General features: G+C 61.6%; 118 protein-coding genes, 1 tRNA gene, 3 pseudogenes and 1 riboswitch. Of the genes and pseudogenes, 44 read left to right on the plus strand and 78 right to left on the minus strand.

Features of this window, described 5'->3' with window-relative positions:
• Together CK222_RS08010 and CK222_RS08015 are read left to right on the plus strand one after the other, a co-directional pair.
• Window positions 1–403 (plus strand): transketolase C-terminal domain-containing protein (locus CK222_RS08010; protein WP_280951754.1); only part of this gene is annotated, 403 nt, incomplete at its 5' end.
• Between the two features lie 24 nt (window positions 404–427).
• A pseudogene (locus CK222_RS08015) lies at window positions 428–628 on the plus strand (dehydrogenase); the annotation flags it as partial.
• Between the two features lie 134 nt (window positions 629–762).
• Here the strand turns inward: CK222_RS08015 and CK222_RS08020 are convergent.
• From CK222_RS08020 to CK222_RS08055, 8 genes are all read right to left on the minus strand, one after another.
• On the minus strand, window positions 763–2,178 hold the full coding sequence (locus CK222_RS08020) for an aspartate ammonia-lyase (RefSeq protein WP_095799989.1): 1,416 nt from the start codon (window positions 2,176–2,178) through the stop codon (window positions 763–765).
• Window positions 2,179–2,262: 84 nt separating this feature from the next.
• Window positions 2,263–3,759 carry a GMC family oxidoreductase gene (locus tag CK222_RS08025; RefSeq protein WP_095799990.1) on the minus strand — a complete coding sequence of 499 codons (1,497 nt, stop codon included), beginning with the start codon at window positions 3,757–3,759 and terminating at the stop codon, window positions 2,263–2,265.
• A gap of 9 nt (window positions 3,760–3,768) precedes the next feature.
• Window positions 3,769–4,869: a sn-glycerol-3-phosphate ABC transporter ATP-binding protein UgpC gene (ugpC, locus tag CK222_RS08030; protein ID WP_095799991.1), complete on the minus strand. Its 1,101-nt coding sequence runs from the start codon at window positions 4,867–4,869 to the stop codon at window positions 3,769–3,771.
• 4 nt (window positions 4,870–4,873) lie between these two features.
• A complete protein-coding gene (locus tag CK222_RS08035) occupies window positions 4,874–5,752 on the minus strand; it encodes a carbohydrate ABC transporter permease (protein WP_067330598.1) in 879 nt (292 codons plus the stop codon).
• Window positions 5,742–6,626 carry a sugar ABC transporter permease gene (locus CK222_RS08040; protein WP_095799992.1) on the minus strand — a complete coding sequence of 295 codons (885 nt, stop codon included), beginning with the start codon at window positions 6,624–6,626 and terminating at the stop codon, window positions 5,742–5,744. Before CK222_RS08040 ends, CK222_RS08035 begins: the two co-directional genes overlap by 11 nt.
• A gap of 86 nt (window positions 6,627–6,712) precedes the next feature.
• Window positions 6,713–7,963, minus strand: coding sequence for an ABC transporter substrate-binding protein (locus CK222_RS08045; protein ID WP_095799993.1), 1,251 nt, complete (start codon window positions 7,961–7,963; stop codon window positions 6,713–6,715).
• An 81-nt stretch (window positions 7,964–8,044) separates the two neighbouring features.
• Entirely contained in the window at window positions 8,045–9,355 is a 1,311-nt protein-coding gene (gene hisD, locus CK222_RS08050; RefSeq protein ID WP_095800310.1) for a histidinol dehydrogenase, read from the minus strand.
• Window positions 9,356–9,456: 101 nt separating this feature from the next.
• On the minus strand, window positions 9,457–11,259 hold the full coding sequence (locus CK222_RS08055; RefSeq protein WP_095799994.1) for a thiamine pyrophosphate-binding protein: 1,803 nt from the start codon (window positions 11,257–11,259) through the stop codon (window positions 9,457–9,459).
• Window positions 11,260–11,746: 487 nt separating this feature from the next.
• Here CK222_RS08055 and CK222_RS08060 point away from each other — a divergent pair, with 487 nt between their 5' ends.
• Window positions 11,747–12,631, plus strand: a complete 885-nt coding sequence (locus tag CK222_RS08060; protein ID WP_095799995.1) for a sugar phosphate isomerase/epimerase family protein — start codon at window positions 11,747–11,749, stop codon at window positions 12,629–12,631.
• A 64-nt stretch (window positions 12,632–12,695) separates the two neighbouring features.
• On the opposite strand, the gene CK222_RS08065 is transcribed toward CK222_RS08060, so the two are convergent.
• The gene (locus CK222_RS08065) at window positions 12,696–13,544 is read right to left on the minus strand and encodes a DeoR/GlpR family DNA-binding transcription regulator (RefSeq protein ID WP_095799996.1); all 849 of its coding nucleotides are present in this window, start codon (window positions 13,542–13,544) and stop codon (window positions 12,696–12,698) included.
• Window positions 13,545–13,995: 451 nt separating this feature from the next.
• Between CK222_RS08065 and CK222_RS08070 the strand changes: the two genes are divergently transcribed.
• On the plus strand, window positions 13,996–15,180 hold the full coding sequence (locus tag CK222_RS08070; protein ID WP_095799997.1) for a Gfo/Idh/MocA family oxidoreductase: 1,185 nt from the start codon (window positions 13,996–13,998) through the stop codon (window positions 15,178–15,180).
• 29 nt (window positions 15,181–15,209) lie between these two features.
• A complete protein-coding gene (gene hisN, locus CK222_RS08075) occupies window positions 15,210–16,001 on the plus strand; it encodes a histidinol-phosphatase (RefSeq protein ID WP_095799998.1) in 792 nt (263 codons plus the stop codon).
• Window positions 16,002–16,100: 99 nt separating this feature from the next.
• Here hisN and CK222_RS08080 read toward each other — a convergent pair whose 3' ends face one another.
• A complete protein-coding gene (locus tag CK222_RS08080; RefSeq protein ID WP_067330581.1) occupies window positions 16,101–16,922 on the minus strand; it encodes a helix-turn-helix transcriptional regulator in 822 nt (273 codons plus the stop codon).
• 131 nt (window positions 16,923–17,053) lie between these two features.
• Here CK222_RS08080 and CK222_RS08085 point away from each other — a divergent pair, with 131 nt between their 5' ends.
• Window positions 17,054–18,109, plus strand: coding sequence for a Gfo/Idh/MocA family oxidoreductase (locus CK222_RS08085; RefSeq protein WP_082954135.1), 1,056 nt, complete (start codon window positions 17,054–17,056; stop codon window positions 18,107–18,109).
• Between the two features lie 31 nt (window positions 18,110–18,140).
• Here CK222_RS08085 and CK222_RS08090 read toward each other — a convergent pair whose 3' ends face one another.
• From CK222_RS08090 to CK222_RS08130, 8 genes are all read right to left on the minus strand, one after another.
• Complete coding sequence (locus CK222_RS08090; protein WP_245432971.1) at window positions 18,141–18,956, minus strand: IclR family transcriptional regulator; 816 nt, start codon at window positions 18,954–18,956, stop codon at window positions 18,141–18,143.
• A gap of 58 nt (window positions 18,957–19,014) precedes the next feature.
• Window positions 19,015–20,589: an ABC transporter ATP-binding protein gene (locus tag CK222_RS08095; protein ID WP_245432972.1), complete on the minus strand. Its 1,575-nt coding sequence runs from the start codon at window positions 20,587–20,589 to the stop codon at window positions 19,015–19,017.
• A gap of 1 nt (window position 20,590) precedes the next feature.
• Window positions 20,591–21,421: an ABC transporter permease gene (locus CK222_RS08100; protein WP_095800000.1), complete on the minus strand. Its 831-nt coding sequence runs from the start codon at window positions 21,419–21,421 to the stop codon at window positions 20,591–20,593.
• 17 nt (window positions 21,422–21,438) lie between these two features.
• Window positions 21,439–22,395: an ABC transporter permease gene (locus tag CK222_RS08105; protein ID WP_245432973.1), complete on the minus strand. Its 957-nt coding sequence runs from the start codon at window positions 22,393–22,395 to the stop codon at window positions 21,439–21,441.
• A 72-nt stretch (window positions 22,396–22,467) separates the two neighbouring features.
• A complete protein-coding gene (locus CK222_RS08110; RefSeq protein ID WP_095800002.1) occupies window positions 22,468–24,048 on the minus strand; it encodes an ABC transporter substrate-binding protein in 1,581 nt (526 codons plus the stop codon).
• Between the two features lie 80 nt (window positions 24,049–24,128).
• Window positions 24,129–25,007 (minus strand): dihydrodipicolinate synthase family protein, encoded by an 879-nt coding sequence (locus CK222_RS08115; RefSeq protein ID WP_095800003.1) that lies wholly within the window; start codon window positions 25,005–25,007, stop codon window positions 24,129–24,131.
• 604 nt (window positions 25,008–25,611) lie between these two features.
• Window positions 25,612–26,202, minus strand: coding sequence for a DUF1349 domain-containing protein (locus CK222_RS08125; protein WP_245322552.1), 591 nt, complete (start codon window positions 26,200–26,202; stop codon window positions 25,612–25,614).
• Between the two features lie 128 nt (window positions 26,203–26,330).
• Window positions 26,331–27,038, minus strand: coding sequence for a hypothetical protein (locus CK222_RS08130; RefSeq protein ID WP_245432974.1), 708 nt, complete (start codon window positions 27,036–27,038; stop codon window positions 26,331–26,333).
• A 412-nt stretch (window positions 27,039–27,450) separates the two neighbouring features.
• Here CK222_RS08130 and CK222_RS08135 point away from each other — a divergent pair, with 412 nt between their 5' ends.
• The 3 genes from CK222_RS08135 to CK222_RS08145 all read left to right on the plus strand — a co-directional run bounded on the left by CK222_RS08135 (window position 27,451) and on the right by CK222_RS08145 (window position 31,133).
• On the plus strand, window positions 27,451–29,097 hold the full coding sequence (locus tag CK222_RS08135; protein WP_095800314.1) for a GMC family oxidoreductase N-terminal domain-containing protein: 1,647 nt from the start codon (window positions 27,451–27,453) through the stop codon (window positions 29,095–29,097).
• Window positions 29,098–29,232: 135 nt separating this feature from the next.
• The gene (locus CK222_RS08140) at window positions 29,233–30,396 is read left to right on the plus strand and encodes an MFS transporter (RefSeq protein ID WP_176477592.1); all 1,164 of its coding nucleotides are present in this window, start codon (window positions 29,233–29,235) and stop codon (window positions 30,394–30,396) included.
• A gap of 434 nt (window positions 30,397–30,830) precedes the next feature.
• The gene (locus tag CK222_RS08145; RefSeq protein WP_067330561.1) at window positions 30,831–31,133 is read left to right on the plus strand and encodes a hypothetical protein; all 303 of its coding nucleotides are present in this window, start codon (window positions 30,831–30,833) and stop codon (window positions 31,131–31,133) included.
• 242 nt (window positions 31,134–31,375) lie between these two features.
• Here the strand turns inward: CK222_RS08145 and CK222_RS08150 are convergent, their stop codons facing one another.
• Entirely contained in the window at window positions 31,376–32,233 is an 858-nt protein-coding gene (locus tag CK222_RS08150) for a universal stress protein (RefSeq protein ID WP_095800005.1), read from the minus strand.
• 439 nt (window positions 32,234–32,672) lie between these two features.
• Here CK222_RS08150 and rnk point away from each other — a divergent pair, with 439 nt between their 5' ends.
• On the plus strand, window positions 32,673–33,134 hold the full coding sequence (gene rnk / locus CK222_RS08160) for a nucleoside diphosphate kinase regulator (RefSeq protein ID WP_095800007.1): 462 nt from the start codon (window positions 32,673–32,675) through the stop codon (window positions 33,132–33,134).
• Between the two features lie 159 nt (window positions 33,135–33,293).
• The gene (locus tag CK222_RS08165) at window positions 33,294–33,857 is read left to right on the plus strand and encodes a nucleoside-diphosphate kinase (protein ID WP_095800008.1); all 564 of its coding nucleotides are present in this window, start codon (window positions 33,294–33,296) and stop codon (window positions 33,855–33,857) included.
• 8 nt (window positions 33,858–33,865) lie between these two features.
• On the opposite strand, the gene CK222_RS08170 is transcribed toward CK222_RS08165, so the two are convergent.
• On the minus strand, window positions 33,866–34,411 hold the full coding sequence (locus CK222_RS08170; RefSeq protein WP_095800315.1) for a DUF488 domain-containing protein: 546 nt from the start codon (window positions 34,409–34,411) through the stop codon (window positions 33,866–33,868).
• Between the two features lie 602 nt (window positions 34,412–35,013).
• On the opposite strand from CK222_RS08170, the gene ctaD reads away from it, so the two are divergent.
• Together ctaD and CK222_RS08180 are read left to right on the plus strand one after the other, a co-directional pair.
• Complete coding sequence (gene ctaD / locus CK222_RS08175) at window positions 35,014–36,609, plus strand: cytochrome c oxidase subunit I (RefSeq protein WP_095800009.1); 1,596 nt, start codon at window positions 35,014–35,016, stop codon at window positions 36,607–36,609.
• Between the two features lie 35 nt (window positions 36,610–36,644).
• Window positions 36,645–37,274, plus strand: a complete 630-nt coding sequence (locus CK222_RS08180; protein ID WP_176477593.1) for a Tim44/TimA family putative adaptor protein — start codon at window positions 36,645–36,647, stop codon at window positions 37,272–37,274.
• A gap of 121 nt (window positions 37,275–37,395) precedes the next feature.
• Here the strand turns inward: CK222_RS08180 and CK222_RS08185 are convergent, their stop codons facing one another.
• The 9 genes from CK222_RS08185 to CK222_RS08220 form a co-directional block, all read right to left on the minus strand.
• Window positions 37,396–38,217, minus strand: a complete 822-nt coding sequence (locus CK222_RS08185; protein ID WP_095800011.1) for a universal stress protein — start codon at window positions 38,215–38,217, stop codon at window positions 37,396–37,398.
• 156 nt (window positions 38,218–38,373) lie between these two features.
• Window positions 38,374–38,664, minus strand: a complete 291-nt coding sequence (locus CK222_RS08190; protein ID WP_095800012.1) for a hypothetical protein — start codon at window positions 38,662–38,664, stop codon at window positions 38,374–38,376.
• An 81-nt stretch (window positions 38,665–38,745) separates the two neighbouring features.
• A complete protein-coding gene (locus CK222_RS08195; protein ID WP_095800013.1) occupies window positions 38,746–40,275 on the minus strand; it encodes an FAD-dependent oxidoreductase in 1,530 nt (509 codons plus the stop codon).
• A gap of 370 nt (window positions 40,276–40,645) precedes the next feature.
• Entirely contained in the window at window positions 40,646–41,302 is a 657-nt protein-coding gene (gene fsa / locus CK222_RS08200; RefSeq protein WP_067330524.1) for a fructose-6-phosphate aldolase, read from the minus strand.
• A gap of 125 nt (window positions 41,303–41,427) precedes the next feature.
• Window positions 41,428–41,799 (minus strand): DUF488 domain-containing protein, encoded by a 372-nt coding sequence (locus tag CK222_RS08205; RefSeq protein ID WP_095800014.1) that lies wholly within the window; start codon window positions 41,797–41,799, stop codon window positions 41,428–41,430.
• The gene (locus CK222_RS32200; protein ID WP_176477594.1) at window positions 41,750–42,004 is read right to left on the minus strand and encodes a hypothetical protein; all 255 of its coding nucleotides are present in this window, start codon (window positions 42,002–42,004) and stop codon (window positions 41,750–41,752) included. Before CK222_RS32200 ends, CK222_RS08205 begins: the two co-directional genes overlap by 50 nt.
• Window positions 42,005–42,042: 38 nt before the next feature.
• Window positions 42,043–42,450, minus strand: coding sequence for a cytochrome c family protein (locus CK222_RS08210; protein WP_095800015.1), 408 nt, complete (start codon window positions 42,448–42,450; stop codon window positions 42,043–42,045).
• Between the two features lie 118 nt (window positions 42,451–42,568).
• On the minus strand, window positions 42,569–44,335 hold the full coding sequence (locus tag CK222_RS08215) for a GMC family oxidoreductase (protein ID WP_095800016.1): 1,767 nt from the start codon (window positions 44,333–44,335) through the stop codon (window positions 42,569–42,571).
• Window positions 44,336–44,362: 27 nt separating this feature from the next.
• On the minus strand, window positions 44,363–45,214 hold the full coding sequence (locus tag CK222_RS08220; protein WP_141247040.1) for a gluconate 2-dehydrogenase subunit 3 family protein: 852 nt from the start codon (window positions 45,212–45,214) through the stop codon (window positions 44,363–44,365).
• A 95-nt stretch (window positions 45,215–45,309) separates the two neighbouring features.
• Between CK222_RS08220 and CK222_RS08225 the strand changes: the two genes are divergently transcribed.
• On the plus strand, window positions 45,310–46,161 hold the full coding sequence (locus CK222_RS08225; protein ID WP_095800316.1) for a LysR family transcriptional regulator: 852 nt from the start codon (window positions 45,310–45,312) through the stop codon (window positions 46,159–46,161).
• On the opposite strand, the gene CK222_RS08230 is transcribed toward CK222_RS08225, so the two are convergent.
• The 3 genes from CK222_RS08230 to CK222_RS08240 all read right to left on the minus strand — a co-directional run bounded on the left by CK222_RS08230 (window position 46,151) and on the right by CK222_RS08240 (window position 48,040).
• On the minus strand, window positions 46,151–47,008 hold the full coding sequence (locus tag CK222_RS08230) for an ATP-binding protein (protein WP_095800018.1): 858 nt from the start codon (window positions 47,006–47,008) through the stop codon (window positions 46,151–46,153). The two genes, CK222_RS08225 and CK222_RS08230, sit on opposite strands and share 11 nt — an antisense overlap.
• A gap of 73 nt (window positions 47,009–47,081) precedes the next feature.
• Window positions 47,082–47,585, minus strand: coding sequence for a plastocyanin/azurin family copper-binding protein (locus tag CK222_RS08235; protein WP_245432975.1), 504 nt, complete (start codon window positions 47,583–47,585; stop codon window positions 47,082–47,084).
• Between the two features lie 41 nt (window positions 47,586–47,626).
• Window positions 47,627–48,040: a DUF5602 domain-containing protein gene (locus CK222_RS08240; protein WP_095800020.1), complete on the minus strand. Its 414-nt coding sequence runs from the start codon at window positions 48,038–48,040 to the stop codon at window positions 47,627–47,629.
• A 428-nt stretch (window positions 48,041–48,468) separates the two neighbouring features.
• Between CK222_RS08240 and CK222_RS08245 the strand changes: the two genes are divergently transcribed.
• Window positions 48,469–49,113, plus strand: a complete 645-nt coding sequence (locus CK222_RS08245) for a PTS sugar transporter subunit IIA (RefSeq protein ID WP_067330499.1) — start codon at window positions 48,469–48,471, stop codon at window positions 49,111–49,113.
• Here CK222_RS08245 and CK222_RS08250 read toward each other — a convergent pair.
• Window positions 49,070–49,540 carry an Lrp/AsnC family transcriptional regulator gene (locus CK222_RS08250; protein ID WP_095800021.1) on the minus strand — a complete coding sequence of 157 codons (471 nt, stop codon included), beginning with the start codon at window positions 49,538–49,540 and terminating at the stop codon, window positions 49,070–49,072. The two genes, CK222_RS08245 and CK222_RS08250, sit on opposite strands and share 44 nt — an antisense overlap.
• Window positions 49,541–49,766: 226 nt before the next feature.
• On the opposite strand from CK222_RS08250, the gene CK222_RS08255 reads away from it, so the two are divergent.
• The 10 genes from CK222_RS08255 (at window position 49,767) to CK222_RS08300 (ending at window position 59,594) form a co-directional block, all read left to right on the plus strand.
• Complete coding sequence (locus CK222_RS08255) at window positions 49,767–50,828, plus strand: homoserine dehydrogenase (RefSeq protein WP_095800317.1); 1,062 nt, start codon at window positions 49,767–49,769, stop codon at window positions 50,826–50,828.
• Window positions 50,828–52,237 (plus strand): aldehyde dehydrogenase family protein, encoded by a 1,410-nt coding sequence (locus CK222_RS08260; protein ID WP_095800022.1) that lies wholly within the window; start codon window positions 50,828–50,830, stop codon window positions 52,235–52,237. The genes CK222_RS08255 and CK222_RS08260 overlap by 1 nt, the downstream gene beginning before the upstream one ends.
• A 136-nt stretch (window positions 52,238–52,373) precedes the next feature.
• Window positions 52,374–53,153 (plus strand): ABC transporter ATP-binding protein, encoded by a 780-nt coding sequence (locus tag CK222_RS08265; protein WP_095800023.1) that lies wholly within the window; start codon window positions 52,374–52,376, stop codon window positions 53,151–53,153.
• Window positions 53,154–53,199: 46 nt separating this feature from the next.
• Window positions 53,200–53,970, plus strand: a complete 771-nt coding sequence (locus CK222_RS08270) for a transporter substrate-binding domain-containing protein (protein WP_095800024.1) — start codon at window positions 53,200–53,202, stop codon at window positions 53,968–53,970.
• Window positions 53,971–54,131: 161 nt separating this feature from the next.
• Window positions 54,132–54,854 carry an ABC transporter permease subunit gene (locus CK222_RS08275; RefSeq protein WP_067330484.1) on the plus strand — a complete coding sequence of 241 codons (723 nt, stop codon included), beginning with the start codon at window positions 54,132–54,134 and terminating at the stop codon, window positions 54,852–54,854.
• Between the two features lie 10 nt (window positions 54,855–54,864).
• The gene (locus CK222_RS08280; RefSeq protein ID WP_095800025.1) at window positions 54,865–55,554 is read left to right on the plus strand and encodes an ABC transporter permease; all 690 of its coding nucleotides are present in this window, start codon (window positions 54,865–54,867) and stop codon (window positions 55,552–55,554) included.
• A gap of 114 nt (window positions 55,555–55,668) precedes the next feature.
• The gene (locus CK222_RS08285; RefSeq protein ID WP_095800026.1) at window positions 55,669–56,898 is read left to right on the plus strand and encodes an aminotransferase class I/II-fold pyridoxal phosphate-dependent enzyme; all 1,230 of its coding nucleotides are present in this window, start codon (window positions 55,669–55,671) and stop codon (window positions 56,896–56,898) included.
• Between the two features lie 22 nt (window positions 56,899–56,920).
• Window positions 56,921–58,330, plus strand: a complete 1,410-nt coding sequence (locus tag CK222_RS08290; protein WP_095800318.1) for an aspartate ammonia-lyase — start codon at window positions 56,921–56,923, stop codon at window positions 58,328–58,330.
• Between the two features lie 14 nt (window positions 58,331–58,344).
• Entirely contained in the window at window positions 58,345–59,154 is an 810-nt protein-coding gene (locus tag CK222_RS08295; RefSeq protein ID WP_095800027.1) for a phosphotransferase, read from the plus strand.
• On the plus strand, window positions 59,151–59,594 hold the full coding sequence (locus CK222_RS08300; protein ID WP_095800028.1) for an Lrp/AsnC family transcriptional regulator: 444 nt from the start codon (window positions 59,151–59,153) through the stop codon (window positions 59,592–59,594). The genes CK222_RS08295 and CK222_RS08300 overlap by 4 nt, the downstream gene beginning before the upstream one ends.
• A 120-nt stretch (window positions 59,595–59,714) precedes the next feature.
• On the opposite strand, the pseudogene CK222_RS08305 reads toward CK222_RS08300, so the two are convergent.
• Window positions 59,715–60,459 (minus strand): annotated as a pseudogene (locus CK222_RS08305) (amino acid ABC transporter ATP-binding protein).
• Window positions 60,456–60,886: pseudogene (locus tag CK222_RS08310) on the minus strand (amino acid ABC transporter permease); the annotation flags it as partial. The pseudogenes CK222_RS08310 and CK222_RS08305, both read right to left, overlap by 4 nt.
• Window positions 60,887–61,804: 918 nt before the next feature.
• Here CK222_RS08310 and CK222_RS08315 point away from each other — a divergent pair.
• Window positions 61,805–61,881 (plus strand) — tRNA-Pro (locus tag CK222_RS08315).
• A 64-nt stretch (window positions 61,882–61,945) separates the two neighbouring features.
• Window positions 61,946–62,281 (plus strand): hypothetical protein, encoded by a 336-nt coding sequence (locus tag CK222_RS08320; RefSeq protein ID WP_095800029.1) that lies wholly within the window; start codon window positions 61,946–61,948, stop codon window positions 62,279–62,281.
• Window positions 62,282–62,878: 597 nt separating this feature from the next.
• On the opposite strand, the gene hdaA is transcribed toward CK222_RS08320, so the two are convergent.
• From hdaA to CK222_RS08340, 3 genes are read right to left on the minus strand one after another with little or no spacing between them, the layout of a single operon-like run.
• Window positions 62,879–63,583, minus strand: coding sequence for a DnaA regulatory inactivator HdaA (gene hdaA / locus CK222_RS08330; RefSeq protein ID WP_095800030.1), 705 nt, complete (start codon window positions 63,581–63,583; stop codon window positions 62,879–62,881).
• 1 nt (window position 63,584) lies between these two features.
• Window positions 63,585–64,796: an AI-2E family transporter gene (locus CK222_RS08335; protein WP_067330460.1), complete on the minus strand. Its 1,212-nt coding sequence runs from the start codon at window positions 64,794–64,796 to the stop codon at window positions 63,585–63,587.
• Window positions 64,738–65,325, minus strand: coding sequence for a CDP-alcohol phosphatidyltransferase family protein (locus tag CK222_RS08340; RefSeq protein ID WP_067330741.1), 588 nt, complete (start codon window positions 65,323–65,325; stop codon window positions 64,738–64,740). Before CK222_RS08340 ends, CK222_RS08335 begins: the two co-directional genes overlap by 59 nt.
• Window positions 65,326–65,583: 258 nt before the next feature.
• On the opposite strand from CK222_RS08340, the gene purM reads away from it, so the two are divergent.
• Genes purM through CK222_RS08355 form a run of 3 tightly spaced genes read left to right on the plus strand, consistent with a single transcriptional unit; the run spans window position 65,584 to window position 67,893 of the window.
• Window positions 65,584–66,663 (plus strand): phosphoribosylformylglycinamidine cyclo-ligase, encoded by a 1,080-nt coding sequence (gene purM, locus CK222_RS08345; protein WP_067330457.1) that lies wholly within the window; start codon window positions 65,584–65,586, stop codon window positions 66,661–66,663.
• Window positions 66,660–67,367 carry a phosphoribosylglycinamide formyltransferase gene (purN, locus tag CK222_RS08350; protein ID WP_066995863.1) on the plus strand — a complete coding sequence of 236 codons (708 nt, stop codon included), beginning with the start codon at window positions 66,660–66,662 and terminating at the stop codon, window positions 67,365–67,367. Before purM ends, purN begins: the two co-directional genes overlap by 4 nt.
• 7 nt (window positions 67,368–67,374) lie before the next feature.
• On the plus strand, window positions 67,375–67,893 hold the full coding sequence (locus CK222_RS08355; protein WP_095800031.1) for a histidine phosphatase family protein: 519 nt from the start codon (window positions 67,375–67,377) through the stop codon (window positions 67,891–67,893).
• 121 nt (window positions 67,894–68,014) lie between these two features.
• Here the strand turns inward: CK222_RS08355 and CK222_RS08360 are convergent, their stop codons facing one another.
• Genes CK222_RS08360 through CK222_RS08370 form a run of 3 tightly spaced genes read right to left on the minus strand, consistent with a single transcriptional unit; the run spans window position 68,015 to window position 68,781 of the window.
• Entirely contained in the window at window positions 68,015–68,221 is a 207-nt protein-coding gene (locus CK222_RS08360; RefSeq protein WP_067330449.1) for a DUF680 domain-containing protein, read from the minus strand.
• Window positions 68,222–68,275: 54 nt separating this feature from the next.
• A complete protein-coding gene (locus tag CK222_RS08365; RefSeq protein WP_066995857.1) occupies window positions 68,276–68,482 on the minus strand; it encodes a DUF680 domain-containing protein in 207 nt (68 codons plus the stop codon).
• 53 nt (window positions 68,483–68,535) lie between these two features.
• On the minus strand, window positions 68,536–68,781 hold the full coding sequence (locus tag CK222_RS08370; RefSeq protein WP_095800032.1) for a DUF680 domain-containing protein: 246 nt from the start codon (window positions 68,779–68,781) through the stop codon (window positions 68,536–68,538).
• A gap of 484 nt (window positions 68,782–69,265) precedes the next feature.
• Between CK222_RS08370 and CK222_RS08375 the strand changes: the two genes are divergently transcribed.
• Complete coding sequence (locus CK222_RS08375) at window positions 69,266–69,934, plus strand: response regulator (protein WP_066995918.1); 669 nt, start codon at window positions 69,266–69,268, stop codon at window positions 69,932–69,934.
• Between the two features lie 5 nt (window positions 69,935–69,939).
• Window positions 69,940–71,337, plus strand: a complete 1,398-nt coding sequence (locus CK222_RS08380) for a sensor histidine kinase (protein WP_095800033.1) — start codon at window positions 69,940–69,942, stop codon at window positions 71,335–71,337.
• On the opposite strand, the gene CK222_RS08385 is transcribed toward CK222_RS08380, so the two are convergent.
• The 6 genes from CK222_RS08385 to CK222_RS08410 form a co-directional block, all read right to left on the minus strand.
• The gene (locus CK222_RS08385) at window positions 71,318–72,193 is read right to left on the minus strand and encodes an ABC transporter permease (RefSeq protein ID WP_095800034.1); all 876 of its coding nucleotides are present in this window, start codon (window positions 72,191–72,193) and stop codon (window positions 71,318–71,320) included. The genes CK222_RS08380 and CK222_RS08385 overlap by 20 nt on opposite strands.
• A 13-nt stretch (window positions 72,194–72,206) precedes the next feature.
• Window positions 72,207–73,061 (minus strand): ABC transporter ATP-binding protein, encoded by an 855-nt coding sequence (locus tag CK222_RS08390; RefSeq protein WP_067330438.1) that lies wholly within the window; start codon window positions 73,059–73,061, stop codon window positions 72,207–72,209.
• 163 nt (window positions 73,062–73,224) lie between these two features.
• Window positions 73,225–74,211, minus strand: a complete 987-nt coding sequence (locus CK222_RS08395; protein ID WP_245433000.1) for an ABC transporter substrate-binding protein — start codon at window positions 74,209–74,211, stop codon at window positions 73,225–73,227.
• A gap of 204 nt (window positions 74,212–74,415) precedes the next feature.
• Window positions 74,416–75,195, minus strand: coding sequence for a 4-hydroxy-tetrahydrodipicolinate reductase (dapB, locus tag CK222_RS08400; RefSeq protein WP_245432976.1), 780 nt, complete (start codon window positions 75,193–75,195; stop codon window positions 74,416–74,418).
• A 301-nt stretch (window positions 75,196–75,496) separates the two neighbouring features.
• A complete protein-coding gene (locus CK222_RS08405) occupies window positions 75,497–77,602 on the minus strand; it encodes a molybdopterin oxidoreductase family protein (protein WP_095800036.1) in 2,106 nt (701 codons plus the stop codon).
• 248 nt (window positions 77,603–77,850) lie between these two features.
• Entirely contained in the window at window positions 77,851–79,728 is a 1,878-nt protein-coding gene (locus tag CK222_RS08410; protein ID WP_095800037.1) for an ABC-F family ATP-binding cassette domain-containing protein, read from the minus strand.
• A 128-nt stretch (window positions 79,729–79,856) separates the two neighbouring features.
• Here CK222_RS08410 and CK222_RS08415 point away from each other — a divergent pair, with 128 nt between their 5' ends.
• Together CK222_RS08415 and CK222_RS08420 are read left to right on the plus strand one after the other, a co-directional pair.
• A complete protein-coding gene (locus tag CK222_RS08415) occupies window positions 79,857–80,111 on the plus strand; it encodes a hypothetical protein (RefSeq protein ID WP_095800038.1) in 255 nt (84 codons plus the stop codon).
• A 198-nt stretch (window positions 80,112–80,309) separates the two neighbouring features.
• Window positions 80,310–80,495, plus strand: coding sequence for a hypothetical protein (locus tag CK222_RS08420; protein ID WP_095800039.1), 186 nt, complete (start codon window positions 80,310–80,312; stop codon window positions 80,493–80,495).
• A 111-nt stretch (window positions 80,496–80,606) separates the two neighbouring features.
• On the opposite strand, the gene CK222_RS32205 is transcribed toward CK222_RS08420, so the two are convergent.
• From CK222_RS32205 to CK222_RS32210, 5 genes are all read right to left on the minus strand, one after another.
• Complete coding sequence (locus CK222_RS32205; protein ID WP_176477596.1) at window positions 80,607–80,753, minus strand: hypothetical protein; 147 nt, start codon at window positions 80,751–80,753, stop codon at window positions 80,607–80,609.
• Window positions 80,754–80,897: 144 nt separating this feature from the next.
• Window positions 80,898–81,338: a MucR family transcriptional regulator gene (locus tag CK222_RS08425; RefSeq protein WP_066995912.1), complete on the minus strand. Its 441-nt coding sequence runs from the start codon at window positions 81,336–81,338 to the stop codon at window positions 80,898–80,900.
• 351 nt (window positions 81,339–81,689) lie between these two features.
• Entirely contained in the window at window positions 81,690–81,932 is a 243-nt protein-coding gene (locus CK222_RS08430; protein ID WP_245418606.1) for a hypothetical protein, read from the minus strand.
• 5 nt (window positions 81,933–81,937) lie between these two features.
• Window positions 81,938–82,933 carry a DMT family transporter gene (locus CK222_RS08435; protein ID WP_245433001.1) on the minus strand — a complete coding sequence of 332 codons (996 nt, stop codon included), beginning with the start codon at window positions 82,931–82,933 and terminating at the stop codon, window positions 81,938–81,940.
• Between the two features lie 47 nt (window positions 82,934–82,980).
• On the minus strand, window positions 82,981–83,814 hold the full coding sequence (locus CK222_RS32210) for a hypothetical protein (protein WP_066995820.1): 834 nt from the start codon (window positions 83,812–83,814) through the stop codon (window positions 82,981–82,983).
• Window positions 83,815–83,924: 110 nt separating this feature from the next.
• Between CK222_RS32210 and CK222_RS08450 the strand changes: the two genes are divergently transcribed.
• Window positions 83,925–84,893 (plus strand): LysR substrate-binding domain-containing protein, encoded by a 969-nt coding sequence (locus CK222_RS08450; protein WP_067330413.1) that lies wholly within the window; start codon window positions 83,925–83,927, stop codon window positions 84,891–84,893.
• 250 nt (window positions 84,894–85,143) lie between these two features.
• Here CK222_RS08450 and CK222_RS08455 read toward each other — a convergent pair whose 3' ends face one another.
• Window positions 85,144–85,326 carry a hypothetical protein gene (locus tag CK222_RS08455; protein ID WP_067330410.1) on the minus strand — a complete coding sequence of 61 codons (183 nt, stop codon included), beginning with the start codon at window positions 85,324–85,326 and terminating at the stop codon, window positions 85,144–85,146.
• 125 nt (window positions 85,327–85,451) lie between these two features.
• Between CK222_RS08455 and CK222_RS32215 the strand changes: the two genes are divergently transcribed.
• Together CK222_RS32215 and CK222_RS08465 are read left to right on the plus strand one after the other, a co-directional pair.
• A complete protein-coding gene (locus CK222_RS32215) occupies window positions 85,452–85,607 on the plus strand; it encodes a hypothetical protein (protein ID WP_082954124.1) in 156 nt (51 codons plus the stop codon).
• A 161-nt stretch (window positions 85,608–85,768) separates the two neighbouring features.
• Window positions 85,769–87,850 carry an ATP-dependent helicase gene (locus CK222_RS08465; RefSeq protein ID WP_095800040.1) on the plus strand — a complete coding sequence of 694 codons (2,082 nt, stop codon included), beginning with the start codon at window positions 85,769–85,771 and terminating at the stop codon, window positions 87,848–87,850.
• Window positions 87,851–87,932: 82 nt separating this feature from the next.
• On the opposite strand, the gene CK222_RS08470 is transcribed toward CK222_RS08465, so the two are convergent.
• Together CK222_RS08470 and CK222_RS32845 are read right to left on the minus strand one after the other, a co-directional pair.
• Complete coding sequence (locus tag CK222_RS08470; RefSeq protein WP_095800041.1) at window positions 87,933–88,718, minus strand: GGDEF domain-containing protein; 786 nt, start codon at window positions 88,716–88,718, stop codon at window positions 87,933–87,935.
• A 186-nt stretch (window positions 88,719–88,904) separates the two neighbouring features.
• Window positions 88,905–89,162, minus strand: coding sequence for a hypothetical protein (locus CK222_RS32845; protein WP_245432977.1), 258 nt, complete (start codon window positions 89,160–89,162; stop codon window positions 88,905–88,907).
• Between the two features lie 43 nt (window positions 89,163–89,205).
• Here CK222_RS32845 and CK222_RS32850 point away from each other — a divergent pair, with 43 nt between their 5' ends.
• Window positions 89,206–89,553, plus strand: coding sequence for a hypothetical protein (locus tag CK222_RS32850; RefSeq protein ID WP_245432978.1), 348 nt, complete (start codon window positions 89,206–89,208; stop codon window positions 89,551–89,553).
• 150 nt (window positions 89,554–89,703) lie between these two features.
• Here CK222_RS32850 and CK222_RS08480 read toward each other — a convergent pair whose 3' ends face one another.
• On the minus strand, window positions 89,704–90,213 hold the full coding sequence (locus tag CK222_RS08480; protein ID WP_095800043.1) for a DinB family protein: 510 nt from the start codon (window positions 90,211–90,213) through the stop codon (window positions 89,704–89,706).
• Between the two features lie 54 nt (window positions 90,214–90,267).
• Between CK222_RS08480 and CK222_RS08485 the strand changes: the two genes are divergently transcribed.
• Window positions 90,268–90,960, plus strand: coding sequence for a glutathione S-transferase family protein (locus tag CK222_RS08485; protein ID WP_095800044.1), 693 nt, complete (start codon window positions 90,268–90,270; stop codon window positions 90,958–90,960).
• Window positions 90,961–91,099: 139 nt separating this feature from the next.
• Here CK222_RS08485 and CK222_RS08490 read toward each other — a convergent pair whose 3' ends face one another.
• Complete coding sequence (locus CK222_RS08490; RefSeq protein ID WP_067330396.1) at window positions 91,100–91,315, minus strand: hypothetical protein; 216 nt, start codon at window positions 91,313–91,315, stop codon at window positions 91,100–91,102.
• A 176-nt stretch (window positions 91,316–91,491) separates the two neighbouring features.
• Between CK222_RS08490 and ndk the strand changes: the two genes are divergently transcribed.
• Window positions 91,492–91,914: a nucleoside-diphosphate kinase gene (ndk, locus tag CK222_RS08495; protein WP_095800045.1), complete on the plus strand. Its 423-nt coding sequence runs from the start codon at window positions 91,492–91,494 to the stop codon at window positions 91,912–91,914.
• Between the two features lie 145 nt (window positions 91,915–92,059).
• On the opposite strand, the gene crcB (CK222_RS08500) is transcribed toward ndk, so the two are convergent.
• The 8 genes from crcB (CK222_RS08500) to CK222_RS08535 form a co-directional block, all read right to left on the minus strand.
• Window positions 92,060–92,488, minus strand: a complete 429-nt coding sequence (crcB, locus tag CK222_RS08500) for a fluoride efflux transporter CrcB (RefSeq protein WP_095800046.1) — start codon at window positions 92,486–92,488, stop codon at window positions 92,060–92,062.
• A 5-nt stretch (window positions 92,489–92,493) separates the two neighbouring features.
• On the minus strand, window positions 92,494–92,886 hold the full coding sequence (gene crcB, locus CK222_RS08505; RefSeq protein WP_095800321.1) for a fluoride efflux transporter CrcB: 393 nt from the start codon (window positions 92,884–92,886) through the stop codon (window positions 92,494–92,496).
• A 97-nt stretch (window positions 92,887–92,983) separates the two neighbouring features.
• A riboswitch (Fluoride riboswitch) is annotated at window positions 92,984–93,057 on the minus strand.
• Window positions 93,058–93,265: 208 nt separating this feature from the next.
• Window positions 93,266–93,682, minus strand: a complete 417-nt coding sequence (locus CK222_RS08510; RefSeq protein WP_095800047.1) for a YbaY family lipoprotein — start codon at window positions 93,680–93,682, stop codon at window positions 93,266–93,268.
• Window positions 93,683–93,900: 218 nt separating this feature from the next.
• Window positions 93,901–94,380 (minus strand): molybdenum cofactor biosynthesis protein MoaE, encoded by a 480-nt coding sequence (locus tag CK222_RS08515; RefSeq protein ID WP_095800048.1) that lies wholly within the window; start codon window positions 94,378–94,380, stop codon window positions 93,901–93,903.
• A 1-nt stretch (window position 94,381) separates the two neighbouring features.
• A complete protein-coding gene (gene moaD / locus CK222_RS08520) occupies window positions 94,382–94,639 on the minus strand; it encodes a molybdopterin converting factor subunit 1 (RefSeq protein WP_067330385.1) in 258 nt (85 codons plus the stop codon).
• Window position 94,640: 1 nt separating this feature from the next.
• The gene (gene pgsA / locus CK222_RS08525) at window positions 94,641–95,237 is read right to left on the minus strand and encodes a CDP-diacylglycerol--glycerol-3-phosphate 3-phosphatidyltransferase (RefSeq protein WP_067330383.1); all 597 of its coding nucleotides are present in this window, start codon (window positions 95,235–95,237) and stop codon (window positions 94,641–94,643) included.
• A gap of 104 nt (window positions 95,238–95,341) precedes the next feature.
• Window positions 95,342–97,426 carry an excinuclease ABC subunit UvrC gene (uvrC, locus tag CK222_RS08530; RefSeq protein ID WP_067330379.1) on the minus strand — a complete coding sequence of 695 codons (2,085 nt, stop codon included), beginning with the start codon at window positions 97,424–97,426 and terminating at the stop codon, window positions 95,342–95,344.
• Window positions 97,423–98,187, minus strand: a complete 765-nt coding sequence (locus CK222_RS08535) for an SDR family oxidoreductase (RefSeq protein WP_095800049.1) — start codon at window positions 98,185–98,187, stop codon at window positions 97,423–97,425. The genes uvrC and CK222_RS08535 overlap by 4 nt, the downstream gene beginning before the upstream one ends.
• 412 nt (window positions 98,188–98,599) lie before the next feature.
• Here CK222_RS08535 and CK222_RS08540 point away from each other — a divergent pair, with 412 nt between their 5' ends.
• Window positions 98,600–99,250 (plus strand): outer membrane protein, encoded by a 651-nt coding sequence (locus CK222_RS08540; RefSeq protein WP_095800050.1) that lies wholly within the window; start codon window positions 98,600–98,602, stop codon window positions 99,248–99,250.
• Window positions 99,251–99,343: 93 nt separating this feature from the next.
• Here the strand turns inward: CK222_RS08540 and CK222_RS08545 are convergent, their stop codons facing one another.
• The 5 genes from CK222_RS08545 to CK222_RS08565 all read right to left on the minus strand — a co-directional run bounded on the left by CK222_RS08545 (window position 99,344) and on the right by CK222_RS08565 (window position 102,112).
• Window positions 99,344–99,757, minus strand: a complete 414-nt coding sequence (locus CK222_RS08545; RefSeq protein WP_095800051.1) for a GFA family protein — start codon at window positions 99,755–99,757, stop codon at window positions 99,344–99,346.
• 77 nt (window positions 99,758–99,834) lie between these two features.
• Window positions 99,835–100,218, minus strand: a complete 384-nt coding sequence (locus tag CK222_RS08550) for a TfoX/Sxy family protein (protein ID WP_164748505.1) — start codon at window positions 100,216–100,218, stop codon at window positions 99,835–99,837.
• Between the two features lie 116 nt (window positions 100,219–100,334).
• Window positions 100,335–100,931: a glutathione S-transferase gene (locus tag CK222_RS08555; RefSeq protein WP_095800053.1), complete on the minus strand. Its 597-nt coding sequence runs from the start codon at window positions 100,929–100,931 to the stop codon at window positions 100,335–100,337.
• Between the two features lie 126 nt (window positions 100,932–101,057).
• On the minus strand, window positions 101,058–101,504 hold the full coding sequence (locus CK222_RS08560; RefSeq protein WP_245432979.1) for a GNAT family N-acetyltransferase: 447 nt from the start codon (window positions 101,502–101,504) through the stop codon (window positions 101,058–101,060).
• A gap of 257 nt (window positions 101,505–101,761) precedes the next feature.
• A complete protein-coding gene (locus CK222_RS08565; protein WP_066995775.1) occupies window positions 101,762–102,112 on the minus strand; it encodes a hypothetical protein in 351 nt (116 codons plus the stop codon).
• A gap of 739 nt (window positions 102,113–102,851) precedes the next feature.
• On the opposite strand from CK222_RS08565, the gene CK222_RS08570 reads away from it, so the two are divergent.
• Window positions 102,852–103,445: a TetR/AcrR family transcriptional regulator gene (locus CK222_RS08570; RefSeq protein ID WP_095800054.1), complete on the plus strand. Its 594-nt coding sequence runs from the start codon at window positions 102,852–102,854 to the stop codon at window positions 103,443–103,445.
• A 20-nt stretch (window positions 103,446–103,465) separates the two neighbouring features.
• Here the strand turns inward: CK222_RS08570 and CK222_RS08575 are convergent, their stop codons facing one another.
• From CK222_RS08575 to CK222_RS08595, 5 genes are all read right to left on the minus strand, one after another.
• Window positions 103,466–104,302: a DMT family transporter gene (locus tag CK222_RS08575; protein WP_095800055.1), complete on the minus strand. Its 837-nt coding sequence runs from the start codon at window positions 104,300–104,302 to the stop codon at window positions 103,466–103,468.
• On the minus strand, window positions 104,299–104,877 hold the full coding sequence (locus tag CK222_RS08580) for a TetR/AcrR family transcriptional regulator (RefSeq protein ID WP_095800056.1): 579 nt from the start codon (window positions 104,875–104,877) through the stop codon (window positions 104,299–104,301). Before CK222_RS08580 ends, CK222_RS08575 begins: the two co-directional genes overlap by 4 nt.
• Before the next feature lie 202 nt (window positions 104,878–105,079).
• Complete coding sequence (locus CK222_RS08585; RefSeq protein ID WP_095800057.1) at window positions 105,080–105,532, minus strand: hypothetical protein; 453 nt, start codon at window positions 105,530–105,532, stop codon at window positions 105,080–105,082.
• Window positions 105,533–105,642: 110 nt separating this feature from the next.
• On the minus strand, window positions 105,643–106,005 hold the full coding sequence (locus tag CK222_RS08590; RefSeq protein WP_095800058.1) for a DoxX family protein: 363 nt from the start codon (window positions 106,003–106,005) through the stop codon (window positions 105,643–105,645).
• Window positions 106,006–106,029: 24 nt separating this feature from the next.
• Complete coding sequence (locus CK222_RS08595; RefSeq protein ID WP_095800059.1) at window positions 106,030–106,452, minus strand: VOC family protein; 423 nt, start codon at window positions 106,450–106,452, stop codon at window positions 106,030–106,032.
• 181 nt (window positions 106,453–106,633) lie between these two features.
• Between CK222_RS08595 and CK222_RS08600 the strand changes: the two genes are divergently transcribed.
• Entirely contained in the window at window positions 106,634–107,389 is a 756-nt protein-coding gene (locus tag CK222_RS08600; RefSeq protein WP_095800060.1) for a helix-turn-helix domain-containing protein, read from the plus strand.
• 24 nt (window positions 107,390–107,413) lie between these two features.
• Here CK222_RS08600 and CK222_RS08605 read toward each other — a convergent pair whose 3' ends face one another.
• The 3 genes from CK222_RS08605 to CK222_RS08615 are packed head-to-tail and all read right to left on the minus strand — an operon-like array spanning window position 107,414 to window position 109,601.
• A complete protein-coding gene (locus tag CK222_RS08605) occupies window positions 107,414–108,262 on the minus strand; it encodes a 23S rRNA (adenine(2030)-N(6))-methyltransferase RlmJ (RefSeq protein ID WP_095800061.1) in 849 nt (282 codons plus the stop codon).
• Window positions 108,263–108,269: 7 nt separating this feature from the next.
• Window positions 108,270–108,893, minus strand: a complete 624-nt coding sequence (locus CK222_RS08610; protein WP_095800062.1) for a hypothetical protein — start codon at window positions 108,891–108,893, stop codon at window positions 108,270–108,272.
• Window positions 108,894–108,905: 12 nt separating this feature from the next.
• Window positions 108,906–109,601: a TetR/AcrR family transcriptional regulator gene (locus CK222_RS08615; protein WP_095800322.1), complete on the minus strand. Its 696-nt coding sequence runs from the start codon at window positions 109,599–109,601 to the stop codon at window positions 108,906–108,908.
• Window positions 109,602–109,686: 85 nt separating this feature from the next.
• On the opposite strand from CK222_RS08615, the gene CK222_RS08620 reads away from it, so the two are divergent.
• Window positions 109,687–110,154 carry a carboxymuconolactone decarboxylase family protein gene (locus CK222_RS08620; protein WP_095800063.1) on the plus strand — a complete coding sequence of 156 codons (468 nt, stop codon included), beginning with the start codon at window positions 109,687–109,689 and terminating at the stop codon, window positions 110,152–110,154.
• Window positions 110,155–110,628 lie beyond the last annotated feature (474 nt).

Genomic DNA, 110,628 nt, shown 5'->3' on the forward strand with positions numbered 1-110,628 from the left:
CGGCAAAGCACGGCTGCTGCGTGAAGGCGCGGACGTGCTGTTCATTTCGAGCGGCATGATGACGATGCGTGTGCTTGAGGCGGCAACGGCTCTCGAAGCGGACCGCATAAGTAGCGCAGTGCTGCATGTGCCGACGATCAAGCCGCTGGACAATGAGAGAATTCTTGCGGCCGCGCGCCAAGCTGGCCGGCTGGTGGTGGTGGCGGAAAACCACACCGTCATAGGCGGACTGGGTGAAAGTGTCGCCGCATTGCTTATGCGCGAGGGCGTGACACCCGCCTTTCGGCAGATCGCCCTTCCCGACGAGTTTCTGGACGCCGGTGCTCTGCCGACACTTCACGATCGGTACGGCATCTCGACAACTGAGGTCGTGCGCCGTATTCGCGAATGGACGGGTAAGTGAGGCACGATCTCGGCTCTGCTCTTGATGACGGTGATCGGCAGCCGTAACGCCACCAGGAGCGATTTCGATCAGGTCGCCGCATCGATCCGGGACGGCGAAATACCGATTACCAGGCTCGTGACCCACCGGACCACTCTGGCCAAGAGCCCTCACGACATTGCGCGCTGGTCACGCGAGAAGGCTGGGCTGATCAAGGCTGTCATCGCCGTCCACGACAGGTCCTAACCAGCTGACGTAAGGGCCAGCAGTCTCTTGCGAGCGGCGCCTTACCCATTTGGCGCTGTGCGAACGGCTTCCGCTGCGCCAAGCCCGACGACCGGGATGTCCCGGTCATCACTTCCGAGACAGTCTTCCAATCTTCAAGCCGGGGAGGCGTCGGGGAGACCAGCGAACTCAGCGCTGTTGCCAAAAATATGCTCAACCTGGTCGGGAAGCAGAACCCCCGCTTCTTCAACGACTTGGCGTAAGGTCCTCTTCCCTGCCAAAGCGCGCTTGGACAATTCGGCTGCTTTGCCGTAGCCGATCAGTTTTGCTAAGGGCGTTGCCAGAACGAGGGATTGATCAAGCAGCGCTCTGCAACGATCAAAATCGACTTCGATCCCGTCCACGCAGCGCTCTTTGAAAATCCGCATTCCTCTCGTCAACAACCGCATGGATTGCAGGATGTTCAAGACGATCACCGGCTCCATTGCATTCAACTGAAGCTGGCCCGCGCTTGCGGCCAGTGTCACGGTAAGATCGTGGCCAATCACCTGGAAGCTGAGTTGGTTCACCATCTCAGGAATGACGGGATTGATTTTACCCGGCATGATCGAAGAGCCGGCCTGCACGGGTGGCAATCGAATCTCGCCCAGTCCTCCAAGCGGCCCACTGCTAAGCAGGCGCAAATCGTTGCAGATCTTGGTCAGCTTGACTGCGATGCGCTTCAGCATGCCCGAAAAGGAAACGAAGCCGCCGGTGTCCGACGTTGCCTCGATGAAATTACGGGCAGCAACAAGCTGAATGCCTGATATTCGCGACAGATGACCGCAAACGATGCCTGGGAACTCGCGGGGCACGTTAATCGAGGTGCCGATCGCCGAGCCCCCAAGGTTGATTTCCAACAACAATCTCGCGACCGACTGAAGTTGGACGATATCTTCGTCGATGAGTTCAGCAAAGGCTCCGAACTCCTGCCCAACTGTCATGGGCACCGCGTCCTGAAGCTGAGTTCGGCCAACCTTGAGCTCATTCGCGTGCTGGAGCGCCTTGGCGCGAAACGCATCACGCAAATTGACTTGTGCCGATACGAGCCCGTCGCAGGCCCGCAAAACCGTCAGACGGATTGCGGTCGGATACACATCGTTTGTCGACTGGGAAAGGTTTACGTCGTCGTTGGGGTGCAGCCTTGCGTAATCGCCAATTTTGGCGCCGAGTTTGATCAGGGCCAGGTTGGTCACAACCTCGTTGACGTTCATGTTTGTCGACGTACCGGCCCCTCCCTGCATCATGTCAACCGGGAAGTTTTCTTCGATCCCCTTCAGTTCGATGATATCGCCGCACGCATCTGAGATAGCCTGGGCCTTTTCGGGCGAGAGCAGTCCGAGTTCCATGTTTGCAAGACAAGCAGCCTTTTTCACCATCGCCATCGACTGGATGAACTCGGGAAAATCCTTCAGCCGCAGCCCGGACACATCGAAGTTCTGTTCTGCTCGACGGGTGTGCACGCCATAGAGCACGTGGCCCGGTACAGCGAGCGGTCCGATCAGATCCGTTTCGATACGGTCGGCAATCATGGTTGCTAACTCCGCTCAGCCAAGACCTCGGGCGTCACCCACGCAGGTGCAAGATTCACAAGTCTGGATACTAAGATGAGGTCCTCACGACCGGCTGATGACGGCGCCAGCCTTGATGGCGAGCGCCGCGATAGTCAGTGCCGGGTTGACGGCCGCGGATGTCGGAAGCACAGAAGCGTCGGTTACATAGAGGTTTGCAATTTCGTGGGAACGGCAATCAGGCGACACAACCGACGTCTCCGGATCGCTTCCAAGCCTGGCAGTGCCACACTGGTGCGAAGTCGTCTTTCTGCCGAAGGTTCGAGTAAGAACGATGGGGAAGCCCGCCCTTCGCATCACACCTCGCGTCCTGCGGATCAGCAGCTCGTGCGCTCGCATGTTGCTGCGAACCCAATGCATGACGATGCGGCCATTCTGAACCGTGACCCGGCTCTCTGGATTGGGCAGGTCCTCGCTGGTCAAGAACCAGCCATAGCAATTGCGGGCTATCAGCCCCGCCAGCCACCGTGGCAGCAAGGGCGCGTTGGCCTTGAGGATGTTACCGGTGATATGTCCAAGCAATTGCACGTTGCCAAGCGGGAAACCTGTTTCCGGATCGGCGTTATAGAAGTCGTTGAATGCCAGGGTCTTCTGGTAGACCGACGTATTGGCCGACCGCGGATCGATCGCGAGCATGGCGGTGGTATTGTGGTTCATGAAGTTGCGGCCGAGTTGGTCGGAGCCGTTGGCCAGCCCGCGCGGATGTGCGGCATTCGCCGAGCGCAGCAAGAGCGCCGCGCTCTGGACCGCGCCGGCCGCAACGGCGAAGATACCAGCGCTGATCCGCCGCTCAACACCATCCTTTAGAAACACTGCGGCAGTCACCTTGCGACCCATCGGGTCGGTTTCCAGCCGCACGACATTGGCCCCGGTCACGAGACTGACGTTGCTGCTGTTCAACGCGGCAGTCAGCGGTCCAACTTCGGCGTCGATCTTGCCGGAACCCGTGTTGGGAAACGCATCCCAACCGGTCTTTGCGCGGCGAAGCCACTCATTGATGTCGATAGCCAGGGGAAGGCTGGCTGGATGGATCCCCGCCTCTTTCAAGCGAGCGCGCACGGCCGCTATGGCCGGCTCGTCGGGTACCGGCGGAAAACGGTAAGGACCGGTTCGCGGCGGCTCGGTGGGATCCTGCGTGGGGTCACCCCGCACCTTGAAAATCGCCTCGGCTCGCTCGTACCAAGGCTCGAGCTCGTGATAGGTGATCGGCCACCCAGGTGAGGCGCCGTCCATGTGAGGGCGCGGCGAGAAATCTTCCAGCCTGTAGCGGTACATGACCGCGCCGAAGAACTTGGAATTGCCTCCGACATAGTAATAGTTGCCGGGCAGGAAAGCCTGCCCATCGTCGCCGAGCCACTCTTCGGTCGAACGGTAGAAGCCCTTGAGAAATATCGCCCGGTCGTCGCGCGCCTGGGGCGCGTCGCGCAGGTGCTCGCCACGTTCCAGAATCACGATGCGCCTGCCGGTGCCGGCCAGGCTATGGGCCAGGGAAGCGCCTCCTATGCCTGACCCGATAATGACGATATCAGCTGTTTGATCCACGTCGATGCCTCAGTCTATGCGTTGCTCATTGTCGGCATCGAACAGCACGATCTTGCCAGTATCGACCGCGAGGGTCGCCGAAGTGCGGGCTGCCACGGCCCTTGGCGGCACACGAGCTGTGACTTCGACCCCGCCTGCCTGGAAAAGAGCAAGCGTATCGGGGCCCGTAGGCTCGACAACGTCGATGTTTACCGTGACCGCTTGCGCGGCTTGCTCGCCGGCGACGCTGAACAACTCCGGACGAACGCCCAGCAGGATACTGCGCCCAGCGTATTTGGCTGCCGCTTGTGGAGACAAAGGGATGCCTGAGAGGCGGGCAGCCGCCCCACCTGGGACGTCGATCACCGCGACTGGCCGACCGTCTTCCACGTCAAGTCTCGCCGGAATGATGTTCATGGAGGGCGACCCGACGAACTTGGCCACGTATACGTTCGCCGGCCGGTCGTAGACCGACTGCGGATCGTCAAGGTGCTGGACCACGCCGTCCTTCATCACGGCAACGCGCGTGGCGAGCGTCATGGCTTCGATCTGGTCATGCGTGACGTATACGATTGTGGTTCCCAATCGTGCATGAAGACGCTTGATCTCGGTTCGCATGTCGACGCGCAACTTGGCGTCCAGGTTGGATAAAGGTTCGTCGAACAGGAACAGCTTGGGTTGGCGCACGATCGCGCGCCCCATTGCCACGCGCTGGCGCTGGCCTCCCGAGAGTTGCGAGGGCTTCCTGTCCAGAAGATGCGTCATCTGGAGCAGGTCGGCCGCCGTCTTGACCGCCTTGTCCCGCTCGGCTTGCGGCACGCCGCGGATCTTCATGCCGAACTCGATGTTCTGGCGCACGGTCATCGTGGGATAGAGGGCGTAGGACTGGAACACCATGGCGATATCCCTGTCTTTCGGCGACAGGTCGTTGACAACCCTGCCGGCGATGCGGATTTCGCCACCTGAGATGTTCTCGAGGCCGGCGATCATGTTGAGCAGTGTGGACTTGCCACAACCCGAAGGGCCGAGCAGCACCAGGAAGTCGCCGGTGGCGATGGAGATACTGACCTCCTTCAGGACTTCGAGGTCACCGTAGAGCTTGCGGGCCCGATCGATTTCAAGCGTTGACATAGCACTAGCCTTTCACGGCGCCGGCGGTCAGACCGCGCACGAAGTAGCGTCCCGCGACGACGTAGACGAGAAGGGTGGGGATGGCGGCAATCATGGCGGCCGCCATGTCGACATTGTATTGCTTGCGCCCCATCGTCACGTTGACGATGTTGTTCAGCGCCACGGTGATCGGCGATGATTGCCCTGCGGTGAACGACACGCCGAAAAGAAAGTCGTTCCAGATCTGCGTGAATTGCCAGATGCAAGAGACCACGATGATGGGAAGCGCGGTCGGCAACATCACTGAAAAGAAGATCCGAAAGAACCCAGCTCCGTCGATTTGAGCCGCGCGGGTCAGTTCGTCCGGGATCGTGATGAAATAGTTCCGGAAGAACAGGGTCGTGAAGCTTATGCCGTATACGGTGTGAACCAGCACGAGACCCGGAATGGTGCCGGAAAGGTGGAGGCGACCAAGCAGCTGCGCCATGGGCAAGATAACGGCCTGGAACGGCAGGAAGCAGCCGAACAGCAATAGTCCGAATATTGCGTTCGCCCCGGCGAAACGCCACTTCGTGAGGATATAGCCGTTTATCGCGCCTATCCCCGTGGACAGGATGACGGCGGGCACGACCATGAGGATGGAATTGATGAAGTATGGCCGCAGTCCCGTGCAGGCCGTGCCAATGCAGGCCTCCTGCCATGCCTTGTTCCAGGCTTCGAAGGTGATCGCCTGGGGCACCCCGATGAAGGAGCCGCCATAGATTTCATCCAGCGACTTGAGCGAGGTGACGATCATCACCCAAAGCGGCATCAGGTAGAAGGCGGCGAGCGCGATCAGCGAGCCATAGATGAACAGGCGACCGATCTGGTGTGAACGACGCGCCGAGCGTGCTTCAGTGCGCATTGCGGTCCTCCCTCAATTCCGAATAGAGGTAGGGAACGATGATGGCGGCGACCGTCATCAGCATCATGATGGCGCTGGCGGCACCTACGCCCATCTGGTTGCGCCTGAACGTCGCGGCGAACATGAAGGTCGAGGGCATTTCGGTGGCGCTGCCAGGCCCGGCATTTGTGAGGGCCAGAACCAGGTCGAAGCTCTTGATCGAGATATAGCTCAGTAGGACGATGACGCTCAGGAATGCCGGGCGCAGCATCGGCACGATGACGCTGAGGTAGATTCGCGGCAGGCTGGCTCCCTCGATCTGCGCGGCCTTGATGATGGAAGTATCGATCGCTCGCAGCCCGGCCAGGAAAATGGCCATCGCGAACCCCGTCGATTGCCAGACCGCTGCGATCACCACGCAGTAGATTGCAAAGCTTGGTTGTGTGATCCAGTCGAAGACAAAACCGGTCCAGCCGAGCTCGTTGACGACCTTCTGCAGGCCGAGGTCCGGGTTCAGGATCCATTTCCAGGCTGTGCCCGTGACAATGAATGACAAGGCCATGGGATAGAGGTAGACGGCTCGCAGGAAGCCCTCCGCCCTCACCTTCTGGTCGAGCAGAATCGCGAGGAACAAGCCCAGTGCGATGGTGATCGCCAGGAACAACGCCGTAAAGATGAAGAGATTGGCGACTGCAGTGTGCCAGCGCGGGGTCGACCACAAACGGACATATTGCTCGAGCCCGACGAAGTCGAACTTCGGGACCATCTGGGACGAAGATAGCGAAATCCAGGCCGTCCAGACTATGAAGAGATAGACGGCAATCAGAACGGCCAGCAGGCTGGGCGACAGGACGAGCCGCGGCAGCCATAGGTCCAATTTGTTTTTGAGCGACATGGGACTGACCAACCTCGCTATTGCGAGCATCGTTGCGGACGGTGTCCCCGCCGGCACGATTGCCGGCAGGGCTTTGGTGGCCTGGACTAGCGGGCGTTGTTGATCCCGTCGACCAGGGCCTGAACAGCATCCTTGGACGACATGTCGGTGACGAAGAATTTGCCGACGACGTCGGTGAAGACGCCGGCGAATTGAGGCTGGGCAGCAAAGCCTTCCGTGAGGCCGCCGAGCATCGCGCCGTTCTTCACCGCCGCCTCGCGGTCAGCATAGCTACGCTTCGCGCAGTCATCGAAACTGTCGACCGGAACGTCGGAGCGAGCCGGGATCGAACCCTTGATCAGGTTGAATTGCTTCTGCACCTCGGGATCCATGATCGATTCTGCCCAGGCGTCCTGGCCTGCCGTGGTCACGGCATCATCGACCTTGAACATGCCAAATGCGTCGATCACGAACTTGAAGTTGGGCTTGTCGGTCGGCGTTGGGAAGCAGAGGAAATCGACGTCGGGCTTGAGGCCCTTGGCAAGGAACTCGCCTTTGGCCCAGTCGCCCATGACCTGCATGGCGGCCTTGCCATCCGCGACCATGCCCGTTGCGACGGCCCAATCACGCCCGGTGAAGCCGTCATCGACAAGTCCGCGGACCTTCCTAAGCTTGTCGAACGTCGCGATCATTTCGGGGCTCGAAAGAGCGCCCTCGTCGAGGTCGATGACTGCCTTCTTGTAGAATTCGGGCCCGTTCACGTCGACAAGGATTGCCTCGAAGACCTCGAGGATCTGCCAGCTCTCGTCACCCATGGCGAGCGGGACCACACCGGCGGCCCGGAGCTTGTCTCCGTCGGCGATCAGCTCATCCCAAGACTTCGGTTCCTTGACGCCGGCCTTGTCGAAAACGGCCTTGTTCGCCCAAAGCCAGTTCTGCCTGTGCATGTTGATCGGCACGGAAATGAAGTCGTCTCCGTTTTTGACGAAGGCAAGCAGCTGCGGGGCGAGCGCCTTGTCCCAGCCGTTCTTGGTGTAGAGATCGTTGAGAGAGCGCAGGACGCCCTGCTTGCCCCAGTCGAGCCCTTCATAGCCAAGGAACTGCATCGTTGCCGGGGGGTTCCCGGCGGCAAGACGCGTGCGCAGTGCCTGCAGCGCGTTGGCGCCGCTCAGACCGCCGACCGCGCTATCTTCCCAGGTGTAACCCTTGGAGGCCAGCTTATCGGTGATGACCTTGAGCGCTTTGACCTCGCTTTCGGACACCCAGTGATGAATGCCTTCGACCTTGCCCTTGCTTTCGGCCATTGCCGCGACCGGCATGAAGGCGATCGAGGCAGCTAGGATGGTGGTGAGCTTCATTGTAGTTCCCCTTGTTGCATGCGTTGATGGCTTGATGATCCGGCTCGATCCTGTCGGGCGCGTGCCGGGGCGTGTTGCGCATCAGAGCGGTTCGGCTGCCGATGCGTATGGAACGTTGCGCCGGCCATAGCGGCGGACGCGGATGTTGGACTGCTCGGCGTGGCCGGCGAAACCTTCCATGATGCAGAGGCGCGAGCTGTACTGGCCGACCAAGGCGGACGCCTCATCGGTCTCGATCCGCTGGTAGGTGCAGGTTTTAAGGAACTTGCCGACCCACAGACCGCCTGTATATCGGGCTGCCTTGTTCGTAGGCAGCGTGTGGTTGGTTCCAATCACCTTGTCGCCGAAAGAGACGTTGGTGCGAGCGCCCAGAAACAGAGCGCCATAGTTCTTCATCCTCTCAAGGAAATAGTCCGGATCACGTGTCATGACCTGCACGTGCTCGGAGGCAATGCGATCCGCTTCCGCCACCATCTCATCCAGCGTGTCGCACAGGATGATCTCGCCGTAGTCTTCCCAGGCTTTGCCGGCGACAGCCGCAGTCGGCAGGATTTTGAGCAAACGCTCGATCTCATCGAGGGTATCGCGGGCAAGTTTCTCAGAATTGGTGATCAGAACGGCGGGAGAGTTGACGCCGTGCTCCGCCTGGCCAAGCAGGTCGGTCGCCACGATCTCACCGTCGACACTGTCGTCAGCAATCACCAAGGTCTCGGTCGGACCGGCGAACAGATCGATGCCAACTTCGCCGAACAGCAGCCGTTTCGCTTCGGCGACGTAGGCATTGCCGGGGCCGGCCAGGATATCCACGGGAGCGATCGTCTCAGTGCCATAGGCCATGGCCGCGATCGCCTGGACACCGCCAAGGCAATAGATTTCGTCCGCGCCCGCAAGCGCCTGGGCGGCGACGATCTTGTCGGCGATCTTGCCTCGAAACGGCGGAGCGCAAGTGATGACGCGTTCGCAGCCTGCCACGCGAGCGGTCAAGACCGTCATGTGAGCAGAGGCAAGCAGCGGATATTTGCCGCCCGGTACATAACATCCGACATTCTGGATCGGTATGTTCTTATGCCCCAAAATTACGCCTGGTAGCGTCTCGATCTCCAGATCGCGAAGTGTGGCCCGCTGGGCTTCGGCGAATTTGCGTATCTGGTCCTGGGCGAAATCGAGATCCTCGCGCTCGCGTTTGCTCAACGCGTTGATGCATCCGTCAATCTCAGCCTTGGTCAGGCGATAGCTGTCGCGGTCGAACTTGTCGAAGCGGATGGACAAATCGCGCACTGCCGCGTCGCCCCCTTTCTCGACTTGCGCCAGCAATGCCTGGACTGTCGCGGTTACTGCGGGCTGGCCATCGTCTGCGACACTGCCTTTGGCGGGCTTGACCGTGCGTATCATGGCAACAACTCTTGGTTTGCGGGCGCTTGCGCGCCGCATCATCAATGTGGTGGATGGCGAAATGCGAGGGCGGCGCATGACCAACCCTCGCGTCAATTTTGCTAGAGGTGCTGTTCGCGTGCACGCATCTGGGCGTAAGCAGCCTGCTCTTTTTCGTAGTAGGCTGGTGACGGGAAATCCCACCAGCCGGTGGCGAACGGCCCCGCAGCGTCACGCGACACGATGACTTCGACGAGAGCGGGCCCGCCGCATTCCAAGGCTGCCTTCAGGCTGCTTTCGAGATCTTCATCCTTCTCGACTTTCCAGGCCTCGAGCCCGAACGCGCGCGCCGAAGCCGTGATATCGGCCGAATAAGGCTGACCATTGCCTGAGTGATGGTTGAATTCGGAAGCAATGTGACGGCCCATGAACTTGCGCTGACCGCCTCGGATCGACATATATCCCGAATTGTTCAGCACGAGGAAGACCACATTGATGCCGTTCATCGCGGCAGTACCCATTTCGGGCAGCGACATCATGAAGTCACCGTCGCCAACGATCGCCACGACTTGGCGGTCCGGGCATGCGAGCTTTGCCCCCAACGCCGCCGGCACCGCCCAGCCCATTGGCGAATAGGAGCCCGAGGTCAGGTGGGTGCGAGGCTCGTAGACAGGGAAGCTTTGCTTCACCGAGCCCTGGGTATTGCCCGAACCGACAACCACAATACCGTTGCGATCGAGTACCTTGCGCAAAGCGACCAGCGGGCGCTGGGAGGTGAAAGGCGTTTCGCGGCTGTTTTCGCGCGGCGACACCTGAGCGATCCAGTCCGCCTTGGCCTTCTGAACGTCGGCCAGGAACTGCTCGCGTTTGCCCAGAGCCTTCTTAGCATCGCCCTCCGAGATGAGGGCCAGGATCGCCTCCAAGGCCACCTTTGCGTCTGATACGATCCCCACCTCGGTCGGATAGGTCTTGCCGATCTCGCGCGGGTCGAGGTCAATATGGATCAGCTTACCTGGAGGGATCGAGAACGAGACGCCCTTGGCGAAGGAAGATGCCGACCAGTCGGTGAAGCGGCAGCCGACCGAAACGACCACATCTGCGGAAGCAGTGATCTTGTTGCCGCAGGTCGTGCCGGTCTGGCCGACTGCTCCAATGAAGAGCTCGTGATCTTCCGAGATGGCGCCCTTGCCGTTCCAGGTGATCGAAACGGCGGCGCCGACGCGCTCGGCCAGACGCGTCAGTTCGCTCGACGCGTTGGCCGTGATCGCACCGCCACCGGCGACGATGACCGGGCGTTCGGCACTCAACAGGACCTTGACCGCGGCCTCGATCGCGCTCGGATCGGGATAGGCCACGCCAATGGGAAGGCGCTTTTCCAGCGGATGAATGGTGACATCGGCCGCTTCGACCTGAACGTCCATCGGCACCTCGACATGCACGGGACCCGGGCGGCCGGTGAGCATGGCGTTGAAGGCGCGATGCATAATGCTCGGCAGGACCTGCACGGACTGGGCTTGCCATGCCCGTTTTGTCACCTGCTCGGTGATGCGCGGGAAAGCATTGTCCTGTTGGCGCTCGATCTCCTGCATGATGCCATGGCCGTGCATGTAGGTCTGTGGCGAGCCGGAGACGTAGAACAGCGAGGTGGAATCGCAATAGGCCGTGGCGAGGCCAATAATTGTGTTGGTCGCACCTGGCCCGACCGATGTCGAACATGCCATTGGCCGGCCGCTTGCTCGGAAATAACCGTCCGCCATGTGAACGGCGCTTTGTTCGTGCATGACCTGGATGAAGGGCAATTGCGAGCCTTCCTCCAGGAAGGCATCGAACAGAGACCAGATGCCATGGCCGGGAACACCAGCCACGTATTCGACGCCATATTCCTTGAGCGCTTTCGCGACGATCTGCCCGCCGGTCAGTTTCATTGTTCGACCCTCTTGTCTTTGTTGGCGAGGCGATTGTGGATATGCTCCTCGTCCATGCGCCTAGTAAGCAGTCATCCGTGGCTGCGCGACAAGTTCGCAGGGTAGCTTTAATAGACGCGATGTGACGCGCTGAGAAAGAAGCATTGCGACATATGGGATCGGTCAGTTCTCGTGGGCTGCGAACTCAGCCGCATAGCGGGCTCGTTTTTAATCGGAAGCCATTTTGCCCCCTTAGCAGCGCATTTGGCGCAACGTGACGCGACCGGAACCTTAGGTCGCGCACGAATTCGGGCTGCCGCGCAGTTCCCCCTCGGCATGCGATATGTCTTGATTGCGCGGGTAATCGGCTCGCGATGGTCAAAGCCATGAGCAACCAGAGTGGTTATCGGCCTGGCGCCGCAGAGCCAGCGAGGCTCTATGCCACCGTCGTGATCCGGCAGGGACCTGGCATTGGACATAATCCGGTAGTCAAGCGACGGGCACAGCAATGACGACGAAGCGCAACCAGCTAATTCTGCATGCTCTCGTGGCGCGACACGGCACGCTGGCCCTAGATGTGGATATTGCGCGCGAGCTCGGCTTCGACGGACTGGAAGCCTCTGGGGCCAAGATCCGCGCTTTTCTGGATGCCGGGTTCACTTTCCAGGAGCTGCGCCGCTTGATCGATGACATGTTCATTCCAGGCATCGGATTTCTTCTCGATGTGGAGCGCCACGGCAATGCCCGCAAAGCATTGCTGAAGGACGCGGAAGAGTTGATAGAACTCGCCGTCTCGGTTGGAGCGAAGGGCATTCAGGTCATCACCGGTCCAATCAGTCTCGCGGCTCTCGATCCCGAGGCCAGCAAGAGGCACCCGGATCTTTACCGAGGCGTCGTCGGGCTGCCGATCGAGGAGCAGATCGACATCACGGCGTCCGGGCTGGCAGCCGTCGCCGACCTCGCTGCTCAACGCAACCTGGTCATCTACCATGAGGCGCTGTCCTGGACCCCACTCAATACGATTGACAGGCAGCTTCGGACCATAAGGAAAGCGGCACGCGACAACATACGCGTCGTCGTCGATTTCTGGCACTGTTACACCTCCGGCGATGGCCCGGACCGCATTGCGCGCTTGGACAAAGACCTCATCTACGGAGTGCACATCTGTGACTCTCTTGCGTTCACCCGCGGCATCCCTAACGAGCCTGTTCTTCGCGACGTCGAAACCGGCAAGGGCGTATTGAACCTGAGAGAGTGGGTGGCTGCAGTGAAATCCACCGGCTACGACAGCTGGTGGAGTTGCGAGTTGTTCTGCAAAAAGCAGCACCAGATGGACAGCTACGATGTGGCGCGTGAGTTGAAAATCCTGATGCAGGATCTTGTCGGCTCCTAGTCTTGAGCGATCCATCATCCGGCAACATCGGACCGACGGCTTGCGAAAGATTTTGTCGCAGTCCTCAGGCTATTCGGTGGATAACTGTGCCTTGGCGTCGAAACGGTTCGAGGGTCTCGGCATCAAGCTGGCGCCCAGCGAGCATATGGTCGATCGCGTCAGGTCCCGAAACCTGAAAGGGGGCGGTTTTCGCGATGCTCTCGACCGTAGCGACAACTACTCTCGCGGCGCTTCGGCGGCACATAACGCGCTTGATTTCGGCGTCGGGAAGGTCAAAGGCGGTCAATCCGACGGAAGCATGGACCGCGCAATCGGCGACAAAGAACATGTCGGCGTTGAACTGCTCCAATTGCGAAAGGGCGGTAGTTCCAACAGAGCATCCCTTCTCCTGGTCGTACAAGCCGCCCAAAAGAACGACGCTCGCTTGACGATGCCCTTCCAGCGCAGTCGCGACAAGTAGGGAATTCGTCACAATCGTGAAAGACATGTCGCGGGGTAAGGCGCCGGCGAAGGCAACACTGAGGGCTCCATGGTGCATCATGATCGTTGCGCCGGATTGTACGAGTTTCGCTCCGGCAGCAGCCAGCGGTGCGAGATCCATGGTCGAGGACCTCGACCGCTCGGGCCCGGTCTTGGCCTCCGATGCCCTTGCCAGCGCTCCGCCATAGACCCTGCGGCAAAGTCCGGCTCTGGCAAGATCGCGTAGATCGCGGCGCACAGTGTCTTCAGAGACACGAAATTCAAGAGCCAGCGCGTTGGCCAGGACCTTGCCATGCTCGGCCAATCTCTCGCGAATGATCACCTGGCGTTCTTCTGCAAGCATCATTCGAACATCCTTGAGACGATGATGTGCGACTTTCTTTGGTTCAGGCCAGCGGATATAAATCCCAACAGCCTCGCGCTGCAATGTCATCGTGGACCGGCATCGCGCCTGGTCTACGACTAGAGCACCCCCTGCGGCACGCCGCTAGCCAATCCTGCCGACGCGCTATGGAAGTAGACTTCAAGCAGCTACGACGGGGTCTCAACAGCTTCGGTCTGGCGCGTTGCTGGGTTCTGCCTGAGGGCAAATGGTCAGAACGCGCGTTGATTTCTCAGTGACGCCCGGCGTCCTTGCCGCGATTCCATTCCGCCGTTGCGGTGATGGTGAGGGAGATCTCGACTCCCATTTTCTGGCGGATCGGACGACCTCACCGATCGCATCACTGTGCGTCACTCATTGGCGCCGTGCGAACTTGTCGCTCGATTGAGCGAGTGGAAGGATGCGTCCAATCGTTCCGCAGCGCAGCCGGCTGTCGGATTGAGCGAGTGCGGCACCGATCTCCCGACCGGTCCAGAGCTGGGCCGAATGCGCAAGGATATTTATGAACCTTCTGACAAATGACATCCCCCGCAAACCTCGCTTTCGCGCGGGTATGGTGGGAGGAGGGCGAGGATCGTTCTTCGCAAGCAGGCATCGAACTGCCATGCGGCTAACCAATCATTTCGAACTGGTGGCAGGCGCGTTCTCGTCTGACCGTCACGCCTGCATTGAAGCCGGCCAGGCCCTAGGAGTGGCTTGGGACCGCACCTACTTCAGCTTCGGCGACATGGCAGCGGCGGAAGCGGCGCGCGATGATGCCATCGAAGTCGCGATTATCGTTACGCCCAACCATCTCCATTTCGAGCCATGCAAATTGTTTCTCGAAGCGGGGATTCCCGTCATCTGCGAAAAGCCACTGGTCCACTCATCTGAAGAGGCACGCGAGCTCCAGCGGATCGCTGCCGCAAACGAGACGTTCTTCGCTGTAACATACACCTATACAGGGTATCCAATGGTCCGAGACGCCCGCGCTCGCATCCGCGCGGGCGAAATCGGGCAGGTACGCTTCATGTATGTAGAGTACTTGCTGGAATGGTTGGTCAACGACCCCTCGAAGTTGGGCAAGGGCGGGGTATGGCGCGGCGACCCGGCAAAGGCGGGACCGACGGGCGCGCTGGGGGATATCGGAACCCACGCCTTCAACATCCTCGAATTTGTTTCCGGACTCCGGTGCACCGCACTCAACGCCAATTTGATGCGAACCGTCGACTCCTTCGGGCTAGACGACACTGACGTGATCCAGTTGGAGTTCGAGGGCGGCGCCAACGGCCTCTTGTGGTCCTCTCTTGCCGCTCCGGGCCACCGCAACGGCCTTCGTTTCAAGATCGTCGGCTCGAAGGCCACCATCGAGTGGCGGCAGGAGGCACCGGAGACACTCACTGTGTCCCGCCTCGGCGAAGGCGACCTTACCTATCGTCGCGGCCACGGCGACATGTCCTCGGACGCGCAACTTGCGACCAGTCTGCCGGCGGGCTCTCCTGAAGGTTACCTCGAGGCTCTCGCGGTTCTATACAGCGATTATGCGACTGCGCTTGAAGCCGGCCGAAACTGGCGAGGTGCGCTCCCGGTGCCGCTCGCAGACGTTTACGAAGGGCTGCGGGGCGTTCTGCTTTCCGAGATCAGCGTCAGTTCTTCAGCTTCCAAATCGTGGGTTGCCTTCCCCGGCTCCGAGCAGACGAGCCAATGATCTTCTATCGATCTTTGCCAAGGTGACACATGTCAAAGCTACCGGACTCATCATTCTTGCACCGTCTCGCTGATTTGGCGGATGCCGAGACGCTGCCCCGCTATATGGTCGAGCTTGCCGTCGATACCAAGCCGAAGCCCGGATATAGATTCGATCCGGTGACCGAGGCTGATCGAGAAGCAGAAATCGCGTTGCGTGCCGCCATAATGGCGGAGTTCCCGGATCACGCTGTGCTTGGAGAGGAATTCGGCGAGACGGGCGGCGGTAGCGACTGGCGTTGGGTGCTTGATCCCGTGGATGGAACCCGACCTTTTATCTGCGGCATCCCCGTCTGGGGAACGCTCATCGGTCTGACGGTTCGCGGGCGCGCCGAGATGGGGATGCTCAGCCAGCCCTATATCGGCGAACGGTTCTGGGCGGACGCAACAGGCTCATGGCGCCAGCGCGCCGGTGAGCCCCAGCCACTCAGGACGCGTGGCATCGACACCCTCTCCGACGCCATTCTCCACACCAACTCCCCCGAACATTTTCACGGCGATCTCAAAGCTGGCTTCGAGCGGCTGAACAGCGCGGTCAAGATGACTCGGTACGGTGGGGAATGTTATGCCTTCGCCATGCTAGCGGCGGGCCGGATCGATCTGGCGGTTGAACCTTCCCTGCAGCCCTACGACATCGTCGCGCTGATCCCGATCATCGAGAAGGCAGGTGGTGTGATCACTCGTCTCGACGGCGGCCGAGCTGAGGAAGGAGGCCCCGTCCTTGCCGCCGCGACGCCGTCGCTGCATCGGTTGGCACTGAATGAACTCGTCCTGAACACCTAGACTGCAAGACATTCAAGCGATTGAACGGGTAGCGTGAAAGTCGGGTTCGTCAAAGCCGAATATAGGGCCGACGAGTAATGCTCTTAGTCGGTTCGCATTTCACATCTGGATCATGTCCGAACCGTCGCCCAGATATTGCAGCACTTCCCTCGGGATGCCTGGGTCGCTCCTGTCAATCACGGTAAGTTCCTTGAGGTGACTGCGTTGGAGCAGGCCCGGCCCCTTGTAGTGCAAGGCGACCTTCGTCGAATAGGGCTGTCGGAAGGCATTGGCGGCAATGCCACTGGCGATGCCGAACATGAAACGCTTCGCATTTCGCTTGACCTGGGCATAGACACCGAAGGTGAGCTCATTGCTCTGGATGCCTTCGAAATCGGCCGTAAACAGCCGATCCGCAACTGGGAAGCTGAACCCGTAGTACTTGAAGACGTATTCCGTTCTTCCCGGCCGGTCGAAGCTCGGGAACCGCTCGATATAGTAATGCTGGAGAAAATTGTTATTTCGATAGAGGCAGAATGCCGATTTTAGAATGAAACCTTTATAGATCGATGAAAACTGATATCGGTCATAGACACCCAGGATCTCCGAATCCTGCACACTACCGTCGAAGACAATATTCGAGAGGAAGTTGACAAACTCCGGCAGATGGCGCGCCGTGGACATCGCATGAAAAAAGTTGCCATCAATGAGCGTCCTGAACTCCTCGGGGTCGGAGAAGAGGATCGGAACGCTCAATCCGAAGAAGTTAGCGATCGTGCGCAGATTGGCGCTGGACGGCACATGGGCGCCAGAGAGATATTTGTTAAATTGTTGCCGATTGACGTTTAATTTGCGACAAACAGCGGCGACAGACCCGTGGCGATCGCACAAGGTCCTCAAATTTGCCGCGAGCGCGGCGGTATCCCCCGCGATGTGGTTCACCTCGATCGCCTCCCCTATGACGCGAACAGACGCTATCTGTACGTCAGTTTAATGCAGACTTCAACGAGATGCGAAGTTGGCTGCCAGAGGCGAATGCGCCCATACTTGGGGCCAGATCAGGAGCGCCCGGCATGGCAATTCACGGCAAGACTGGGTGGTCAGTTATGGGGACCGGCACCATTGCCACGGAGCAGATGGTCGCGGGCATCAGAGCGCAGGGGCATACTCCGTTGTGGGTGGTCAGCCGCCGAAAGATGGATGCAGCTCATTTCGCTCAGGATCTCGACATTCCGCAATGGACGACCAACCTGTCGGAGGCTCTCGGCGATCCTGACGTCGAGTTCACCTATGTCAGCGCGCGATTGAGGCGGCGGGCCCATTACATCACTGCTGCGGCGAAAGCGCGCAAGAACGTCCTTTGTGACGGACCAATCTCCGAAAACAGCAAAGTAGCCGCTGAGCTTGCGCGTCTGTGCGACGCCGCCGGGATCGTGCTTGCGGTACATCACCCGTTCCGTGCGTCGGCCATACACCAGACCATGCGCAGGCTGATCCTGGATGGTGACATCGGGAAGGTCCAGTCGATCCTTCTTACCCGCGAGGGACCGTACAAGCCCGCAGCCAAGCGCAGAAAGGACGATCTCGACAGCGAAGGTGACATCTATCTCGACATGTCCGTTGACGACATCGACCTTGCAAGATTCCTGACCGGTGGAGAACCGCGTGAAGTTTCGGCCATTGGCACTGTTGTCGATGGCAGACCCAACCAAATTTCCTATTCGTTTCAACTGGACGATGGCAGCCTGTTTCATGCATTCGAAAGTTTTGCGATCGCCGATCTGGAAAGCACGGTTGTAGTGGCTGGAGATCGCGGCACGCTGATCGCCCACGGTACGCTGAATGGCAAGGCTTCGGGTACGCTCATGCGTCGGCACGCAGCCAGGAATGAGCTCGTGCCGGTTCGCGACGGAGATTCGCATCTTGCTGCAGTCGAGGACTTTGTCAGCGCCGGGGAGCGCAGGCTGACTTGGCTGGCACGGGGGTCAGATAATGTCGCCGCCCTGCGCGCCGCGGAGGCTTTGGCTAAGGCCGCCTCGAAGCGCCGCACCGCCACAGTTCAAGGAGGTCAGCCAACGAGGGGCCTCCTTAAGCGAGATCAATCTGCACAGGATGCTGCGGGCCAGTGACCCGCACCAGAAACCAAGGAGCAAGAGCGGCCTAGGCGTGCCTGGTGTCACGGGATGGCTTTCCCGAATACCCCATTGCACGGGATATCTGCCCTGCGATCTCGGCAATTCGCCCTCCGGTCGAGGGGACATCCTCGTCAGTAACGCGCGCGATTGGTCCACTGATGCTGATGGCGCCGAGCGGGCGCCCCGATTGATCGAAGACGGGTGCACCGATGCAGCGTCCTCCTATGGCGGACTCCTCGTTGTCGATCGCATAGCCCCGCTCCCGGATAAGTGGAAATTCGGCACGCAATTGGTCGACTGTGGTGAGGGTGTTATAGGTGTAACGGGGCAGCCCCGGCTGCTTCAGCAGCACGTCCACTTCATGCGGATCAAGCCAGGCGAGAATCGACTTTCCGAGGGAAGTGGCGTGCCATGGGTTGACTACTCCCACGGATGCTCCCTGACGCAACGTCTGCATGGCCTCGATACAATCCACGACAACAACCTCGTGGCGCAGCCAAAGTGCGAAGCTTACCGTCTCGTTGAACTGTTCATGCAAGGTTTCCAGATAGGGGTGGGCTACCGTCCGAACGTCCCTGCGGTGGAGTGATTTCTGCCCAAGAATATAAAGCCCAATGCCCAGGACATAGCGATTTCCATTCACCTTTTCGATCAGCCCATGCCCGACGAGACTGGCCACATAACGTGACGTGGTTGGCTGTCCCAGCCCGACCTGGCGCGCGATCATCGACAGCGACATGGGCTGGTCAGAGCGCTCAAGAACGCGCAAGACTGCAACCGCCCGATCGACAGCGTCGAAGCGGGCACTTTTTTCCTCGTCGGTGAACAGGTCGTTTGGCAAGATCGTTCCAGCGAATCCCGTAGCAATCGCCCTTTGGTGCTCCAAGTCGAGCCGGTCGTCAATTAAGTCGCGGCGCGGCGTCCAACAACATTCTTGTGTAAGAGTGCTTTGGCGAACGCAGGACGTCATTCGTTCGTCCCGCCTCAACGATACTCCCATCCTTCATGATTATGATGGATTGTGCAATTTCGGAGACCAGCGGCAAATTGTGGGTTATGAAAAGCATCGCAAGGCCGTCCTTCTTCAGATCGAGCAGAAGCTCGACCACGGCCGCCTGCACAGACACGTCGAGAGCCGAAGTGATTTCGTCGCACACCAGAAGCTTAGGTTTGACCGCGAGCGCGCGGGCCACGGCCACGCGTTGACGCTCACCTCCCGATAGATCGCCCGGGTAAAGATTGACAACCCGTTGCGGTAATCGAACCCGGTCAAGAAGCGACCGCACTTCGGCACCGACCCTTGCTTTGTCAGCCAGCCCCGTCAGGCGAACGGCGCGGGCGATGCTTTGCGCGATCGATTCCTTTGGGTTGAGCGAGCGGTCAGGATTTTGGAAGACGATCTGCATGGCGCCCAAATCTGCCTTGGAGCGACTTGAGACGGCGAACGGCATCAAATGCCCCTCGAACAACAAGCCGCCCGAAGCGTTGCTGTGCAAACCGGTCACGCATCGGCCCGTAGTGGTTTTGCCGCTGCCGCTGCCGCCGACAAGGCCGACGCACTCGCCTTTGCCGACCGAGAATGAAACGCCGTGCACGACCTCGACGTGGCCATGAGCCGCGCGCAGGTTCTTCACCTCGAGGACGCTCTGGATTTTGGCACCGTCGGCCTCGGACGCCGCCGCAGGACCATCGGTTACCAGTCGTGGAATAGCGTCGACCAGCATGCGCGTATAGTCGTCGCTCGGTGCTGCGAAGACCTGCCTGCGGCTCCCCTGCTCGACGATCCTTCCAGAAAGCATGACGGCCACCCTGTCGGCCACGACGTTCACGACCGCAAGGTCATGGGTGACGTAGACCACGCTGGCGCTGCTGGACTTGACCAGCCTCGCTATCAACTCAAGGATCGTTTGCTGGGAGGATACGTCCAGGCCCGTGGTGGGCTCATCCATCACGATGACCTGCGGAGCCGTGACGAAGGCCATGGCAATTGCGATGCGTTGCAGTTGACCGCCGCTGAGCTCGAAGGGATAGCGTCTCAAAAACTTTTCATCGTCTGGGAGATCGACGCTCCGCAACGCGTGACGCATCAGTTGCTTCATGCCGGTGCCCGAATGGCCGTGCGCCGCAAGAAGCTCGGCCATTTGCTTGCCGACTGACATGCGGGGGCTGAAGCTCGTGGTCGGATTCTGTGGAACCAGCGATACTTTGCCGCCCTGGAAGGCACGTTTCCTCCGGCCCGAGAGTGAGAGGATGTCGGTGCCGCCAATCCAGATGTTGCCGGAGGAAATGCGCATTCCCGGCCGCGCAAAGCCTAGCAAACTCAAGGCGACTGACGTCTTTCCAGATCCCGATTCACCGATGATGGCCAGGACTTCACCCCGCTTCACATGAAGGGAGACGTCGCTGACGATTTCGCGGCCGTTGAGGTCATGCATGAAAAGCGATTGCACAACGAGCGGGATTGCTTCGGTCATTTCAAATCTCTTTCGACCGACCGACCGAGCGCGCAAAGCTGTCGGCAAGCACGTTGACGGCAACGGAGAAGGCAGCAATTGCCAGAGCTGGCGCGATTGCTATCCATGGCGAGATCGTGATGCCAATCCGGTTTTCGCTGATTATCAGACCCCAGTCGGCCGCCGGCGGTGGCAGGCCCAGGCCCAGGTAGCTTAGCGAAGCGTAGAGGATGATCGACCCGCAAAGTCGGACCCCGAAGTCGGCCAGGACCGGTGTGAGCACGTTGGGCAGGATGTCGAGGAAGCAGATTGCGGCCCAGCTTTCCCCGCGCGCGAAGGCAGCTTCGACGTACTCGTTCTTTGATATGTCCATCGTGATCAGTCGCACGATACGGAAGATGCGGGGTGAATGCAGGATCACAATCCCTATGATGACTGTGGGCAGGCTTGGCCCGGTCGAGGCGAGAAGGACGAGAAGAAAGATGGCCGGCGGGAGCGCGTAGATCACGTCGGAAATGGCAATCAGAAAAATATCCAGCGGGCCTCGCCGGAGCCCCGAGTAGATGCCAAGCGGCACCGCCACGACATAGGCCGCCACGGTCGCGCAAAGCGCGACGACGAGCACAGTCCTCCCGCCATAGAGAAAGCGACTGAAAGTGTCGCGCCCCAGGAAGTCGGTTCCGAGCCAATGCTCGTGGGTTATGGTCGCGAAGGGAGCCCCGACGATTTCATCGAAGGCGTACGGACTGAACAATGGTCCGAACGAGGCCAGGGCAACGATGATGACGACCAGGACCAGAGCGATGCGAGTTGCTGGCTTCGCCAGGGTCAGGCGCAGGACGGAGCGGCGCATACGGTCAATCTCTCCGGCTAGGTCGTACCGCGCGCCACGCGCAGCCTTGGATTAAGAAGAAGGATCAGTGCTTCGGACACCAGGTTGATAAGCACATAGGTCGCCGTGATGATCAGCGTGATGGCCAGCACTGTCGGCATGTCTCGGTTGATAACCGCTTCCGAGAGCGCGCTGCCGATGCCCGGCAGTTGAAAGACGGACTCGGTGACCACCACTCCGCCGGCCAACCAGGCCGCATTCAACGCGATCGTCTGGATGGTGGGTGTGATGGTGTTGGGAAGAACATGACGCAATAGCACCCGCGCGGGGCTTATGCCCCTCAGCCGTACCATATAGATGTATTCGGCGTTCAACACTTCGAGTGCCACCGCCCGCACCATGCGAACGACCTGGGCCAGCGTTGTCCCGAGCAGGGTCAGGACCGGCAAAATGAAAAGGGTCGATTGAGATGAAAGCGGAAGGCTGTCGTTGATCAGCGAAACTGGCGGCAACCAACGAAGATAAACCGCGAAAAGCACAATCAGCACCGTGCCGATGACGAACTCAGGCAGGGCGACGGTCACGATTGTCGGAACCGATATCAAGTGGTCGGCCAATCTGTCTTTGTAGATCGCCGCGGCAACGCCGAGCACGAAGGAGAGCGGTATCAGCAGGAGCAGCGATGTGACCGTCAGTATCAGGGTGTTGACGGCCCTCGGCCCAATCGTCTCCCAGACTGGCCGGCCGGACGGAATTGACCGGCCGAAGTCGCCGGTGAGCGCGCCCCCGATCCAGCTGGCATATTGCACGACGGCCGGCCGATCCATGCCAAACTCGCGCCTGAGCGCCTCCACCGCCGAAGGGTCCGCCTTGGCACCGAGCGCTGCCCGGGCCGGATCTCCCGGCAGATATTGGGTCGCGGCAAAGACGACAATGGAGACGGCAAAAAGAGTGACGACAGCCAGGACTATTCTTGTCAACAGAAGCTGCAGCAAGGGTTTATTCAAGGGGTCTCACCTTCAGAGAAAGGGAGCCGCCGCGGCTTGGCTGGCCACGGCGGCTGCAGTTTACCCAAGATAGACGCTTTCGAACTGGTAATAGCCGAGATTTCTCTGGGTGGAGGGAACGATATTCTTGACCTTGGCGCTGGCGGCGTCGAGAAGATCACGGAAGCCCCAGATGATGTAAGCTCCCTCGTTCCACAGGACCTTCTGAGCCTCCACATAATATTCGCGGCGCTTGGGGCCATCGAACGTGGTTCTTGCCTTGCTTACCCACTTGTCGAACTCGTCACTGGTCCAATCCGGTTCGTTCCAGTAGGCACCCCGGGCATAGCCTTGGCCGAACTGGGATTCGAGAGTGTGCTGTCCCCAATCCGAACTGCCCATCTGCGTCTTTTTGAAGTTCGGGCCGGAATAGTAGCTGTCGGGCGGCACGACCAGAAGTTCGATGTTGACGCCGATCTTCTTGGCCTGGTTGGCGATGAGCGTAGCCGACGCCTGCATGCCTGGAGCGGCATCCGAGGTGTAGAGGGTGATCGCCTGGCTATTGTCAAAGCCCGCCTGCTTGAGCAGCGATTTCGCCTGATCCGGGTCGTAAGCGCGTTGCGGCAGTTCGGAGGCGTAGTCTGGATCCGTGATGCAATGCAGGTCGTTGCCAATCCTGCCATATCCCGACAATGCGTTGTCGAGCAGTTGCTGGCGGTCGATCATGAGCCGGAACGCCTGGCGGACGCGCACGTCCGTAAAGGGTTTCAGGTTCGTCATCATGAATTGGTCGGTCGTGGCACCGCTCTTCGAGCGCAGCAGGGTGAGTGCGGGATTTGCTTCAATCAGGCGCGCAAGACTTCCATCGAGCTGAGCCACGGCATCGACCTGGTTGGCCACCAGCGCATTCATGCGCGCGGTCGGGTCGTTGATCGCGATGAATTCGACCCCATCGAGATATGGCTGGTCGGGCGTGCGATAGTTATCGCTGCGTGCCAGCGTCACCCGCTGACCGCGGGACCATGACACAAACTTGAAGGGCCCGGTCCCGATCGGCTTGTCGAAGTCGGTCGTGCCGTCCTTCATGAGGAACATGACCTTGCTGCCCAGCACTTGCGGCAGCAGCGCATAGGGCTGCTTCAATTCGACTTCGACCGTATTGGGGTCGAGCGCGCGTACCCCTTTCGGCTCCATGAGCGGCGCCAGGTTGGGGTAGGCATCGGCCTTGTTGTCGGAATTGAGGATGTACTGGATGGTGTAGACGACGTCCTTGGCCGTGAAAGGCGCGCCGTCATGCCAGACCACACCTTTCTTGAGCTTGATTTTCCAGACGTTGCCCTCGGCGTTGTGAGTGAAGTCATCCGCCAGCTTGTTGTAGAGATTGCCATCCTTGTCGAAGTCGGTGAGCCGGTCGAAGATCGACTGGGCGACGGCGAAATCCATATCGCCTGTCGAGATGAAGGGGTTGAGCGACGATTTCGCCCCGGCTGCGCCTAGACCGACGCGGAGCGTCCCTCCCCGCTTCGGTTCATCGGCCAGGGCCGGGCGAAGGCCCGCCCCGGCAAGCATTATACCGGTGCCCAACATCAAGCCTGTCTTCAGCACATCGCGCCGCCTGATAAGCGTCGAATCTGCCTTTGGGCGATTTATGTCCTTGCTCATTCCACATTCCCTCCTGTTTAGATGGTTTTCTTCGGCTTATTCATTCAACCAATGGACGGAGCGCCCGCGCTGGCCACGGCTTAGGCAAGCAGTCCTGCAAGCTTGAGGGCCTTCAGGATCTTTTCCTGATCCTCCTTGGCGAGGTTGCCATTGGGCTTTCGCGGTTCACCCACCTTGCGGCCTTGAGCGTTGATGGCAAACTTGATGCGGGCGGGGAAATTCACGCTCTTGGTCATCTCCCGTGCGAGCGGCGCGATTTTGTCCGTCAGCTTCCGGCCAAGGACGTAGTCGCCCGCCGCGTGGGCGGCGAAGATCTCCCCGTACTGTTTCGGGATGACGGTGTTGATGCCGGAAATCGAGGCCTGCGCCCCAAACAGAAAGCTCGCAATGTTCACGCTGTCCGCGCCAGCGGCAATGGCGACCCGGTCGCCGACGGTCTGGACGAGTTCCGTCACCGGCTCCAGCGCCACTTCCTTCACGCAGATGACTTCGGGCAGTTGGGCTACGCGCTGCATGACGGCAGGGGGGTTGAAGAAGTGGTTATAGTAGATGATGGGTAGAGAGGTCGCCGCCCCAACATCCTGGATGAACTTGTCCAGCCCATCGCCCGACGGGGTATTATAGATTGGTGGCCCAAGCATCAGCGCACAGGCGCCGGCCTGCTTGGCGAGCAGACCACGCTTGATGGCGTCGCGGGTGGTGGTTGTGATTATCCCTGCGATTACGCGCAGCTTGCTGTTGGCCGTGGCTGTTTCCACCAAGAGCTCGAGTTCTTCTGCGGAAAGCTCATCCCCCGAACCTGTGCTTCCGCCGACCACGGCAAGGCGAATGCCAGCGCTTTCCATGAACCGAAGCTCACCCTTGAAGAGATCCAGGTCGAGATCACCATCGGGTCTAAACGTCGAAACGAGCGGCGGGATGATCCCCTTGATCTCGTCCTTTTGAAGCACAGTCGCCATTGCAGTTCCTTATTTCACCTAGTGAAAGTCACTATTACTGAATGAACATCCTGCGAAGCGCGGAGCTTGTCAAGGGGCTTTCGCAATGACGGCGCTGAATGACCGAGACAGGCTTGCTGCGCTTGGTTTTCAGCCCGCCGAACCCGTTCGCTGGTCAACAGGCATCTTCGTGCGGGGAGCAGTGAAGCCGGCCATAATGCGACGCGGTCGGAGCACCGATCTTGTGGCGCAAGACGAGAATGCACACAGCGGGGTCATGGCATGAGTTGCGCGGGCTTGGTGGCAACCAAATCCCGCACTACACCCTTTGCGACCTTTGCACTCCTGGCGCGGCGATCGCGCTTGTGCTCAAGGCCCCGTACCTCGGCCGATCCGTAAGGATCACTGTTCTTGCGACCTGGAAACAGGCCACCCCCGTAACGCGACGGCGTGACATCCGTGACCCCGATCACAGTGTCCTGCCCCATCTCGCATCACCGTCGGCGTCTGGCAGGGAAAGCGATGCGGACGACCATAAAGGACGGTCAGTCGCTGTTTGCCCGACCGAGATCGATGATATGAGACGAACTGGCGCAGCTGTCCTCAACGGCCAAAGTACGGTCAGCTATTGTCCGTTGCGCAGATCGCTGATCTTGGCGACAGAAAGCCTGACGTCCGAGAAGACGGCGGTCGTCCCCTCGCCCGTCGGCGATTGAACGCCAAGTCCCATACGCACCGGCCGCCTTGCTACACCGGGCAGAGTGAACCAGCGCAGGAAATTCCAGTATTTGCCGTCTTCCGAAAAATGGAACGCGACCGTCTCGCCATCGCAATAAGCACGCAGCCACACGTGGGCGCCGGAATGACGAGGACCGTCCGAGTCGTCGGATGTGCCGCGCGTCACCACGCTCACGATGGTCGGCTTACGCGCGGCAGAAAATTCGAAGGCGACCTTTGCCCAATTGTTGTCGTCACATTCGATGAAGATCGCGCCGGCATCGTAAGCAGAGGCGAAGTCGACAGAGACCCTGGCAGACAGCGCAAAATGCTGCTCGTCGATCTCGCGCACCAATCGCGTGACATTCGCGGCCCGGCTTTTGCCGCTCGGGGCGAAGAACCAGTCCGTGTTCGCGTTGGCCCGCAGCCGCACCGAGGCGTTCTCGATTGCCGCGGAGCCGTTGTCAGCCCCCTCAACGCGCATGCTGTCGAGCTTCATGTTTTTTCCTTCACTTCAACAAATTCCGCCGAGAGCCGGCCGGTTTTGACCGGCTTAAACAGCGCTGAGAACGGCACTCGGCGCCAATGCTTGATATCGTCCGCGAAGCGCGCCAAGGATCGCCGAATTCAGGGGTGGAGTTCTATGGCGAGCCACACCGAATCGGTATCCGCGTAGTAGCGGTGCCATGGGTAGGCCCACTCATTCTTGCCGCTGACCCTGCAGAAGGGGTCATGCGAATAACCGACCGGCATCACAACGTCTTCATAAATTGTGGTTTCGTCACGAAGTCGAAACTTCTGCATCCGGCCGGAGCCGTGGATTTGCGTGTGTGTTTCAAGGAAGCGATGCTCATTGTGAATGAAGCAGTCAGTGTCTCCCGGCGACCACCAAAGGTTCAGCTTGAGCGTGAACGTCTGCGGGGAGCCGGGTGCTGCGCGCTCGTTGGTGAATACCAAAGGATCGGTGCTGACCGTGCCGATCTCATCCTGCGGGGAAATGAACAGCGGCGTGTCGCGTGGGAAACTCTTGATTCGATTGCCAAGCCAGTCCCAGCCGCGGAACATGCACCCCCCGAGATTGGTGGCTTTTCGCACCTTCAGAAGCGCCGCCCGTTCCGCGGATTTGATTTGCCCGCCCTTCAGCCATGTCGATTTCCAGGCAGGCACGATCGCCGGATGCTCATCTCCGGTGATCATCGCGCTGGGGCTGACATTCACAACGACAGCGTCTTCAACGGGATAGTCGTGGACATCTTCGACGACCTTGGCGAAGATGAAGTCGTCGGCAAACGAAAGGTCTCTCGTCTGGTTCGGCACGGTTTTGTCGTCCATCATCAGGGTAACCTGAGCCCGACCACACCACAATGCGGACGCCAAAAGAAGTGCGCGTCTGGACGATTCTTGTCGTAACTTGACGTCAATTCTGCGCCATATTGCGAAGTGCGCCGGTCCCGGTGGGTAAGCCGGCAATCGGGTGTCTTCGAAAGACTGGCTCTCAGGGCGCCAGCGATGCCAGGCAAAGAGTGACCTCACCACAGCGAACTTTCTCGCTCGGCGCGTCACATTGCTTCCATGTTCCATGCGTTGCGAACTTGTCATGAGCTCTCGATGTTTGCCTACTGGGCGAGATTGGCAGAGGCAGCTTCGACATTGCGTCGTATCGATGATCGAACAGGAGATCTGCCGCGCCAAAATCCGGCATGAAACCCGACCTCAGGCTGGAGCTCGATCAGAGGATCTCGACCCCATGACAAAGTATGGCTCGGCCCTCTTGGGCATCCGACCGCGGGATGAAATTGTGCAGACCAACTGTGACTACATAGTCGTTGGCGGCGGCTCGACTGGATGCGTGGTTGCCGCGCGGCTTTCGGAAGATCCTGATGCCTCGGTCTTCCTGCTGGAGGAAGGCCCACGCGACTTCAATCCCTACATCCATATCCCGGGTGCCTACTATAAGACCGCACAAGGGCCCCTATTGAAAAGGATTCCCTGGGAACCAACCGCAGCCCAATCCCGTGTCGAGCAGCCGACGATGGTCCAGGCCCGGGTGCTGGGCGGCGGCAGTTCCGTCAACGCCATGATCTATATCCGCGGCGCGCCATCCGACTATGCGCGGTGGGAAGCGCTCGGCGCGGATGGCTGGAATTATGAAGATGTGTTGCCCTACTTTCGGCGGTCGGAAGACAACAACCGGTTCTGCAACCAGGCCCACGCCGTAGGGGGACCGCTAGGCGTTTCCGACATCGACCATATCCACCCCCTCACACGCGCCTGGCTGCAGGCGTGCCAGCAGGCTGGGCTGCCCTATAATCCTGATTTCAATTCCGGCGATCAGGCCGGCTGCGGTCTTTACCAGATCACCGCCAAAAACAGGCGGCGCAGCAGCGCCGCAACGGCCTTCATCAAACCCGCCCGCCGCCGACCTAATCTCCAGGTTCGAACGGGTTCCACGGTCACGCGGATAATTGTCGAAAAGGGGCGGGCCGTCGGGGTCGAGTATGTAGCGAAGGGCCGCAAATGGGCCCTCATGGCCAGTCGCGAAGTAATCTTGTCGGCAGGTGCGATTGCCTCGCCGAAATTGCTGATGTTATCAGGGATCGGTCCGGCCGACGCTTTGCGCGGACATGGCATTCCTGTCGTTGCCGATCTGCCCGGGGTCGGACAGAACCTGCAGGACCATATCGAGATATCGCTCGTCTATCAGTTGAACGGGCCCCACAGCTACGACAAATACAAGAAGCCGCACTGGAAAGCCGCGGCTGGCCTGAACTATCTACTGTTCAGGGATGGCCCGGCTTCTTCCAATCTGATCGAAGGAGGGGCGTTCTGGTGGGGCAACACAAGCGAAGCGATCCCGGATGTGCAATATTTCATGGTCGTGGGTGCGGGCATCGAGGAAGGCGTCGACGCCGTCCCGGGCGGAAACGGCTGCACGATAAACCTAGGACAGATCCGGCCTCGGTCTCGAGGGGAAGTGACGCTGAAAAGTGCCGATCCTTACGCCAACCCACGCGTGGCCCCGCGGTATTTTTCCGACCCCTATGATCTCGATGCGGTGGTTGAAGGAACGATGGGGGCGTTCGATATCATGGAGCGACCCGCCATCCGCCGCTACATTGCCTCAAGGCAGATCCCGTCCGCCGGGACAGCGACGCCACTACAGGTGAGAAAGTTCTGCCAGGAGGTCGCGCATCCGGCGCTGCATCCTGCAGGCACCTGCCGAATGGGCAAGGACGGCATGGCAGTGGTTGATCCCGAGCTTCGCGTCCACAGTATCGAAGGCCTTCGCGTGGCGGATGCGTCGGTCATGCCAATGCTCATATCCGGCAATCCCAACGCTGTGTGCATTATGATCGGCGAGAGGACTGCGAACTTTGTCCAGCATGACAAGTAGAAACGCGCGACCCTGCTCCCTCTCAAAGATTAGCCTGCGCCCGCGGTGGCCTGCCTTGGCCACCCCCAACCATGACGGCCTCGCTCCAATCACCGGTGTCTCAATTTGAACGCCACACCAGAGAGAATAGCGACAGTGAAGGACAGCTCGACGATCTCCCCTGCGATCCGAAGCAGCCGTTTCTTTTGCAGCCTTTTCTTTTTGGGAGCAGGCGTCGGCATCGGAGCTTGGGCGTCCTCACTTCCAGTCCTCAGCGCTCAAATGGAACTGGACAAGGCGCAACTCGGGTGGATCCTGATTGGCTTCGCTCTGGGCGCAATTGTGATGATGACCAATATCGGTCGCTTGGCTGCCATTGCCCCGAGCAGTGTGCTCAGCTTGCTGGGATCTCTAACGTTCGGCGCAGCGCTGTTGGCCCTCCCGTACGCCGGTGGCACCTATTGGCTGGCGTTGATTGTGTTTTTTGCCGGTATCGGTTTCGGGACGCTCGACGTATCGATGAATATTGATGCCTCGACAGTGGAGCGTCACATGCGTCGGCAAGCAATGTCCTCTTTTCATGCCGTATTCAGTTTCGGAAGCCTGATCGGCGCATTCGTTGTCGGCCAGATACTGTCCAACGGCGGCGCCTTGGCCGTTTGTCTTGGGGTGGCGGGACTTGGTGTTGCGGCAGTCGCGGTTGTCGCCTGCATAGGATGGAACAATTCAGGCCGGTTCGACGATCCTGCCGACTCCATTGAGGCGACGGATGGCAAATTCGATAATGCAATAAGGAAGCATCTTTACCTGCTTGGTGGCTTGGCATTCTTGGGGATGCTGGCCGAGGGCGGGATGATGGATTGGAGCGCTATTTACATCGTGACCCGATCCGGAGGAGCAGAAAGCACAGGCGCCTATGGTTTTGCGGCATTTGCAACCATGATGGCAACCGGCCGCCTATTCGGTGACGCCATCGTTAAGCGGATCGGCCAGATGCCGATGTTGCGCTATTGCACAATAGTTTGCGCAGGCTCGGTGTTCACAATGATCCTGATGGGCGGCAATCTTCCTGTTGTTCTGATTGCGCTCGCCATATGCGGTCTTGGCCTAGCAAACGTCGTGCCCACACTTTTCGCCGCCGCCGGGCGTGCAGGTGGCACTTCTGCTGCTCGGGCAATGTCGATCGTGACGACGATGGGATACGCGGGATTGCTTCTTGGGCCTGGATTGTTGGGTTTTATCGCTCAGATTTCGTCGCTCGTCGGCAGCTTATCCGTCATCCTAATGGCATTTGTCGCAGTTTCGGCTTCAGCGCGCTAGAGCAAATGCTAGGGTTTGGCCACTCACCCGTCCGTGGTGAGGCGGATGGCTCGCGTGCATTCTTAGGCCTCGCCAAGGACGTAGCTGCCAGTTGTATGGCCTCGCGCAGTTAGCTTTTGACACTGACCTACAGCCGGGGTGCAGGTTTCGCGGAACAATGGTATTCGTCCGACTGGGCACAAGCCGATCGCGTGCTGCCGAGCTAAGTTATGTTGTAGGGGCGAACACGGTTACCAACTGAATATGAGACTGGATGTCTGAAAAGGGCCGAAAGCGGAACGGGAGCTTCACAATTTCGACACCAGCCAACGGCATCGGCCCTTCCCTTTTTCGGACTCGATATCCATTTCTGACGGGTCGGGCCATCGCGCCGGACCATACTGGCTTTCAGCAGACAGCGATGTCGCTCCCGAAAGCGTCTGAAAGGGTAACTTATGACGATCACTGGAGCTCAATGCCGCGCTGCTCGCGCGCTGGTCGAATGGACCCGCGAAAAGCTCGCCAGCAATTCAGGCGTGGATGCGCTGGCCATCGAGGAATTCGAACGTCGGATCACACTCCCCGACTACGAAGTCTGTAATAGGCTCCAAATCGCGCTCGAAGGCGCCGGCGCCTTTTTTATTGCCGAGAACGGCGGCGGTATCGGGGTTCGCCTGAAACTAAACCGCTCCGAGGTCAGGCGGATCAGCGTTCTCGAGAATGAGGGGGGCATCGTTGGCACGGATGCCGTTCCATAGATCCTGGGCAGGGTCCTCAACGGTACACCGCGCGCGAGGCGATGTAATCGAAATCAGCGAGCCCACCGCTGCTTCTGGGTACACTTTGAACAGTCTGCTCTTAGCGTGGGTCGTTTGCGGGAAACTCATGGCACGCGCGGCGCTTCACGGGACCGCAGCGAGGGCATGGTGGCGTCCCGCTCAATTCGTGGTGACCGCGGATTCCCAAGACGAACAACGATGATGATCCATGCGGACCTTGATCAACTTCGGATAGGCGGTACCGCAAAGACATCCACGTCGACCGAACGCAGAAGGCTTTCTGTCACGCTTCCCAGAAATAATTTGATGAAGCCCGAACGGCTATGCGTTCCGATCACCAGAAGATCGGGCGCCACCTCGTTAATTGCCTCCATGATCGCCTCGACCGGGCCGCGTTCCCTAATTTGCAGCGACCAATTGTCGACGTCAAAGTCGTTCGCTTCCAGAAATGCTATGAGTTCTTTTTCCACCTGCGAACGTTCTGTCGCCACGTAGCTCGCCAACTCGTCCTTGCCTATTCCGGCATTTGACATTTTTCCCTTGGCGAAGGCATCGAACCCATGGACCAGCGAAAAACTGGCCTCGCCTATCAATCCGGTTTCCTTCGCCGTGCTTATTGCGCGCGCCGACGGCTCGGACATATCCACGGCAGCCATCACTTTTTTGTAGGAATGTTCTACCTCAGCATTCACCATGAGCACTGGGAATTGTCCGGTGCGGATCACACGTTCGATCGTCGTTCCCACAAAGACATCACGGAGCAATTGCTTGCGGTGCGCGCCCATGACAATGAGATCGACCCCGCGCGCCTCGGCCGCATTCAAAATGCCGCGGAACGGATTCCCAGTCACGACTGCGAAATCACATTGGAGTCCCTTCAACTCGGCGATCGAGGTCATTTGTTCTGCAAGATATCTTCGGGCCTCGCGGGTTTCGAGCCGGACTATGGCTGAGGGTTGGTCGTCGTCGACGACATGGACGAGCGTGAGTTCCGCGGCAACGTTCCGGGCCAGAAGGCCGGCCCGCCGCAATGGCCGTTGTGACCGGGTGGAAAAATCTGTCGCCGCAAGGATTTTCATGCCAGGTTCCGTCTTCCTCGTCCATGAGATCACCATCCCCTTCCTTCGGGAGACTTTGGGTAATGATCTAAGTGACGATGGTCTCGTTTGTCCGCCGAGTCACCCCAGGCGCTGGCTCAACTGTTTCAAAGTGCCGCTTTTGGCAGGTCTTGCGGCTGAGCCTGCCATTGTCCGCCTTGACTTCACGAATTACGTCACCAACTATACCTATATGAACGCCGCAGCCAAATTCTGTCGTGATTTTCTTTTCCGGGTTTGCCCCATCGCGGGATCTTAACCCCCGGCCCGGCTGCCAATGCGCCCCGAGCCGAGGGGTAACGCTTAATCGACATGTTAGGATCAGCAGGGCTCCAACCTTTTGGCGCACTGGGATCAATTTCCGAAGTCGCCTGTCCGCCACCTTTGATGGCGGCTGAGCCAGTAGAAATATGAGCATTAGATGCAGAAAAACTCAAAAATCCGGCGCAAGCCGAATATCCGCATCTCGCAGTCGGATCATGCGCGCTTATCGATGCTCGCGAGCACTTTCGCCGCACGATATCCGGCTTCCGATGAGCTGCTCGCCGAGCTCGAGCGCGCGCGGATCGTCGCCGATGGTTGGGTCTCCGCCGGTACCGTCCGGATGGGTTCAACTGTGACGTTCAAGCCCGACACCGGTGATCGGAGAACGGTAACGCTGGTTTTCCCTGGCGATGCTGACATCTCCGAAGGCAAGGTTTCGATTCTTACACCGATTGGCACAGCCCTGATCGGCCTCTCGGCTGGACAGTCAATCATGTGGACCGCCCGAGACGGGCGCCGGCACGAACTGTTGGTGCTTGGTGTGACCCAGCCCGCCCCGCAAGGTGATGGAGTCAGTCAGCTCGCACCTGCGTCTCTAACGATGGCGGCGAGCGTCTGACATGGGCGTCTCCGTCCGTCTCCTCAATCATGCAGGCAGCTTGATCGCGGGAGTCTGACCCCTGCGCCGGCTCATCTCGGTCCGGCACAGGGGTACTTCCTCACATCCGATCAACTGCAGTTGCCGGATCGCCTTGTGCGGGCCGGCTGGAGACGTACCATGCCCAATATAGACACCTGCCAACTGACCACCAAGGATTACACGATTCTTCAAGTGATACGGGAACGCCATCCGATCCGCGACGAAACCTTCTCGACTATTCTCCAGCGGAAGATTTCGAGCGCAGTTGTCATGTTTCGCGATGACATCCCAGCGAACGTCGTGACACTCAGCAGCGGCGTGGCCTATCGGGTGAACGACGGTCCTGCCGAAACCCGCATCGTCGCACATGACCAGATGCGCGGTCTGGTTGGCATGCTTTTGCCTATCACCAATCCGCGAGGCCTGGCGTTGCTCGGTCTGGCCAAGGGGCAGTCGATGTCCATTCCGACAGCGGACGGGATGCTTGAAACGCTGACGGTGCATGAAGTGGTTTACCAACCAGAAGCCGCAAGGCGCGAGAGACTGAAACTGGCGGGAGTTGCTGCATCGGATTCGCTGCGGCTGGATGGACACGGTCCGCGGGCCGTCCATCGTTCCGATGAACCGCACGACGAAGTTCAGAACAAGGTTGCGGCGGCTTTCAACGCCGGGTTCGACGACCCGGGGCCGTCGGCTGCCTGAGGGCTCGACTATGCCGAAGGCTGTGAAGGCGGGTACACAAGCATTCCATCGGCTCCTGCCCTCACGCCGTCGGTGAGTTTCGCCGGCACGACCTTGTCATGGCTCATCAGATGAAAAACGGACTCGCCGCGGCTGATCAGGTAGTCCGCGACGATCCTTCTGTGGCAGCGCCACCACAGCGCTTCCGAGCACATGACGGCACACTGCCGCTCCCTGCCGAGCGATACAAGCCGGGCCAGGCCGTCATGAAACTCCGCCGATAACGCGTAGTCGGCGTAGTTGTGAAAACTCTGGTTAATCCAGAACGCGTTTAGCATTGGTGGAATGTCATGCGCCTTGCCCCGCAGGCCGCCAAGCTCGGCAATGTACTCATATCCAATGCCGAACGGGGCCAGGCTTTCCGCAAGCACCTCGGTGTTGAATTGCGGGTTCGCCCGCGAGCGTCTGACGGTTCTTATGTCGATTACCAGGGCGACTTCTGCCACATGCAGCAGGGCAACGAATTCCGGAATCGACCTGGTCGAATGACCGATAGTGTAAAACGGATAAGGCATTTTTTCCTTGTCGATCCACCTGCCAGCCATGTGGCTTCGCGCCTGGGAGGAACGATCATTTCACAACGTCGCTTTAAATCCGCCTAGCCTCCCGCAGTCCGCTCTCTCCCGCTGCGTGCCCCCGAATAGATGAGTTCCGGCGCCTTGCGTGACCTCGAGCTTACCTGCCTCAATATGGGGAACTTCGGCGCCGATGTCGAAATATTGCCGGCATAGTTGTGCTCCGTTGTGGTTGTTGATCCCTAAAGACCCGCCCCTCCCACCAGCTCGCTTGCAAGAGCAATAAATTTGCACTTACGCGGCATTTAATTCCGTTTGCCTTCCTCTTCCCTCCGTAGCACGTTTGGGGCGGTACGGAGCTGGCGCCTCGGCATGTGGCGGCGGTTTCTTCGACAGAAAGCTCGCGGCCATGCACAGGCGGACCGCTGGCCATCGGCTTACGCCCGATCGGCTCCAAAGCCCACGACATTGCGATGGACGCAATGTCACGGACGACTGAAAACACGAAGCAGACAGCGCCTGGTTCTCCGATCGCGGCGGATGAATGCCGTCCCTCGCGAGAGCCATCAGGCTTGCCTGCAATGAAAGGCAGGTAGCGCACCATGTCGAATTCAGCTGCAGCGATGGAAGGCCACAAGCCCCGGTTTCTGGTCGGGTGGCTGTACTCGACCAACCACAAGGACATCGGGACGCTCTACCTGCTCTTCTCGATCTTGGCGGGGATTCTCGGCACCGCGCTTTCGATGCTGATCCGGATAGAGCTCCAGGAGCCAGGGCTGCAGATATTCAGGGATCCGATGGCCTACAATGTCGTGGTCAGCTCCCACGGCCTCATCATGATCTTCTTCGTTCTCATGCCGGCCCTGATCGGCGGCTTCGGCAACTGGATGGTACCGATCATGATCGGCGCACCCGACATGGCGTTTCCGCGCATGAACAATATCTCGTTCTGGCTGCTGGTGATGGCGTTCATCCTCTTCATCACCTCGATGTTCGTGCCGGGAGCGCCAGGCACGCTCGGCCATGGCGGCGGCTGGACGCTCTACCCGCCGCTTTCGACCTCCGGCCAGCCTGGTCCCGCGGTCGATCTCGTCATCCTTTCGATCCACCTTGCGGGAGCGTCATCAATCCTCGGCGCGATCAACTTCATCACGACCATCTTCAACATGCGCTCGCCAGGAATGACGATGCACAAGATGCCGCTCCTTGCCTGGGCGATGCTGGTGACCGCTTTCATGCTGCTGATGTCGCTGCCGGTGCTGGCCGGAGCGATCACGATGCTGCTCACGGACCGCAACTTCGGCACGACGTTCTTCGTTCCTGATGGCGGCGGTGACCCGATCCTCTACCAGCACCTGTTCTGGTTCTTCGGCCATCCGGAGGTCTATATCATGATCCTGCCCGGCTTTGGCATCATCAGCCACGTCATCTCGACCTTCGCCAGGAAGCCAATCTTCGGCTATCTCGGCATGGCGTATGCGATGGTGGCGATCGGCCTGATCGGCTTCCTCGTCTGGGCGCACCATATGTATACGACCGGCATCTCCCTCGACAGCCAGCGCTACTTCGCCTTCGCCTCGATGGTCATCGCCGTTCCCACAGGCGTGAAGGTGTTTTCGTGGCTGGCCACAATGTGGGGCGGATCGATCGAGTTCAAGACACCGATGCTGTGGGCTATCGGCTTCGTCTTGCTCTTCACCGTCGGCGGCGTCACCGGGATCATGGTCGCCAGCCCCGGAATCGACCGCTCGTTGCACGACACCTATTTCGTGATTGCCCACTTCCACTATGTGCTGTCACTGGGCGCGGTCTTCGCCATCTTCGCTGGCTGGTACTACTGGTTCCCGAAGATGACCGGATACATGTACAGCGAGACGCTCGGGAAACTGCATTTCTGGACGATGTTCATCGGCGTCAATCTCGTCTTCTTCCCGCAGCATTTCCTCGGCATGGCCGGCATGCCGCGCCGCTACGCTGATTATCCCGATGCCTTCGCCGGCTGGAATTTCGTCTCCTCGATCGGCTCCTACATCTCGACCGCGGGGCTGTTCATCTTCTTCGTCGCGGTCGCAGAAGCTTTCAGCCGCAAGCGCCCGGCCAGCGCCAACCCGTGGGGCGAAGGGGCGACCACACTTGAATGGCAGCTGCCGTCGCCGCCGCCATTCCATCAGTGGGAAAGGCTGCCCCGGATCCACTGATATGGGCATCTTCGACAAGTCGATGGGTGAATGTCATGAGCGAGACCTCAGACCCGACCAGCCAGATCCTTCTCGTTGCGATTCTCGCGCTTTATTGGGCAATGCTTGGGAGTTGGAGCCAGCTCCTCTCCCGCTGGGACGACGAGAGGGCCAAGCGGGACACTGCAGCGGCGCGGCGGGACGAAAGTGCCGAACACACATCCTGTGCGGACATGTCCCAGGATGCGCTTCGCAAGATCGACCCGGATTTCGATCTCGCGGCATTTCTGGCCGGCGCCAGGAGGGCCTATGAAGCGATACTGCGGGCGTTTGCGGAGAGTGACATCCAGACATTGCAGCGCCTCGTCGGGCCGGAAGTGCTTGATGCCTTCGAACGAGATATCGTCGGGCGGCGCGATCGGCAAGAGATGCTGGAACTCACCTTCATCAGGACAGACGAAACGAAGGTTGTCGATGCTTTCGTGGAGAATGGCACCGCTGAGATAGTTGTTCGATACGTTTCCGACGTAGTCAGCGTTACACGCTCTGCCGACAATGCAGTCGTCGCCGGCGATCCCTGGGAGATCGTTGAGATGATCGATACGTGGACGTTCGCCTGTCAAACCCAGTCAAGGAAGCGGAACTGGATGTTGATCGCCACCGAGGGCGAACAACAACAAGCCTGAGTTCTTGCGATAGGGTCCGGCGGCAGGCTTGTCACGGTTAACGAGCACCAACCCAGCGGGCTGGGATGCGTTCGCGAAATCTGTCAGCAGGTGGGATGCACTCCGCCATCGGTGCCGGCGATCAGTTCGACATGAGCCCGTTCAGCCGATCAGCTTCAAGTAGCGAGCGGGTAGCGCCGCCGAAGATCCACTCCCTGAACCTGCTGTGGCCATAGGCGCCGGATATGACGAGATCCGCGTTCATTGCGCCGGCGACGTCGGCGATCGTTCGGCCATTGGATTTTTCCGGAAACACCTCCGCCTTGGCCTCTACGCCGTGCATGTCCAGGAAGGCGACAACATCGTCCAGCCCGTTCCAGGTTTGGTCAGTTGGGCCATCGTCGATCGTAATGACCCGAACCTCCTGAGCCATCCGCAAAAAGGGCATGGCATCTAGAACCGCGCGCCTGGCTTCACGCGTGTCCTTCCATCCGACCAGAACCTTGTTGATGCGGAAATTCTCCTGGTTGGTCGCTGCCACAAATACGGGCCGTCCGGCCTGAAGGATCAGATTGCCGAGGTCGGTCGACCGATACGCGTCGCCGAAACTGGCACCCTCCGGCGATGCTGTGACGATGACATCGGCCAACCGCGCCGATTCAATTAGCGAGCGGGTCGGATTGCCCACGGCCCCACGCCATTGCGTATGAACCGTCGTGCCAGTAATGCTTTCGAACTGCGCGTGGAGGTCCTCGAGCCGTTGCTTGATGTTCTTGCGCTGGCGCATCATGCTCTCGCCTTCGAAGGCCACTCCACCTTCCATTACAACCGGCGGCGGAACGTCGGCGGCCGACAGACCTATCAGGCGCGCGTCGAAGCGCTGGGCGAGATCGACTCCGAGCTTGACAACAGGAGCGACCATCCCGTCGATGTCGAGGTTGAGAACGATCGACTTGTAGCCCATGTTGGCTTTCCTTCCGTTGGTTGCGGTTGATCGCGGCGCCGGAACGCAAACGTCAACAGGGCCCGCCGCGAGATCCGGCAAGGTTTCAACAACCTCAAGGACGAACGATGGCTGGAGTGAGGAGTTCGCCGGCCGGCGCGATCGTCAGGTCCCCGCCTACTCGAACATAATCCGAGCGGTGCCTCTTTTGGCGATCAAGGCTCTGCGAACTTCCTGAACCCGTTCAGCCTCTCGTTTGGTATAGGGGCCCATCGGCCGGGTCTTTTCATTGCCGCGACGGACCCGGCAGTACCAACGACCGCTGTCGGAGAAGATTGCGACCGACGTCGGCATCTGATGGGACTCTTGTTCGGCAACCTCCTTGGCGAACTCGACGATCTTTGAATGATGCTGAGTGGGCGCAATGATTTGCAAATCCCTGGCAACGTCCTGTTGCAATGCGGACATAGATCGGTCTCCTTTCGGTCACGGTGACATGCTCGGCTGCGTCATTCTCGGTGCGCTCCCACCCGTGCTCGAGAGCGCGTTCTAGCTTGCCGTTTGGCGCTCCATTTCCAGCTCGGCCTGCAAACTTTCCAGGTCGCGGAAGATCGAGGCGACAGCGAGCGTGCGCCCCTCCCGTTTGAATCGGAGCAGGCAATCCCTGGCCGCGACGTCTCCATCGACCGAGATCTCGTCCCATCGCTCGGCATGGCCGACATAGTTGATGGGCACATCGTAATGCTGGCTCCAGAAGAACGGCACAGCCGCGAACTTCTCGCGATGGCCAAGCATGTTGAGTGCGGCGGTGCGACCTTGTCTCTCCGCAACCACCCAATGCTCTACCCGAAGATTCTCGCCACTATGCGGATCGGGCCACCGGGCAATGTCGCCGGCCGCGAAAATTCCGGGCGCGCTTGTTTCCAAAAACGCGTTCACCGCAACGCCGCGATTGAGTTTGAGCCCGGCCTTTTCGGCGAGACCTATGCGTGGCCTGACGCCGACGCCGGCCACGACGAAATCTGCCATCAACGTGCCGCCGCTGCTGAGCTTCATCTTGTTGCCGTCGATGCTGGCCGCAGTCGCCTCGAGATGGAAGACGACACCCTTCTCCTCATGGAGGGCGCGGATGAAGTCGCCCATCCGCGGACCCAGGACCCGCTCCATAGGCCGTCTGTCCGGCGCTACGACATGAACGTCGATGCCGCGCGAGCGCAGCGCCGCCGCAACCTCGAGGCCGATGAAACTGGCGCCGAGCACGGCGCAGCGACGCGCATTCGCGGCCCGCTCGATAATCGCCTTGCAGTCGGCGAAAGAGCGCAGCGTGTGGACAAATGATTGCTCGGCTCCGGGGGTAGCAAGCCGAACTGGTTCGGCCCCCGTGGCAAGGAGCAGCCTTTCGTAAGAAATCGTGCTGCCATCCGACAGCACAACCTCGCGGGACCGCGGGTCGATGCGGTCGGCCTTTGTGTCGAGACGCAGGTCGATGTTGTTTTTCGAATAATACTTCTCGCCGCGCAGCGGAATCCAATCCTGCGGCGCCCTGCCGGCGAGATAGTCCTTTGAGAGGTTCGGTCTGTCGACGGGCGGCGCCTGGTCATCGCTGATCATGGTGATGCTGCCCTGGTATTGCTCACGCCGCAGTGTCTCGACGGCAGCGAAACCAGCCGCGCCACCCCCGACAATGACAATTCTTTCCGGAGCCGCACCGCCATCTCGCACCACCGGTGCCGTTCGCTTACGCTTCTCGACCACGAATATCTTGCCTTCTCGCTGTTCCACAGACCAGCAGGCGAGCGGGCTGAAGGCGGGCGCGCGCAGCGCCTCGCCCGTGCGCAGATCGAAGCACGCGTGATGCCACGGACACCGAACCGTGTCTTCTGCTACCAGACCGTCGACGAGCGGCCCGCCGTAATGCGTGCATGTCGCGCTGACCGCGAATACCTCGCTCCCGCGGCGCACCAGCAGCACCTGCTCGTCGCCGCAATGGCCGACGAGCTTGCCGCCATCCTCAAGATCGGCGATCGCGATGCCCTGAACCAGATCCGGACCGTTTGCCTTCGAATGGCTCCCAGCCATTTTCGTCTCCGTTGGCGATTCTCAGCGCAAGATCGATAACTGGAGCCTCGATAGACTTCGCACGCCCTGAACATGTTCCATCCAGGCGCGCCTTCAGACCGACGCTTTCGTTTTCACCGGAGCTCCCGACTAAAGCGGAACCGCTACGTCCCAGTCTCCTGCCATCCAGGGCACCATGCAAACGAATTTAGTGAGCGATTGAATGCATTTTTTGTGTTGGATTCCAGGAGCATGTGATGGACGGACGAAGTGAGGACAAAGTGAACATGCCGGCCACTTTGAGGCTGTCGGTGTCACCACGGCGCGTGTTCTCGACCAGCCCGTCCCTTGGGCTGCTCACGGCTCAAGTCGGACCGCCGGCCAGCAAGTTTTAAAGGATCGCTTGCCTGGTCTTGCCCCAGTCCGCGAGAAAGGATGCCAACCCCTTGTCGGTGAGTGGATGCTTGGCAAGGCTCCGAAGTACAGTTGGGGGAATGGTCGCAATATCGGCGCCTGCAATTGCCGCAGCTTTGACATGGAGTGGAGTGCGTATTGAAGAAGCCAGGATTTCCGTCGTGAAGCATGCGTCGTTGTCGTAGATCGCGCGGATTTCCCGGACCACTTCCATGCCGTCCAATCCGAGGTCGTCGAGCCTGCCGATGAAGGGCGAAATGAACGTCGCGCCCGCCTTGGCCGCAAGCAATGCTTGGTTTGCGGAAAAGCACAGCGTGACATTGACCTTGTGGCCGAGGCGAGCGAGCGCCCGACAAGCCCTGAACCCATCCCAGGTGGATGGTACCTTGATGGCCACGGTGGTCGCGATGCTCGCCAAACGCTCTCCTTCGGCAATCATGCCGTCGAAGTCGGTCGCGGTGACTTCCGCTGAAACCGGGCCTTCGATCGTCCCGCAGATCTCCTTGATCACATCCCTGATCGGCCGACCGGTCTTCGAGATGAGCGACGGGTTCGTGGTCACCCCATCGACAAAGCCTGCCGCGGCAAGCTCGCGAATTTCAGATATATCGGCTGTATCGACAAAGAATTTCATTGTGCGTCTCCTCGATGATTTGATGAACCTTGCTCGGTTTGGTTCCAGAAAAGTGATTTGAACCCGCTGTAGTGGTCACACGCCCCATGTCCTTGATGGCACAAAGGCAGGGCGGCGCGACGTCTCTAGCGATGTCCCAGCAAAATCTCTCTCAGGACGACGGCATCGTTGTGGGCCTCGTCATGAGCCGAGTAGACGAGCGTGACAGGGCCGTGTCGTATCAGGTCGCGGAGCCGGTCGAGCTCATCGCCATGCGCGTGGATTTCCGCCGCATATCTCCGACGGAATTCGTCCCAGCGGGCGGGATCGTGTCCGAACCATTTCCGAAGCTCGGTGCTTGGCGCGAGTTCTTTCATCCAGCAGTCGATGCCGGCATCGATCTTCTTGACCCCGCGCGGCCAAAGCCGGTCAATCAGCACCCGCGTGCCATCGTCGGCAGCTGGGCTCTCATAGGCGCGCTTCAGTTTTATGCTCTCGTCGATGGCTTTTCCGCTCATCCGTCCGTCTCCTTTCGTTGACGGCATCGAGAAGCCCGGAGAACTCGTTTCGAAGGATCATCTCGTCGGCTTGATCGGATACGATGACGAAGATGCTGCCCCAATACCGTTCGATCCAGTGATGGCCGGTTCCGTGGCTTCGCAGGTAGTCGCCGATCTGATGAACGGTCGAATACCCCAGGCCCTGATGCAGGAGGAATTTCATAAGATTGTGCTTTGCAAGCCGGACAGATCGTCCCTGGCTCAGGGAGAGGCCTTCTGTCCTTGGGCGTTGAACTGTTTCAGATAGGCGATCACATCGGCGATCTCCTGGTCTTTGCTGAGACCAGCGAATGTCATCTTCGTGCCGGGCACCAACTTGCGCGGCGCGTGCAGATATGTGGTCAGCGTCGGTTCATCCCAGGTCAGGCCCGAATTCTTGTTCGCCGCGGAATAGCTGTAACCAGGGTAAGTGCCTGCCGCACGGCCAACGACGCCATTCAATACCGGCCCTACCCCGTTCTTGGCGTCGGGCCCGACCGCATGGCAGGCCATGCATCTCTTGAAGACCGAGGCGCCGGCGTCAGCATTGCCAGGAGATTTGTCCTGCGCCTGCGCAGAGCCGACTGCGGTGAGAACCGCGGTCGTCAATCCAAGAATCGTCGATCTCATCTTCGCGTGCTTCAATCAGGGGCGGCTTGGTTGTCGCCAAGCCACCCTGGTTATGTCGGTATTCGAAACGCACAGTCTGCCGGATCCGAAGCGTGGATCCGGACCCGGCAGACCTGCCTCAGGAGGGAACCAATGGGCCGGGGTTCTTCAGATAATTCTTGATCGCGTCCGCCGCCCAATAGGCAAGAGCGCCCACCGGTCCGGTCGGATTCTTCCCGGCGTTCTGCGGGAACACGCAGGCGCCGGTGACGAATACGTTCGGGACATCCCAGACCTGAAGATGTTTGTTCAGGACGCTGGTGGTGGGGTCGGCGCCGAAAACGGCCCCGCCGGTATTGTGGGTGCTCTGATAGGGAACGATGGAATAGGGCACCGGCGGAATGCTCCGATCGACCCTGATCGCACCCATCTCCTTGGCGATGTTCACGCAAATGTCAGCCTGGCCGTTCATCTGCTTAACCTCGTTGTCCTGGAAGTCGAACGTCATCCTCATCAGCGGACGTCCGAAGATGTCCGTATAGGTTGGATCGAGGCTGAGATAGTTCTGCCTGTAGGCCATCACCGCGCCTTGATTGCCAACGTTGGCAGCATGGTCATAGTTGTCGACCACTGCCTTCTTCCAGTCCGAGCCCCAGCGCGGCGTGCCATGGGGTGTCGGATGTGACTGGATAGGCCGGGCGCCCGAGTTGCTGCAACTGATACCGCCGCCGCCGATGTATCCGGCCTTCACGAAATCGTAGTTGTCGCCGTTGAAATCATCCATGCAGGTGCCGAGCGCGCCGGCGCCCATGAAGCGGTTCAGGATGGTCTTCTTGTCGAAGAAGGCGGTAGCCCCGCCGCCGCACTGGTAGGCATAGTTTCGGCCGACCACGCCTTTACCCGTGGCGGGATCGTAAGGAACGCCGATCCCCGACTGCAGCAGCAGGTTGACGTTGCCGAGCGCGTAGGCCGACAGGATGATGAGGCCGGCAGGTTGTTCGAATTCTCGCCCGCGAGCGTCGAGATAGCTGACGCTGACGGCCTTCTTGCGGGTCGAATCGAGATTGACCTTCAGCACGATCGAATTTGTGCGCAGTTCGAAATTCGGATTCTTCAGCGCCAGCGGAATAACGGTGAAATGCGGGCTGGCTTTTGCATTCGCCTCGCAGCCGAAACGCTCGCAGTAGCCGCAGTAGTGGCATTGGCCGAACGCCACGCCATCGGGATTGACGTAATCGCGAGACGCGTTGGACGAGGGGTTTGGGAAGGGATGGTAGCCGAGGTTGCGGGCCGCCTTCTCGAACATCACCATGCTCTGCGCGGCGATCATTGGCGGGTTGGGATAATCTTCCTTGCGCGAGCCCTCGAAGATATTGCCGCCGTCGATTTTCTTGCCGTTGAGATTGCCGGCCTTCCCGGAGGTGCCGCAGGTCTTTTCGAACTTGTCGTAATAAGGTTCGAGATCGTCATAGGTGATCGGCCAGTCCTGCAGGTGCATGTCCGAAGGGATGATCTTTTCGCCGTACTTGTCGACGGTCCGGGTGCGCGCCTGATGATCCCATTCGAGCCAGCGCCAGGTCACGCCGTTCCAATGCACGCCGGCACCGCCGACACCCTGCCCTGGCAAGAACGAGCCGAGTTGACGCATCGGCAGCGCCGTTTGCGATTCACTATTGCGGAATGTGATGGTTTCCCGCCGCACGTTCTGCATGAGGTCGTGGCGGGCGGCGTAGCGCAGTTCGTCGTGGATTTCAGGATCGATGAAATCCGGATTGGTGTCACGCGGGCCTCCCCGCTCAAGGGCGACGATCTTGAGCTTGGTGGATGCAAGCTCCTTGGCAATGATGCCGCCTGTCCATCCAAGACCGACAATCAGCACATCGACCGGGTTCAGTTTGGTGGCCATGTCAAAGTCTCCTTTTTCTTGCGGCGATCAAATGAGGTCCTGGATGCCCTTCGGTTCAGCCTTGTAGGGCTTGTTCCGGAACGGCTCGATCTTGTACGCGTACATGGCATCTGCGCCGGGGAAGCCGATCATCTTCCAGGCAGCTGCGTCCTTGTTCCCGCCGTACATCGGGTCCGCGAAATAACCCTCGATCGTGAGCTGCAGAAGGAGGCTGAAGAAGGTTGCAGCGGGCACCGTTGGAAGCTCGGTCTTCGTGGCCTCAAGGTCCGCCATAACGGCGGCGCGGTCCTTTGCCGAAAGGGCCGCGAAGCTGTTCTTGTGGCTTTTCTGTACGACGGCATTGACGTCGGCGATTCCCGCCCGGATCAGCTCCGAGGGCGTCATCGGCAATTGATATCCCTGCCCGGGCGTACCCTCGCCGAACGGCCCTTCCAGATAAAGCCGGTCGCCCTTGCCGTATCCGCTGGCCATCTGCCGGTCGATGTATGTCGCCACGCCAAGCTCCTTGGCTCCGGGACCGGCCGCATCCTTTGGAATGAGCGTGTCGACCGCCGCCTCGACGAAGGCGGATTCGTCGACATTGAAGAATTCGTAGCCACCGCCTCGGGCACGAGGTTCGGCGGCGTGATGGTGCTTCGTGTCCGTGGCGGCAGCTGCCACGATCTCGTCCGCCGATGTGGATCCGCCAAACGGCAGGGTGCCCGCTGCCGCGCCGGCTGCGCCGAACAGTTTTAGAAAGTCACGACGTCCGACATCGCCTTGGCCGTTCTTTTCTTTCGTCGACATGATCGCTCCTGTGACACTGCGGGCAAAACGAGGGTGAGGATGGAGAGGCCTATGCCCGGTCCATCCCGGCGCTGCGCCGCATTCAGCGCTCAATCCGGTGAGTATTCGGAGAGCCTAATGTTCGCGCCTACTATGTGGCAAACGAAATTCATTGACATTTAAGCGCAACTTTTATGCTATTAGCGGTCATGGATATCGAACTCGCTCGCACCTTTGTTGAGATCGTCTCGACCGGGAGCTTCATTCGCGCCTCGGAGCGCTTGAACGTCGCCCAGACGACCGTCAGCGCACGGATCCGCAACCTCGAGCAACAATTGGGCCGACCACTCTTCGTTCGCCACAAAGGCGGCGCTTCGCTCACGCCCGCGGGTGAGCAATTTCTGCGGCACGCTCCGATGTTCGTCCAACTATGGCAACGCACCCTTCACCAGGTTGCCGTGCCTACGGGACGCCGGGCTGTTCTGACGGTCGGCAGCGAAGTCAGCCTCGCGCAACCTCTTCTGCTCGATTGGGTCCGATGGATGCGCCGCTCGCTTCAGGATATTGCACTTAGAGTGCATGTCGATGTGCCACAGGACCTGATCAACCAGGTCGCCTCGGGAATGGTCGACATAGCCATCATGTACGCGCCCCCACACAGACCGGGCCTGAAGATCGATCTGCTTCTTGAGGAAAAACTGGTTCTCGCGACCACCAACCCCGAAGCGCAACTCCTGGACGGATCCGATTATGTCTATATGGATTGGGGGCCGGATTTTGAGCTTCATCACGGCGTGAATTTCCCGAGTGCTGCGCCGGATCTTTCCTTCGACCTCGGTCCGCTCGGATTGAACTATGTTCTGGCCGCTGGCGGGTCCGGATATTTCCGGATGAGCTCTGTGCAACCTCACATAGAAGCCGGCCGGCTTCATCTTGTGCCTGAAATGCCCCAGTTCTCCTATCCGGTGTACGCGGTGCAATCCGCGAGTGCGGATGAGAGCGTAGTAGGTCCTGCCCTGTCAGGATTACATGCCGTTGCAGGCGGCGACGTTAAATTCTAGTCATTCTTGACGAGGCTTTGACATCCGGTCGGATTGACGGGAACAGCAGGTCGACTGTCGTCCCAATCCCCGGCTCGCTTGCAATGCGAACATGGCCGCCGATCATACGCATCAATGCGCGCACTTGCGGCAGCCCCATGCCGGTACCTTCCTCACCCTTCGTGGTGAAGAAAGGATCGAACGCGTTTCGCAACACTTCGGCGGTCATGCCGCAACCTTGGTCCTTGACGCTAACGCAGACATAGGTTCCCGGCCCCGGCGGATCGGGTGTCGCGGTCTCCTGCACCAACGGTCCGGTGATGACTCTGATCTCGCCGCCATTTGGCATGGCATCGCGCGCGTTGACGACGAGATTAAGCACTGCGGTGTCGAACAATGCGGGATCGATCAGGCAGTCGGGAGTTTCTGCACCGAGTTCAAGCTCGACGCGCACATCGGGTCCGCCGCCGTACCTCAGCAAAGGCGCGAAGGATCTGAGGAATTCATTCACGTCGCCAGCATGAGCATCAAGTTCCTGGTGCTTTGCAAAGGCGAGGAGTTGCGAGGTCAAATCGATCCCGCGATTGATTCCTTCCCGCGCCAGCGTGATGCAGGCCCTCACACGGTTGGGCTCGTCGGCTCTTGCTTCGGCAAGCCTCAGGCCGGACTCGATGACCGCCAGCAGGTTCCTGAAGTCATGCGCAATGCCGCCAGTCATCTCCCCCAATGCAGCAAGGCGATTCCTCGCACGCTCGCGTCCCTCGACTACGGCCCAGCCATCGATAGAAGCGTCCAGCAACTGAGAGCGCCCGCCTCGCCCAGCTTGAGACCGCGACTGATTTTCGCATGTATGCACGTCGCCTGTCATGAGAGCCGTCCCCAATCGACGACAGCCGGGAACTCGTGCCCCGGTCTGACGCAGTATCCAATCCTTCCTTGTTTCAGCCCGGTCCCGTAGGCATGGTCTGATCGCGCCGGACGAACCCTCGTGTCATGATGTCTTCGACTTTCGGAAATGCCTTGAGGGCCGCCTCCGGCAGATCGCCATTCGGGCCAACCAGCTCGGTCCAGCCATGTGCCTCGGGCGCTCCGACGATGATACGTCCGACCATTCCGGCGTGCTCATGCGGGATGCAATAGTAGTCATAGACCCCCTTCTCGGTGAAAATGACCGAAAAGCTCTCGTTGGGCAGGAGGTAGTCGGAATCCCACGGTTTTGCCGCCTTGGGCATGCGGCGCGGTCTCCCGAAGTTCGTCGGACTGTAGGCAGTCGTCGTGTGCGAATTGCCGGAATTGAGATTCGTCCAGCGCACCGTCTGTCCCGGTTCGACCAGGATGCCGATCGGGTCGAACCAGACCTGTGAGCCGTCGTCGCGGCCTCGCATTCTGATTTCCACCACCTCGTCGGCCCACGCGACCTGGGGAGAGAGGGAAAGGGCAGCCACAAGCCCGCCACCCCCGCCCAGTACCTGACGACGTGTGAAGCTCATTTGGCGACACGTGCTTCGTCGGCGGCAGAGACGTGCCACAACACGACGTGGACGTGCGGTTCCGGAACGCCGGGATGCCCGGCATTGTAGTAAATGTCGACATGGTCGACATTGCCGCCCGGCGCCTTGAGGTCGTCCAAACGCTTGTCCGGATTGAGATCCTTGATCGGCAGCATGTAGATGGTGCTGACAAGCTTGCCGTCATGGTCATAGGCAAGGAACGGGCCGGCAGGCAATGTCGTCGGATCGACGAAAAGTTGGCCCATGCCCGGGAGGAAGTCGGGCAGCTTCACGAGCTTGCTGACCTGTTCGTAAGGAGCCGCTGGTGGGGCTTTGGTGACCTCATCCGCCGCCATGGCGCAAAGCGAACCGCCCGTTGTGAAGGCCACTGCGAGGATGAGTTTTTTCATCACGGTATCTCCTTGTTGAACTAAAAATGCGACCACCGTTGATCTATAGGAAGGTCGACAACCGATATTCATTGGCGAGACGGCCTTATCGCGTCCAACCAGCAAGCAGGAGACTGTTCCGGTCGTCAAACGAAATTAACTGTTGTCTCAGTGCACTATTTTTGCTCGTCAGGTCGGGTACGGTTTGCTTGATTTCGAAAAATCTTTCACTATCTTCGAACTGCTATGCATATTTTTAACCTCGATTTCCGGCGAATGCCGAAACGCCTCAAAACGGGCCATTAACCCGGACGCGAGAGGGCCCTGGCTGCGCGTCCGGGATGGCCAGGATCTGAACTTCATTCGAAAGTGATTTCGGCTCTGCCTAAGCAGCGCGGCTGAACACTCATTTGCGCCTGCGTTTGGATCGACGCGGAGGTTTGACCCCGATGATCTCCCCCATCTTGTCGGAAGAAGACATCTCGCTTGACCTTGTGACAAAGGGAAAGCAATCAGCCTTGTCGAAAATCGCGATCAGGATCGCTCGAAGGAGTGGACTCGACGAGAAGGTGGTTCTCCGCGGTCTTTTCGACCGCGAGCGCCTCGCCTCGACTGGCATCGGTCGTGGCGTGGCGATCCCGCACGCTCTGCTGGAGAACATCTCCTCGCCTGTCGCGTCTTTGACACGCTTGGCCCCGCCTGTGGATTTCGACGGTCCCGACGACGACCCAGTCGATCTCGTTTACACTATCCTTTGGCCGCGCTCAGCCTCTTGCGCCTTCCTCCCTGCCCTTTCGCGAATATGCCGGCTGCTTCGGGCATCTCAGGTTCGGGAGCGGCTCCGCCTTGCACAATCCGCAGATGAGGCGTTGACCGTTCTCGAAACTCAGCTGCTCCCGAGTTCCACCAATTTGCATATTTCCCCGGATCAGATGCTCGGACAGCGCACCGACAGCTTTCGCGTACCAACGAAGCCTACCGGCGCGGTCACGATCACCGCCACACCGGCAAGCATTGCCGAGACTGTAAACATCACCACGGTCGCATTTGCTATGGCGATATTGGGACAAACATCCCTGTTTTTATGTCCTTGAGGACAACATTGGTGTGCATTCGCTTGATCTGTGGATTTTGGGACATGATCTGCGCGGTGATCTCGTCGTACTGCTCCACATCCTGTGCCGTGATGATTGCAACGAGATCCACTGATCCAGTCACATAGTAGACCTGTTGGATGTGATCCTGTTTCTCGACCCAAGCCCGGAATTTCGATAGAGCATCGTAGTTTTCGCGCTCGATCTCCATTCCGACAATGAACGTCATCGGACTTCCAGCAACCTTGCGGTCCACAAGGGCGATTTCCGCGGAGATGATCCGTTCCTCCCGCATCCGCTTAATGCGCCGCTGAACAGCGGACGCTGAAAGGCCAACCATCTCTCCAATGGCTTCCGCCTTCATCTGACAATCCCGCTGCATGATCTCAAGGATGGTTCGGTCGAACTGATCCAGTAACTCCGCCATTTTCTCCTCGCACCTGAGACTTTCCGCTGACTATAGTTCCCAATCGCGGTCAATCGTCAAAATTTGGCCGATGCTCGCTTCTCCCGCGACAATTGATGAGTTTTGCGCGTTCCGGGCATTTTGCCGGCTCAGCGTGCAGGCTGACCAGTTCTTTGGCCATTCTGCGAGCTTCGACCTGCCTCTCGGCTCGTTCATCATCGATCCATCGCTCACGAGAGGAATTGGCATGACACAGTACAATATCGCGCTTATCGGTTTCGGCGGTGTCAACCGCGCCTTGGCCGAGCTGATCGCAGGAAGCAATGATCGTTGGAATGCCGAACTCGGCTTCCGTTTAAACATCGTCGCTGTTACCGATCTCCATCTCGGCTCAGTCATTTCTCCCAACGGCATCGACGCGCGCATGCTGGTGGAAACCAGATTCGCGAGGGGCGGGTTCGCACAACTGTCCGGCGGCAGTGCCGAAGCCGACAACGAAAAGGTCATCAAGCAGGCTCCGGCTGACATTGTCGCCGAGGCGACCTTCACCAATCCGGTCGATGGCGAGCCGGCCGTATCCCATTGCCGTTGGGCACTCGAAAGCGGCAAGCACGTCGTCACAACCAACAAGGGCCCGGTTGCCCTGGCGGCCGCGGAGCTGAAGGCACTCGGGGCGCGGCGCGGCGTGATGTTTGAACATGAGGGGGCTGTCATGAGCGGCACCCCGGTCATTCGTATGGCCCAAAGGACGCTCGCGGGCGCCGGGCTTCATGGTTTCGAAGGGATTCTGAACGGCACCTCGAACTTTGTTCTTGGCCGCATGGAGGGCGGGCTTTCCTTCGCGGAGGCGGTAAAAGAAGCAAAGGGCCTCGGTTATGCGGAAGCCGACCCTACTGCCGATGTTGAAGGTCACGATGTCCGGTTGAAAGTCGTCATCCTCGCAAATGAACTACTCGGTGGAAAGCTGACGCCGCAGGACGTGGACTGCAAGGGTATTTCGGGCCTGACCGTGGCCGATATCGACGCGGCGACGCGAGAAGGCTATCGCTGGAAGCTGATCGGCTCGGCCTCGGTTCGCCAGGACGGTGGTATCGCAGCCCGTGTGGGACCGCAGCGCCTTGCGCTCGATCATGCGCTCGCCGCCGTTGGCGGGGCGATCAACGCCATCTCGCTCAAGACAGACCTTCTCGGCGCGGTGACGGTGACCGGACCCGGCGCAGGCAGGGTCGAGACGGCTTATGCGCTCCTCTCGGACATCATCACCATCCATCAGTACCGCCCTTCCGCCGACAAGAAGGAAGCTGCGTGATGACCGCTGCAAAATTGCGTATCGCCGATGTGTTCGAGCAGATTGCCGTCAGAAATCCCTATGATGGAACGGTGATCGGCAGCGTCGAAAGCACTGCTGCCGACCAGATTGCGGCGCTCATAGATCGTGCCAAATCCGGAGCTGTCTTGTCGCGAGCGCTGCCGAGACATCAGCGAGCGACAATATTGGAAAAGGCCGCCCGCGCCGTCGAGCGCCAGAACGAAGATTTTGCCCGCTTGATTGTACGGGAAGCCGGCAAAACCATCGTCCAGGCCCGCAAGGAAGCCTTTCGGTGCGTCAACACGCTGAAGCTCTCCGCGGAAGAAGCAAAACGCAACGCCGGTGAGGTCATTCCGTTCGACGCTTACGCCGGTTCCGAGGCGCGTCAGGGCTGGTTCACGCGGGAGCCGCTAGGGATCATCGCAGCGATTACTCCTTACAACGACCCGCTCAATCTCGTCGCCCATAAGCTCGGGCCGGCAATCGCCGGCGGCAACGCCGTCTTGCTGAAGCCGTCCGAACTGACCCCGCTTTCGGCGATCCGCCTTGTCGAAACGCTGGTCGAAGCCGGGTTGCCTGAGGAGATCATCACGGTCGCTGTCGGCGGCGCCGACCTGGGCAGCGCGATCGTCTCGGCGCGCGATGTCCGAATGGTGTCGTTCACCGGAGGTTTTGCGACCGGAGAAGCAATTGCCAGGACAGCAGGGCTGAAGAAGCTCGCCATGGATCTCGGCGGCAATGCACCTGTCGTAGTCCTGGCGGATTGTGACTTCGCCAAGGCGGTCGATGCGTGCGTGTCGGGCGCGTACTGGGCTGCCGGCCAGAATTGCATCGGCACCCAGCGGATTATCATCCAGGCGCCGGTCTATGAGCGGTTCCGTGAAGCGTTCGTGGCTGGTACGCGCAACCTGCTTGCCGGCAATCCAGAGCGCGAGGATACCGACGTCGGCCCGATGATTTCGGAACAGGCGGCCAAACGCGCGGAGACGATGGTCGACGACGCCATTGCCGCGGGAGCAAAGCTCCTGTGCGGGCACCGTCGAGCAGGAACAGTCTATCAGCCAACCGTGCTGGAAGGTGTGCCGAAGACATGTCGATTGTGGGCGGAGGAAGTCTTCGCGCCCGTCGTCCTCCTGCAATCCTTCGATACACTCGCCGATGCGATCGTGATGGCGAACGGTCCCGAATACAGCCTGCACGCAGGCGTCTTCACCAACAACATCGGCGACGCATTGGATGCCGCCGGGCAGATCGAGGCAGGAGGAGTGATGATCAACGACTCTTCCGATTATCGATTTGATGCCATGCCGTTCGGCGGTTTCAAGTATGGCGCCATGGGGCGTGAAGGCGTTCGCTTTGCCTACGAAGAGATGACACAGCCAAAGGTCATCTGCATCAATCGAGCCTAGCTGTCTTTCTCCCGCAAAAGAGCCGCCTTGAGAGCTCATTTTCCGCGCGTCTGACCACGAATACGCGGGAAAGCCGCATACCGGGCCGGGTACTATCCGGCAAAACCCAATAAGAATTCCACAGGGAACTACAGGCATGACGAAAAAGGCTCCTCCTGCCTTGCTCGTGGATAATGTCCACAAGAGCTACGCCAAGCATGAAGTCCTGAAGGGAATATCGCTGTCGGCTGAGAAGGGCGATGTCATCTCGCTCATCGGGTCTTCGGGGTCAGGCAAAAGCACCTTTCTGCGGTGCATCAACTTTCTCGAGATTCCTGATCGCGGCCGCTTTGTCATCAATGGCGAAGAGGTTCTCATGAAGTCCGACCAAGGTGGACTGGGGTATCCGGCCAACTGGCGGCAGATCGAGCGTATGCGGACCGGCCTGGCCATGGTGTTCCAGAGTTTCAATCTCTGGCCCCACATGACGGTGCTCCAGAATGCCATCGAGGCCCCGGTTCATGTGCTGGGGGTGAGCCGCAGCGAGGCGATTGATCGGGCCGACAGTTTGCTTGCGAAGGTCGGACTTTATGAGAAACGGCACGCCTATCCGGCCTTCCTGTCGGGCGGCCAACAGCAGCGTGCGTCCATCGCGCGTGCCCTTTGTGTCGACCCGGCCGTGATGCTGTTCGACGAGCCCACTTCCGCACTGGATCCTGAACTTGTCGGCGAGGTCCTGAAGGTTATCCGGGATCTCGCGGACGAGGGCCGAACGATGCTCATAGTGACGCATGAGATGAAATTCGCTCGCGACGTCTCCAGTCACGTGATGTTCCTGCATCAGGGGCGTGTCGAAGAAGAAGGGTCGCCGGATCAAGTCTTCGGTGCGCCGATAACTGCCCGTTGCCGAGAATTTACCGGCGCGTTGAGCGGCTGACCCTCCCTGTTTCCAACCTGACGAAAACTCAAGAAAGGGGAATTGAATGAAATTGCTGTCCATCCTGCTGACAGGGACCGCGCTCGCGCTTTCAATCGCCACGGCGAGTGCCGAAGTTCGCTTTGGCATCATGAACGAAGCCTATCCGCCCTTCTTCACCAAAGACCCCTCCGGCAAGTGGGTCGGCTGGGAAATCGAGCTGATGGATGCTGTCTGCGCCGAGATGAAGGAAACCTGCTCTGTCGTCGACATGTCCTGGGACGGGCTCATTCCAGGGCTTCAGGCGAAAAAATTCGATGTCATCTGGTCGTCGATGTCGATCACCGACGAGCGCAAGCAGACGATCGACTTCACCGACAAATACTACAACACGCCGAGCAAACTGATTGGCGCCAAGGATGGCACGACCGGAGCTTCGCCGGATGATGTTTCGGGGAAGACGATCGGTATCCAGGTGTCGACCATCCAGTCCGAATACTACAAGAAATATTTCGCCGACAAGGCATCGGAAAAAACCTACACGACGCTCGATGAGGCGTTCCAGGATCTTGCCGCCGGCCGGATCGACTACGTCTTCGGCGATTCCATACCGCTGTCGGAACTCCTCAAATCCGACTTCGGCAAGGAATGCTGCAAGGACATGGGAAATGTGAAAGACGATCCGGCCATCCTTGGATCGGGCATCGGCGGTGGACTGAGAAAAGGCGATCAGGCACTGCGCGAGAAGCTCAATGCAGCAATTACGGCTGTCAGAGCAAACGGAAAGTATGCGGAAATCTCGAAGAAGTACTTCGATTTCGACCCGTACGATAGATGAGTGTGGCTACGACAGACGACGTAAGCGCATCTGCCGTAGCCCGCTTGTCCACCGGTTATGTCTCGGGTCATTGGCCGGTGCACCGCCGGCGTTGTTCGCCGGATGCGAAGCATCGCGCTTCGCGGCTCTCGTTCCCGCCCAAAAATCAAGGTTGAACTCAGATGTCGACCTCCCAGTCGATCCTGGAAATGCTTTCCCCCTATCCGCCTGGATGGGGCGGCGTGCTTCTCAAAGGCGCGCTTTCTACCATTTCGATATCGTTGGGTGCTTACCTTCTCGGGATGCTGATTGGTCTTGGCGGGGCTCTTGGCAAACTCAAGGGCAACCCGCCGGTCCTGCTGCTTCTCGACGTCTATACGACTGCGGTTCGGGCCATTCCCGAACTGATCCTGATTATCGGTCTGTACTATGCCGGCACTGACGGTCTGAACCGAATTCTCTCGAGCTTCGGGCTTCCCAATGTCGAGATCAACGGGTTTGTCGCGGCAATCGCAGTGCTCGGAATCGTCCAGGGCGCCTACATGACCGAAGTGTTTCGTGGCGCAATCCTGGCGATTCCTGTTGGACAGATCGAGGCCGCCAGTTCCTTCGGCATGCGCCCATGGTTGAGGTTTCGCCGTATCGCTCTGCCGGCATTGATCCCGAATGCCCTGCCTGGGCTTGCCAACCTCTGGATGTCGGTGACGAAGGACAGTGCGTTGATCGCGGTCGTCGGCTATCAGGAGTTGGCGCTCGCCACGCGGATCGCGGCCGGCAACACGAAGCACTATTTTCTGTTCTTCCTGGTCGCCGCTGCCGTCTATCTCGTCATCACGCTTGTCTCCAACGTCGTCTTCGGCCTCCTCGAGAGCCGCTATCGACGCGGGCAGCCGAAAACCGCTTAGGACGCTCGCGATGAATTTCTCATGGGTATCGTCCTATTGGCCGCTCATTGCCGCAGGCGCGGTTCAGACGGTCCTCCTTCTCGTCATTTCCGTCGGGGTCGGCTTCATTCTGGCGATCGGTCTTGCGCTCGCGCAGGTCAGCGGTCCGCGATGGCTGAAATGGCTTGCCCGTTGCTACTGCACCTGCCTTCGCGGCACGCCACTTTTGATCCAACTGTGGTTGCTCTATTACGGCATCGGTTCGCTGCTGCCGATGATACCAGGGCTGCGCGCGAGCTTCCTCTGGCCGATAGTGCGGGAGGGCTTCTTCTTCGCAGCGCTCAGTTTCACGCTCAACTACGCCGCCTATGAGGCCGAAGTCCTGCGGGGTGCGCTTCTCGCCGTTCCGAAAGGCGAGCTCGAGGCAGGTCGCTCGTTCGGTATGACTTCCTGGACGCTGTTGAGACGGATCTGGCTGCCTCGCGCCATACGTATCGCACTGCCGACGATAGCTGGCGAGGTGGTTCTGCAACTGAAAGCGACACCCCTCGCCTTCACCGTGACAGTGATGGATCTCTACGCCGTCGCGTACAAGGTGAGGCAGGACACCCTGCTCGTTTATGAACCGCTGATGATCGTCACGGTGTTCTACATCTTGCTGACGCTTCTGATCACCCGCACCTTCAGGCTCGTCGAGGCGCAAATCCCGGTTCGCAGCTGAATTATCAGCTCGGCCCCAAGACGATGAAATTCCAGGAATTCTGCAGGAAGGTCTTCCATGTCCTCGAACATCTCTACTCCCTTCGCAACTGACAGTTGGGGCTCGAATGCACGCATGACGCTGTTGCCGCCCGTAAGCGGCGGTGTCGTCCTACGTCGGGAAACCCTGGCGCTCGACGGCGGACTGACCATCGATCCGATCACGAAGGCTATCGCGCCCAACATCTCAATGTCGGTCAACAACATGTTGGTTCCTGGTGACGGCGCCTTTTCCGCGCACGGGGTATCAGACCTGACTGCTCTGCCGTTTCTGTATGCCCGCTGGACCAATCCGACCGTGCGGCAACTCGAGCAGCGCATGGCCGCACTCGAAGGTGCGGAGGATGCGCTCGCAACAGCAACCGGCGTGGCCGCGATCGCAGCCACCTTCCTGACCTTTCTCAAAGGGGGGGACCATCTGATCATCAGCGACGTCTGCTATGCCGGCGCCTACGAACTGGCACACCGGATATTGCCCGAATACGGGATCGAGGTGAGCGCCGTGAACATGTCGGTCATTGGCGACGTTGTCGCAGCCTTCCGACCCAACACGCGGCTCGTCCACTGCGAAAGCCCCTGCAATCCAATCCTGCGCCTGACCGATCTGGCCGAAGTCGCGAAGCTGGCACACGAACGCGGCGCGCTGGTTTCCGTCGATTCCACGCTTGCCACGCCGGTCGCGACCCGCCCGGCCGTACTCGGCATCGATCTCGTCATTCACTCCCTGACCAAGTTCATCAACGGGCACGGCGACGCCTTGGGTGGCGCCGTGTGCGGGCGCAAGGATCTGGTGGAAAAAATCCGCTCTCGTACTGGAGTTTATCTCGGCGCTTCTTTGTCTGCCCAGAATGCCTGGCTCATCATGCGCGGGATCGACACGCTCTTTCCCAGGCTCCGGACCATGTCCGCTTCTGCGATGCAGATCGCCCGTTTTCTCGCCAAGCATCCAAAAATCAGGTCTGTCACCTACCCCGGCCTGGAAAGCCATCCGCAGCATGCCTTGGCAACACGTCAGATGGATGTATTCGGGGGAGTTCTGACCTTCCAGACCGACGACCCGCAGGCGATGGCAGCCCAACTCGCTGACAGGCTCCGCGTAGCGCACTACGCCTTTTCGCTTGGTCACCAGCGCAGCATCGTTGTCCTTCTCGATACGAACGAAATGATGAAATCGACTTACGGTCTGCGGGGCGCTCAGCTCGACGACTACCGCGCCTTCGCGGGAGACGGCGTCTTTCGCCTTTCCATTGGCCTGGAGTCGGTGGACGACCTGATCGAGGATCTTGACCAGGCGCTGCGTGCCTAAGGCTCTTGCGCGAGGGGATATGATGACCGTTGAGAGGACCGAAACCGATATGCTCGGCGAGCGGGATCTGCCCGCCGACGCGCTGTTCGGCATCCACACGCTGAGGGCAGCGGAGAATTTCGACGTATCCGGAATCCGCCTGCGGGACTTCCCGGAATTCGTTCAATCGCTTGCCATGGTCAAAAAGGCGGCTGCACGAACCAACAAGGAGCTGCGACTACTGGCTCCCGATGTTGCCGATGCAATCGATCGAGCCTGCGATCGACTGATCACCTGCGAGGACCTCATCGACCATTTCCCGATCGACATGATGCAGGGAGGCGCCGGGACCTCGACCAACATGAACGTCAATGAGGTGGTCGCGAACCTGGCGCTTCTGGAGATAGGCAAGGTGCCGGGCGACTACGCCGCGGTTCACCCCAATGACCATGTCAACCTGTCCCAGTCGACTAACGATGTCTATCCGACGGCCATCCGGGTAACGGTGATGCGCGGCTGCGCCGCCGTGCTCGAAGCGCAGCAAAGACTGCGAGATACCTTTGGCAGAAAGGGTGAGGAATTCGCTAATATCGCCAAGGTCGGACGCACCCAGTTGCAGGACGCGGTCCCAATGTTCCTTGGTCAGGAGTTCGACGCTTTTGCCGAGACCATTGACGAAGACATAATCCAGCTTCGAAAAGCCATGGAACTGATGCGGGAAATGAACCTCGGAGGCACCGCCATCGGCACCGGCTTAAATGCGCCCGAGGGATTCTCAGTCAGCGCCTGCCGTCATCTTTCGGAAATTTCTCGGCTTGAAATGGTTCCGGCACGCAACTTCGTGGAAGCAACGTCCGACACCGGAGCCTTTGTGTCGTTTTCGGGCACGCTGAAGCGGATCGCTGTCAAGCTTTCCAAGATATGTAACGATTTGAGGCTGCTCTCCAGTGGCCCTCGGGCTGGCCTTGGTGAAATCAGATTGCCTCCGCGACAGGCCGGCTCGTCGATCATGCCGGGCAAGGTCAACCCAGTCATTCCCGAGATGATGAACCAGATTGGCTTTCAAATCATTGGCAACGATCTGACGGTGACACTGGCGGCGAGCGCTGGACAATTGCAGTTAAACGCGATGGAGCCCGTGATCGTTCTCAACATCCTGCAATCGATGCGACTTCTGGCGCGCGGCATGGATATCCTGCGCGAACGTTGCGTCGACGGCATCGAGGCGGATGCCGATCGCTGCCGCTTTCTCTATGATCAGTCGCTCATTCTGGCCGCATCGCTCAATCCAGTTGTCGGATATAGCAAGGCTGCACTCTTGGCCAAGGCGGCGCTCGCTTCCGGCACAAGCCTTCGCCAGGCTGCTGAGGCCGATGGCTCGTTCAGCCGTGCACAACTGGATCAGATTTTCGGCGTCGCGCAGTCCTCCTCTGTTGTGCTGAAACGCATTTAACTCCCGAATCGACCATGGCCGTATTTACCCAGCTTTCCGACGATGACCGCGAAGCGATTTCGGTCGCCTACGGCATAGCCCCGCTGACCTCGGTGATTGGCATCGCCGACGGAAATACCGAGACGACCTATCTCTTCCGGTCACAGCGGGGCGAGTACATCGTCACTCTGTTTGAAAACGGCGCTGAGCCGTTCGATCTTGAACGCGCGTTTCGGACCATGGAGTTGTTGTCGGCCGCGTGTGTTCCCTGCCCTAAAACGTTCCGCACCGAAACGGGCGGGGCGACGATCCGTCTGTCCGGGAAGCTCGTGGCGGTGGTCGGCTTTGTCCAGGGCACGCAATCGGCTTGCGCAAGCCCGGCCCAGTGTTTCGATCTCGGGCGGCGCCTCGCGCAGATCCATCGAACGCTGATGCCTGCCTCTCCCGAAAAGAGGGAGGGACTGCCAAGGGGACCAATCCATGGGGCGCTGTTTCCGGACAATGTGTTTTTTCTCGGCGATTGCGTCAGTGGCATCATCAATTTCAGGCTTCGCCATGACGATGTCCTGATCGCAGAACTGGCAGACGTGTTGGTTCGATGGACGATGCTGAGCAACGGGGCGCTGGATGGGGAGCGCGCGGAGGCAATTCTCAAGGGATATTGCCGCGTCCGCCAGTTGCAAGACAACGAGCGCCAAGCACTGGCGGCCTTTGCTCTCGCTGCGGCTGCGACTTTTATAGCTGTTTCGGAAGGTAGTATTGATCTACGGGTTCGTGCCGAGAACGCGTTCCTATCAGCGCAAAGCCTGTTTGCAGCTAGAGAAACTCCTATTGGTGCCGCATGAAAAGGCTTCTTGACCGGGCAGACGAGCGTATTCTTATGGAACTGACCAGGAACGCGCGTATTTCGCATGCGGACCTGGCCGCGAGGGTCAATCTTTCTCGCAACGCCGTCCGCCAGCGGATTGAACGCCTGGAGCGGGATGGCCTAATTCGGGCATATACGATCGTTGCAGGCGAAGGACGCATCGCGACTTCAACGATTGCGGCACTGATGTTTGTTTATCGCAATGACCGGATGCGGGGGGCCGACGTCATTCAAGCACTGCGACGGATCCCAGAGGTCGTCGCCTGCGACGTGGTGAGCGGTGAATTCGACCTGGTCGTCCGTGTAGAGGCGACGGAGGCCGATCGCACACGGCAGATCTGGCAGGAGATTTCCGCATTGCCCGGTGTGCGAGACACCCTCACAGCGTTCGCGCTATCGTCGATGATCCGGCGTTGAACCTTTATGGATTCCCCTCCTTAGGCCGTGCGACCGATGGGAGGGATGTCCGACTTGGGGGCCGAGAGCGGGCTGTCCGCTTTCTGCAAGAAAGTCGAAACGCCACCTTCTCCCGGAAGGCTAGTGCTTCAAGATCTGGCTGAGGAACAATTTCGTTCGCTCGTGGCGCGGGTGACTGAAAAACTCGTCGGGCGTGCCCTCTTCGACGATCTGCCCAGCGTCCATGAAAATGACGCGGTCGGCCACTGCACGGGCAAAACCCATCTCATGCGTTACACACACCATGGTCATGCCGTCGCGGGGCCAATCCAGTCATGGTCTCCAGCACCTCCGAGACCATTTCCGGGTCGAGGGCAGAGGTCGGTTCGTCGAAAAGCATGACGTCCGGTTTCATGCACAGGCTGCGGGCGATCGCGACACGCTGTTGCTGGCCGCCCGACAGCTGGACCGGGAACTTGTTCGCCTGCTCGGGAATACGGACCCGTTCGAGGAACTGAATAGCGGTCTTGCGTGCTTCCATGGCGGAAACACCTTTGACCCACATTGGCCCGGCCATGCAGTTCATCAACACCGTCATATGCGGAAACAGATTGAAGTGCTGGAACACCATGCCAACATTGGAGCGGACGGCGGCGACGTTCTTCATCTTGCCATGCAGAGCGACGCCGTTGACGACGATATCGCCGCCCTGATGCGCTTCGAGGCGGTTGAAGCAGCCGATCAGTGTCGACTTGCCCGAGCCGGACGGCCCGCAGATGACGATGCGCTCGCCTTTGTGGACAGTCAGGTTGATGTCCTTCAGTTCGTGGAACTGGCCGTGCCATTTGGAAACTGCCCTGGCTTCAATGATAACCCGCGCGCTCATCGCACTTTGCTCCTGGCGTAGTGCCGTTCGATCCGCGACTGGATCAGCTCGAGGCACATCGACAGCACCCAATAAATGATGGCGGCCGAGATCAGCATTTCCATGTGCTGGAAGGTCTTCTGGCCGAGCGTTCGTGCCAGGAACATCAGCTCCCAAACGCCGATGACGGAGACCAGCGAAGAATCCTTCAGCATCGAGATGAACTGGTTGCCGGTCGGCGGAATGATGACCGGCAATGCCTGCGGCAGGATGATGCGGCGCATGGTCAAGGCGAAGCCGAACCCATGGAGCGCGAGGCCTCCCATTGGCCCCGATCGATGCTCTGAATGCCGGAGCGGAATATCTCGGTCATGTAGGCGCCGTAGCAGAGCGACAGCGCCAGTATGCCGGCGGGCACGGCATTGATGACGAAGCCGAGCTGCGGCAGCATCTCAGGTTCGGGAGCGGCTCCGCCTTGCACAATCCGCAGATGAGGTGTTGACGGTTCTCGAAACTCAGCTGCACTCGAGTTCCACCAATTTGCATATTTCCCCGGAGGGGTTGGAGTTGTCTCGTATGGGGATGCAGCGCTGCCTTGCGGGGCGCGGTGCGATGGCCTCATTTCCGAGCACCCCTGACCGCTACACACCGCGATGATGCCCGAAAACTTCCTCGTAGGCCCCCCGTTCCCCGGCTGTATTGGCGACGGGCGAGCCAGCGGGCCACTAGGAACGCTGGAACTACGTGAGATGGCTGCGTGTGGACAAATTGGGTGCAGTCTAGGCTTCGACTGGACGGGTGTCACACTACCGCATGGGAAGAGCGCTCTTTCTGGGAAGTAGACGAGAATGGTTAAGCCGAAGAAAAACGACAAGCCAGTTTCAAGGCAGTTCGAGTCTAACATTAACCGTGACAGCAGCTTGCTGCCGATGCTGATCGGCGGGCTTGTCCTGAATCATTATCGGGGCAACCGTCGTTATGATGTTCGTTTAGTTTCGCATGGGTACCGACGCGAATAGCGGCCGTGACCCACCCGCCATTAGGCCTGCTGATCAATTTGACAGGACTCTGGCCTCGTTACGTGGATGTGTGGTGACGCGAAGCTCAACGGCGGGCGCGGTCGATAGAGATGTTGCTAGGCGCGCATCCGTACGCCGCCGCGTCTCCGCCTGCCCATCGCCCGCAGCCGACATCGAGACTACATTTTTGACCTTCGGCTCGAAAGCAGGAGGGGGAACGACTGGGCAACACTGTGGGACTTTCCGTGGGACTTTGCGTGCCGAACTCTGCCAATGTACGCCGTTCGTTCCGCTCTTCCATTTTGGGGCTTGCTCAAAATGGTTCGGAACCCTATGGGGATGCCGTTCGGAGTGTAGCGCAGCCTGGTAGCGCACCTGATTTGGGATCAGGGGGTCGCGTGTTCGAATCACGCCACTCCGACCAGTTTCCTGAACATCTTAGAGCCCGCGCTTCGGGAACCCTGTCGGCCTTCAGAAGTTCTGTTGCCATGGCCGACACTCCAAGGACCCCCACCATCGCCCGCATCTGGCGCGGCCGGACCTTGCCGGAAAAAGCCGACGATTATGAAGCTTACAATTACGAGACCGGCATCAAGCCGCTCATCGAAAAGGCACTCGGCGTCCAGACATTTCGCGAGGACACGGCGACCCATTCCGAGTTCGTGACGATCTCCTATTGGGAGAGCATCGAGGCAATGGCGCGCTTCACCGGCGGCGGGCCGACCCAGGTCCACCACCTCGACCGCGACGCGGAATTCCTGATCGAGCTGCCGAAGAGCGTGCAAGTGCTGCGCTTGCTCACCAGCCATGGCAGGACGGGCTGAAGGTGTCCAGCATCGAGCAACAGGCCTTGATCTCTGAAGGGAGCCGTCGGCGTGGAACCGAGTAAACCCGCCGGGCGAGTCCCCAACAACCTCGAGCCCGGCGAGCCTACAACCCGATCTGCAATGTGACCGGGACCGGGATCAACCGGCCCCTTCCACGCTGCAACATGGATGCCAGGGAAATGGCTCGAAATGGGACAGCCACGATCGTCCCGCAACTCCGGACGGAAAACCACTACGCGCTTTTCCCGGAGTTGCTCTAAACTCCGGGCAAACGGGGCAAGGGGAACCTGGATGCCTGTTCTCGAGGCGCTGCTGTCGCTGATCGGCCCGGCCTATTTGGCCTATTATGGCTTCGCCGTTCCGGTCGCGGTCGCCTGGGCAATCCTGTGCGCTACTCTGTGGATTTGGAACAACCGGCCGAGCAAGAGGCAGAATGGCAGCGTCGCCCCATCGCGGACGGCAGCCTGGTGTTCTTCGTCTTTGTCACCGCATGCTACGTGGCAGCGCATACGGGGGTCTATCTGCTGGCTCGGCATCTGGCCGGACTATGGGCGTAAAGAGCGCACAACCTCGAGAACAGCCTTCCTCGATATTCTAAATATCGAACTCGCCCTGGCCCTCATCCATGGCGCTGACGGTCTCGGCGGCAAGCGCTCGGGTGATCGGCGTCTTGCGCTCGAGAGCGGCGCGGTCGAGGCGCTCCACGACCCGCATGGCAGTCGCCAGCGAGCGTTCGATGCGCCGCACCAGATATTGCACGACATGCGGCTCCACCTCGACCTGGCGGTCGGCGAAGAGCTTGGTGATAACGCCGGCGAGCAGCAGGTCGTCCGGCTCGTGGATCTCGATGGTCGCAGCCGCTTTCAGCCGCGAGATGAGGTCCGGCAGCACGACGCGCCAGGCAGAGGGAAAGCGCCGCGCCGTCAGAAGCAGCGTGGAGCCGGCGCCGCGCACGGTGTTGATCAGATGGAACAGGCCTTGCTCGTCGATCGGGAGCTTGTCGATGTCGTCGATCAGCGCGGGGCTCGCGCCAAGCCCGCCAATGTGCTCGCCGATGCTGTCGGGAGCGATGGCGACAGCGTGCGCATGCGCTTGCCAGATCTGGGCAAGATGCGTCTTGCCGGTCCCGGGAGGGCCGGCGAGCACCACCACCGGCGCGGGCCAGTCCGGCCAGCGGTCGACCAGTGCTGCGGCCTGCGCGTTGGCCCCGGAGACGACGAGCTCGTCGCGCGAGTAGCCGGTACCGTGGCCGAGATCGAGCGGCAGCTGGCGCGGTGGATCGGTTCGTTCGCCAGCCATTTCAGCCACGCGGCTGTGAGCGGCGGCCGCCGCCGCGATCCGCCGGCAAAGGAGGTGCTGGCTCTGTGGCATGGCCGTTGTAAAGCGGCGATTCGAGGTAGCGGGCAATCGCAAAGCGCACCAGCACGGCAATGGCCGCCGAAGCCGGCACCGCAATCAGCAGGCCGACGAAGCCGAACAGCGCACCGAAGGCAAAGAGCGCGAACATCAGCCAAACCGGGTGCAGGCCGACGCTTTTGCCGACCAGCCTCGGCTGCAGGATATTGCCCTCGATGAACTGGCCGACGAAGAACACGCAGACCACCGCCACGATCATCGTCCAATCCGGCCAGAACTGGACGAAGGCGACGCCGACAGCAAGCACCAGCCCGGTCAGCGAGCCCACATAGGGGATGAAGGAGATCAGCCCGGCAAAGAAGCCGATGAGGATGGCGAAGTTCAGCCCCGTCAGCGTCAGGCCGGTAGCGTACATGGCGCCCAGCACAAGGCAGAGCGTGCCCTGCCCGCGCACGAAGCCGGCGGTGGCGGTGTTGATGTCGCGGGCAAGCGCCCTGACCGTCTCGACATAATCTCGCGGCACCCAGCTGTCGACCACGGCCACCATCCGGTCCCAGTCGAGCAGCATGTAGAAGGCAACGACCGGGGTGACGACGAAGAGGCTGACCACCGAAACCAGCGCCACGCCCGAGCTCCAGATCGAGGTGAAGACGGTGGTGAGCAGCCCGAAGCCGGTGGTGAGCAGCGAGTTCAGTCCTTCGCGCAGGCTGGCCGCGTTGACGCCAAAACGCTGCTCCAGCCACTTCGGGTCGAAGCTGGTGATGAGCGACTGCAGGCGGGTGAGATATTCCGGCAGCTTGCGCGCGAAATCGGCCATCTGCGTGGCCAGCACAGGGACCAGAATAACGAAGGCGAGCACCACGACGACGACGAAGGCAATGAGGATCACCACCGTCGCCATCAGCCGGGAGAGGCCGAGCCGCTGCAGCCGATCAGCCACCGGATCGAGGAAATAAGCGAGCACCATGCCGGCGACGAAGGGCAAGAGGATGCCGGAGAAGACATAGAGGAACAGCGCCAGAAGCACGGCGACGATCAGCCAGAACGCGATCTGCCGGCGCAACGCGGTCGAGGCCGCGGCCGTCCAGGCTTCGCCGTCAGGTGTCCGTGCTGGAATTGCCCGACTTGGTGTTGCTCGTCCGGGAGCCTTCGCCATAGCCACTCATATGCCTTAGCCAGGCCACGAGATAGGCCGCGGCCGAAGCCACGGTCAAGACCCCCGAGAGCAATATGAGGGCCGGCCGGAGCGGATAGAGATGCATGGAAAAGGCAAGCTCGCCCAGCACAAGCGCCGCCAGCGCGATCTGCACGGCGGTGTTCACCTTCGACACCAAGAGCGGCTTCATCTCGACCGGCTGCGCCATCACGCTGGACAAAAGCACGGCGCAGACGATCAGCGCGTCGCGCGAGACCATGGTCACGACAAGCCAGAGCGGCAGTTCCCCGGCATAACCCATGACGACGAAGACCGAGACCAGGAGGAGCTTGTCGGCGACCGGATCGAGATAAGCGCCGAGCCGCGAGAACAACCGGTAGCGGCGAGCGATGAAACCGTCGACGCCGTCGGAGATGCCGGCGACGAGGAAGCCGGCAAAGGCCCAGTCCCAGCGCGCCTGCAGCATGGCCAGCACCACGGCCGGCACCAGCAACAGCCGCATGATCGTGATCATGTTAGGTATGGTCACGTGATGTCCCATCATGGGTTTTGTTGGAAGATAGTTGATGGAGATGAGAGGCGCACGCAAGGGAGGAGTTGCGGATCTCCCCGCTCGAGGGGGAAGATGGTCTCTGGCGCACAAGGCGCTGGAGCTCCACGCGAGGCGACCCCCTCTGTCGCCTCCGGCGACATCTCCCCCTCAAGGGGGGAGATTGGCTCTCACGCGCCTTGCCCCTCGAAACCATTCATGCGATGAGCCCGCAATGGAAACAGGGATGAGCCGAAGATGAGCAACGGCGACAAGGCCAAGCGCAAGAACGGGCTCACCTATGCCGAGGCAGGCGTCGATATCGATGCCGGCAATCTGATGGTCGAGAAGATCAAGCCGCTCGTGCGCGCGACGCGCCGGCCGGGCGCCGACGGCGAGATCGGCGGCTTCGGCGGCCTGTTCGATTTGAAAGCCGCCGGCTTCACCGATCCGGTGCTGGTCGCGGCCAATGACGGGGTCGGCACCAAGCTCAAGATCGCCATCGATTCCGGCAAGCACGATACGATCGGCATCGACCTCGTCGCCATGTGCGTCAACGATATCGTCGTGCAAGGCGCCGAGCCGCTGTTCTTCCTCGACTATTTCGCCACCGGCAAGCTCGATCCGGACCAGGGCGCGTCCATCGTCGGCGGCATCGCGCAAGGCTGCCGTCAGGCCGGCTGCGCGCTGATCGGCGGCGAGACCGCCGAGATGCCCGGCATGTATCACGACAAGGATTACGACCTTGCCGGTTTTGCCGTGGGCGCGGCCGAGCGCGGCCAGTTGCTGCCCACCGACGACATCGTCGAGGGCGACGTGCTGCTTGGCCTCGCCTCCTCCGGCCTCCACTCCAACGGCTTTTCGCTGGTGCGCCGCATCGTCGACGCCAGCGGGCTTGGCTGGAGCGATCCGGCGCCGTTCAACGATGAGCTCAGCCTCGCCGAAGCGCTGCTCGAGCCGACGCGCATCTATGTGAAGTCGATCCTGAAGGCGATCCGCAACACGCATGGCATCAAGGCGCTGGCTCATATCACCGGCGGCGGTTTTCCGGAAAACATTCCGCGCGTGCTGCCCAAGGATTTCTCCGCCGAGCTCGACCTCGAAGCGATCGACGTACCGCCTGTATTCTCGTGGCTCGCCAGGACCGGCGGCGTGGCGCCGCAAGAAATGATGCGCACCTTCAACTGCGGCATCGGCATGATCCTCGCCGTTGCTTCCGGCCAGGCGGCGCAGGTGGCAGCGGTGCTGCAGGAAGCCGGCGAGACGGTGACGCCGATCGGTCGCATCGTGCCGCGCCGCGACGCCGGCGTCATCTACCGGGGCTCGATCGAACTATGAGCAGGAAACGCACGGTCGTCCTGATCTCGGGCCGCGGCTCCAACATGACGGCGCTGATCGCGGCAGCCAGCGACCCGACCTATCCGACCGAGATCGTCGGCGTCATTTCCGATCGTGCGAACGCCGCGGGCCTCGGCCTCGCGCAGTCGCGCGGCATCGCCACCAAGGTGATTCAGCGCGCCGACCATCCGAGCAAGGACGCACATGACGCTGCGATCGATGCCGCGCTTACCGGCTTCGGCGCCGAGATCGTGGCTCTGGCCGGCTATATGCGCATCCTCGGCCGCGGCCTGGTCGAAAAATGGCAGGGGCGCATGGTCAACATCCACCCTGCCCTTCTGCCTGCCTTCAAGGGGCTGGACACGCATGCGCGCGCCATCCGCGCGGGCGTGCGCATCCATGGCTGCTCCGTGCATTTCGTCACGCCCGAGATGGATGACGGGCCTATCATCGCCCAGGCCGCCGTGCCGGTGATGGTCGGCGACAACGAGGACACTTTAGCCGCGCGGGTGCTGAAGGTGGAGCACCGGCTCTATCCGCTGGCGCTCGGGCTGGTCGCCGAAGGCAAGGCGCGCATGGAAAAGGGCCACACCGTGCTTGCCCATTTCGCCGACGACGCCGACAACGCCACTTCAGTGGTGATGGCGCCCGACCCGCTGCGCGAGGAAACCGACCTCGAACAGCTGGCGCGCATCACGCCGTAGGACTGCCATGGCGACGCCGAGACAACTCCTTGTGCTGCGCCATGCCAAGTCGAGCCGGGACGATCCCAAGCTCGCCGATTTCGACCGTCCGCTCGCCCCGCGCGGGCTGAAGACGGCACCGCTGATCGGGCGCGAGCTTTCGCGGCGCGGCTGGCTGCCGGATCTGGCCCTGGTCTCGCAGGCGCTGCGCACCCGCGATACCTGGCGGCTGGTCGCCGCCGAATTACCGAAGCATGGGCCGGCGGAATTCGCCGAGGAGCTCTACGAGGCGGCGCCGGCCGCCATCCTGGCGTGCGTGCGGCAGGCGAAAGCCACCAGCCTGATCGTGATTGGTCACAATCCCGGCCTGCAGAATTTCGTGCTGCGGCTCGCCGGCACCGGATCGGATGAGAGCGTGTTCAAAAAAGTCGAAGCGAAGTTTCCGACGGCGGCACTGGCCCGGTTCACGGTGAAGGAGGATTGGGCGAACCTCGACTTCGGCGGAGCGCGACTGACGCATTTCGTCAGGCCGAAGGATTTGGAATAGAGCGCCTCTGTGCGCAGCCGGGCCTATAGTCGCGACACAAGCCGGCCTGCGGATAGCCGACTCCATAAAGCAGAGCGGCGGGACAAGCCCGCCGCTTTGAGATCCATCGAGGATCGACCGTCTAGTGGTTGCCGAACAGATCGCGGTCGGCGCCCTGGGTAACCGGCTTCTGGACGTTCGCATCAGACTTCTTGACCGAAGCGGTGTACGAGGTATCGACCGAAGCAGCCGGCTGGTGGGCGTTGGCCGAACCGTAGTTGTCGGAACCGGCGAAAGCGGCACCGGTGGCAACGAGAAGGGCAGCGGCGGTAAGAGCGATCTTGGTCATTTCAGTTACTCCAGATTTGAGGGGTGAGTTTGAAGAGGTCGGGCTGGCGGCCGGTTAGTGGTTGCCGAACAGGTCGCGGTCGCTGCCCTGGGTGACGGGCTTCTGGACATTCGCATCAGACTTCTTGACCGAAGCGGTGTACGAGGTGTCGACCGAAGCAGCCGGCTGGTTGGCGTTGGCCGAACCGTAGTTGTCGGAGCCGGCGAAAGCAGCACCAGTGGCAACGAGAAGGGCAGCGGCGGTAAGAGCGATCTTGGTCATTTCAGTTACTCCAGATTTGAGAGTTGTGGTTCTGATCGGTTCGGGACGGAGGCCTAGCGGCCCCAAATGCCCTGGCCGGATTCCGGCTGGTTCTGATCGGGCGTGATCCTGAGATCGCGCTGCTCGAACTTGCGGATCGAACCGGTGATGCTGCGGTCGATGTTGTCGCCCGACCGCGGCGCAACCGACTGGGCGACGGCCGGCTGGTTGACGTTGTCGGAACCGTAATGGTCGCTGCCGGCGAAGGCGCTGCCCGTGGCAACGAGAAGGACCGCGGCGGTAAGAGCAATCTTGTTCATTTTAGATACTCCAGATTTTCAAAATTCTGTCCGTCAAGTGGCGTGCCGTAATGGAAATTCGCGTCGCTCGGACCACCCCGAGATGGGTCGGTCCTGTTGCCATTTCCAATCACGAAGATGTGCAAATCGAACCGTTCGGTTCGACCTTGAAATCGCGTGAACAGCGCGGCTGCCACATTCTTTTGTTTGAATATCAACTACTTGCAATAGTAGCGGACGAGGTTTCACGGTCTGGACAACGAGCCAGCGTTCACCTGAGTTACACGAACCGTCAACATAAATTGAACCGAACCGTTCGGTTTTATCCATCGCGCGAGCGAATTGGGCCTCCAGGCTGACCGACGGAACCGATTTCAGCCGGCGTTTGCCTTGTCCGCGGATCGAGACTATCGATTGCTTTCAAATTGTCCGTTCGGACCGCCGAGCCGCGCTTGCGAAAGCCCGGCGCCACCCGGATGGAGGCATTGCCGAACAGCGATGGACGATGCGGCTCCTGCTTGTCGAAGACAATCGCGAACTGGCCGATTGGCTGAGCAAGACGCTGCGCCAGGCGAGCTACGTCGTCGACGTCGTACATGACGGCGAGGACGTCGAGCATGCGCTGGCGGCCGGCGACCATGCGCTGATCATCCTCGACCTCGCCCTGCCGCGCATGGGCGGGATGGAAGTGCTGAAGCGGCTGAGGGCCCGCGGCAACCCGGTGCCGGTCATCGTGCTCACCGCCAATGCCAGTCTCGACGGCCGGGTGAAGGGCCTCAACGAGGGCGCCGACGACTATCTGGCAAAACCCTTCCAGATCGAGGAACTGGAAGCGCGTATCCGCGTGCAGCTGCGCCGTGCCAACGACCGGACAGCGCCCGTCATCTCCTGCGGCGACCTCGTCTTCGACACCAACACCAGGCTGTTCTCGCTCGGCGGCGCGGCGCTTTCGCTGACCCCGCGCGAACATGCGGTGCTGGAACAGCTGGTGGTCAAGGCGGGGCGCACGGTGAGCAAGGCGGCACTCTCGGCGGCGATCTACGACTTCGACACCGACGCCGATCCCAGCGCCATCGAGATCTACGTGCATCGGCTGCGCAAGAAGCTGGAAGGCTCGCGCGTGCAGATCGCCACCTTGCGCGGCCTTGGCTATCTGCTCCGTCATGAAGATTAGGGGCCATGAAGATTAGCAGCCTCCGCCTGCAATTGCTGGCATGGGTGGTGCTGCCGCTTGCCGCGCTGGTGACGGTCAATCTGTGGACCAGCCAGCGCAACGCGCTGGCGACGGCAGATCTGGTCACCGACCGGATGCTGGTCGGCTCGGCGCGCGCGATCGCCGAGCGGGTGGCGATGGCCGAAGGCGTGCTCGACGCCACCATTCCGCCGGCGGCGATCGAGATGTTCGACACCGGCGACCGCGACAGCGTCTACTACCGGGTCGAGACCGCCAACGGCCGGCTGCTGACCGGATATCCCGACCTCCCCCAGGCGTCGCAGAGCGGCAGCATCGAGGCTTCCTATCGCGATCGCCGGCTGCGTCTGACAACGCTCAGCCATGCCGTGATCGGCGCCGGCACGGATTCGCCGATCAGGGTCACGGTGGGCGTCACGCTCGCTGGCCATGACGCGATGGTGCAGCGGCTGTGGTTCAGCGCCTTTGCCCAGCAGCTGGCGCTGGTGGCGATCGCCGGCCTCTTCGTGCTGCTTGGCCTGCGCCGCGGGCTGGCGCCGCTAATGCGCCTGCGCGATACGGTGCGCTCGCCGGATCGCAGCGATCTCGACCCGGTCGAGGTGCCAGGCGCGCAAAGCGAGATCCGGCCGCTGATCGACGCGCTCAACGCCTATATGGAGCGCGTGCGGGCGCAGATGGCGGCGCAGCGCCGCTTCATCGCCAATGCCGCGCACCAGCTGCGCACGCCGCTGGCGCTCATGTCGACACAGGCGAGCTATGCGCTGCGCGAGAGCGCCACCGACCGGCGCGACGAGGCGCTGGTGGCCCTACAGGCAGGCTCCGGCCGGCTGGCGCGGCTGGCCGAACAGCTGCTTACGCTGTCGCGCGCCGAGCCGGGCAGCCGCCGGCCGCGCGCCGACCGCATCGACCTCACCGAAGCCGCCCGCGAGGTGCTGGAAACACATGCGCCGAAGGCCGTCGAGCGCAACATAGACCTTGGGCTCGAGGAAGCCGGACCTGTTCCCGTCATCGGCGACGGCACCATGCTGCGCGAGATGATCGTCAACCTGGTCGACAACGCGCTGCGCTACACGCCAGCTAGCGGCACGGTGACCGTCAAGCTGGCCGCGATCGGTCGCGAGGGCGTCCTGACGGTCACCGACACCGGTCCCGGCATTCCGGCCGAAGAGCGCGAGCAGGTCTTCGAGCGCTTCTACCGCATTGCCGGTGCTGCCGAGGAAGGCAGCGGGCTCGGACTCGCGATCGTACGCGAGGTGGTCGAGAATGCCGGCGGCAGCGTTGCGCTTGGCGGGGCCGCCGGCAGCGGGCTCAGAGTCGAGGTCCGGCTGCCGCTCGCCGCGCCCCAGGACAGGCCGACTGGAGCGGTCAGGCCTCCTGCTCGTTGAACGGCGCCGGACGCCATTTGACGACGTAGTTCTCGAAACGGGTGATGATGAACTCCACCACCAGCGCCATCACCGCCAGGATAATCATGGCGGCGAAGACGCCATTGGCGTTGAACGCGCCCTGGGCGGTCGAGATCAGCAAGCCCATGCCCTGCTTGGCGCCGAGGAACTCGCCGACCACGGCGCCGACCAGCGCGAAGCCAAAGCTGACATGCAGGCTCGCCAGGATCCAGCTCATGGCCGAGGGAATGATGACTGTGGTGGTGATCTGATAGGGTGAGGCGCCGAGGATCTGGGCGTTGGCGATCATCGCCCTGTCGGCCTCGCGCACGCCCTGGAAGGCGTTGGCGAAGACCACGAAGAACACCATGACGACGGCCAGCGCCACCTTGGAGGCCATGCCGAGGCCGAGCGCTATGATGAAGACCGAGCCCAGCACGACGCGCGGCACCGAGTTGGCGATCTTGATGTAGATCGAGAAGACATCCGCCAGGAGCTTGTTGCGGCCAAGGATGATGCCGGCGGCGATGCCGCCGACGGCGCCGATGGCGAAGCCGAGGAAAGTTTCCTCGAGCGTCACATAGATCTGCAGCCAGAGCGGCCCCTGCGAGGTGCCCTCGGTGACCCAGGACCAGATCTGCTCCCAGATGCCGGAGGGGCTTGAGAAGAAGAACGGATCGATGACGCCGAGATCGGCGCCAAGTTCCCAAAGAGCGAGGAAGACGATCAGGATGGCGAGCCGCAGGCCGATGACCAAGGCATGGCGGCGGCGCAGCCGCGCCCTCGCCCGGGCTTCCGCGGCGACGATCGAGGTCGCGCGGGCGGCTTGGTGAGAGGCTGGAGAGATGGCGGTCATGGCAAGTCTCCTTTCAATGGCCGGTCTGCAGGCCGCGGCTCTGGCCGAGCTGCACTTCCTCGCGCAGGTCGTTCCAGATCACCTTGGCGATCTCGATGAATTTCTGATCGTAGCGGATGTCGGCCATGACACGCGGGCGCGGCAGGTCGATGCGGTAGACGCTCTTCACCGTGCCCGGCCCGGCGGTGAGCACATAGACCTTGTCGGCCAGCGCCACCGCCTCCTCGAGATCGTGAGTGACGAAGACGACGGAGGATTTGAGTTCCGACCAGAGGCCGAGCAGCTCGTCCTGCATGGCGGTGCGGGTCTGCATGTCGAGCGCGCTGAACGGCTCGTCCATCAGCAGGATCTTTGGCTGGTTGATGAAGGTTTGCGCTAGCGCGACCCGTTTGCGCATGCCGCCAGAGAGCTGGTGCGGATAGTGTTTCTCGAAACGCGCAAGGCCGACGCGGGCGATCCAGTCGCGCGCCCGGTCATAGGCTTGCGCCTTCGGCGTGCCGCGATAGAGCGGGCCGGCGGCGACGTTGTCGATGACGCTGCGCCACGGAAACAGCGCGTCTGCCTGGAAGACGAAACCGATGTCGCGGCTGATCTCGGTTACGGGATTGCTCATGACGCGGACATTGCCGGTCGTCGGCCTGAGCAGCCCGGTGACGAGGTTAAGCGTCGTCGACTTGCCGCAGCCGGTCGGCCCGACGACGCAGGCGAACTCGCCGCGCGCCACCGTCATGGTGAAATCGCGGATGGCCGTCATCATGTGGCCGTCGGGGGTGACGAAGCGCAGCGTCACATCGTCGATGGCGATCGCGGCATCAGCCGGCGGCGCGGCTGGAGACAATTTCTCGGCCGCCATGGTTTGCAACTGCATGGCACACTCCTGTAGCGATGGTGCGAGGATGACTGGGGCTCGAGCCCATGGGCCCGCCGCGCCTCGGTATCCGGAAAGGCGCCGCTGCCGAATTGATTCAGGCAAGCGGCGCAACTTGTTGTTCTTCAACGACCGAGCCGGCAGGCCCGGCTCCCTGTCGGCGCTACTTGGCGGCGTCGACGAATGCCGTGGTATAGGTCTTCGACAGGTCGATCTGCTTGCCCTGCAGGCTCTTCGAGAAGGTCGACAGCACCTTCAGCACCGTCTCCGGGCCATCGGCGGGCATGCGGCCGTCAGGCGTGAACATCGCCTTGCCGCCGGCCAACCCTTGCACATAGAGGTCCTTGTTGCCGGCGTAATAATCCTTCGGCATCTGGTCCGCGATCTCTTCGGCCGAATGGCTGGCGATATACTTCATCGTCTTGACGAAAGCGTTGGCGAGCTTCTGCGCCTCGTCCTTATGGCTCTCGATCCAGGCGGACTGGACATAGAAGGATGCCGCCGGATAGTCGCCGCCCAGCGCTTCCCTGGTCTTTTCGGGCGTGCGCATATCGACCAGCACCTTGGCCTCGCCGGTCTGAAGCAGCTTGGCGATGGTCGGCTCGGTGGTCATGCCGGCCTGGATCTGGTCCTGCTTGACGGCGGCGATGAAAGTGTTGCCGGCGCCCACCGGCAGCAGCGTGTAGTCGCCCGGCTTCAGGCCGTTGCGCACGGCGAGATACTGCGTCAGGAAATCGGTCGAGGAGCCAAGACCGGTGACGCCGAGCGTGGCGCCCTTGAAGTCGGCCGGCGATTTGATTTCCGGATGCTTGGCCGAAACCAGCTCGACCTCGCCCGGCGCCTGGCTGAACTGGACGATCGACTGGATGTATTTGCCCTTCGACTGCAAGTCGACGGTGTGATCATAGAAGCCGACGACGCCCTGCACGGCACCGGCCAGCAACTCATTCTCGGCCTCGACGCCGGCGCGGGAGTTGACCAGCTCGACATCGAGCCCCTCATCCTTGAAGTAGCCGAGCTGCTGGGTGAGCACGGCCGGCAGGTAGATCTGCTTTTCCATGCCGCCGACGATGATAGTGATCTTGTCGGCAGCCGATGCCGCCGTGGCGCCCGCGGCGACGATGGCAAACGAAAGCGCCGCCGCACGCAAGACGCACTTCGAGATGAAACCGGTCACGTAACTTCCTCCACCTGGGCGGCGTGCCACCAGGCCACGCCGCATTTCCTCCTTGCCGGCCCGCTCCCGGACCGATCCCGCGGCGAACGCCGCAAAAATGTCATGGCATGCCCAAGCTTTCAGCTGGCTTTCAGTCATTTTAGCGGCCGAAAGAGCGAATTCCGCAGCTATCGCTGGTCACGAAGCGGCGAAGCCAAGCACATCGTGCATGCCGTATTCGCCTGGACACTGTCCGGCCACCCAGAGTGCCGCCGCGATGGCGCCGCGAGCAAACATCGAGCGGTCGCCAGCCGAGTGCGAGAGCGTCAGCGCCTCGCCCTCGGCGAGGAAGCTGACGGAATGCTCGCCGATGATGCTGCCGCCGCGCAGCACGGCGAAGCCGATCTCGCCGGCAGGGCGTGTGCCGACAATCCCATTTCGAGCGCGCCGCGCCACTTCGTCCAGCCTGACGCCGCGTCCGCGCGCCGCCGCCTCGCCCAACATCAGCGCCGTTCCGGACGGCGCATCGACCTTGAAACGGTGGTGCGCTTCCAGGATATCGATGTCGCAATCGTCAGCCCCAAGCGCCCGCGCCGCCTGCTCCACCAGCCCGGTCAGCATGTTGAGACCCAGCGAGTAACTGCCGGAGCGCACGATCGCGATCGTCTTCGCCGCGTCGGCGATCGTCTCCAGCTCGGAACCATCTAAGCCGGTGGAGCCGATCACCAGCGCCGGACCGCCGCGCGCCGCGCATGCCTTTGCTAGTTCGACTGACGCCGCCGGCGTGGTAAAGTCGATGACGACGTCGGCAAGCGCCAGCGCCGCGTCGCGCGCGACCAGCCCCTCGCCCGTGCTGCCCGGTCGATGGAAGCGGGCGACAAGCTCCAGCCGCGGATCGACCTGCACCGCCTCCGTCATCTCCCGGCCCATGCGGCCGAGCGCGCCGGCGATGGCTATTTTCAATGGTCGCGGCGGCAAGGGACACCTCGATGGAGACTTGGGGCCAACGTCGTCTTGGACAGAGCAAGAAGAAGTGAAGCGACGCAGCCACGCGACTTCGTCATCATCGGGCTTGATCCGAGGATCGTTGCCGTGATGGTCGCCGAAGAGGGCGGCGGCGCAGAATTCCGCACCTGCGGCGGCGCTCCCACGTAATGGCATGGGTCCTAGGGCCTGCGCGCGTCGCTTCGCTCCTTGCTCCGCCCCAGGATGACGAAGCAACGGGCGTTTTCGGCTAATCTCCCGGGCATGTGACCTGCCGAGCTCGCGCCACAGACCATCACAGCGCCCTGAGCCAGACCTTGTTGTCGTGGAGGGCAGCACCGCCATAGGGCGCCGGGGCGTCGGCACCGGTCAGCACGTTGATGCCTTCGCCGCGTTCATGCGCACTGTTCGGCCAGATGCCTTCCGCAATCACCACGCCGCGCTTCACGCCGTCGAAGAACCTGGCATGCAGCACCACGTCGCCGCGCCGGTTGCCGATCTCAACGCGGCCGCCGTCCTCGATGCCAAGCGCCGCGGCATCTTCCGGGTGCAGCAAAAGCTCCGGCCTGCCTTCCTTGGCTTTCGACACCGGCGTCTCGGCAAAACTGGAATTGAGGAAGTTGCGCGCCGGCGAAGTTGCCAGCCGGAACGGATGCTCTTCGTCCGCGACCTCGATCAGCTCGACATGGTCGGGGAATTCCGGCAGACGCTCGACCGGTCCGAACAAGCCCATGCTCTTCGGCGGCCGGTTCGGCGCTGACTGCCCGGTCCAATTGGGCCGGAAGTGGAATTTCTTGTCGGCATGGCCGAAGCCGTTGATGAAATGCGCGTCGTCGAAATCGGGTTGCAGGTCGACCCACTTCTGTTCCTTCAGGCTGTCGAAGCTGCCTAGCCCGCGCTTGCCGAGGATGATGTCGATATGTTCTTTCTCGGTCAGGCCAAAGCCCGGCCGGTCGCCGACGCCCAGCCGTTTGCCGAGCTCCTCATTGACGTAGTGGTTGGTGCGCGGCCCCTCCGGCGGCTCGATCAGCTTGGGGCCGAGCGTGATGTGCTGGTTGCCGCCACCCTTGTAGATGTCGTCATGTTCCAGAAACATCGTCGCCGGCAGCACGACGTCGGCGAGCTTGGCCGTATCGGTCATGAACTGCTCGTGCACGCAGGTGAACAGGTCCTCCCGCAGGAAACCTTTTCTGACCAGCCGCTGCTCGGGCGCGACATTGGCGGGATTGGTGTTCTGGATCAGCGTCGCCGTCACCGGCGGACCGCCATAAAGCGCATCCTCGGCACCGGTCAGCACCGGGCCGATGCGCGAATGGTCGAGATAGCGCACCTTCGGGTCGCGCATCGCGGTGCCTTCGAGCACATCCTGATTCAGCTTGAAGATCCCGGAATTGGAGTGAAAGGCGCCGCCGCCCTCATATTGCCAGGCGCCGGTAACCGCAGCGATGCATGAGGCGGCATGCATATTGACCGAGCCGTTGCGCTGGCGCGCAAAACCGTAGCCGAGGCGGAAGTAGGTCTTCTTCGTTGTGCCGACCAGATGCGCGAAGGTCTCGATCTCGGTGACTGTCAGACCCGTGATTGCCGCCGCCCATTCGGGCGTGCGCGTCCTCAGATGTTCTTGCAGCCCGCGCGGATCGTCGGTGTATTTTTCCAGATAGGCGCGGTCGGCCATGCCGTCGCGAAACAAGACATGCATGACCGCGCAAGCCAGCGCGCCGTCGGTGCCGGGTTTTAACACCAGGCCGAGATCGGCCTGCTTCATGGTGGCGTTGTCGTAGATGTCGATGGCGACGATCTTGGCGCCGCGCTCTTTTCGCGCCCTCGTCGCATGGGTCATGACGTTGACCTGTGTAACCACGGCATTGGTGCCCCAGATCACCACGCAGTCGGACTTCGCCATCTCACGCGGATCGGGGCCGCGCAGAGCGCCCGCTCCCATCATCCAGCCGGTCCAGGCGAGATTGGTGCAGATCGAGCCGAAGAAGCCCGAATATCTCTTCGCGTGCCGCAGCCGCTCGATACCGTCGCGCTGCACCAATCCCATCGTACCGGCGTAAAAATAGGGCCAGACCGTCTCCGAGCCGTATTTCTCTTCGGCCGCGATGAACTTCTCGGCGACGAGGTCGAGCGCCGCTTCCCAACTGGCTTCCTTCCAGGCGCCCTCCCCCTTGCCGCCCGCGCGCACCAGCGGCTTCAGCAGCCGGTCGGGGTGATGGACGCGGTCCGCATAGCGCGCGACCTTGGCGCAGACGACTCCTGCCGTGTAGCTGTTCGCTTTCGCGCCGTGGACGCGGCCGATGCGGTTATTGTCGAGCAGCTCCACCTCGAGCGCGCAGGTGGAAGGACAGTCATGCGGACAGGCCGAATGGCCGATCCCGAGCTTGGCGTGCTGGTTCATGCGAGGGTGTGTAGCGGGTTTTGCGGGAGAGGTGTAGGGCCAGATGGGGCTCCTCCTTCTCCCCTTGTGGGAGAAGGTGGCCGAGCGAAGCTCGGTCGGATGAGGGGTGTTGGAAGGATCGCTACGACAAAGAAATGGGCGATCGAAGCCGCCTGTTGTTCGGCGCGTCACTCCATCCAACACCCCTCATCCGTCTCGGCGCTTCGCGCCGATCCACCTTCTCCCACAAGGGGAGAAGGGGAACCGCCCTACTCCGCGATCCCCTCCTCATATTCCGCCGACATCGTCAGCCACTTGTCCTCGTTGAGGGCAAGTGTGTGGGCAAGCTGCGAGCGCTCCTTGGCCAGCCGCGTCGCGGTCGAGGGGTCCTTCTCGTAGATCGCCGGGTTGGCGAGCTCGTCCTCGATCAGGTCGATGCGCTTGCGGATGCGGTCCATCAGCGCCTCGGTGGCGCGGATCTCTTTGGCTAGAGGCTCGAGCGCCGAGCGCCGGGCGGCGGCCTCGCGGCGACGGTCGGCCTTGGATGCCTTGTCCGCCTCCTTCTGTTCCCGACGATTTGAGGAAACGCCGGTGACCAGCGTTTTGTAGTCCTCCAGGTCGCCGTCATAAGGATTGACCGCGCCGTCCTTGACCAGCCACAGCCGGTCCGCCGTCGCCTCCAGAAGATGCCGGTCGTGCGAGATGAGGATCACCGCGCCAGGGAAATCATTGAGCGCATGGATCAGCGATTCACGGCTGTCGATGTCGAGGTGGTTGGTGGGCTCGTCGAGGATGAACAGGTTCGGCCCCTCGAAGGCCGAGAGCCCCATCAGGAGACGCGCCTTCTCGCCACCGGACAGATCTCTCGCCGCGGTATTCATCTTCTCGGTCGAGAGCCCGAACTGCGCAACGCGGGCGCGCACCTTGGCTTCCGGCGCATCGGGCATCAGCCGGCGCACATGCTCATAGGCGCTTTCCTCGGGACGCAGATCGTCGAGCTGGTGCTGCGCGAAGATCGCCACCTTCAGGCCCGGCGCCACCGTCATCGTGCCGGTCTCGGCTTTGAGGCGGCCGGCGAGCATCTTGGCGAACGTCGATTTGCCGTTGCCGTTGGCGCCGAGCAGCGCGATGCGATCGTCGGCATCGATGCGCAGCGTCATCTTCTTCAGCACCGGATTGCCCTCGGTGTAGCCGACATTGACGCCGTTGAGCGCCACGATCGGCGAGGCCACCGTCTTCACCGGCTCGGGGAAGGAGAACGGCCGCACCGTGTCGTTCACCACCGCGGCGATCGGCTTCATCTTCTCCAGCGCCTTCAGCCGCGATTGCGCCTGCCTGGCCTTCGAGGCCTTGGCGCGAAAACGCTCGACGAAGGATTCCATATGCTTGCGCTGCGCTTCCTGCTTGACGCGGCTCTTTTCCTGCAGCTCGCGCTGCTCGGTGAGCTGGCGCTCGAACTGGTCGTAGCCGCCGCGCCAGAAGGTCAGCTTCTTCTGGTCGAGATGGACGATCGAATTGACCGCGCGGTTGAGCAGGTCGCGATCATGCGAGATGAGCAAAACCGTGTGCGGATACTTTGCGACATAGTTCTCGAGCCAGAGCGTGCCTTCGAGGTCGAGATAGTTGGTCGGCTCGTCGAGCAACAGGAGATCGGGTTCGGAGAACAGCACGGCGGCCAAGGCCACGCGCATGCGCCAGCCGCCGGAGAAGGACGAAGCCGGCCGCTTCTGCGCGGCATCGTCGAAGCCGAGGCCGGCAAGGATGGTGGCGGCGCGGGATTCGGCCGAATGCGCATCGATGTCGGCGAGCCGCGTGTGGATTTCCGCGATGCGGTGCGGATCGGTCGCGGTCTTCTCCTCTTCCAGCAAGGCCTGCCGCTCGACATCGGCTTTCAGCACGATGTCGATCAGCGGCTCCTCGGTGCCCGGCGCTTCCTGTGCGACCTGGCCGATGCGGGTGTTTTTCGGCAGGCTGATCGAGCCGGTCTCGGAGGGGAAATCGGCCGTGATTGCCTTGAACAGTGTCGTCTTGCCGGTGCCATTGCGGCCGACGAGACCGGCCTTGGTGCCGGCCGGCAGGGTCAGCGAGGCATGATCGAGAAGCAGGCGCCCCGCCATGCGCAGCGAGAGATCGTTGATGATAAGCATGGGCGGGCTTTTGCACCGGACGTCGGCGCTTCGCAAGAGCCAGGCCTGGAGGACGGCTCGCCGTGTTCCGGGCGCCGGTCCCGAGCCCAATCAGGGAACCAGTTGCCGGCCGAAGCGTTCTGAGCCCCGTGATCCGCTATTTCGCCCTCGCCTTCATCTTCTTCCAGGTCGCCACGACCGCCGCGCTGGCGACACAGGTGGTGCTGTTTGAGGGCGAGACGGCCGCAGTGCTCCCCTTAACTGACCCGGCAAGCGCGGCGTCGACACTGCCAGTCTCCGCCCAAGTGGGGGAGATGACCGGCAGGCCAGAGGCGGACGCGAGGAAACACCTGCTGATCCAAATTTATCCTGGAAAACAATCCCAGACGTTGCCTACGCAATAGACCGATAGGCCGGCGGCGCAGCGCCGCTCTGGGCTGCCGTGCGTCGAAAGCTTTTGGCCCAGGCCTGATGCTTTCCGAAAATTGAGTTCAGTTTTGTCGTGACCCTGCGAATTTGGCATTGCACTGTGAGTGGCGCGTAAGCGCCAAGAATGATCAAGAAGAACAACAACAATAACTTGGCTTGTTTAGGAGCTCACGATGGACGGGGCGGCAAACGATCTGCTGAGATATGTGGCGGAGATCACGCGCAGGCTGGCAAAGATGCTTTCAAGCACGCGCTGTCAAATGTTTGTCTATTTTCTGGAAATGACCGCCGTCGAGGCGGACAGCCTCGCCGCCGACCAGGATCGAGGCACCGGGGCGCGCAAGCTGCCGCGCAATTGAAGGCGGCCCGAGCGGGTCCGGCAACAGGTGCTGACGCTGAATACCGCTCCTCACATGATTCCGGAAAACCGCTGCGCGATTGTCTCGGAACCGCCTTGACCATGCGCCTTTTCAGCCGCCGATGATGCCGTCCAGGACCGCGAGGCATCTCAGCCGTCGCGCAGCGACGACCGGCCGGTCGTCATGCTCGACGATGGCGCGCTCGAAATTGTCGAGCGCGTCGAGCGCGGTACGCAGATCGATGGCCGGCAGGTCCAATGAAAACAGGACACGCCGCGCCTTGACCCCTCGCCGGCAACGGCGCAAGACTGGATGGCCACCCTGCGACGCAACGCGTCGAGCGCGGCAAAGCGGTCGGCCGACGGCGTGGCGCCGTCCGTTGCGGGCAGCATGACCTTCGGCTCAGGCCTTGGCTTTGCGCTTGCCCCTGCCGGAATCCGCGGCCGGCTTGCGGCCCAGGCCGGAAGACTTGGCCAGCGCCGAGCGAGTGGCCGAATAACTGGGCGCCACCATCGGATAGTCCGCCGGCAGGCCCCATTTCGCGCGATATTCGTCCGGCGTCAGCCCATGGTCGGTCGACAGGTGCCGCTTCAGCGACTTGAACTTCTTGCCGTCCTCGAGGCAGACGATGTAGTCGGGGAATACCGAACGCTTCGGATTGACGGCCGGCGTCTGCGGCGCGCTTTCCTTCACCGGGGCGCCCCCGGCGAGCTTGCGCACCGAAGCGCTGACGCTGGCGATCAGATCAGGTAGGCCGGATGCCGGAAGCGGGTTGTTGCCCACATAGGCCGAAACAATGTCGGCGGTCAGCTCGATTGCAGTCTTGTCGTCGATATTGGACAATTTTTTCACCTTCTGCTGGCTCTCAAATGACCAGCTGTTTTTAAGACTTTAGTCTAGGTATCTTATTGGACCTGTCCCCCAACGGACGTCCAGAGTCAGTAAACGTGCGAGACTCAATACCGAAGGTATGTTTTCACCGCGGGCCGCGACCGCGCAAGTTAGGAATTCTAATACCTACAACAAACACTTTACAGCACCGAAGCTCTGCACGGGCGAGGAAATGACGCAACAGCACTTCAATTTCTACGAGTAATTCCTGCAAAAATTGGAATTCTGGACGGAAAGCCAATAATTGCGAGCAGCGCTGGCTCTCCGATCATCGATCATGCCCGATTCGTTAGGGCAAGTCGCTTATTTCGCGGCAGCGCCGCGCCGGAGATCGGTCGGGCCGTCGGCCAGAATCTCCAGCACGCGTTTCCAGCGGGCGCAGCGGCCGAAATCCTTCTGCTCGATGGCCTTCTCAGCCTTCATGGCGGCATAGAGCTGCGCCTCGGCGCCGAATTCCTTGACCAGCCAATGCGCCTCCTGTCTGGCCCGGCGTTCGTCGTCGTCAAGCCCGCTCCCTGGCATGTTTCCTGGTACGATCCCTGGCATGGTCTTCAGCCCTCCGGACGTTCGATGCCGACAGCAATGCAACTGCCGATGACAAGGACGGCGCCAGCCATGGCCGTCATCGACAGGCTTTCGCCCGACAGCGCCAGCAAAAGCGTGGAAGCGATCGGCGTGAGATACGCCACGACCGCGAGCCGCCCATCCTGATCGAGGCTGAGCGCGCGCGACCAGAAATAATAGCCGAGCCCCATCGGCCCGGCGCCGAGATAGAGTCCGAGCAGCAGGTCCAAGCCGCCCAGGGCGGCGACGCCGTCATGCAGGCACCATGCGAAGGTCAGCGCCACGCCGATCAGCGCCGAAGGCAGCAGAAGCCGATCGGGCGGCACGGCAAGGCGGCCGACGGCAAGCGAGTAGAAGGCCATGCAAAGTGCCGAGCCGAAGGCGGCGCAATAACCGACGGGGCTACCTCCGAACCAGGCATGCGCGCCTCCGCCGGAGATCACCAGCGCGACGCCGGCGAAGCCAAGAGCGGCGGTCAGTCCAAGCAGCAGCGGCCGCCGCGGACGGCCGAGCACGATGACGGCGGCGGCGACCATCAGCGGCCAGGTATAGGCAACGAGATTGGCCTCGATGACCGGCATCGAGGCGAAGGCGATGTATTGCAGCACCATGGTGCCGACGAGGCCGATGAAGCCGACGGCGCAGGCGAGCACGGTACTCGCCTTCTCCCTCTGTGGGAGAAGCTGGATCGGCGCAGAGCCCCGAGACGGATGAGGGATGTTGGAAGAAACTCCTGCGTCGGCGATCCGTCCCGCCCCCTTGATCACAAGGGGAGAAGGGAAGAACCTGATCAGCGCAAAGACCAGCGCGGCGCCTGAGAACTGCAGGAACTGCACCTCCGATACCGGGTGATTGGCAAGCAGCGTCTTGCCGACGAAAGCGTTGGTTGCCCAGAGCGCCACGGCGCCGAAGGCAAAGGCCAGCGCCACCGGGGGAGCGGCGCTGGAACGGTCCTTCCGCCTTCCGGCGGTGACCGGGCCCAGGCTCAGCGATGCTGAAGGCGGCTGGCGACCGGCCGGATCGTCAGCCACTACCACGATTCCCTGGCTCCGCCGGAGACCGGATCGACAGCCGGCTTCGGCACGGGATGTTCTTCGGCATGGCGGCGATAGGCCGGCAGCTGGTTCGTCCAGACGTCCTCGGCCAGTTCGTTCACCCAGCCGCGGTCCTGGTCGTTGTCGGCGGCGAGGTAGAACATGCGGTTGTCGTCGACATAGGGCTTCGCCACCGAACGCTGGTTGAGCACCAGGGTGACGCGCGAGCCGAGCTGGATCGGCGCGGTGCGATGGAGCACGCCGAGGAACTGGCCGAGCGTGGCGTAATTCATCTTGTGGTCGATGCGCATGACCCTGTTGCGCGGCAGGTCGCTGCCGGATTCGAGGATGGCACGCCCCGTCTCGGAATCGTCGCAATAGATTTCAAGATGGCCGCCGATCAGAGGATCGCTGATCGAGAGCGGAATGAGTTCCGTCACCGGAACGCCATCGCAGTGCCAGTCGACGGCGCCGTCCTTGGGGTTCATGAAGGTGACGGTCGAGCCGACGATAGACAGCGGATAGGGTTCGAGCTTGGTGCCCATCATGTCGGACAGCCGTTCCAGCCGCAGCTTGTCGTTGAGCAGTTCCTTGATCTCGGGAATGTAGCGGTCCGCGCCAGTGATGAAGGTGAGGTCGAGATGCTTGTGCACGGCGTGGCTGGCCTTGAGCTTGAGCGCCGCCTCCTCGATCGCGGCGAGCAGTTGCGGGTCGTAGCCGTGAAGATACTGGGCGACGCCGAAGCTCGACACTTTCCACGCCGTATCATGACCGATGATGGCTTCACGGCTCATCGCATAGCGCAGTTCGGGGATTGTATGGGCGTTCATTCTACTTCTCCAAGGTCGGTGCAACACTTGGTAAACAGTCGATTGAGCACCCTCCCCTGTAAATTTAGGAATGCTGGTGCTACTTTAAGCATAGCTAAAGGTCGAACCCCGTGCGTCTGCTCAGCCAGGTCAACTTAAACTCGCTGAAAATCGTGGAGAGCGCCGCCAGGCACCGCAACTTCACGCGCGCGGGCGAAGAGCAGTTCATTACCGCCTCCGCCGTCAGCCAGCGGGTGAAGAGCCTGGAGGACCAGCTGCGCTTCAAGATCTTCCAGCGCGGCGGCAATGCGGTGTCGCTGACGCCGGAAGGCGAGACCTACGTGGCGCGCGTGCGCGAGGCGCTGGAGCGGATCGTGGCTGCCAGCATGGAGGCGACCGGCCAATCCCAGGCGCATGTGCTGAAGATCTGCGTTTTGCCGACCTTCGCGGCGCGCTGGCTGTTTCCGCGGCTTGCCACCTTCCAGCGGCAGTATCCGGATATCGAAATGCGGGTCTCGACTTCCTATGCCACGCATGAATTCGCGACCTCCGAATACGATCTCGAGATCCGCTACGGCGACGGCAATTTCCCCGGCCTCAACTCCGCGCTGCTGTTCAAGGAGGACCTGACGCCGGTGTGCAGCCGCAAGCTGTTCCGCGAGGTGCTGGGCGATAAGCCGCTGTCCAAGGTGACGCCGGAGGACCTCAGGCACTTCACCCTGCTCCACTCCGACACCTGCACCCAGAACTGGCAGTCGTGGCTGGCTTTTGCCGGCGCGAGTTTCGTGCTTGGCGAGACCAAGAGCATCTATTTCGATTCCTGCATGATGTCCTACGAGGCGGCCAATGCCGGCATGGGCTTTGCCGTTGCCAACCGCGCCTATATGGCAAGCGACATCCGAGCCGAGCGGCTGGTCGCCCCCTTCGCGGTCCACCATCCCAACACCGCCGGCTGGTATTTCGTCAGCCCCATCAAGGCGCTCGGCGCCCGCAAGGTGGAGCTGTTCAAGCAGTGGATCATGGCCGAAGCGGCGCTGACGCAGCGCCAGTTGGACCTGGAGATCGCCAACGTGCCGCTGGCGCGCGCCGCGATGGCGTGACGCGGCGGCGCAAGCGACGCAAACACACCCCTGAGATTCTCCGATCTTTGAAGGCCGACAAAGCGTTTGGACGGATACCTGTAGCCGGCTAGCGCGATCGCCCCATGACGCGGCGGAGAGACTCAGCTATCTTTGATCCTGCGGCGGGCCTGATTTTCCCGCTTGGCCGGCGCTTTCCAGCTTCCTCCCAAGCAGCGCCGGCCTTCTTCTGCGGCGCCGCCGCTTCGTCTCCCGACAACATCGTCCGCTCTCATTGCTTCGGCGGCGTGCCGGGCTGGTCGCCGCCGGTGGTCGATTGCGGCACCGGGTTCTTGTCGACCTGCGGGTTTTTGTCGACGGTGTCGCTTGGCGCCTTGGTGGGCTGCACGCTGTTGTCGCAGGCGGCGAGCCCGAGCCCTGCCGCGAGAGCCAGCAGCACAGGAAGTTTCTTCATGACGACCTCCTCTCGTTCGCCCCTTTCTTCGAAGCAAACGAGGCGGCGGCGGTTTGGTTGCGCCGTCCGGCGGGAACCAACGCGCCTGTCTCCGGTTGAACCTCGTTAACTCACGAGGAGATGTCATGATCCGTCTGCTGCTCGTCGGCCTGTTCGGCTACACGGCCTATCGCGTCACGATGAGGATCATCGAGGAGGCGTCCGGCGATCTCGCGCCGCCGGACGATCGGCGGTCGCTGCGGCGCCAGTCGGCGGCGATGGGCGTCGAGCCGAAAAGGTAGATCGGCCGTTCTCGCGCTTGTTGGGAAGATGGCCGGCCTATCCAGCACATGCCGGCGCGTACAGCGTCCCCTCTGCCCTGCCGGGCATCGCCCCCCACTTGGCCGCCTTTGGGCGAGATTAGCTGTATTGCGAACAAAGCGGAAACGATGCTTGATGGGCAATGAACATCGCCGCCCGTGATTCGTCCTTCGAAACTCCTGCCTATCTTGCCCGGCTGAACGACGAGCAGCGGCTGGCGGTGGTGCATGGCGACGGCAGGGTGGCCGCGCCGCTGCTGGTGATCGCCGGGGCCGGCTCCGGCAAGACCAGCACGCTGGCGCATCGCGTGGCGCACCTCATCGTCAAGGGCGCCGATCCGCGCCGCATCCTTTTGATGACCTTTTCGCGCCGCGCCGCGGCTGAAATGGCGAAGCGCGTCGAGCGCATCGCCGGCGAGGTGCTGGGCCGCGATGCCGCGATCATCGCCGATGCGCTATCCTGGGCCGGTACTTTCCATGGTATCGGCGCCAGACTCTTGCGCGACTATGCCGAGCAGATCGGCCTCGATCCGGCTTTCACCATCCACGATCGCGAGGATTCGGCCGACCTGATGAACCTTGCCCGGCACGAGCTCGGTTTTTCCAAGACCGAAAGCCGTTTTCCGACCAAAGCCACCTGCCTGCAGATCTATTCGCGGGCGGTGAACGCCCAGGCGCCGCTCGGCGAGGTGCTGGGCTCGGCCTTTCCCTGGTGCTCAGGATGGGCGGAACAGCTGAAGGAGCTGTTCGCGGCTTATGTCGAGGCCAAGCAGGCGCAGAACGTGCTCGATTACGACGACCTTTTGCTCTACTGGGCGCAGATGGCGGCCGAGCCGGAGATCGCCGCTCACCTTGGCTCCCGCTTCGACCACGTGCTGGTCGACGAATACCAGGACACCAACCGGCTGCAGGCCTCTATTCTGTTGGCGCTGAAGCCGGACGGCGCGGGCTTGACCGTGGTGGGCGATGACGCACAGTCGATATATTCCTTCCGGGCCGCGGAAGTGCGCAACATTCTCGATTTCCCAAAACAGTTCGCGCAAGGCGCCGAGATCGTCATGCTGGAGCGCAATTACCGCTCGACCGAGCCGATCCTGGCCGCCGCCAACAAAGTGATCGGCGAGGCAAGCGAGCGTTTCACCAAGAATCTCTGGACCGAACGCCGGTCGTCGCACAAGCCGCAACTGGTAAGCGTGCGCGACGAGGCTGAGCAGGCCAATTATGTCTGCCAGGCGATCCTTGCCGAGCGCGAGGCCGGCACGGCGCTCAAGGCGCAAGCCGTGCTGTTCCGCGCCTCGCATCACAGCGGGCCGCTGGAGGTGGAGCTCACGCGGCGCAACATCCCCTTCGTCAAATTCGGCGGGCTGAAATTCCTCGATGCCGCGCATGTGAAAGACATGCTGGCGATGCTGCGCTTTGCCGAGAACCCGCGCGACAGGGTCGCCGGCTTCCGGGTGCTGCAGTTGATGCCCGGCATCGGGCCTTCGGCCGCCTCACAGATCGTCGAGGCGATGGCGACGTCGCTCGACGAGACGCTCGGCCTTGCCCGCTTCCGGCCGCCGCAGCGCGCGGCCGAAGACTGGCCGGTCTTCTTCGACATCTACAGCGGGCTGCGCGCCGGCGCCAAATGGCCGGCCGACCTCGAGCGGATCAGGCTCTGGTACGAGCCGCATCTGGAGCGTATCCACGAGGACGCGATCACGCGCCGGGCCGACCTGTTGCAGCTCGAGCAGATCGCGTCGGGCTATCCCTCGCGCGAGCGTTTCCTGACCGAGCTGACGCTCGACCCGCCCGACGCCACCAGCGACCAGGCCGGCCCGCCGCATCGCGACGAGGATTACCTGATCCTGTCCACGATCCATTCGGCCAAGGGCCAGGAGTGGAAGAACGTCTTCGTGCTCAACACGGTCGACGGCTGCATCCCGGCCGATCTCGGCGTCGGTACCAAGGAGGATATCGAGGAGGAGCGGCGGCTGCTCTATGTGGCGATGACGCGCGCCAAGGACAGCCTGCACCTGGTGGTGCCGCAGCGCTTTTATCCGCACAATCAGCCGGCGCGCGGCGACCGTCACGTCTATGCCTCGCGCACCCGCTTTATCCCGGCCTCGATGCTTTCGGCTTTCGAACAATCATCCTGGGCGAGCGCGGCGATCACGGACGACCCGCGCCAAAAGCCGGGCGTCAAGGTCGATCTCGGCGCGCGCATGCGCGGCATGTGGAAATAGACGCCTACCCAAAGGCGGGACGACACTCCTACTCAGCCCCACCGCTGGTGAGGGCGCGCCGTTCCCTGCTGCGCGGGTTCGTTCAGTGGAACGTGCCGGCGGCCTCGCCGGATAGCCTGCTGCGCGGGCTTTCGAAGCTCACCTGGTCGCGTCCGTTCGACTTCGCCTTGTAAAGATGCCTGTCCGCGACCCGAAACATGTGGTGATAGGTGGTGGGCCCGCTGAACGCGACGCCGCCGATGCTGACCGAAAGCGGGCACGGCTGCCCGCCCGGCGCGAACTCGGCCTCGCGGATACGCAGTCTGATCGACTCGGCGACCAGGAAGGAGCGTGTCGCGTCGGCGCCCGGAAGGAAGACCGCGAATTCCTCGCCGCCGATGCGTCCAACGATGTCGGCGCCGTGGAGCTGGCTCCGGATCGTGCTCGCGATCAGCTTCAGCGCCTGATCGCCGCAATCGTGGCCGAGCCGGTCGTTGATCGATTTGAAATGGTCGGCATCGACGATCAGCAGCGCGCCGGCTTCGGCCACCGCATGGCTGCGAGCCTTGTCGAGATAGGCCTCGACCAGCATCGAGAAAGCGCCGCGGTTGAAGACCGCCGTCAGGCTGTCGGTCGCGGCAATGATGCTGAGCTCCTTCTGGGCGATGGCCAGCTGGCGCATCTTCCACATCAGGAAGAACAGGAAGGAGCCGCCAAGGATGAGCGGCAGGAACAGGTCGGTGAGCTTGGCCCAGAGCAGCGCTTCGGGTGACAGCGAGGGAAAGTTGAAGGAATCGACGAAGAAGGCCGCGGCAATGAAGAATGCCGTGCCGGCAACGGTGACCAGCGCGACCCTGCCCCAACTGGTGGGGGACAAATCGATGCGCACGGCATTGCTCCCACTACAACTGGCCTATTGTGGAGCGCGAGCGCAAACGAAGTCCTAATATATTGGCTTCAATGGGAATGTGGTTAACCAGGCGTCGAGCGCGCCGCACCGCGATACCAGCTGAAGAAGGCCCGCCGACGCAGCGGCGGGCTTTGCGATTGGCCAGAGGCGCTCGTCAGCGCGCCGTCAACGACGCGAAATCATCAGGCAGAGCGCCCTCAGATCACGATCATAGGTGCCCTCGCTGCTGAGCACATCGACGCAGCGCTTCTTCATCCGCGACAACTGGCTGCTCGACATTTGCGCGACGGCGGAGGACAGGTTCGTCGTTCCCGGCGTCGCGCCGACGGTTCCAGGAACGGCGGCGCCAGCGCCGAGGGCGACGCCAGCGCCGTTCGCGCCGCCCGTCGTCACGTTGAGCGCGCTATTGGTGCCGTTGCCCAAAGTCGCATCGGCTCCAGCCCCGTTTGTCCCGCCGATCGATGCCGTGGCCGTGGAACTGCTGCCGCCGATGGTGACGGTTCCGCTGCCTCCGCTTGCGCCGCCGATCGAAACCCTGGCGCTGTTGTTGCTGCCGCCGAAGGATGCATTTCCGTCAGCCCCATTTGGGCCGCCCGCATTGGCGTCGGCTCTGTTGCCGCCTACGGATACGCCGCCGAGGCCGCCGACCCCGACGCTCTGGGCGTTCGCCGGCATGGCAAGAGCAACGACGATTGCACCACTCGCCAATGTGCTGGCCAACCTTTTTACGATACTGGCCATGACACTCTCCCTGTGGTTTTGTATTTCCGCCTTGCATCATTTGTTGCGCTTTTCTAGAGCGCGTAGCTTTTGAGACAAAAATACGCCGAGAGTGCCCTTTCGGTTTCTTTAGCTATTTCGCATATGACGAATCATAGTTTTCAAAAACGATGCTTCTGCTTTAAAATATAGTTGTCGTGTTTTTTAGTTTTCCGGAATTGGCCAACCGGAATCCCTGCAAGCTTCAGGCGTAGGCGCGGCCTTCTTCGGAGCGCTGGAACTGCATCAGGTCAAGCGGCACCGAGGGCCTGCCGAGGACGGTAAGGCACATATGCGCCTGGCCGCGATGGTGGGTCTGGTGATTGAAGAGATGGCTGAGCGCCGGCGCCAGCCGCTGCGAAACGGTGCGCATGTCGGTGGTCATATAGGAAAATCGCCCGGTGAGCGCCTTATCGGTCATGCCGCCCATCCAGTCGACAATCCTCCTGTCCTCGGTCTCGCGTGCAAGGCGCAAGCCCGGGAAGGCGCGATAGAGGATCGTCGCAAGGTTTGAGGGCGCGTCCCCCTCGCCCGTAAAGCGCTTCATCCAGACGCGGTCGGTGACGAGCAGGTGATTGAGCGTGGCCAGCGTCGAGCCGAAGAAGGCGCCGACATCGCGGCCGAGTTCCTCTTCGCTGAGATCGGCGGCGGCATCATAGATGCGCGTGTTGGCCCATTGATTGTAGGCCGCAAACATCATGAAATGCTGTTTCATTCTTCCACCCGGCTCGCAACGAATCCCGGCTCTTCGTAACCCGCAGGAACCGTAATGACCATTCTGTTCTATGATCTCGTCGGCCACGACGCAAAACGCCCCTTCAGTCCGCATTGCTGGAAGACGAAGATGGCGCTGGCCCACAAAGGGCTCGATGCCACCAAGGTGCCGACGCGCTTCCTGGAAGTCCCCAAGGTGGAAGGCGGCGCGTCGAAGACGGTGCCGGTGATCCGCGATGGCGAGCGCGTGGTGGCCGATTCCTTCGCCATCGCCCTTTATCTCGACGAAGCCTACCCCGAGCGGCCGACGTTGTTCGGCGGCGAAGGCGGCAAGGCGACGGCGCGCTTCATCGAACGCTGGTCGCAGCTCACCATCCATCCTTACCTCATGACGGTGCTGCTCACCGATCTGCACAGCATGCAGGACGAGGCGAACCGCGCCTATTTCCGCGAGAGCCGCGAGCAGCGGCTCGGCAAGCGGCTCGAAGAGGTGGTGGCCGGCCGCGACGAGGGGCTTGCCGGCTTTCGTGCCTCGCTCGAGCCGCTGCGCTCGATGCTCAGCTATCAGCCTTTCATCGGCGGGACATCGCCGCTGTTTGCCGACTACATCGTGTTCGGGGCGCTGCAATGGGCGCGCGTCGCCTCGCCCTACCAGCTGCTCGAGACGGGCGACGGCGTTGCCGAATGGTTCGAACGCTGCCTCGACCTGCATGGCGGAATCGGCCGGCAGGTCGCCGCGGCGGCGTAAGCGCTAATCTTCCTCTTGTGGGAAGATGTCGCCGAAGGTGACAGAGTGGGCGCCTCAACAGCTGCGGCGCCTACTTGCGAAAGAAGAAGTCGGCGTTTCACGCGCGGCGCCCCGCTCTGTGCTGCCGGCCATCTCCCCCTCAAGGCGGGAATTTTCCGGCTTCATCCTTTTCGACCAGCCTGACGCAGATCGGATCGCCCTCTCCCATGCGGGCGCATTGCCATTCCGGGCCGAAGCCGAAATTCTGCTGTCCGGTTTGTGGAAAGAACAGCAGGACGAAGACGATCACGGCAAGGACCACGGCCATCAAGAAAATGCCGGCGATATCGTCGCGTTTGAGGTAGAGCCGGTTCATCGCCTCCTGCTCCGCTGCCGCGGCGCTCCGGACTGCACGCGAAGCGCGCTCTCAGCCGTCTAATTATCCCGCAAACAGCCGGCCTTGACCAGAAGCCGCCTCCCCTTGGCAAGCCGCCAAGCGGCTTGTATAGAGCCCGCCACTCCAATTTCCATTCCCAGAACAAGGACGACCCAATGGCGATCGAACGCACCTTCTCCATGATCAAGCCGGATGCCACCAAGCGCAATCTGACCGGCGCCATCACCAAGATGCTGGAAGACGCGGGCCTCAGCGTCGTCGCGTCGCGTCGCGTATGGATGAGCCGCCGCGAGGCCGAAGGCTTCTACGCCGTCCACAAGGAGCGTCCTTTCTTCGGCGAGCTGGTCGAATTCATGTCGTCGGGCCCGACCGTCGTGCAGGTGCTGGAGGGCGAGAACGCCATCGCCAAGAACCGCGAAGTGATGGGCGCCACCAACCCGGCCAATGCCGCCGAGGGCACCATCCGCAAGGTGCATGCGCTGTCGATCGGCGAAAATTCGGTGCACGGCTCGGACGCGCCGGAGACCGCCGCGCAGGAGATCAGGTACTGGTTCTCCGACACCGAGATCGTCGGCTGAGACGCTTCGGTCCCGGCAATGAAGGCGGCTCTCGGGCCGCCTTTTTGTTGGAGCGGGCGGCCGGGCAGGCTTTAGGAACGGGCGATTGCCCGCGGCTGCGCCGAGGCCTCCGAGCCGGCGAGAAGTGCCATGCTCTCCTGCCTGATCACCTGGTGATCGGCAAGCGGTTGAACCTGGCCGCCATGAGATAGCCGAGCCAGGCCGACGCAAGCGACAGCACCACCACACTGACAAGATAGGTCGCCGCAAGGCCGAGGTCGCCCTCGAGAAGCAGGATGAAGGTGTCGAGGCTCATCGACGAAAATGTGGTGAGACCGCCGCAGAAGCCGCCGGTCACGAACTGGCGGCCGGCCGGGCCGACCATCAAGCGTCCATCCGGCCGGGTCAGCGTGGAAAAGAACATGATGACCCAGGAGCCGACGACGTTGACGAACGCCGTTGCAAGCAGCGCGCTCCAGCCCAGCAGCGAGACGACGACGTAGCCGCATAAAAAGCGCGCCAGCGAACCGATAGCCGCGCCGCAGCCGACCGCCAGATAAAGCGGCAGGGCTGTCTGTCTATCGTTTCCAAACATGCGCCCTACCCCGCCATCCGCACGACGGTCCAAAAGCCGAAGGCGACGGCAAGCACGCAGAGCGCCGCCGAAGCCACGATGTTGAAGGCGGCGAGCCGGCGCTCGCCGTCGAGCGCGAGGTTCAGCGTCTGTAGGCAGAAGGACGAAACCGTGGTGTAGCCGCCGAACAGCCCGACCACGATCAGGTCGCGCACGAGTTCGGCGGAAAAGATGCCGCCGACGGCCCGCGCCGCGCCTGCGAAGGCGCCGATGGCAAGCGCGCCGGAGACGTTGACCACCAGCGTGCCCCAGGGAAAGGTCTCGCCGACGCTGCGGCCGACAAGGCCCGACAGGAAGAAGCGGGAAACACCGCCGAGGAAGCCGCCGATCAGGACCAGGGCGCAGGCCGCAAGGCTCATCGCTTCTTTGCCTTTCCACAAAGCGATTCCTCGCGGGAATCGCGCCATCAAGACAGGCGTGTGCGAGCGGAAAAAGAAATCCTGCCGCGCGAAAGCACGCCTGGCAGGAGTCATCAGCCCAGATGCGAAAAGCTCGGGCGGTTTCGGGGGAACCCCATCCCCATTTGACGAGGGAAACTAGGTGATCGCGGGGTCGCGGTCAATCGGGGCCACTATGGTTGCGACGCGCTTCTTCGCTCCCCGTTAACATTTGCCGAATCCGTTATGGTGGCGGACGCGGTGGCGGACGAGAGACCGGAACTCCCGGGGCTGACGCAGAAGCGGCCGCGATCCCTCGTCTCTATGCGTTTCCGGCGTGTCGGAAATTTTGCGAACCAGGCTACGACGTGACCTTCTTCAGCACGATGGTCTGCGGCTTGCCGTCCAGCGGATCGACCTGGTGGCGAGTGTCGGTGAGGAAGATCAGCCGGTCATCGACCGTTATGCGGGCCTGCAGCGCGTAGGCCCTGCCGGGCTGGATTGCCTTGGGATCGAAGCCGATCTCGAATTTGATCGGCACCTGGCCGGCCACGACGATCTTGCGCTGGCCGACGAGCGTCGCCGGCGCGCCGGCCAGCGAGATGTCGGCGAGTTCGACCGAAAGCACGGCATTGGGCGGCAGCGCGATGCGCTCGCGATAGGTCACCTCGCCGGCAATCGTCTTTTCGGCGGCACTGGTGAACTCCGGCACGGCAAGCACGCCGACCACCAGCGGCACAAGGCCGAAGATGAAAAATTCCGCGATCCTGTCCAGCATAAGATTGCTCCCGCCCAGCAAATCAAACCGATTTGCAAGGTCGGGAAGGATTGCGGTCGTTCGATGGCCTTGGGGAGGAAATTCGCCGGCTTGTCCCTCAGGCGGATTGCCAACCGAAATTGCGAAGAGCAGTTCGGGGCGACCCTCTTCTCCCCAAGGGGAGAAGGTGCTGCGAAGCGCGCCGGATGGGGCGATCGCCAAGGCAATGCCGTCCTGGCTTACTTGTCCGGGGTCTTCCAACGATCCGCGGCTTCGTCGTCGGCTTCCTTGGCCTCGACCCAGCCGCCTTCGGAGCCGTCGGCACGGTGCTCCTTCTTCCAGAAGGGCGCGCGCGACTTCAGGTAATCCATCAGGAAATTCGCCGCCTCGAAGGCCGCCTGGCGATGCGCGGAGGCCGCGACCACCAGCACGATGTTTTCGCCCGGCGCGATTTTTCCATGGCGGTGGACGACAGTGAGCCCCTGCAGCGGCCAACGCCCGATGGCCTCAGTGGCGATGCGGCCGATCTCGGCCTCGGCCATGCCGGGATAGTGCTCGAGCTCGAGCGCGGCGAGCGCGCCTTTTTCGTCACGGCAGAGGCCGGAGAAGGTGACCACGGCGCCGATGTCGGCACGGCCTTCGGTCAGCGCGGCAATCTCGGCGGCGACGTCGAAATCCTCCCGCTGGACGCGGATGGCCGGCACGACCGTGCTCGCCATCTCAGCCCCCGGTCATCGGCGGAAACAGCGCGATCTCGCGCGCGCCCGCGATTTTCTCGCGGTGGCCGACATGTTCCTGGTTGATGGCGACGCGGATGACGTCCGGATATTGCAGCGCGTTTTCGTATTCCTCGCCGCGCGACTTCAGCCAGCGCAACAGGTCGGCGACGGTCTCGACGCCGGCGGGCAGCTCGACATGCTCTTCCGGCTTGCCGATCCGCTCGCGCACCCAGGCGAAATAGATGAGCTTGGTCGACATCTCACTCGTCCATGATGTGTTTCAGGCCGGCGCGGAAATAGTCGTAGCCGGTGTAGAGGGTGACAAGTGCCGCGATCCACAACAGCACCAGGCCGATTTGGGTGGTCAGCGGGAAGATCTTGTCGCCGGCCGGGCCGACGAGCAGGAAGGCGATGGCGACCATCTGGATGGTCGTCTTCCATTTGGCGAGTTGGGTCACCGGAACCGAGACCTTCAGCGCGGCCAAATATTCGCGCAGGCCCGAGACAAGAATCTCGCGGCACAGGATGATGATCGCCGCCCATAGCGACCAGCCGGCAATGCCGGCATGGCGGTCGGTGTCGGCGGCGAGCAAGAGCAGGCAGGTGGCGACCAGGAGCTTGTCGGCGATCGGGTCCAGCATCTTGCCGATGTTGGAGGTCTGCTGCCAGGCGCGCGCGAAATAGCCGTCGAAATAGTCGGTGATGGAGGCGAGCAGGAAGATGGCGAGCGCCGACCAGCGGGCAAAGTCGGAGGACTTCAGATGGCCCTCGAGAAAAAAGCACAGCACCACCAGCGGCACCGCGATGATGCGGGCGTAGGTGAGGATGTTCGGCAGGTTGAACGCGCGCTGGGCCATATCTGATCGGGATCTCTCTCCGCCTGCCTACTCAAATCAGAAGCCAATGTGGGGGGTCAACAGGCGAGATTCGATTGGTCAACCCAAAATAGGCGCAAGAATGGTCAGCTGTCATGAAAATGGTTGTAGACCAGCTTCGCCACGTGCTCGGAAATGCCATCGACCTTGACCAGGTCCTCGACCGCGGCGCGGCTGACCGCCTTGGCGGTGCCGAAATGGTGAAGCAGCGCCCGCTTGCGGCCTGGGCCGATGCCGACGATCTCGTCAAGCGGGCTCTTGACCATCTCCTTCTTGCGGCGGGCGCGGTGCGAGCCGATGGCGAAGCGATGCACCTCGTCGCGCAGGCGCTGGACGAAATAGAGCACCGGGTCGCGCACCGGCAGCGTGAAAGAGTCCCTGCCCTTGACGAAGAAGCGCTCGCGCCCGGCGTCGCGGTCCTGGCCCTTGGCGATGCCGATGGCGACGACCCGGTCCTCGATGCCGAGATCGGAGAGGATCTTGCGCACCGCCGTCATCTGGCCCTGGCCGCCGTCAATCAGGATGACGTCCGGCCATGCCGGGAAGCTGCCGTTTCCCTCGACAAGATCCTCTGCCGCATCGTCCTCGGCCTCCGCGCCCGCTCCGATTGAAGGCTGGACGTCGCCATGCTCCCTGAGGAGCCGCGAGAAGCGGCGCTCCATCACCTCGCGCATCATGCCGAAATCGTCTCCGGGCGTGATCTCGGTCGAGCGGATGTTGAACTTTCGGTACTGGTTCTTCACAAAACCTTCCGGCCCGGCGACGATCATGGCGCCGACCGCATTGGTGCCCATGATGTGCGAATTGTCGTAGACCTCGATGCGCACTGGCGGCCTTGCGAGGCCGAAGGTCTCGGCAAAGCCTTGCAATAGCCGCGCCTGCGTCGACGTTTCCGCCAGCCTGCGGCCGAGCGCCTCACGCGCGTTCTGCAGCGCGTGATCGGTGAGATCCTTCTTCTCGCCGCGCTGCGGCACCGAGATCGCTATCCTGCGCCCGGCGCGGGTTGACAGCGCCTCGGCGAGCAGCTCCTGCTCCTGCACCGGCTGGGAAAGAAGCAGCGTACGCGCCGGCAGCTTGTCGTCATAGAACTGCGCGAGGAAGGAGCCCAGCACCTCGGCCGGCTCCAGCGCCGGATCGGCCTTGGGGAAATAGGCGCGGTTGCCCCAGTTCTGGCCGGTGCGGAAGAAGAACACCTGGATGCAGGTCTGGCCGCCTTCCTGGTGGATTGCAAAGACATCCGCCTCCTCCACCGTCTGCGGGTTGATGCCCTGATGCGCCTGCACATGCGATAGCGCCGCGAGGCGATCCCGGTAGATAGCGGCCCGCTCGAAATCGAGCTCTTCGGAGGCTTGTTGCATGGCGGCCGAGATCTCGGTCTTCACCTTCTGGCTGCGGCCGGAGAGAAAGTCCTTCGCCTCGGCAACCAGCTCGGCATAGCCCCGATGCGATATCTCGCCGGTGCAGGGACCGGCGCAACGCTTGATCTGGTAGAGCAGGCAGGGCCGCGTGCGGTTCTCGTAGAAGGAATCCGTGCAGCTTCGCAGCAGGAAGGCGCGCTGCAGCGAATTGATGGTGCGCCCGACCGCGCCGGCGGAAGCGAAGGGCCCAAAATAGTCGCCCCTGCGCGAGCGCGCGCCGCGATGCTTATAGATACCGGGCGAGACATGGTCGCCGGTAAGCAGGATGTAAGGGAACGACTTGTCGTCCCGCATCAGCACGTTGAAGCGGGGCCTCAGCCGCTTGATTAGGTTGGCCTCGAGCAGCAGCGCCTCGATCTCGGTGCGGGTGACGACGAATTCCATCGTCGCCGTCTCGCGCACCATGCGGCCGATGCGGGCGGTGTGGAAGCGCCCCTGCGCATAGTTGGTGACGCGCTTCTTCAGGCTGCGCGCCTTGCCGACATAGAGCACGTCGCCGGCGGCGTTCATCATTCGGTAGACGCCCGGCTGGTTGGGCAGCCGCTTGACCAAAGTCTGGATCACCTCGGCGCCGACCATGCCGTCGGCGTCGCCGGCATGCGGCGTCCAGTCGATCGCGGTGAAAGCGACGTCGGGACCGGCGGCAACCGCCTCCGGCTCGACGATTTCCTCCGACGCCTCGTCCTCGATGTCGAGATCGGGCGGCAAATCATCGGCGGCGCCGAGGGGGCTGTGTTTATGGGCAGGACTCATTCCACCATGCCTGTCACATCGGGCGTCTGCCATGCAAGATGCTGGCCGCCGTCGAGCGCGATCATCTGGCCGGTGACGGAGCGCGCCTCCCAGAGATAGCGGATGGTGGCGCCGAATTCCGGTAATTGTGGGCCGCGCTTCAGAATCAGCCCTTCGACCTGCCTGCCGAAATCTTCGTCGTCCTGGCGCTTGTTCTTCAGTGTCGGGCCGGGGCCGATGGCATTGACGCGAATGCGCGGCCCCAGCGCCTGCGCCAGCATCTGGGTCTGCGTCCACAGGGCCGATTTCGACAGCGCGTAAGAGAAATAGCGCGGCGTCGGCCGCCAGACACGCTGGTCGATGACGTTGACGATCAGTCCCTCCGCGCCTTCCGGCAAGGCCCGAGCAAAGTTCTGCGCCAGCAGCGCCGGCGTCTTCAGATGAATGGCGAAGTGGCGGTCCCAGGCCTGCCAGTCGAAATCCTCGACACGGTCGTCGACGAACAAGGAGGCGTTGTTGACGAGGAGCGTGACCGGGCCAAGGGCAGCTTCGGAGCGGCCGACCAGATCGCCGACGGCTTTCATATCGGTGAGGTCGGCGGCGAGCACGGCGGCACGGCCGCCCTGGTTCCTGATGCGGCTGGCCAGCGCCTCGGCCTCGGCTCCGGAACGATTGGCATGGATGGCCACGTCAAAGCCATGCGCGGCAAGGTCCTCGACGATCGCCTTGCCGATCCTTTTCGCTCCACCCGTCACCAGCACCACGCCAAAGGCTTCTTTCATGTCGTCAATCCTCTATCGGCTTCACGATTCCGGGAAGCCGGCACAATATGACGGGCCAAGCGTTAAATGCCATTTCTACCTGGGGCAGGAATGTGGCGAAGCGGCCCGTACGCACGCTGCCGACCCGGATTGCGGAAGTTTCATAATGCAATATAGGTCCCCGAACCCCTTGAACCAAGCGGTGTGCAGCGCAACATGACTAGCGTGCTGACATTCGCTGTTGCGAAGATGCAACGTCACCTTTTGGCCTCATTCGCGCCAGGGAATTACCCAAGTTCAGGTTCGCTTCAGCCGTATTTCAGCACGACATTTGGAACCGTTGAACGCCAGGCCCGTTTATCCCCCCGGACGGGCCGGGGGCATTCATGAACATAAAAAGCCTCGTGTCTTGTGGCTTAAGGAGTAAACAACAATGCAAGCTAATCTCAAGTTTGCGCGGCCGCTGGCGGTTGCGCTCGGGCTCTTCGCCCTCGGTGGTACCGCTTATGCCGCAGACGCCGTCACCGAAGAGCCGCCGGCACCGGCCCCGGTCGCCGAACTCCCCGTCGCTTCCTGGGCCGGCCCCTATGCCGGTATCAGCCTCGGCTACGGCTTCAGCGGCCATGCCGACGCCCGCGACGCCGGCGTCAATGTGAAGACCAAGGGCTTCATCGGCGGCGTCTTCGGCGGCTACCAGTGGCAGCAGGACAACTTCGTCTACGGCGCTGAAGCCGATCTCGGCTACAATGGCGTCAAGGGCGACAGCGCGGGCGTCGATGCGAAGGGCGGCCTCGAAGGCTCGCTGCGCGCTCGCCTCGGCTATGCCGTGACCCCGGAAATCCTGCTCTATGGCACCGGCGGTCTCGCCGCCAAGAACCAGAAGATCGACGACGGCGTCAGCAGCGACAGCAAGGCGATGCTGGGCTGGACGGCCGGTGTCGGCACCGACATCAAGATCACCGACAACGTGTTCGGTCGTGTCGAGTACCGCTACACCGACTACGGCGACAAGAATTTCGACAATGTCGGCAACGTCAAGTCGAAGGACAACCGCGTCCTCTTCGGCGTCGGTATGAAGTTCTAAGTCGTCCAAGCCACGACACGGAAAAAGCCGGGCCGCGCGCCCGGCTTTTTTTGTGGCTGGCGTTGCCGCAGGCCGACACGTTTGGCCGCGCCTTCAGCGCAATCCGGTGGATGGCGCCTGCTGGAAATCCTCATGGGCTGAAATCGACTGCAGCCGGTCGAGCCAATTCGCGCGCGAGCGCGTGAAGACCTGGGCGTCCGGACGGTAGTCGGCCGGGTCGGTCATGGTCGCGGCGTGAACGTGGATCTCGCCGGGCCATCTGTCGGAGCGGAAGTAGAGCCTGGTGCCGCAGGACGGGCAGAACCCGCGAAAGGTGTTCGGGCTGCTTTCATAGTGCCTGATGACGCCGGCCCAGTTCAGCTGCGGCCTCATGCCGAGGAAAGCAGTGAAGGGAGCGGACGTGGCGCGCTGGCAATCGGCGCAGTGACAGACAAGATTTCGCGTGAGCTCTCCGGAATAGATCCAGGTGACCGCGCCGCACATGCAACGTCCCGCCAGAGATGCCATCGCTTCCTCCGCCGACTGCGTGCCCGGGCCGACCCCCGCCGACGCGGCCGATGTGAAGGATAGGCGGCGCGATCTGTTCAGGCTGGCCGCTTTGCGACCTTGGCGGGTTTGACCTTCGGCGGCAGTGTCTCGACGAAAGCCAGCGCACGATCGATCCACTCGGCGAGATCTGCCTCGGTTGCAGTGCCTTCCGGCGCGACGTGGATATAGCCTTCCATCGAACGCCCGCCCATTTCCATCGGCCGCGCATGGGGCCGTGCGGCTGCGGCCGCGTGCCCGTCCTTGCCGACACGCACCAGCAAGCCGCGCTTCGAGGTGCCGACCAGCATATTGCCGTTGATCATGAAGCAGGTGCCGCCGAACATTTTCTGTTCCGTGAAAGCGCGCCGGCCAAGGGCCGCGCGCAAGCGCTCGACCATCGGGTCGGGGGCGACGATTGTTTGGGTGACCGACTTCGCCATGCGAACCACTTCGTAATTGCACGGCCTATGCAATCACGAATCCGGGCGACAATTCAATATGGGGAGGCGCGGCGGCGAGGCTGCCGATCTCCCCCACAAGGGTGGAGATGAGCTGTTTACCCCGGCACGCAGCCCTTCAGTTCCGGAAACTTTTCGTCGAAGCGCGCGGCCCAACGTGTAAGCCGGCCGCGGCCCTTTTCCCACTGGCCGCCGAAACGCAGCGCGAGATAGCCGAGGGTGGCACGCAGCGCCAGCTGGCCGGCGGTGATCTTCTTGGGCAGTTTCGGCGGGTTGGCGTTGAGCAGGTCGAGCGCGGCGGTGATCTTCGCCCACTGGCGGTCGAGCCAGGGTTGATAGACCATGGCGTCCGGTCGCGTGCGCCGCTCGTAGACCATCGACAGCGCGCAGTCGCAGATGCCGTCGGCCAGCGCCTCCAGCACCTCGGCCTCGAGCCGCTTGTCGGGGTTGCGCGGGAACAGCACGTTCTTCGACAGCCGGTTGAGATGCTGGGTGATCGCCCGGCTGTCGTGGATCGTGCGGCCGTCCTCCAGCACCAGCACCGGGATCTTGCCCAGCGGATTGGCCGAGATCAGCTCCGCCGGCTTGTCCTCCGTCTTGACCGGCACGAGGTCGATGGCGATGCCGGCATAGGCGGCGGCCATGCGGACCTTCGAACTATAGGGAGAGGTGGAGGCGTAGAGCAGCTTCGGCATGGATCGGGTTCCTGATTGTCCGCGCGCACTGTTGACCGAATGCTCTTGCCAGAGCAACGGCCAGCGTCGCCAAAACCTACCGCCAGTTGGCCGCACCTTGTTCGAGCGACGCGTGCCGCCGCTACTTCAGGGACCGCTCCATGATGATGGTTCGTTCGTCGTCGTGGAAGCAGTCCCGGAGCGCGCGGAAGCCAAGTCTGATAAATAAAATCGCTCCGCGGTGACCGAGGACGGCACCGTCAGCACCGTCGCGCCGCTTGCCCGCGCTGCTTCCTCGATCTCCAGCATCAGCCGGCTGCCGACGCCGCGTCCCTGAAATTCAGGATCGACGAACACAGATCGAACCATTGTTCCGTCCAGCCCCGCGGTACCGACAATTTTGTCGCCGCAAACGGCGACAAAGACTTGGCGCTTCTTGAAAAGTTGCAGCACGGCCGAGGGGCTGAAGCTCTGCTCAACGCGGGCGATGATTTCCGGCCCGTAATCCCTGGCGTTGTTTTTCCGCAGAGCGGCAACAATGACCCGGCTTACCGCTTCGGCATCGCCTCGCCTGCCCGTCGAATTCCAAGCCACAAAGCCATGATCAACCCTTTCTACCTGATCGACGTGCGGCAGCAGCCGACATCGCCCGGACCAGAACGGATCGTGACGATGCGAGCCGGTCGCGCAATAAAAAAGCTCCCGGAAGTTTGCCGGGCGGCAAATTTCCAGGAGCTTTCAGGACAGGCCTTTACCGATCCACTTCGCCCGCTGTTACGCCGAACTGGCGAGAGGGGCGCCTCGACGGCACCCACCCTCGCCTGTTCAGGCTCGCGAGCGAAGTTACGCGACTACTTCTTGGCCGGCGCCTTCTTGGCAGGCGCTGCCTTCTTCACGGCTGCCGTCGACTTGGCGGCTGCTGCTTTCATCGGCGCCTTGGCGGCGGGCTTGGCCGCTGCCTTCGCTGCCGGCTTCTTGGCGGCGGGCTTCGCTGCCGCCTTCGCGGCGGGCTTGGCTGCCGCCTTCGCGGCCGGCTTAGCCGCAGCCTTCGCCGCAGGCTTTGCCGCTGCCTTGGCCGGAGCCTTGGCTGCTGCCTTCGGTGCCGCTGCCTTCTTCGCTGCTGCAGGTTTCGCGGCAGCCTTCGGTGCCGCTTTCTTTGCCGGCGCTTTCGCCGCCGGCGCCTTGGTTGTCGTCTTTGCCATGCGATGCCCCTTGCGTTTTGCCCAAGGTCGTGAGTGACCCGGCGTGCTCATGCATATCTGACTCGCGGCTATCTAGCCAGCGAAGCAACACAATGAAATTCAGTTATTGAATTTTGGTTACGCAAGACGCGTTGACAAGGGCATCGGCAAAAAAAACGACAGAGAATCTTTGCCCGTCGAAGTGAAATTGCGCCGTCGAGAATTCCCGATGCTCTCTATCGCCGGATCATCCAGACATCTTGATGCCGCGCAGAGCGTAGAATGTGAGCGTATTGCTCATAATGGACAACGCACACCATACAAAGCACCTCATCTTGTCCAGCGGAAAGATCTACAAGTCAAGGCGGAGCAGAACCGAACCGGCGAAGGGGCAAAGCTTGCGCGGCAAAAAGCGAGCTTACAGCTCACATTCAAAAAACTGCCGCTGGAGAGCTTGATCCGCTCAGGCTCCACTGCAGACGGCGTGAGGACTCCGCCGTTCCATGCTCCTCGCAAGTTCCGAGGGGAGAAAACCGTTGCGCACAGTCCTGGAATTGCTGTTCTTCCTGGTCGCAATTCCGGACGGAAAGCCGCTTCGCACTTTTCCTGGAATTGCTGTTCTTCCTTGGTCGCAATTCCGGACGGAAAACCGCTTCGCACTTTTCCTGGAATTGCTCTCAGGCCAAATGTGAGTATTCTGCTTATATTCTCGGGAGGCAGGTTGGGGATGTCTACTCGCATTGCAAAGCCAGCCCCGCGCATGCGCAAGGAGCCGCGCCAGGCGCGCTCGGTCGCCACCGTCGAGGCGATAATCGAAGCAGGTGCCCGCGTTCTAAGCGAGATCGGCTGGGCGGGCTTCAGCACCAACAAGGTGGCCGAGACCGCGGGCGTGAGCATCGGGTCGCTCTATCAATATTTCCCCGACAAGCTTGCGCTGGTCGACGCCATCCGACGCCGCCACTTCGACCATGTGCTGTCCGTCATTCGCGAAGCCGCGGCCGAGGAAAAGCCGCTCAGGCAATTCGCGCGCGAGCTGGTGCGCGGCATGATCGTCGCGCACAGCATTCACCCGACGCTGCATCAGGTGCTACTCGACGAGACGCCGGGCGACCGCGGCTCGCGCGCCGCGCATGCCTCGTTCCAAGCCCGCTATCTCGAGCACTATGCGGCGGCCGTCGCGCAATACCGCCGGCGCCTGAAGAATACCGAGACCGTGGCGCGCGTGCTCTCCTCCGCCGTCGAGGGCGTGATCCACAATGCGGCGCGCCGCAACATGCTCGATGCGCCGGAGCTGCAGAAGCAACTCGGCGAGCTGATCTGCGCCTATCTGTCCGGCCAGGGCGCGCGAGCGTGACCAGCGCGAGACCGACGCCGTCAGGGTCGATAGCCGAGGCAGATCGCGCCCAGCGCGACGACGGCACAGGCTCCGATACGGCGCGGCGTCAACTGCTCGCCGAGGAAAAAGCGGCCGATGAAGGCCGCGAAGACGACACTGGTCTCACGGATGGCGGTGATCGGCCCGGCCGGCCCCAGCGCGAAGGCGGCGACCACCGCGCCATAGGCCAGCAGCGCGAATAGACCGCCGCTCAAGGCCTTGCGTGTTTCCGGCGCACGCAGGTCGACAATGAGCCTGCCGCGCAGGCCGACGAAAGCCGCCGGCAGCAGGGCACCGTAGATCAGCAGCACCCAGGCGGTGTAGGCGGCGCTGTCGCCGGCGACGCGCACGCCGATCGCGTCGACCGTCGCATAGGCCGCGATGATGACGCCGGTGGCCAACGCGTAGAGGATCGATGTCACTGAGGCCCTGCCCCGCCCGACTGACAGACCCATAATGCCGCAGGCGACCAGCGCGACGCCGATGAGTTCCGGCGCGGCGAGCCGCTGGCCGGCCAGCAGGAAGCCGCCGAGCGCCACCAGCAGCGGCACGCTGCCGCGCACGATCGGATAAACCTGCCCGAGCTCGCCATAGCGGTAGGCGGCAACCAGGAACACGCTGTAGCCGACCTGAAGGACGGCCGACAGCACGACATAGGGCCAGGCAGCCGCAGCCGGCAGCGGATGGAAGAGCGCCAGGACAATAGCAGCGGCAGTGCTCGAGAAGCTCATGACTGTGACCGTCCACAGCCTGTCGGCCCCGGTCCGTAGGAAGGCGTTCCAGCTGGCATGCAAAATGGCCGCGGACAGCGCGAGCCCGACGACCGTCGCGTTCATTGGGGGCCCCGCGCGCCGGCGAGGATGGCGGAAGCCGCCTTGCGCGCATTGGCGATGGCGGCATCAGCCTCCCCCAACTGGGCCATCAGCGTCGCGCCCTCGATCAGCATCAGCAGCGCCGTGGCGACGCCCTCGGCCCGCTCCGGCGGCATCTCTTCTTCCAGGATGGCGCGCAGGCGCGCCCGCAAACCCTTCTTCTGGCGGCTGGCTGCCTTGAACACCGGATGATCGGGATCGCCGAACTCGGCGAGCGCGTGCGCGAACAGGCAGCCGTGGAAAGCCGGATCGCGAAACCAGCGTTCGTGCCAGTCCAGTATCGTGAAGATCTTCGCTTCCGCCGTGTCCAACGACGCGGCCAGCCGGTCGAGCTGGCGTTCGAAACGCGCCGCGCGGTGCTCTAGCACCGCGACGATCAGGTCGTCCTTCGCCGGGAAGTGGCGGTACATCGTCATCTTGGCGATGTTGGCCTCGGCAATAATTCGGTCGATGCCGGTGGCGTGGAAGCCGTCGCGCTTGAACAGCGAATACGCGGTGTCGACGACATGCTGGCGTTTGGCGGAGGGCGATGAGGGCATTTATGCTGCCGCGTGATGAGACAGGTCTGTCTCTTTTTAGGCAACGGTTCGACAGTTGTCAATTGGCGGCCGATTAGCCGATTTGCTTCCGGCGATAGCCGGCAAGCTCACAATATTCGCGATCGGACTGATGCGGTCGGCGGGCCGCACTGAGTGTCCTGCGGCCTGAAGGCCGCAGGCCGGGGAATGGATCGGCGGCTTCTTACCGAAGCACGCGGCAGCGGCCGTTATAAACCATCCAGCGGTCGAAGCCGGAGACGCAGAACTCGACATTGTCGCCGATCGAGGCGAAGCCCTGGCCTTCCTCGATCAGGTAGAAGATCGAGCGGTCGCGGCCGTCCGACAGGCTGACGGTGGCGCGGCAATAGTGCCGGCCGATCGGCCATCTCTCGCTCGACGGCAGATAACGATGCAGGCGGATGTTATGGAAATCGGTGATCGCGACATCCGGCAGGTGCGGCACATGATGAACCTGATAGCTGAAGCGATCGGTGATCTTGCTCAGCACCCAGGCCTCGGCGCAGACGCTGCCGTCATCCTCGGTTAAAACGGCAACGTCGGCGGCCTGCGCTGCCTGGGTGAAACCAAGCGACGTGCCAAGCGGCGTCAGAAGCGAAATCAGCGCGGCAAGGGCGGAACGGGCGAAGCGAGTCATGACAGCCTCTCAAGGTCGGTTGCGCGCACTGTGCGGATTCGCTTGGCGGCGGTCAAGCGGTTGTGAAGACAATGGTTTCCCAAATCATCGTTCCAGATGCGGTCCGGCTGTCAGACGGTTCCCGCCACCAGCAGTCCGCCGACGACGGCCAGGTTGATCAGCAAGGCGTTGCGCAGCACCTGCCGCTCCGGCTCTTCGGACTCCCAGAAGCGCAGCAGCGCGACGTTCGTCGACAGCGTGAACAGGACAAGCGCGCCGGCGGCGAAAGGCACGGCACGGCCGAGCGCAAGCATCAGGCCGGCGACGACTTCGAGGGCTGAGCCGGCTGCCAGCATGACAGCGGGAGCCGGAAACTTCCGGCTCGCCAGATAGTCGCACATAGCCTTGAATTTCAGGAAGTGCTCGATGCCGGCGAAGACGAACACGCCGCCGATGAGAAGCGCGCCTATCGCCTGAATGGTATCGATCGACATGTCGACCTCCTGCTGGCTTCCGGGTCAATCCTTCGGGATGAAAGCGGGGTTGTAGACGACTTCCCAGAGATGATCGTCGGGATCCTGGAAATAGCCGGCATAGCCGCCCCAGAAGGTCTTTTGCGCCGGCTTGGCGACGCGCGCGCCGGCCTTGACGGCCTCGGCCATGGTCGCGTCGACCTCGGCCTCGCTCGCCACGTTGTGGCCGATGGTGAACTCGGTCGGGCTGCGGCCGCTCTGCGGCACGGTGGCGTCGAGGGCGATGTTCGCGCGCTCGAAGATCGCGAATTTCAAGCCGCCGGCAAGCTCGAAGAAGGCGACGGCGCCATGCTCGAACTCGCGGCCGATGATGCCTTCGGTCGGCAGGCCCAGGCCGTCGCGGTAGAATTTGAGCGACGCCTCCAGATCGTCGACGCCAAGGGTGAAGACGGTGATGCGAGCTTTCATTTCTCTCACTCCCTTCTATATTCGTCACCACATCCGCGACCGGATGCGGCGCAGTGAAGGCGCTGGACGCGCCAAGAGGCTGCATCTGTTTTGCCACGGCGGAAGCGACCCGCATTGAAGATTTCGGCCAAAATGGCCGAAGCGGATCCGCCAGAGGACGCCGAAGCAGATCGGAGAAGATATGGAAGCGGTCCTGGCGCAGACCACCGGCTTCTTTCGGGAACGGCCCGTCCCGCGAGGCCTGGCCGGCGCCTTCTCCGTCGTCTGGGTGCATCGCATGGCGAAGCAGGACGTCCCGCCAATCGTCATCACGCCGGACGCGACCATCGATCTGCAATGGATTGAAGGTCGCTTCCGCGTGGCCGGACCGGACAAGGAGCCGCAGATCGAGCGCCTTCCCCCCGGGTCCGTGATCATCGGCTTCCGTTTCCGGCCGAGCGCGGCCGCCGGGTGGCTCGGCCTGCCGGCCGGCGAAATCGTCGGCGGGCGGCTGAGCCTCCAGGACTTATGGGGTACGCGTGCCCGCGAACTGTCGGATCGCGTCAAGGCCGCGCCTGACCTCGCCGGCATGGTGCGGCAGCTGGAAAATAAAGTCGGAGCGCATACAGAGGGGCGCGATGCACTTGATGCGCTGATGGGCAGAGCCTTCGAGGTTATTGATGAAGGCCTGTCGCCGGAGACCCCGCTGGTTCCCTATCTGCTCAACCGCCTTAACATGAGCGAGCGGACGCTGCGCCGGCGTTTCGAGGACGCTTTCGGCTATGGTCCGAAGACGCTCGACCGCATCCTGCGCCTCCACCGCTTCCGGCGCCTGCAGCGACGGCATAGCGATGCCTCGACCGCGCTGCTCGCCATCGAGGCCGGCTACGCCGACCAGGCGCATCTGATCCGCGAAACCCGGCGGCTGACCGGCGTGACACCCTCGGCGCTGGCGTAGCTCAGTCTTCGGCTGGTCCCGGTCTCACTCACCGGCCAGCCATTCGATCGTCCAGCGCGACGGCTGTTCGACGGCAAGCACTCCATGCAAGGCCGGCAGCATCAGCCGCAATTCGGCCTCCAGCGTGAAGGGCGGGTTCACCACCACAAGGCCGCTGCCGTCGAGGCTCGGTTCGCTCGAGGCAGGCCGGATCTCGAAGCCGATGTCGAGCAGTTTTGGAATGCCAGTCTCCTTCAGCGCGGCGCGGAAGGCGGCGACCGCCTTGCGATCCTTGATCGGATACCAGAGCGCGTAGACGCCGCCCGGCCAGCGCCGGTGCGCTCGGCGCAGGTTCTCGACGAGACGCTGGAACTCGCCCTCCTCCTCGAAGGGCGGATCGACAAGCACGAGCCCGCGCTTTTCCTTCGGCGGCAGATGCGCGCCGAGCGCCAACCAGCCGTCGAGCTCGATCACCCTGGTCTGGATGTCGCCGGCGAAGACGGCTTTGAGCCGCGCAGCGTCCTCGGAATGCAACTCGATCGCCGTAAGCCGATCCTGCTTGCGCAGGAGATGGCGCACGATCAGCGGTGAGCCGGGATAGCGGCGCAGACCGCCGTCGGGATTTTCCAAGCGCACCGCTTCCAGATAGGGCTGAAGCAGCGCCGCCGTCCGAGGCTCGAGCGCGGCCTCGGACACCCGGCCGATGCCGCCCTGCCATTCACCCGTCTTGCCGGCCTCCACCGACGCGAGATCGTAGCGGCCGATGCCGGCGTGAGTGTCGATAGCGCGAAAGGCCTTGTCCTTCTGCTTCAGATACTCGACCAGCCGGCTGAGCACCGCGTGCTTGACGACATCGGCGAAATTGCCGGCGTGGTAGGCGTGGCGATAATTCATGCCGCCTTCACCTTTGCGAACCGCCGCGGCCCCAGCGCGGCGGCGGGGGCTGCGAGTTGGGATTCTGCGGCGGCTTGTTGCCGCGCCCAAAGACCAGCGAAAGCACCAGTCCAGTCAAGCCGACTCCCATCAGCGTGTAACCGGCCGGCTGCGCGCGTTCGTCGACCGAGCCGGTGCCCGCACGCAAGATCAGGTCGACGGCGCGCATGTCGATCCCGTCCGCATCGCCCGGACCGACAGTGAAGACGTAAGCGCCCGGCGTGACCGTCTCTATCACACCGGCCTCGTCGCGAAAGATCTTGTCGGGCAGCTGCGGGCTCACCTGGCGTGGATTGTCGGTGTGGTTGAAGGAGAGCGTCGAGGCGAGCGCCGTGCGGCCGCCGCTTGCCGCGGTCAGCGTCAGCACCGTGTGCTGCTGCGAGGCGACGCGCTCGGCACGCGCGGTGAGGTCGACCAGCACGCGAACAGGCGCGTCGCGCGCAGCGAGCCGTACGGTCGCCGGCCGGAAGCGGCCGCCCTCGTAGACGCGCCAGGTGCCGATCGCATGGCCGGAGAAATTGCTCACCGCCCAGGGATAAAAGACCCCGATGGCAGCGCCGGCGATGAGGACAAGAACCGAGAGGAAGCGCATTGAAAGCCCTGGTTAGAGTTTCTTGCGGGCGCGATCGCCACTTTTGGCGGCCTCGTCCCGGGCAGCGTCGCGAATCCGCTCCATCTCGTCCAGAAACATCTCCAGGCCAAGCTCGAAAGTCTTGTTGAAACCGCTTGTGCCAAAATAAGCCGCGGCCGCCACGACACTGGGATAGTCGCGCTGCAATTCTTCGTCGCTGACCGTGGTGACCGCCGACGGCCCCTTGGCGTAGCCGGCGGTCTCGTCGAGGATCGCGCCCATCAGATAATAACCGGCGGCGCGGAACAGACGGGCGCTGAGCTCAGGTCCGAAGCCGCCATCCTCGAACAGGCCGATGATGGCGTTCAACTTGGCGAGGCAGGGCGGCGAGTTCATGCGATAGACGACGATGAACGGCGCGAAGGCCGGATGCTCCGTCGCCACACGCCGGAATTCCTGCATACCGATGCGCGCCCGCTCACGCCAAGGAAGGCTGTCATCGGGGATCACGAGCCCGCTCATCTGGCGATCGACCAGCGCCTCGTAGAGATGCGCCTGCGAGGGAAAGTGATGGTAGATGCTCATCGCCTCGCAGCCGAGCCTGGCGGCGAGCTTGCGCATCGAGAAGCCGGAGAGCCCTTCCCGCTCGATTACCTCAAAGGCCGCGTCCTCGATCATCTCGCGGGACAATTTTCCGCTGGTTCGGATTTTCTTGCTCGGTGAGTCCATGGCGCCGCTTGACAACTTACACTGTAAGGTTCATGTTCCAAATCACCTTACACCGTAAGGCTAACAAAAACCAGAGGAGAACACCATGCCTGTCATTCGCATCATCTCAAGCGCGCACTCCTGCCTTCGCTCCGCCTCGCTGCTCGCCGCTATCGCGTTCACCGCGGCCTTGACCATGCCTGCCGGCGCCGACGACTACGACGCCGCCATCAAGGACATCCAGTCGGCCATTGGGGGCGTGCCCGGCTTCATGAAGCAGTTCCCGAAAGCCGGTCTGCCCGGCGCGTGGGCAGAGGTCAAGGCAATCGAGATCAGCGACAAGACAGCGCTGCCGCCGAAGGTGAAGTCGCTGATCTCGCTGGCGGTCGCGGCGCAAATCCCCTGCAATTATTGTGTTTGGTCGGACACCGAGAACGCCAAACGCGCCGGCGCCACCGACGAGGAGATCCAGGAGGCAGTCGCCTTGGCCGCCTTGACCCGCCACTGGAGCACCATCTTCAACGGCATGCAGGTCGACTTCGCCCAGTTCAAGAAGGAGATGGGCGGAGAATAGGGAGAGGCTATGAGGAGTAGAAACAGGAATGCACGGCGTCCAGTTGTCCAACCTGCGCTGCTCCTTGTGCTCCCCTTTTTGGTGCACCTCAGAGTGGTGGCGATGCCGGGAGGCCATCTCGGCGTGCCGGACAGCACGGCTGCGGAGCCGTCGTCACCACGGCCGCCTAGCCCCGATCAATTCGGAAAGCGCGTTTCGCAGACAGGGCCTGCGGGCTCGCCATATCTACCTGTTGGCGAGCTAAGATATACTTGCGCAATTTTCTAGCCCGAAAGACCGGCCGCAAGAAATGCCAGAGCCCGAGAGACGGCGCCAGACGCGTTCCTTGTTCTTCACCTTGAAGCCTTCCGCCCTAACGCTCGACGAGTTTTGCGAAGACCGCGGCACGCGGTGTTTACCGCGGGAAAACCGGACGGAACCGCCCTTTTTATGACGCAAAAGGCGCGCCTGCCTACGCCTACAGTTAACCAACAG

Source organism: Mesorhizobium sp. WSM3866, assembly GCF_002294795.1.
GTDB lineage: Bacteria > Pseudomonadota > Alphaproteobacteria > Rhizobiales > Rhizobiaceae > Mesorhizobium.

Excerpts from the sequence above, each read along its gene's own strand:
- CK222_RS08205 (WP_095800014.1), bottom strand. The coding sequence starts at position 41,799 with ATGAGCGGAAAAGCCATCGACGAGAGCATAAAACTGAAGCGCGCCTAT.
- CK222_RS08280 (WP_095800025.1), top strand. The coding sequence starts at position 54,865 with ATGAATTTCTCATGGGTATCGTCCTATTGGCCGCTCATTGCCGCAGGC.
- CK222_RS08335 (WP_067330460.1), bottom strand. The coding sequence starts at position 64,796 with ATGGCGAAGGCTCCCGGACGAGCAACACCAAGTCGGGCAATTCCAGCA.
- CK222_RS08490 (WP_067330396.1), bottom strand. The coding sequence starts at position 91,315 with ATGAACCGGCTCTACCTCAAACGCGACGATATCGCCGGCATTTTCTTG.
- CK222_RS08580 (WP_095800056.1), bottom strand. The coding sequence starts at position 104,877 with ATGCCCTCATCGCCCTCCGCCAAACGCCAGCATGTCGTCGACACCGCG.
- CK222_RS08385 (WP_095800034.1), bottom strand. The coding sequence starts at position 72,193 with ATGACCGCCATCTCTCCAGCCTCTCACCAAGCCGCCCGCGCGACCTCG.
- CK222_RS08265 (WP_095800023.1), top strand. The coding sequence starts at position 52,374 with ATGACGAAAAAGGCTCCTCCTGCCTTGCTCGTGGATAATGTCCACAAG.
- CK222_RS08180 (WP_176477593.1), top strand. The coding sequence starts at position 36,645 with ATGAGCGAGACCTCAGACCCGACCAGCCAGATCCTTCTCGTTGCGATT.
- CK222_RS08255 (WP_095800317.1), top strand. The coding sequence starts at position 49,767 with ATGACACAGTACAATATCGCGCTTATCGGTTTCGGCGGTGTCAACCGC.
- pgsA (WP_067330383.1), bottom strand. The coding sequence starts at position 95,237 with ATGGCCCAGCGCGCGTTCAACCTGCCGAACATCCTCACCTACGCCCGC.
- ugpC (WP_095799991.1), bottom strand. The coding sequence starts at position 4,869 with ATGTCAACGCTTGAAATCGATCGGGCCCGCAAGCTCTACGGTGACCTC.
- purN (WP_066995863.1), top strand. The coding sequence starts at position 66,660 with ATGAGCAGGAAACGCACGGTCGTCCTGATCTCGGGCCGCGGCTCCAAC.
- CK222_RS08225 (WP_095800316.1), top strand. The coding sequence starts at position 45,310 with ATGGATATCGAACTCGCTCGCACCTTTGTTGAGATCGTCTCGACCGGG.
- CK222_RS08320 (WP_095800029.1), top strand. The coding sequence starts at position 61,946 with ATGGCCGACACTCCAAGGACCCCCACCATCGCCCGCATCTGGCGCGGC.
- CK222_RS08535 (WP_095800049.1), bottom strand. The coding sequence starts at position 98,187 with ATGAAAGAAGCCTTTGGCGTGGTGCTGGTGACGGGTGGAGCGAAAAGG.
- CK222_RS08195 (WP_095800013.1), bottom strand. The coding sequence starts at position 40,275 with ATGGCTGGGAGCCATTCGAAGGCAAACGGTCCGGATCTGGTTCAGGGC.
- CK222_RS08585 (WP_095800057.1), bottom strand. The coding sequence starts at position 105,532 with ATGACTCGCTTCGCCCGTTCCGCCCTTGCCGCGCTGATTTCGCTTCTG.
- hisD (WP_095800310.1), bottom strand. The coding sequence starts at position 9,355 with ATGATACGCACGGTCAAGCCCGCCAAAGGCAGTGTCGCAGACGATGGC.
- CK222_RS08455 (WP_067330410.1), bottom strand. The coding sequence starts at position 85,326 with ATGAAGAAACTTCCTGTGCTGCTGGCTCTCGCGGCAGGGCTCGGGCTC.
- CK222_RS32215 (WP_082954124.1), top strand. The coding sequence starts at position 85,452 with ATGATCCGTCTGCTGCTCGTCGGCCTGTTCGGCTACACGGCCTATCGC.
- CK222_RS08070 (WP_095799997.1), top strand. The coding sequence starts at position 13,996 with ATGAACCTTCTGACAAATGACATCCCCCGCAAACCTCGCTTTCGCGCG.
- hdaA (WP_095800030.1), bottom strand. The coding sequence starts at position 63,583 with ATGGCTGGCGAACGAACCGATCCACCGCGCCAGCTGCCGCTCGATCTC.
- CK222_RS08270 (WP_095800024.1), top strand. The coding sequence starts at position 53,200 with ATGAAATTGCTGTCCATCCTGCTGACAGGGACCGCGCTCGCGCTTTCA.
- CK222_RS08110 (WP_095800002.1), bottom strand. The coding sequence starts at position 24,048 with ATGAGCAAGGACATAAATCGCCCAAAGGCAGATTCGACGCTTATCAGG.
- CK222_RS08060 (WP_095799995.1), top strand. The coding sequence starts at position 11,747 with ATGACGACGAAGCGCAACCAGCTAATTCTGCATGCTCTCGTGGCGCGA.
- CK222_RS08045 (WP_095799993.1), bottom strand. The coding sequence starts at position 7,963 with ATGAAGCTCACCACCATCCTAGCTGCCTCGATCGCCTTCATGCCGGTC.
- CK222_RS08545 (WP_095800051.1), bottom strand. The coding sequence starts at position 99,757 with ATGGCATCTCTGGCGGGACGTTGCATGTGCGGCGCGGTCACCTGGATC.
- CK222_RS08480 (WP_095800043.1), bottom strand. The coding sequence starts at position 90,213 with ATGAAACAGCATTTCATGATGTTTGCGGCCTACAATCAATGGGCCAAC.
- CK222_RS08575 (WP_095800055.1), bottom strand. The coding sequence starts at position 104,302 with ATGAACGCGACGGTCGTCGGGCTCGCGCTGTCCGCGGCCATTTTGCAT.
- CK222_RS08620 (WP_095800063.1), top strand. The coding sequence starts at position 109,687 with ATGCCTGTCATTCGCATCATCTCAAGCGCGCACTCCTGCCTTCGCTCC.
- CK222_RS08240 (WP_095800020.1), bottom strand. The coding sequence starts at position 48,040 with ATGAAAAAACTCATCCTCGCAGTGGCCTTCACAACGGGCGGTTCGCTT.
- CK222_RS08290 (WP_095800318.1), top strand. The coding sequence starts at position 56,921 with ATGACCGTTGAGAGGACCGAAACCGATATGCTCGGCGAGCGGGATCTG.
- crcB (WP_095800046.1), bottom strand. The coding sequence starts at position 92,488 with ATGTTTGGAAACGATAGACAGACAGCCCTGCCGCTTTATCTGGCGGTC.
- CK222_RS08260 (WP_095800022.1), top strand. The coding sequence starts at position 50,828 with ATGACCGCTGCAAAATTGCGTATCGCCGATGTGTTCGAGCAGATTGCC.
- CK222_RS32200 (WP_176477594.1), bottom strand. The coding sequence starts at position 42,004 with ATGAAATTCCTCCTGCATCAGGGCCTGGGGTATTCGACCGTTCATCAG.
- CK222_RS08275 (WP_067330484.1), top strand. The coding sequence starts at position 54,132 with ATGTCGACCTCCCAGTCGATCCTGGAAATGCTTTCCCCCTATCCGCCT.
- CK222_RS08245 (WP_067330499.1), top strand. The coding sequence starts at position 48,469 with ATGATCTCCCCCATCTTGTCGGAAGAAGACATCTCGCTTGACCTTGTG.
- CK222_RS08485 (WP_095800044.1), top strand. The coding sequence starts at position 90,268 with ATGACCATTCTGTTCTATGATCTCGTCGGCCACGACGCAAAACGCCCC.
- CK222_RS08055 (WP_095799994.1), bottom strand. The coding sequence starts at position 11,259 with ATGAAACTGACCGGCGGGCAGATCGTCGCGAAAGCGCTCAAGGAATAT.
- CK222_RS08420 (WP_095800039.1), top strand. The coding sequence starts at position 80,310 with ATGGACGGGGCGGCAAACGATCTGCTGAGATATGTGGCGGAGATCACG.
- CK222_RS08605 (WP_095800061.1), bottom strand. The coding sequence starts at position 108,262 with ATGAATTATCGCCACGCCTACCACGCCGGCAATTTCGCCGATGTCGTC.
- CK222_RS08210 (WP_095800015.1), bottom strand. The coding sequence starts at position 42,450 with ATGAGATCGACGATTCTTGGATTGACGACCGCGGTTCTCACCGCAGTC.
- CK222_RS08100 (WP_095800000.1), bottom strand. The coding sequence starts at position 21,421 with ATGCGCCGCTCCGTCCTGCGCCTGACCCTGGCGAAGCCAGCAACTCGC.
- CK222_RS08600 (WP_095800060.1), top strand. The coding sequence starts at position 106,634 with ATGGAAGCGGTCCTGGCGCAGACCACCGGCTTCTTTCGGGAACGGCCC.
- CK222_RS08215 (WP_095800016.1), bottom strand. The coding sequence starts at position 44,335 with ATGGCCACCAAACTGAACCCGGTCGATGTGCTGATTGTCGGTCTTGGA.
- CK222_RS08360 (WP_067330449.1), bottom strand. The coding sequence starts at position 68,221 with ATGACCAAGATCGCTCTTACCGCCGCTGCCCTTCTCGTTGCCACCGGT.
- CK222_RS08190 (WP_095800012.1), bottom strand. The coding sequence starts at position 38,664 with ATGTCCGCATTGCAACAGGACGTTGCCAGGGATTTGCAAATCATTGCG.
- CK222_RS32210 (WP_066995820.1), bottom strand. The coding sequence starts at position 83,814 with ATGAACGCCCATACAATCCCCGAACTGCGCTATGCGATGAGCCGTGAA.
- CK222_RS08365 (WP_066995857.1), bottom strand. The coding sequence starts at position 68,482 with ATGACCAAGATCGCTCTTACCGCCGCTGCCCTTCTCGTTGCCACTGGT.
- rnk (WP_095800007.1), top strand. The coding sequence starts at position 32,673 with ATGCAGAAAAACTCAAAAATCCGGCGCAAGCCGAATATCCGCATCTCG.
- CK222_RS08405 (WP_095800036.1), bottom strand. The coding sequence starts at position 77,602 with ATGAACCAGCACGCCAAGCTCGGGATCGGCCATTCGGCCTGTCCGCAT.
- CK222_RS08230 (WP_095800018.1), bottom strand. The coding sequence starts at position 47,008 with ATGACAGGCGACGTGCATACATGCGAAAATCAGTCGCGGTCTCAAGCT.
- CK222_RS08145 (WP_067330561.1), top strand. The coding sequence starts at position 30,831 with ATGACGATCACTGGAGCTCAATGCCGCGCTGCTCGCGCGCTGGTCGAA.
- purM (WP_067330457.1), top strand. The coding sequence starts at position 65,584 with ATGAGCAACGGCGACAAGGCCAAGCGCAAGAACGGGCTCACCTATGCC.
- CK222_RS08510 (WP_095800047.1), bottom strand. The coding sequence starts at position 93,682 with ATGCTGGACAGGATCGCGGAATTTTTCATCTTCGGCCTTGTGCCGCTG.
- CK222_RS08135 (WP_095800314.1), top strand. The coding sequence starts at position 27,451 with ATGACAAAGTATGGCTCGGCCCTCTTGGGCATCCGACCGCGGGATGAA.
- CK222_RS08410 (WP_095800037.1), bottom strand. The coding sequence starts at position 79,728 with ATGCTTATCATCAACGATCTCTCGCTGCGCATGGCGGGGCGCCTGCTT.
- CK222_RS08565 (WP_066995775.1), bottom strand. The coding sequence starts at position 102,112 with ATGGCAAAGACGACAACCAAGGCGCCGGCGGCGAAAGCGCCGGCAAAG.
- CK222_RS08035 (WP_067330598.1), bottom strand. The coding sequence starts at position 5,752 with ATGCGCACTGAAGCACGCTCGGCGCGTCGTTCACACCAGATCGGTCGC.
- CK222_RS08590 (WP_095800058.1), bottom strand. The coding sequence starts at position 106,005 with ATGTCGATCGATACCATTCAGGCGATAGGCGCGCTTCTCATCGGCGGC.
- CK222_RS08185 (WP_095800011.1), bottom strand. The coding sequence starts at position 38,217 with ATGGGCTACAAGTCGATCGTTCTCAACCTCGACATCGACGGGATGGTC.
- CK222_RS08020 (WP_095799989.1), bottom strand. The coding sequence starts at position 2,178 with ATGATTGCCGACCGTATCGAAACGGATCTGATCGGACCGCTCGCTGTA.
- ctaD (WP_095800009.1), top strand. The coding sequence starts at position 35,014 with ATGTCGAATTCAGCTGCAGCGATGGAAGGCCACAAGCCCCGGTTTCTG.
- moaD (WP_067330385.1), bottom strand. The coding sequence starts at position 94,639 with ATGTCGACCAAGCTCATCTATTTCGCCTGGGTGCGCGAGCGGATCGGC.
- CK222_RS08170 (WP_095800315.1), bottom strand. The coding sequence starts at position 34,411 with ATGCCTTATCCGTTTTACACTATCGGTCATTCGACCAGGTCGATTCCG.
- crcB (WP_095800321.1), bottom strand. The coding sequence starts at position 92,886 with ATGAGCCTTGCGGCCTGCGCCCTGGTCCTGATCGGCGGCTTCCTCGGC.
- CK222_RS08285 (WP_095800026.1), top strand. The coding sequence starts at position 55,669 with ATGACGCTGTTGCCGCCCGTAAGCGGCGGTGTCGTCCTACGTCGGGAA.
- CK222_RS08355 (WP_095800031.1), top strand. The coding sequence starts at position 67,375 with ATGGCGACGCCGAGACAACTCCTTGTGCTGCGCCATGCCAAGTCGAGC.
- CK222_RS08515 (WP_095800048.1), bottom strand. The coding sequence starts at position 94,380 with ATGGCGAGCACGGTCGTGCCGGCCATCCGCGTCCAGCGGGAGGATTTC.
- CK222_RS08150 (WP_095800005.1), bottom strand. The coding sequence starts at position 32,233 with ATGAAAATCCTTGCGGCGACAGATTTTTCCACCCGGTCACAACGGCCA.
- CK222_RS08610 (WP_095800062.1), bottom strand. The coding sequence starts at position 108,893 with ATGCGCTTCCTCTCGGTTCTTGTCCTCATCGCCGGCGCTGCCATCGGG.
- CK222_RS08555 (WP_095800053.1), bottom strand. The coding sequence starts at position 100,931 with ATGCCGAAGCTGCTCTACGCCTCCACCTCTCCCTATAGTTCGAAGGTC.
- CK222_RS08430 (WP_245418606.1), bottom strand. The coding sequence starts at position 81,932 with ATGCCAGGGATCGTACCAGGAAACATGCCAGGGAGCGGGCTTGACGAC.
- CK222_RS08615 (WP_095800322.1), bottom strand. The coding sequence starts at position 109,601 with ATGGACTCACCGAGCAAGAAAATCCGAACCAGCGGAAAATTGTCCCGC.
- uvrC (WP_067330379.1), bottom strand. The coding sequence starts at position 97,426 with ATGAGTCCTGCCCATAAACACAGCCCCCTCGGCGCCGCCGATGATTTG.
- CK222_RS08465 (WP_095800040.1), top strand. The coding sequence starts at position 85,769 with ATGAACATCGCCGCCCGTGATTCGTCCTTCGAAACTCCTGCCTATCTT.
- ndk (WP_095800045.1), top strand. The coding sequence starts at position 91,492 with ATGGCGATCGAACGCACCTTCTCCATGATCAAGCCGGATGCCACCAAG.
- CK222_RS08165 (WP_095800008.1), top strand. The coding sequence starts at position 33,294 with ATGCCCAATATAGACACCTGCCAACTGACCACCAAGGATTACACGATT.
- fsa (WP_067330524.1), bottom strand. The coding sequence starts at position 41,302 with ATGAAATTCTTTGTCGATACAGCCGATATATCTGAAATTCGCGAGCTT.
- CK222_RS08550 (WP_164748505.1), bottom strand. The coding sequence starts at position 100,218 with ATGGCGAAGTCGGTCACCCAAACAATCGTCGCCCCCGACCCGATGGTC.
- CK222_RS08300 (WP_095800028.1), top strand. The coding sequence starts at position 59,151 with ATGAAAAGGCTTCTTGACCGGGCAGACGAGCGTATTCTTATGGAACTG.
- CK222_RS08130 (WP_245432974.1), bottom strand. The coding sequence starts at position 27,038 with ATGATGGACGACAAAACCGTGCCGAACCAGACGAGAGACCTTTCGTTT.
- CK222_RS08085 (WP_082954135.1), top strand. The coding sequence starts at position 17,054 with ATGGCAATTCACGGCAAGACTGGGTGGTCAGTTATGGGGACCGGCACC.
- CK222_RS08375 (WP_066995918.1), top strand. The coding sequence starts at position 69,266 with ATGCGGCTCCTGCTTGTCGAAGACAATCGCGAACTGGCCGATTGGCTG.
- CK222_RS08570 (WP_095800054.1), top strand. The coding sequence starts at position 102,852 with ATGCGCAAGGAGCCGCGCCAGGCGCGCTCGGTCGCCACCGTCGAGGCG.
- CK222_RS08540 (WP_095800050.1), top strand. The coding sequence starts at position 98,600 with ATGCAAGCTAATCTCAAGTTTGCGCGGCCGCTGGCGGTTGCGCTCGGG.
- CK222_RS08295 (WP_095800027.1), top strand. The coding sequence starts at position 58,345 with ATGGCCGTATTTACCCAGCTTTCCGACGATGACCGCGAAGCGATTTCG.
- CK222_RS08065 (WP_095799996.1), bottom strand. The coding sequence starts at position 13,544 with ATGACATTGCAGCGCGAGGCTGTTGGGATTTATATCCGCTGGCCTGAA.
- CK222_RS08380 (WP_095800033.1), top strand. The coding sequence starts at position 69,940 with ATGAAGATTAGCAGCCTCCGCCTGCAATTGCTGGCATGGGTGGTGCTG.
- CK222_RS08370 (WP_095800032.1), bottom strand. The coding sequence starts at position 68,781 with ATGAACAAGATTGCTCTTACCGCCGCGGTCCTTCTCGTTGCCACGGGC.
- hisN (WP_095799998.1), top strand. The coding sequence starts at position 15,210 with ATGTCAAAGCTACCGGACTCATCATTCTTGCACCGTCTCGCTGATTTG.
- CK222_RS08595 (WP_095800059.1), bottom strand. The coding sequence starts at position 106,452 with ATGAAAGCTCGCATCACCGTCTTCACCCTTGGCGTCGACGATCTGGAG.
- CK222_RS08125 (WP_245322552.1), bottom strand. The coding sequence starts at position 26,202 with ATGAAGCTCGACAGCATGCGCGTTGAGGGGGCTGACAACGGCTCCGCG.
- CK222_RS08115 (WP_095800003.1), bottom strand. The coding sequence starts at position 25,007 with ATGGCGACTGTGCTTCAAAAGGACGAGATCAAGGGGATCATCCCGCCG.
- CK222_RS08250 (WP_095800021.1), bottom strand. The coding sequence starts at position 49,540 with ATGGCGGAGTTACTGGATCAGTTCGACCGAACCATCCTTGAGATCATG.
- CK222_RS08390 (WP_067330438.1), bottom strand. The coding sequence starts at position 73,061 with ATGCAGTTGCAAACCATGGCGGCCGAGAAATTGTCTCCAGCCGCGCCG.
- CK222_RS08095 (WP_245432972.1), bottom strand. The coding sequence starts at position 20,589 with ATGACCGAAGCAATCCCGCTCGTTGTGCAATCGCTTTTCATGCATGAC.
- CK222_RS08040 (WP_095799992.1), bottom strand. The coding sequence starts at position 6,626 with ATGTCGCTCAAAAACAAATTGGACCTATGGCTGCCGCGGCTCGTCCTG.